This window comes from Aliarcobacter cibarius (genome assembly GCF_013372265.1).
In the GTDB taxonomy this organism is placed as follows: domain Bacteria; phylum Campylobacterota; class Campylobacteria; order Campylobacterales; family Arcobacteraceae; genus Aliarcobacter; species Aliarcobacter cibarius.
The window spans coordinates 519,043-634,385 of sequence record NZ_CP054051.1 but is presented as its reverse complement, the minus strand read 5'-3'; the positions used below and the strand labels follow the sequence as shown (position 1 = coordinate 634,385).

Below are 115,343 nucleotides of genomic sequence, written 5' to 3'. Positions count from 1 at the left end.
TAGAGTTTTGGTCTATATAAAAATTTGTTATTACTTTAGCTTTAGCTTTTTTCAATAGAATTGCAAACTAAAATCTAAAATAAGGTAAATTATGACAAAACAATTATTGCCTTTGGCTATTGGTGGATTAGCTATTGGAACAACTGAATTTATTATTATGGGACTTTTACCTGATGTAGCAAAAGATTTGGGAGTATCTATTCCAGTAGCTGGTCATTTAATATCTGCCTATGCATTTGGAGTTGTTGTAGGGGCTCCTATTTTAGTAGCTCTAAGTTCAAAATTTCCACCTAAAAATATTTTAATAGTTTATATGATTTTATTCACACTATTTAATGCTTTATCAATAGTAGCGCCTGATTATAACACTCTTTTGATGTCAAGATTTCTTGCTGGCCTTCCTCATGGTGCTTTCTTTGGTGTTGGAACAATTGTTGCAATTAAATTAGCAACAAAAGGCAAAGAGGCTCAAGCAGTTTCGTCCATGTTTACAGGTCTTACTCTTGCCATACTTTTTGTTGTTCCTATTTTAACTTATATAGGACATATAACAAGCTACAAATGGGCATTTTTTGCTGTCTCATTTTTAGGTGCAATTACTGTTTTATCATTATTTAAATTTATGCCAAAATTAAAATCTCTTAAAACTGTAACATTTAAAGAAGAAATTGAATTTTTTCTTACATTTAAAGCTTGGAATATTATATTAATTGTAGCAATTGGTTTTGGTGGACTTTTTGCATGGTTTAGTTATATTGCCCCATTACTTATAAATGTTTCAAAGTTTGATCCAAGTTCTATTTCATACCTAATGCTAATTGCTGGAATAGGAATGGTTTTAGGAAATATTCTTGGAGGTTATTTAGCAGATAAAAAAGACCCTATAAAAGTTGCTATTTATCTTCTATCGTTTATGGTTTTCTTTTTATTACTAGTATTTTTTCTAAGTGAAAATAAAACTATATCTTTAGTTTTAACTTTTATTTGTGGTGTTTTTGCTATGAGCATAGGAACTCCAATAAACATGGTAATGGTAAAAAATGCAAAAAATTCAGAAATGCTAGGAGCTGCTTTTATACAAGCTGCTTTTAATGTAGCAAACTCTTTGGGAGCTCTATTTGGAGGAATACCTTTACTGTTTGGATTTAACTATAATTATCCAGCTTTAGTTGGTGCTTTTATGGCATTTTTAGGAGCTATTTTATGCATGATATTTTATAAGAAGTATCATTCATAAATTATTTTATTGTTGATTTAACTTTAACCTCATCTTGGTTTAAGAATCATATTAAATTCTTAAACTAAAGTTTTATATAACGAAATAGCATTATTAATTTCATCATCAGTTGGCTTTATTCTAATAGAGACATATCTAAGTTCACCTTTACTATTTTTAGAAGGATAAGCAGTTGCATTTACCCAGTAGTATCTTCCATCTTTTGTTTTATTTTTAACTATTCCCTTCCAAACTTTACCACTTTTTATAGTTTCCCACAAGTCTTTAAATGCTACTTTTGGCATATCAGGATGTCTTACTAAATTGTGAGGTTTTCCAATCAACTCCTCTTTTTCATATCCAGCAATAGAACAAAAGTCACTATTTGCGTATATAATAATTCCTTTTGGATCTGTTTCTGAAACTATCATAGTATCCTTTGATAATTTAACCTCTTGACTCATTTACATTTCTCCCACATAAAGTTAATTAAATAACTAAATATTTAAATTATTTTTTATTAATTTATATTTATTCTAAATACAAAAATTACTATTTTATCAAAATATTTAGCATTTTTATTAAGATTCCAAATAATTATTTTTATCAGTTATAGACTTTTTGAGATAAATTTAATATTTTGATACAATAAAATTATTATTTTTCATCAGGAGATTTTTTATGTATTTGTTTGGATTTGGTTCATTAGTAAATATAAAAAGTGCTCAAAACTCATTTAAGAATAGAGAGCTAAAAAAAGAAGATTTAATTCCTATAAAAATTAAAGGCTATAAAAGAGTTTGGAACTCAATTGAATCTATTTGTTTTGAACAGGAGCTAGTAAATGGTATTTTTTTAAATATTAAAAAAGACGAAAAGTCTTCAATTTTTGGTGTTATGATTAAAATAACTGAAGAAGAATTTGAAATTTTAAAACTAAGAGAAAAGAATTATAGTTGCATAACTATCAAAAAAGAGTCCGTTATAAATCAAAAATTAGATGATGACCTAATTGCTTTTATGACAACAAAAGAAGATAAAATAGCAAAAATAGGAAAAGAAAATTGTTTTATTCCATCAAGATATATTGAAATTGTAAAAGAAGGTGTTGAAAATTTTCCTAAAGAATTCCAAGATAATTTTAATGAAATATTTAGTAATTTTCCTTTCCCAATAAAAGATGGAATTTACACTTTTAGTGATCCAGTTCAAAACAAAGCTGCAAAAAAAGGATAAAAAATCTTAATGAATAAAAATATTAACTGTTTTATTTGTACGTCAAAACTATCAAATAAAAAAAGAGAAAAGAAAGAAGAGAGTTCAATCTTTAAAGAAAAAAATGCATTAAATATAACATATTGTGAAAATGATTCTATAGAAAAATTTGAGGAAGATGTAAGTTCATTAATTGGTAAAAATAAAACTCTTTTATATTTTTTAAATAAAAAATTTATTCCTTTAACCATCTCTATTACTTCAGTTATTTTTATTATGATTGCATTTTTAACAATATCTATTTATGAAGATTTTTTAAAAAAAATGATACTTGAAACACCAAGTAGTTTTGAACTAAAAGATTATATATCTTTAGGATTTGTTATTTTTTTATTTTTATCACTTTTATTTATGCCTAAAATTTTAGATGCGGAAGGGAATGAATTAAAAAATCTTATCAACTCTTGGTTTAACAAAGAGATTAGAAAAGCAAAACGACTTAAACTAGCTTATTCAAATTTTGATAAAAAAATGGAAATTCATCTTTATAATTTTGATTTAGAAGATGAAAAACACTGGCTTTGGTCTATTTTCACTACTATGATTTTAAGTAGATTTACAAATATATATTTTTATATTAGAGGAGACAAGGTTGAAAGTGTTAAAAAAACTCTTGAAAATCTTGGTGCATTAAATATAAAAGTAATAAAAAATAATAAATTACAAAAAAGTTCAAATATTGATATTTTATTATCAAAAAAAGAACAAATTTTTTACTCTTTATTACAACTTTGTTCTACAATAGTTACCCAAAGTAAAGATAAAAAAATCTTTATATCTTTAGAACTTTTTGAATATTGTGGAAAAAATTTTATAAAATCTGATGATGATGAAAATCATCTAAGCTTTGGCTTTCAAAGCTTTATAAATAGAAGTTTTGAGGACTTTAACTTTTTATCTCAAGAAAAATCTCTACAAATATTTTTTACGAATAATGTAAATTTCAAAACGTTAAAGTCACAAAAAAAAGAATTAGCTCAATATCTAAGAAATCATCTTGAAGATTGCATTTCAAAATTTGAAAATCCAATTTCTCTTTTAATTTTATACTACTATGTAAAAGAGTTAGTTTTAGATGAAAAAAGAGTTATCAAAATACTAGAAAAACTTATAAGTTCAATAAAAGAAAAACAGCAATATGAATTAATCAACGATTATTGGTTTGAAATAGCCGGTTTTATGTTTGATTCAAATGATATAAATAGTTTTGAAAGTTCTGTAAAATCTTATTATAGAAAAATTTCGATTAGTACTCTAAATAATTTAGCATTTTTATTTGAAAGAAGCGGATATTTTGAGCAATCAATACTTTTAAACAAATACTTATATGAAATAAATCCAAACAAATATATTTTAAGTATCTGTTCACTATATGAAAGAATGGGTCAATTTGATTTAGCATATAATTCTCTTCCAAAAGAGTTGAATCTTGGAAAAAATGACAAACCTTTAGATATAGAAATAAGATATTACCAAAGAAAAGCTGCTTGGATAATAATTTCTCAAAGAAATGATAATTTAAAACGTGAAGCCATAGAGTCTTTAGAAAAATTAGAAAAACTACTTTTTTCTCACAATGAAGATAATAATCCTTTATGGCTATGGCATTTTTATAATATAAAAGCAAATCTTTGCGAATGGGAAGAAAATTATGATGAAGCTATAAACTTTTATAAAAAATGTTTAGCAATACCAGCTTTGGGTTCTTTTGAATATGGAGCAACTTTTGTGAATATGGCAATATCTTATAGATTTAAATATATTTTAGAAACAATTAAAAATGATGAAACTATAAATAAAGCTATAAATTTAGGGAAAATGGGTGTCTTTTTAAAAGAATCTGTTGGTGATAGAGATGAAATGCCAATTGTTTTACATAACTATGCTTTAAATATCTTATATAAAATTTCAAATAATTTTGATAAAAAACTTTGTAATAAAGTTTTACAAGTAACAAATGAAGCACTTGAAATTTTAGAACATACTAAATCTATAAAAAGACTAGGAATGGTTTTAATTGAAAACTTTATTGCAAAAAGTTTATTAAATATTGATACTAAAGATATTGTTCTAAAGCTTGAAAGAAATATTTCTATTTTTGGTAAAAATGAATTAGAACAAATGAAACATATTTACAATGAATTTTACAAAAATAAAAAAATAGAAGAACTAAATTTTTTATAAATATAGTTCTTCTATAAATATCTAAACGTCAGTATTTACAATCTCTACTGAAATATAGACTAATTCTTCATGAATTGAAAGCTCTTTTTTAATATAACCAATATCGATAAATTCTTCAGAACTTAAAGATACAATACAACCATATTTACCTTTTCCTACTCTAAAAATATGTAAATCTTCAATTCTTACTTTTTGATTTAATGAATTAATTACATCTATTACTTCTTGTACAACAGGATCTTTCATATTTGCATCTAAAAGTATTGTTCCTGATTGTTTAATAATTGATACTGCCCAAATAGATATCAAAATAGAAGCTACAATTCCCATAAATGGATCAAGCCAATTAATTCCCCAAAACATTCCAGCAACTAATGCAATAATTGCTAAAATTGAAGTTAAAGCATCTGTTAAAACATGAATATATGCTACCTTTAAATTAATATCTTCTAAGTGATGATGTTCGTGAGAATCTACATGATTATGATTATCTTTTAAAAGCCAAGCACAAATAATATTAACAACTAATCCAATAATAGCTATCCAAATGGCCTCTTTGTAAGCAATATTAACAGGAGACAAAATTCTCTCAACCGAATGAAAAGCCATAAATAAAGCTACTAATACAAGTAAAATTGCACTTGTATATCCAGCCAAAACTTCAATTTTATAAGTTCCAAAATTAAATCTAAAATCATTTGCATACTTACTTGATAAAACATAAGCTATAAAAGCCAATCCTAAAGCCAATGCATGTGTGCTCATATGCCAACCATCTGCTAAAAGAGCCATAGAATTATAATAATATCCACAAACTATCTCTACAATCATAGTTAAAAATGTCAAAATTGTTGCATATAAAGTATTTCTTTTCGAAATATTATTTGCCTCATCAAAATTATTAAAACTTCGGTTTTGTTTGATTGTATCTACTGTATTCATTTATTCTTCTTTAAATTTTTTTTGATACCATACCCCATTTACTTAAAACTTATCTTAAATAAAAAATTAATTTATAAAAAGGAAATAGATGATAGAAATATTATTATTGGCATTTGCTCTATCTATGGATGCTTTTGCCGTTTCAATTGGCCTTGGTGTTAAATCTCAAAACTTTAATAAATTTTTAGCTATTAAAGTAGCTTTATTATTTGGATTTTTTCAAGCTCTAATGCCACTTTTTGGTTATTTAGCGAGTATTGGTCTTGATACATTTATAACTTCAATTGATCACTGGATTGCATTTATTCTTCTAGTTATCATTGGTGGAAAAATGCTTTATGAGAGTTTCCAAGAAGGAACAGAAGATGAAATAACAATTATTACAAATAAAGTTCTTCTAATTTTAGCTGTAGCGACAAGTATAGATGCAATGGCTGCTGGATTTACTCTAAATCTTCTTGATTTAAATCCATTTATTTCAATGTTAATTATTGGAATAGTAACTTTAGTTTTTAGTTTCATTGGAGTATTTATAGGTACAAAAGGTGGTACTTTTCTTGAAGATAAGGCTGAAAAAATTGGTGGTGTGATATTAATAGGTATAGGATTAAAAATATTAATTGAACATCTATTTTTTCATTAATATTTAGCTTAAAGAAAAAGACAAGATATTATATATCTTGTCTTTTAAAATTATAAAAGAGAGTTTAATTTCTCTTCAATTTTAGCTTTTGTTGTAGCACCAATCATTTGATCTACAATTTCACCATTTTTAAAGAAAAGTATAGTAGGAATTGATCTTACTTGATATTTACTTGTTAAATCTGGCTCATCTTCTGTATTTACTTTACAAATTTTTGCTTTTCCTTCAAACTCTTCTGCTAATTGATCAATAGCTGGAGCAAGCATTCTACAAGGTCCACACCAAGGTGCCCAAAAGTCAACTAAAGCTACACCTTCTTTAACATTTTCATCCATATTTGTTTGGTTTAATTCTATATATTTCCCCATTTTATAACCTTTATTATAATTTACCTTCATTTTTAGCTAAGTAATTAGCTACACCATCTTTATCTGCTTTCATTCCTTCATCACCTTTTTGCCATCCTGCTGGGCACACTTCACCATATTCATTTGTAAACAACATCGCATCTACCATTCTAATCATCTCATCTACATTTCTTCCTAATGGTAAGTCATTAACTACTGCATGTCTTACTGTTCCATCTTTATCTATTAAGAAAGATCCTCTTAATGCAACAGACTCTCCAAATAAAACATCATAATCTTTTGCAATTTGTTTATTTAAGTCTGCTACCATTGGAAATTTAACTCTTCCAATTCCACCATTTTCAACTGCTGTCTCTCTCCATGCAAAGTGAGAGAATTGAGAATCTACTGAACAACCAATTACATTAATTCCTCTTGCTTTAAATTCATCTGTTCTTTTTGAGAATGCAATAATTTCTGATGGACATACGAATGTAAAGTCTAGTGGCCAGAAAAATAAGATTGCCCCTTTTTCTCCAATATTTTTATATAAGTTAAAATCTTCTACTATTGTTCCATCAGCTAACACTGCCGTTGCTGTAAAATCTGGTGCTTTTTTTGTTACTAACATATTCTATTCCTTTTTATTTAATTTTTTTATGGCGAAATTATATATATTTAATCTTAAATAATTATTAATAATCAATATTAAAGGATAAAAATTATCCAAAATATAAATTAATAAATATAAGACTTAGATAGTAAAAAATACTATCTAAATTAGAAATTCTCCCACTCATCATCAGATACTTTTGATACTATCTTTGTATCTTTCTTTACTATTGTTTCTTTTTTTACTGCTATATTGTTTTTTGTTTTTAAATTTTTTGCTTCTACTTCATTCTTCCCTATAAACTCTTTTGCATTTGCATTACTTACAACTAATTTTGCTATCTCATCTGTTACAATAGCTACTTCTTGTGTTTGAGATGCTATTTGTGCATTTTGTTGTGTTTGTTGGTCTAATCTTGTTATTGCATCATTTATTTGTTCAATTCCAAGAAGTTGTTCTTTACTTGACATCTCAACATCTTTAATTAAATTAATTGTATTTGTTATATTTTCATTTAATTTAACATATCCATTAATCATATTATTTGCTATCTCTTTACCATCATCTGCTTTTCTTGTTGCATTTTCAACTATTGTTTTTATCTCTTTTGCTGCTTCTGCACTTCTTGCTGCTAAATTTCTTACTTCTTGAGCAACAACTGCAAATCCTTTTCCAGCTTCTCCTGCTGTTGCTGCTTCTACTGCAGCGTTTAAAGATAATATATTTGTTTGGAAAGCTATTTGATCAATTACACTTATTGCATCATTAATTGCATTTACTTGATTATTTATTTCATCCATTGCAATTGTTGTTTGGTTAGCTAAATTTTCTCCTTCTTTTGAAGAACTTGTTACTTCATTTGAGTATCTTGCCATTTTTACTATATTTTCTGTGCTATTTCTAATACTTGAAGTAATTTGCTCAAGAACTGCTGCTGTCTCTTCAAGACTTGCTGCTGCTTCATTTGAGCTAATATTTAGTTTATCAACATTTGCAAGTAGGACATTTGAGTTTTTTTCTAAAGTTAAACCATTTGATTTGTTTTCTACTAACATATCATTAATAATTTGTGCTAAGTTATTTAAACCTTTTGCTACAACTCCATTATCATTTTGGATTCTAGCTCTAAAATCTAATTTAGAAAAACTATCTAACACAGTTGTTATTTTATTTATATCTTCACATACATTTTTAGCTGTATTTTCTAACATTTCATTAAAATTATTTTTTAATTCTTCTAAACTTTGATTTTGAGTTGTTTTATCAATTTTTTGATTCAATTTCCCTTTTTTTACTTCATTTACAACTCTTTTTACATCTTCAATTAATTCATTATCTTGAATTATTAAATTCTGAGTATGTTGAATATTTTTATTAATAACATTCGCCATTTTTCCAAATTCATCTTTTGAGTCAAGAGCTATTAAATTCGTAGAATTTTTTTCTTTATTTAAAAAAGAGAAAAACTCTTGTAATCCATTTTGAATAATATTTGCAGAGTTTGACAATTGTCTTGATATAAAATAAGCAACTAAAGATCCTAAAATTAATGAAATGATTAAAATAGAAATCATTAAAACTGAGAAATTACTAGCAACTTCTCTTGCTTGAGGTGTAGCTTTTTGATTTTTTGCTTCTTGATAATCAATGAACTCATTTATAACTTTTAACCAATTTGAGAATAATGGACTAGCTTCCTTTACAAGCAAATCTAGAGCTTTTTCATTATCTCCTGAAAGTTTAAGTTCAATAATTTTTTTAACTAAAGGCATAGTTTGTACTTCAACACCTTTAATTTTATTTAAAATTTCTACTTCTTTAGGCTCAATTCCTTCTTTTTTAGAGAAAATTTCATCCATTGGTTTTGCAGAATTTGTATAAAATTCTTCTAATTTTTTTATATCTTCTATAGATTTTTTAAATAAGACACTATTTTTATCTTCAGATAAAACAACATCTCTTATAGAGATAGCTCTATCATGAACACTTCCTCTAAAATTTATTGCGTATCTTTGTTTTACAGAATTTACTTCTACAACACTATAAAGAGTGTTATCAATAAATGAAACCCTATTTATTCCAATAACCGTCAGCATAATGATTAAAAAAATCATTAATCCAAAACCTGAATACAACTTCTGAGAAATACTCAATTTCGTCCTCCTACTAAATTTACTTATTTAAGATATTAATACAATTGTTCTTATTTATAAATTAACATTACAAGGTAGTCAAAAAGAAAGATAATTATTTATTTTATAAAGCCCAATTTAATGGGCTTATTTAAGTTATTTTTTTAGTTTTTTGGAAGTAATTTTACAGGAACTATCTGCAATTTGATTTATATCATAAATCCCTATAAAAAAGGATTTTTTATTTAAATTTAAAATTTTGTACTGTCATTTGTACTGTATTTTATTTTTACCTTACCTACTCCACTCATCACTTAAAACTTCAGCTTGTTTCATTACCATATCAAGTGCTTTTTCGGCTTTATTTGGTGGATATTTATATCTTTTTAAAATTATTCTTATGATATTTCTCATTTTTGCTCTTACAGATTCTCTTTTTTGCCAATCCACACTTATGCTACTTCTTAGTTTTAAAGTAAGTTCTATTGCAATTTTTTTAAGTGTTTCGTCTCCCATTTCAATCAAAGCAGATTCGTTTTCAGCTAAAGCATCATAAAACGCCAACTCATCAAAATTTAATCCCAAATCTTGACCATGTTTTGTAGCTTCTGCAAAATCTTTTGCCATTTGGATTAACTCTTCAATTACTTTTGAAGTCTCTATTGCCCGATTATGATATTTTCCTAAAGTAGCTTGTAATCTATCACTAAATTTCTTCTCTTGAACAACATTATTTTTTGTTTTAGCTCTTATATCATCTTTTAACAATCTCTCAAGTAGTTCAACAGCTAAATTCTTATAAGGCATATTTGCAACATCTTCCAAAAACTCTTCTGATAATATCCCAATATTTGGTTTATCAAGTCCAACAAGACTAAAAATATCCTCAACCCCATCTGAAATTACAGCATTGTCTATTAGTTGTTTTATAGCTTTGTTTGGGTCTTTTACATTTGATGGTTTTGAACTTGCTTTTTGAATTACAGATTTAACTGCTTGAAAAAATGCTATCTCTTCTTTATGCTCTTTTGCACCGTCTAAAGTTCCACATAAGCTAAAAGCTTTTGTCAAAGCTAATACCTCATCCAAATATCTTTTTTTACCATCATCTAAACCCAAAATAAAGTTTGCACAAGGAACTAGTAACATATGAGCTTTTGTCATAAAAGAGCTATAATCAAATCCATGATACAAATTTCTTACAATATCAAGTCGCTTTAACATCTCTGCAAGTGCTTCTGCTGTATCAATAGTTCCTTTTCCTTTTCCACCAGCTGTTGTATATGTTTTTAAGGCATGTTTTAATTCATTTGCAATACCTATATAATCAACAACCAATCCACCTTTTTTATCTTTAAAAACTCTATTTACTCTAGCTATTGCTTGCATTAAGTTATGAGATTTCATTGGTTTATCAATATACATTGTGTGCATACTTGGTGCATCAAATCCTGTAAGCCACATATCTCTTACAATTACAAGTTTAAGCTCATCATCTACATCTTTAATTCTTTTTTCTAAATCTTTTTTAATCTGTTTTGAGTAGATATGTTTTTGAAGTTTTGCTTCATCGCTTGCACTTCCTGTCATAATTATTTTTATAGCACCTTTTGTTGGGTCAGCACTATGCCAAGATGGTCTAATTGCTACAATTGCATCATATAAATCAACTGCAATTTGTCTACTCATAGCAACTATCATACCTTTTCCATCAATAGTAGCTGTTCTATCTTCAAAATGAGTTACTATATCTTGTGCAATTTGTTTAATTCTAGGTTCACTTCCTACAAGTTTTTCTAAAGCACTCCATTTGCTTTTGAATCTTTCTCTATCAGACAGTTCATCTCCAATATCCAAATCCCCTACTTCTTTATCAATCTCTTTTAAAATATCTGCATTTAAATCAAGTTTTGCAAGTCTGCTTTCATAATATATAGGAACAGTTGCACCATCTCTTACAGCATCTTCAATATCATAAACAGATATATAATCCCCAAATACAGCTCGTGTATCTTTATCTTCACTCTCTATTGGTGTTCCTGTAAATCCTATAAATGTAGCATTTGGCAAAGCATCTCGCAAGTGTTGAGCATAACCATATTTAAACTTTCCATCCTTATCAAGCATTGCATCAAAACCATATTGGCTTCTATGTGCTTCATCTGCAATTACAACAATATTACTTCTATCACTTAAAACAGGAAATCTACTCTCCTCTTTTTTAAGACTAAATTTTTGAATAGTTGTAAATATAATTCCACCTGCTGGTTTATTTGTTAATGTTTCTCTTAGTTCACCAACATCATCCATTTGTATAGGTTCTTGACCCAAAAGCATTTTTGCACTACTAAATGTTGCATAAAGTTGTCCATCTAAATCATTTCTATCTGTTACAATAACTAATGTTGGATTTTTCATAGCAGCTTGTTTTGTAAGTTTTCCAGCAAAGCAAGCCATGGATATTGATTTTCCACTTCCTTGAGTGTGCCAAACAACTCCACCTCTTCTGCTTCCTTCAGTTGAAGCTAAAACAACAGAATCAACAGCTTCTCTTACAGCGTGAAACTGGTGATAAGCAGCTATTTTTTTTATGATTTTTTTACTATCATCTTCAAAGATTATAAAGTTTTGAATATAATCCAAAAAATACTCTTTATTAAAAAAGCCTTTGATTAAAGTCTCTAATTCATACTCTAAAAGTGGTTTATCATTTTCATCTTTTACTGTTCTCCAAAACATAAACCTCTCATCTGTAGCTGTCAAAGAACCAACTCTTGCATTTATTCCATCACTTATTACTAATGCTTCATTAAAAACAAAAAGTTCCTCTAGCTCATCTTTGTAAGTTTGAAGTTGATTATATGCTTTGTATATATCAGCATTTTCATCTGCTGGATTTTTTAGCTCTATTATTGCAAGTGGTAAACCATTTATAAAAACTATTAAATCAGGTCTTCTATTTCCCTTACTTCCTTTGATTGTAAATTGATTTACTACTAAAAAATCATTATTTGAAAAGTTCTCAAAATCTATAAGTTTTACAACATCACCTTTTATTTCATCATCTTTTTTTATATCTACACTTATACCTTGTAGAATCATTTGATGAAAAGCTCTGTTGTTTTGAACTAGGGATGCTTGTTGTGGTTTTCTTAAAATATCTATTGAATCTTCAATAGCAACCAAAGGAATATTTGAATTTAGTTTTATAAGTGAATTTTTTAATCTATCAAATAAAAGTACATCTTCATAACTTTTTCTTTGTGGATTTTGGCTATCTGGTGATATTTCATACCCTAAAAGATAATCATATCCCAACTCTTTAAACCAATCTATTGCTAAAAGTTCTACTTGTTCTTCATTTATCATTTTTTATTTCCCCTAAAATATAATGCGTACTTCTTCCTTGACCACTTTTAATAATAATTTTTTTCTCTACCATTTGGCTAAGTATCTCATGAGCTTTTGTTTTTTTTACATTTATTATTTCCAAAAGCTCTTTTCTAGTTATCTTTCCATAATCAAGTAAATATTTTATAATTTTTTCTTCTTCTAAATCTAATCGTCCGTAATTGTCCGCTAATCGTCCGTAATCGGTCGTAATCGGTCGTAATCGGTCACGAGATAAATTACTTTCCTCTAGCTTTGCTTTTAAAATAGTCACAAAATAAGTTCTAGCTTCATCTGTTTCAAAAATAGGTTCATCTGAACCATTGTTTTTCATAGCTCTTTTTATTTTTGGTATTCCTGTGCCTTTTCCTTCTGTTAAATGAAGCTCTTTTAGAAAATCACCAATTCTTCTGTTAAGATATTTCATAGTGATAATTCTATCTTTTTTGAAATCATCTTTTGTAATAGGTGGCATCGCTCCACCATGAGAGATTATCTCCATTTTATCAGCTAAAACATTAACTTTGATAGGCTCTCGCTCTTCATAGTTTTTATGATATACAGCATTTGCAAGTGCTTCTTCAACTGCTTCAAATGGGTAGTTGTAGTACCTTATCGCTTCTGCTTGACCATCTACTTTTTGCACATGTTCTTCTATTACAAGTGTTTTTATATGAGCAAGTGCATCTCTTAGTTGCTTGTGAATTGGACCTTTAAAAACTTTTTCACTAAAACTATCTCCAATATCATCATGATATATAGTTACTTCTATTTGTGTATAAGGGAAAAACTTCTCAGGAGTTTCACTAAAAAAGAGTAATCCAACATTTACAGGTCGTAAATATTCACTACTTCCTCTTGCTATTTGCATCATTCTTACTAAATCTTCAAATGGTATTTTTGTAGCACTTTCAAATAAATCACTTTTTACATCTTGTAAAAATATTCGTATATGAGCTAGTGATAAATCGGAAATAGTTGCATGATGATTTACCCTATCATCAAAAGGTATTTTTGCAGTTAATTGTAAAAGTTGTTGTTCTTCTTGCTCATTTGCTTTTGCAGTTGAAGACATTCTTCGCACATAGTAGGCTTTATCTGAATTATTTGATAATGTTTTATTTACTTTATATGGTCTAGCTTCACCACCTGCACACCATACCACCAAAAAGTGCTTTCCTTCTATTTTGTATGGTTCAACTACTGGAAAATAAGTAGGTGTGATTTTATGGCAAAGTTGATGAAGTTCTTGTTGGATTTTGTCAAGCTCGTTTATATCCAAACCTTTTGGAGGCAAAACGGCTCTACCGTTTGACTCAGCGATGCCTATTATAAGATAGCCACCACCCCAGTTGTTTATATCATTTGCAAATGCACAAATAGTATGTAAAATAATTTCAGGATTCCATCCCTCTTTAAACTCTATTCTCTCCCACTCTACAGTTGAGCCATGAATTAATTCGTTTATATTTATTGGAAGTGGCATTAATTACCTTTCAATTTCAAAACTTGTTCAACAGTCATTTTTATAGTTTCTTGCATAGGAGTAGTATCTCCATGTTTTTTATCTAAACTTTCACTTGCATTATGAGAAACCGTATTTATGGAACTATCTAATAATTTTTCGAGAAGCTTTTTATCTTCTTGATTTAGTTCATCAATTTGCATTTTATAGCTTACATAAGATTTCGCCAATGCTTCTTTGTGAGCATACTCTTGTTGTAATCTTTGATTTTCGCTTCTTCTTTTACTAGCAAATATTGCCAACCAAATAAGTGGAGCATAAAGAGGCAACTTAAATAATAAATTATTAAGTGTACTTGTAAAATCTCCGATTTGTTTAAAACTAAACAAAGTTATAACATTATCTTTAACAATCCCTATATCAACAAATGATACAAAAGTAGAAATAAACATAATTACAATAGAGGCTATAAAAACTCTATTCCAGTTTTCAATTGGTTTATCAAATGATTCTTTCATGTCTTGGTATGCTTTAGCAAGACCAGCACTTGTTGCCCCTGGTAGTAATTTTTCTATTTGTTCATACAAATTTTTATTATTAGCTTGTTGCTCTTGTTCATATTGTTTTAAAGATTCTAGTCTTGAAGTCATTTCTTCATTATAAATTCTTTCTTGCTCTTTTTTGAAATCATCTAAAGCTTTTATTCTTTGTTCTATCTCAAGTTTTAATCCACCAACTACTTTTCCTTCATCATTCTCTGTGCCAAATACTTTAGTATAAAATTTATCTAGCTCTTCAATTTTTCCAGAAACACCAACAAGCTTTTCATTTGCTTCTTTCACATCTCTTAAAATATCTTTTTTAGCTTCAATGATTTGTGATTTAGTGGATATATGTCCTTCATCAACTAAAGTTTCATCATGAAATTTATTGATTGCACTATATTTTTCTTCTGTACCTTTTAGTAAAGTATCTATTTGCTCTCTAACAGATTTTTCTTCATCGTTGCTAAATAAAATATTATAATACTCTTCAATATCTTCTCTAAATTTTTGAACTTTTTTGTATTCAGACTCAGTATCTGTTATCTTGCCAAGATGTTTATCAATCTCATTTGTATATGCACGAATAGCACCAAGTAAAGATTTTTTTAAAGCTTCAGAGCTTAAAAAATAAGGTCTTACATAACTTAATAGATTATCTGCATTGTTATTTGCATTTGTAATATGTCCGATATTGTTATTTGAGTTATAGCTATTTATCTGATTTCTACATTCAGCAGCTTGATTATTGAAATTATCCAAAAATGAAAGAGGAACTAACTCTGGCTCTAAACTATACAAAGCATTATCTATAAATGCTATTACTTTTTTTAGTCTCGCGAGTTCTTCTACACTTGCAGTAATAGTTTCATCTACTTCACTTTTTTGTAATTGAGTTTTTAAATCTTCCCATGTTACATTAAATGCATGATTACTAAAACTATATATCCATCTTGACATTTACGGCTCCTAACTAATTATAATATTTACTAAAAATTTCATGTCTTATTCTTTGCATTTCTTGCTCAGTCAAATCATCTAAAAGTATTAATTCATACATTTGAAGTTTATTCCAAATATCATTTTGTATATTATAAGACCAAGCAAGACTATTCCCAGTTCCATGAGACATTTTTAAAATGCCTTTGCTTTTTAATCGATTAGCTACAGAATGTGTTATAGGCAGGGAAATAGTTTTTTGATTATTATATAAACAATACAACAACAAAACTTTTTCCTCTTTAGAAAGTGAGTAAAGCTCATTTAATAATTGCTTTTTGTATTGATGTAGTCTGTACTTTTTACTTATGGCTGGTATTAATTGAATAATAAAAAAAACAAAAGAAAAAAGTGTCAAAAGTCCTATAAAAGCTCGATGGTCATTAACTATTGTTTCAATTCCAAATATACTCAAAACATTTGAGGAACTAAAGAGTAAAAATAAACCCAAAACACATATACCAAATAAGTGTCTTGGAGCTAAATGAATTGCTTGAAAAAACTTTTCAATATTTTCTATCAAATTTTCAACTCCGATACATCGATTTCACCACTTAAAAGTTTAGGAAGTAATGTATCCCTAGTTTTTTCAAGAGTTTGAATCTCTCCTTGATGTTCTAGAATTTTTGAAAAAAATGGATTAAGCAACGATGAAAATACTTTCATAATTTCATTGTTAGGTTTAATAATTTTTACTGTTTCAATCTCTCTAGCACTAATATTGGGTTGAGCGCTTCCTTGTGCTTGTCCTTGAATACTCTCAAAAAATTTGCTTGAACTTGCAAATATTTTTACATATTCATCATAATATTTAATAGGTTGAAATCTTCCAACTCGTTGATTGAGCAAATACTCTTCATCCGATGTATAAATTACACCAACTTTTCCAACCGTAGCACCAGTCATTGCGATAAGGAAATCTCCACTTGAAAGTTTAAAATTAGAATTTTTAGTAGCTATTTCTTCAGAAACACACTCGCAATCTAAAGTATTAACTCTATTTCCATCAATATTTTTTATTTTAATTACTTTTACTCCAGTATCTTGCCACCAAGCACTTTTAAAAGCATACCCAGATTGAATTTTACAGATTTGAGATAACTCTGTAGCTTCCCACCCTTTAGGTATCATACCCATTTCGCTCTCAATAAATTCGCTAGGGAAAAGGTCTAGGATTTCTTTACTAATACCTAACTCTTTGGCGATATTTTCAAGTTCTGCTTCACTCTCGCAATTTGCTTTTGCATGTACGGGGTCGAAGTCTACAAACCATGACTTGAAAATAGTTTGAGCCATCTCTTCTAATGTTTGGTTCATTTTACGGTTAAGTTCTATTTTCTCATCAAGAGTTGAGAGAATATGAGCTATCTTTTTTTGAGTTTCTAATTCTGGATATTCTATTTCCATTATTCCTAATAGTTTGGTTGTTAAACTACCTCTAATGCTATGAGAATCAGACAAACTTCTCATTTCTTCATATCTACTCGATAAATTATAAAATAGCCATTTAGAATCAAGAATTTTTTCATTTGTTCTAATTGCTACTACTGATTGATTTATATATGTATCAATATTACAAAAAGAAGTTTGACCTCTAGTTTTTCCCTGACCAGCAGAGGCAATAACTATATCATTTTTGAGAGCAAGTTTTGTAGATGAATTATCAATCCCAAGCTTTGTAATACTTTTTTCAGTTGAATTTATAAATTTATTTCCTGTCTCCCCTGATGAAAGCCAAGAGTATTGTCCATTCCAATATTTTTCATTACTTGTACTTGGTGTTCCGCCACTAAAAATTTTATCAACAAGATTTGATAACTTATCAGATTTCATACCCTAACCCCGCCAAGTTCTCTTTTATCATTCCTTCTAGTCTTGCACTCTCTTTGAACTGCTCTTCAAGAGTTTTTGTGAGTTTATCCATCTTTTCTTTAAAAGGGATTCCATCATCTTCTACCTCTTCAGTGCCTACATATCGCCCAGGGGTTAGGATATACTCTTGTTTTGCTATCTCCTCAGTTGTGGCACTATAGTATTTCCCTGCGATGTTTTCAAACTCTGCAGCGTCTCTAAAGTGGTGAAACATTTTAGCTATGGTTTTGATGTCGTTTGTGTCAAAATCTCTTTGTTTTCTATCTATCATATATCCAAAATCTCTAGCATCTATAAAGAGAGTTTTCCCTTTTTGTTTTTTGTTACGGTTGAGTATCCATATACAAGCAGGAATTTGTGTATTTGCAAAAAGTTGAGATGGAAGAGCAACTATTGCTTCTACCAAATCATTTTGTACTATTGCTTTTCTTATCTCTCCCTCACCACTTGTAGTTGAGCTTAAACTTCCATTTGCAAGCACTAGTCCTACAACTCCAGTTGTTGGGTCTGTGTGATATAGCATATGAAGCATCCAAGCAAAGTTTGCATTTCCTTGTGGAGGGGTTGGATAGTCTTTCCATCTAGCATCATTTTCCAAGCTTGCACTCCACCATTCGCTTTGATTAAAAGGTGGATTTGCTAATACAAAATCTGCTCTTAAATCAGGGTGTAAGTCATTTACCAAAGTATCAGCAGGCTCTTTTCCAAAATTAAAATCCAAACCACGAATTGCCATATTCATAGCAGCCAATCTCCAAGTTGTAGGATTTGACTCTTGACCATAAATAGATATATCTCCAATTCTTCCATTATGTGCTTCTATAAACTTCTCAGAACTTATAAAAAATCCACCACTTCCCATTGCAGGGTCGTAAATTCTTCCTTTGTATGGTTCTATCATCTCTACTATTAGGTTTACTATTGATTTTGGAGTATAAAATTGACCACCTTTTTTTCCTTCAGCTGAAGCAAATTGACCTAAAAAATACTCATAAACATGACCTAAAATATCTTTTGCTTTTAGGTTGTGATGAGTAAATGGTATAGTTGATATTAAATCAAAAAGGTCTGCTAGTTTGTTTTGTTCTATTTGAAGTTGAGCGTAGTTTTTATTTAAAATTCTTTTTAATTTAGGATTCTCTTTTTCTATGGCTTCCATAGTATCATCAAGAAGTTTTCCAGCTCCTTTAAACTCACCACCAAGAGGAAGTGTTGAACCCAAAGATAGACGAATAGAGTTTTGAATATAGTTCCATCTTGCAGTTGCAGGAACCCAAAATATATTTTTTTCTGTATAAAAATCTCTATTTTCTAGCTCTTCAAGCACAAGTTCATCTTCTTTATTGTTGCTTAGGTAGTAGTCACTTTTTGGGTTTGTAAACTCACCAATTAGTTCTTGTCTTCTTGTTTCAAAACTATCTGAAACATATTTTAAAAACACCATACCCAAAACTACATGCTTGTAAACAGCTGCATCTAGTGAAGGTAAAAGTTTATTTGCTGAAGTCCATAGCTTTTTTTCTAAATCTTGTAAAAATTTTTGGTCTGTCATATTTTATTTTCTCCCCTATGAGTTAGAATTTATGTTAGCTAAAACTAAATAAATAACTCTTTATTGCAAATAACTGTTTAGTAATTTTCTCACACCCTAAGGGTGTTTTCAAATTTAAATTTTTGTGAATACCTTTATAAGTAAGTTAAAAATTTAAAAGGGCGAGGATACTCATTGTCAGCCGAAACTGAAAATGAGACCTCGTTAGGGATGATTCTCTCCCTAAAACCCAATGACTTACTTTTTAATAAAAAGGAAGCAAAAATGCAAAACAAAGACCAAAAATATGACTCAAGATTTATCAGAAAAACTCTTCGATTTTCTACTGATGAATATGCACAAATTGAATCTCAATTAACCACCTTAGGTGTTAATTTCACCAATTTTGCAAAGAATGCAATTATCAATCATAAGATTACTATTCCAATACAAATGGATTTGATTTTTGAGCTTAATCGTATTGGTAATAACCTAAACCAAATTGCAAAATCTATGCATACTATGGATAATAAGCATAAGATACCAGTGCTTACACAGCTTGTTGAAATTGAAAAACAGTTGCAAAAATTGCAATATAAACAAGAGATGTAAAATGGTAGTTAAGTTTTTTTCAAATAAAAAAGGTGGAAGTGTAAAAGCTCTTGATTATCTTTTAAATCACAGAGAAAAAGATGGAACAGCAAGAGTTTTAATTGGTGATGAACAACTAACAAGAAATATCATAAATTCTATTTCTTTCAAGCATAAAGTGTGTGTTGGGTGTCTTAGCTTTGAAGAGCAAAATATAGATGAAGATTTAAAATACAAGCTTATGGGAGATTTTGAAAAATATCTATTACCATCTCTTGAATCAGACCAATACAATATCCTTTGGGTGGAGCATACTGATAAGGGAAGACTAGAGTTAAACTTTGTAATTCCAAAAATCGAACTAACAAGAAAAATAGCTTTAAATCCTTTTTATCATAAACAGGATTTAAGTCGTGTGGATGTTTGGCAAAATCTAACCAACCTAACTCATGGTTTTACTGACCCAAAAGACCCTGCAAAAGAAAGAACACTTCAAGGTGCAAGTAAAAAAATATCACTTCAAAAAGACTATGAAAAGCTGGATGAGATGCTTCATGAGCTTGTAAAAAATGGGCAAATACAAAATAGAGACCAAATGATTGAGCTATTAAATGAAAATGGAATTTTTGTGAATAGAGTTGGAAGTGATTACATTAGTTTGAAACTACCAGATTCAAAAAAAGCTAGAAGATATAAAGGAGGAATTTATAGTGAACAATTTACAAGCCTTGCAGAATTTGAAAGAATCTGCGAAAACACAAAATCAAGAATTGATGAATACAATAGAAGAGACACACAAAGAGAAATTAGATTCTATACAAACAAGCTTAATGAATATACTGAGAGAAAAGCTGAATATATTCAATCAAAATATCCAAGAAGAGTTGAATCGAAAAAACAAATACCAGTTGATAATAATGGGAGTAACGAATCTAATAATTTTGATTATAACAATGATATTTTATTTCCTAATTCAAAATCAAATGCAAAATTTACAAACTTGGCAAGTACCTTTAGATTTACAGTATGTGGAGCAGAATCAAAAGTACATCAAAGTACCAATGAAGGAAGTAATACAAAGCCAAGACAAATCAACAATATTTATAAAGATAAAGGAGTAAAAAATGACAGTACTAGAGCAACAACTAAATCAGGAATTACAAAAGAGCGAGAAGCTAAATATAGAGCTTATAGAAAAGCTGGAAAAACAAGAGATGGAGTTTATAAACAAGTTACAGCAGACGCAGAAAATCTACGAGTTAAACTTGGAGAATACTGTGGAGAACAACAAAGAGTTAAACAATCAATTATTTCAAAAATTGCAAACATTGGAAGAATCATTGCAAAACTTGTAAACAAACTAAAAATTAAAATGGATAGTTTGAATATTGGTGAAGTTATCAAAGAAAATTTTGATTTAGTTGAAACAATAACAAAAAATACTAAAAGGATTAAAAAATGAAAAAAATAGATGCAATATTAGAGTGTTATGGAAAAGGAAAATTTGAAGAAAAATTTGAAATTGGAATAAATGGTGAATTATTTACTGGGTGGTATATATATGGATTAGATACAAAAGAACAATTATTACAATGGTTTAGTAAAAAACAAATATTAGAAATATATGAAAGTGGTATTTAATCTATAAAAAATTTGTATCAAAAGAATCATTTTGATACAAATTGTAACACATTGAAAATTTTATTTGCTTTTTTTAAATAGTACTTTTTTATAAATATTAACCTTAAAATTAACTTAATTTAGTATTAATTAATACTGAATTTATTTTTAATTAAGTTGTTCCACATTTGTAAGATGTTCGATTTTATGGGGTTTTTAAAGATTTTTACAATATTTGACTTAGAAAAATGATTACTCTAATATTCTTTTAGTGACAAAAAATCACTAAAAAAAGATTCTTTTTCAAACTCTGATAGTTGGTCGCTTTCAAAAGAAAAAGAATCTATCTTAAAACAGGAGATAACATGCAAAAAAGAATGTCAATTCCTATCGATAGGAATTATAACGAGATTTGGCGAGATTTCAAAATCTCATTTTTTAGTTCTTATTCACTAGAAACATGGAAAGAAGAACTAATCAATATAGATTCAGTTACATATGAATTTATAAAAGATGACGTAGAAGAGTTATTTTATAAAACTGGTGGATATATAAAATACCTAGATTTTGAATCTATATATAGGCTATCAATAGAAGTAACTGCTTCACAAGTTTTGAAAAATATTTCAAAAAATAAAAAGTGTTTTTTTGAAAGAGACAATATAAATACTTTAGATAAGTATTATTTAATCAAGCAACGTATTTGCAACAACTGTAAAAATGTATTTGATAAAAACAGAAAGATAAATGTTGTATTTTTACAAACAATGATTTTGGACGAAATATATGAAAATTATGAAGTTGATTTTTCAGTTATTGATATTCAAAAAATTTCAAAATATGAACCTAATAAATTAATTTTTGCAATAAATTTATTACTAAAAAATTATGACTTGAGCCATGAGGAAGCTGTAGAATTAACTGAAAAATACAATATTGATAAATCAAATTTTAATAATTACTATTTTAGTGAGCAATTTAAAATTTTAAAGAAACAATCTAATAATCAAATTTTTATAGATTTTTATGATGAAGAAAGAGAGGTTGCATAATGAGTATAAAAGCTATAAATGAGGCATTTAAAAGTAATTTAAATGGCAATATAAAGCTAGTGTTATTAGCTTTAGCTGACTGTGCAGACGATAGTATGAGCTGCTTCCCAAGTTATAGTCATATTGCGAAAAAAGCTTCTATCAGCATTTCAACTGCAAAGAGAATAGTTAAAAAACTAGAAAAAATGCAAGTATTAAAAAAACAACATAGATTTAAAAAAGGAAAAAAGCAACAAACAAGCAATATTTATACACTTACTTTTGGTGGTAGCACTTTGACACCACTAAAAGTACAAAATGACACTACTATTGTATCATCAGTGACACCACAAGATAGTGTCACAGCTATGACCTACGAATCATCATCTTCTTTAATCATCACTCAATCCTCAGTAGAAAGTGAGAGAGATTTTTTAGATTTTAAAAATGGGATAGTGAGAGATTTTCAAAATAAAACTTTTGCTGCAATATCTGAAAAACATATTTATTCAATATGTGATGGTTTATTGTGTATAAATTATCAAAAACTTGATAAACAAAAAGCCTTTCAAGAATGGAAATATTTATTCATCAATCAACATTTGATTAATGGTAAATTGGCAGAAAATATTAATTTTATAAATATTGGAAAATTTATTAAAGTTGCAGATGCGTATTACAAAATAATCGATATTCAAAATAATTTTTATGTAATAAATGTAAATGGGTCTAAAAAATGTATTAAAATATGTGATGCCGAGGTAGTAAATGGTTAATATTCATCCACTTTACACAAAAGAATGTGTTAAAACAATAAATTTTATTAATATGTTAACATGTGTTGCAATTAAGGATTTTAGAGAGAAAACCTTTGAATCTTTAGAGGATATACGGTGCAACAACAACAGATTAAACCCTGAAATATTAGAATTTTTTAGAAGATTTGGTGGAATTAAAAATGTTTATGATTATTTTTCAGATTCTTATACTGTAAAAATTAAACATATAAAATGCATTTGGAATTACTGTAATAAATATAGGGTGCAACCACACCGTCTGAGAATGTCTACGGATTTTACGATAATTAAAATACCAATTTTTTATGAATATATTACATCTGAGGTGGCTTAATATGGAAAAAGACAAATTTTTACGTATAGATGCTGTGTTAGTTCAAATACCAGTTAGTAGAGCAACGTTATATAGGCTCAGTAAACAAATTAAGCTTTTGAGACCTATTAAAGTAGGAGGTTCAAGCTTTTGGAGTCAAAATAATATTAATGATTATTTTGAAAGTTTAAAAAAGAATAATATAGCAGCATAAAAGAGACTTTTAGTCTCTTTTATTTTTGCACTACTTGTGATAAATGAGATTCTTAAAAAATATTCAAAAAAGCAGATTATTTTAATTTATCAAAGTGGATATTAAAATTAGATTTTTTTAAGTTTGAGTTAGATTTTATGTATTATTTGATACAAAAAGGAGTCTAACTCAACACGATAAATTGAGTACTTTGAAAAGGAAAAATTATTTCTTTTTCTCTTCAACTATTATTAAAAATTCTCTTCTAAATCTAAGTGGATTGCTAATTGTAGGGATTGGTGTTTTACTTCCACCAGTTCCTTGAATAATAATGGTTCCAGCATTTAAAATTCTATCAATAATAGTTTGTGAAAAATTTGATTTTCTAATTTATTCTTGTACAATTTTTTGTTTTTTACTAATAAAAATATATAAAATACTCCCGATTGGGCCTAAAATAAATATTACAATTAACCAAACTATTTTATTCGTACCATCTTTAAATTCACTTTTTAGTGCATCTATTAATGTATACAACCAAAGAATACCTAATCCTACTAAGAAAATTAAACTTAAAATAAAAACTATTTCCATGTAAATCCTATATATAAATTATTGTTTAGATTAATAACTCAACTTTCGCACATAAAAAATCTAACTTGGGGTCATTCCAGATATAAATTTTAGTTCTATTCTAAAACAAAGCAATTTCATAAAAAAAAATATTGGCAAATCTTCATATATGATAATTTTATATTTTTTATATATGTTTATTATCAATAAAAAAATATCTACATTTATGAAATTGAACTGTCGACACTTTATAGTACATAAAAATTATAATTTAATTAACCATTTCCAAATGTAACATTTATCAGAAAGTATTTTTTTATACACTTCTATCAAGTTTATATAAATTATAATTTCTAATTTGTAAAAGTTTTGTTACATAATTATATTTTTATTTAAATTTATTATTTTGTAAATAAAAAATATCCATAGTATATTCTCTTCTTAATTTATTTATATATTTTATTTCATCACTATGAATAGGTATTCTATGAATTACTGGAAAATAAGTAATAACTTTGTTGAAATCTATTTTTTCACAAATATCCAAATTATTATCTTTAAATATCTCACATCCGTCATTTAAAATCTTCAATGCAATATACTGAGGCATTCCATTACTTTTTGGTACATAATTTTTATTAGATAATATTCCATAACTTAAAACTAATGATAAAATTATGAAACTTCCAAGCGTAAAAAGTTTTAATGGTTCTTTATATCTTAATTTTTGTCTATATTCAGTGGGTATTTTCATTCTTTTTAACAATGTTAATAAAAGATCTAAAGGATAAATTATAAGTATTAAAATAAAACTCATAATTACAAATTTAATTATAGAATCAAATATGATTTTTGTTCCTTGTTCTTCAATAGAATATTCAAAAAAAACTATTGTTACAATAAATGAAAATAATAAACCTATTACCCAAATTAATGGAGAATAGGTTGGCGAAATTTTATCCATGAATTTGTTTATATGATTTGAAAGTGCAGATGCTATATTACTTGAAATAAATCCCTGAGTAGCTTTAATTAATAAGTATGTAGTATTTTCCTTGTTCTTTTCTCTAACACTAGCTATTTCTTTTATTGCTTTATCAAGTATAGGTAATTTACTATATGAATCAAAAAAGCTAAGAGCTTTTTTCTTACTAATATATTTCTTTTGACCTTCTTTGCTATTAAGAAATTCTATTTCATTTATAAATAAATCATCAAATATAGTTGGTTTAATGAATGGAATAGGAGGATTTGAAAAAGCATAACAAGTGTATTCTTTTGAATGAACACTGAAGTTTTGTTTTATAATAACACTATTCCCAATATATGTGAATATTTCTTTATCATCATTTCTATTCATGTTTTTATTAATATATTTAAAATCTATAGTATCATTTAAGAAAAGTAAATTTTTTTTCTTTAAAAATTGTTCTAAATCATTATTTGCAAATTTAGAATCAGTTTTAATAATAAATTCTGGCTTTGCTTTTGCCACAATATCGTGGGTAATAATAAAATATCCATGACCATTACAATTATCACAACGAACTTTTCCAGATCCAGAACATGAATAACAAGCTTTATTACCACGACCACTACAATTATAACAACTAGTTGTTGTATATATTAGCTTTCCCATATGATTTCTATAAGTAGTTTGAGTTGAACCTGTTCCACTACAATAGTTACATCTATGTTTTCCATTACCTCTACAAGAATTACATGTTATTTTACATTTACCATTACAAGTATGACAAGTTTCTTTCGTTGAAAACTTACCAAAATCTTTTATAATATAATTTTTATTTGCTTTGGATATTCCATCTCTTTTAAGTTCTGTAAAAGTGGTAATAAATTGTATCCTTAAATTTTTATCAAATTTAGCTTTTTCTATTAACTTATTAGTTATATTTTTAAGTTCATAAATTGAATTACATGATTCTCCTATATGTGAACCACCTGCTTTAGAAGATTTATTGTATTCACCAAAAAATACCCAAATTATATTAAGTTCAGCCTTTATATTTTCTACTTCATAATCTATTGATTTAACATCATTTATAGTTGCATTATTACCATCTATAATGTTTGATAAATATTGTATGAGATTTTTTGAAAGCTCTTTATCATATTCTTTTTCTGAAGTATTGTCCATATTTTTCCTTTAAAGTTTGGTATTTTTTATTTTGTAAATCTATAAACACAATTTAATATAATTTACACTCAACTTTCTCTATTAACCAAAGTTAATTATTTTTCCTTTTATTTAATCTTTTAATTCGCCTTTAAGACCTTGATTAATATACTCTTTACCTCTTTTTACAAATTCAACGTTTTTTTGACCACCAACTGCTTCAATAGCAGTTTCTTTTACTTTTTGCTTTGTAGCTTCATATTTATCTTCAGCTTTTGATAAAGTACTTTTTGTATTTGTTTTAGATTCATAATCTCTTCTTTTTTTCTTTTTATGACTATAAACATCTTTGGTTGTATTAACTACTACATCTTTGATTTTATCCTTAGCTTTACTTTTTATTTTCTTCATTATAAAACCAGCTTCAAGATTTGTTATACTTAAAATCAAAATTATTAATAATTTTGATATGTTATTAAATTTCACAATAATACTCCAATATTAAGTTATTTATATTTTAATTTATATAATTTGTTGTAACTAAAGTTTTCAACTACTAAAATCCAGTTCATTGCTTCAACATAAAAATTAATAAATTTAGAATCGTGCTGTTTTTGGAATATTTTATACTGTTCTAAAACTTTATTATCTTTACCAATTTTATATGGATAATAAATAATAACAACATATAAAAGAACTTTTACAATATTAGTAGTAATAAATATTTTTGTATCTTGTTTAATAAATTTTAAAATAACTATTAAACTCAACACTATTACCGATACAAAGTTCAATAAACTAGCTAATAATGACATAAATATTGCAAAAGGTATTATAAACATTGATTTGATAGCATAATCACCTTTTTCTTCATGTTCATTATTATCCAATTGTTCTTTTGTTAAAATAAATTTATCTAAATAATTTTCTTTATAATAAGGTTCATAGAACTCTGAATAAAATTTCTCAGTATTTTTATTTTCAATCATTTTGAAAAGTATTTCACCATATTTTTCACCATATTCTTTGATAATATCTGGTTTCCAATATTTTGCAAAAGAATTATAATTTAATTCTAATTCAATATCTTTTTTAATTGCTTTTCTTAATTCACTTCTTAATTGGATTTTCACTTCTTCTTGCTTTTTATTTAATTTATTCAAAATAGCATTTACAAAAGTATCTTTAGAATAGTTAAAATCCATAGGTAAATTAATTTTAAATTTACTATTTAATTCTTTTGCAATTTTACTTCTAGTATAGCTGTTAGCGAAAAATTCTTTTCGTGTTAAATTAGGTTCTATATTTTTATCCCATTTTCTTTCTGCTTCTTGTTTTAAAACTCTTCGAATACTATTTTTTGAGGGACAAATATTATTTTCACACCAACTAATAGGTTCTATATATCTTCCAAAATTTTCTTGCATAGATTCATTGTATTTATCTTGTGCACGTTTAAAATTATGATATTTAAAATAATCTGATAAATCTTTGTAATAAGTTTCAATCTCTGAATTACTTGGATTTATTCCTTTCATATAATGATCTGAATTAATTCTATAACTTGTGTATGATTTTGCAAATATATTTATTTTTACATCTTCATAAATTTTATTTACTTCTGCTTTTTCTTTTTCAATATTTGCTAAAAATTTATTAGCTTCATTTGTTTTTGATGTATAAGTTTCAAAAGCATTATTTATCTCTTTTAATGTACTATTAAATTTATTTTCTGATTCCTTATACTTATTTTCATATTCCTTGTTTTTTTGATTTAATAAATAAGTTTCTGTTAATTTATTCTTATTCTCTGCAACTTTATCTACTAACTTATCATCGTAAGCCATTAATAAAAATATATTTGCAATTAATACCTTATCTTCTATTGTTAAATTTTCTAATCTCTCTTTAGGAATAAATGAACCGTAACCCATTTGACTATTTAACATTCCATATTTGAAGGTAGTTGCATAGTAAGAATAGTATCTTTTGTCTTTATTCTCTTCAACTATTTTATCAATTAACATAGTTAAAGATTTATAAATGCCTAAATAGACTATCATACTAGTAATAACTAATAATATGTAGACTAAAATTTTATTCTTTACAATAAAGTTATATACCAAATAAAGAAAAGGGATAACCAATAAAGTTAAACCAATTGAGCTTAGTTTATGTCCATATAATTCTAAAGATTCTAATTCTTCTTTATCTACTTTAGGTTTACTAACTATATCTAGCAGAGAACCATTGTAATCTATTTCAAAAAGTAAATATATTATTTTTGCAAGAATTATTATTAATAAAAATAAAATACTATATTTTTTCATTTTTATATTCCATTATCAAAATCAATAAAATCATCATTCTTTACTTGTTCTTTATCTAAATTTTTATTACTTAAACTTAATTTTCTATCATCATTTTTAATTTCCATTTTTTTACTATTATTTGTATATTTAAAATCTAGATTTGGGTAAATACTTTTTGCATTAAATGATTTTTTTTTATTTTTAATATCTACATATTCGCCAGTTGTAATAACTTTTGAGAAATTATCCATAGCATAACTTATTTTTATATCTTGTGGTAGCTTAAGAAAAGAAGTATCAATTAAACTAAATTCATTTTTTCTATTTTGTAACTCTCTAAATAATCCCTCATTTGTCAAAGCAACAAATCTAATTAAATCTTCATTATCGTTTAGATTTTTATTATTTTTTAAATTGTAAACAATAACATGATATTCCATTTTATGATTTCTTACTAAATAACTAATTTCATCTTGAGCATAGATTTCTTTTCTATGTAAATCTCTACTATTTATTCCATGTAATTTAGTCACTCTTAATATAACTCCATTTACACTACTATCTGGATATGGATTATCTATAATAAATGCTTTTTCCTCTTTATTGAAATAAGATTCATTTAATTCGTATTCTATCCATTTGTCTTCATCTGAAATTTCAATTGTATGAGCATTACCAAAATTCATACCTAAAGTATCTTTAAGAAAATCAAATGGTATTCCTATAACTTTATCTACTACATTTATAGAAGTTGAATTTATTTTTTCATTTATTTCCATTTTCTTTATTTTTATTTTTTCGACTATCATATGTTCATTAAAAATAGTTTCAAAAATTGGATAATCTTTTGTGCTTATTTGAAATACATTGTCTCTACCCCATCCATTTAAATGATTATTCTTTAAATTGAAATTTCTTTCTGGTTTTGTCCAAAAATACAATTCGTTTCTTAATTGTTCTGGAAAATCTAAAATATGCCCATGATAATCATATTTATTCTCTACAAAATTTATTTTTGAAAAATCTTTAGTCGAAGATGATAATTTCTCTTGACTACTGTTGCAAGCACTAAATAAAAAGCAAATAATTATTGTTAATAATATTTTAGAATACATTTAACACCCCCCCATATGTAATAAAAATTTATTTTATATTCTATTTGTATAAAAATCAACACTTTTTAAAATTATTTCTTCAGATAATAATAACCATTTATTATAATATTTAACATTCAAGCACCTACAAATATAAAAAATCCTACATTAATAAAACTATTTTTTTAGTTATATTCCTAATACAAAGCATCATTATCCTATTTGATATTTCAAAATTGAATATTTTTTATAATTATCTTATTGCAATTTTATTGCAACACCTCTCATATGATGAATTGTTCTATTTCTTGATTGAATATTATTTTTATTTCCTGCAATATCAGTCATTGTTTGAGCTGTATGACTAAAATTTATTATAGCATCGGCTTTGATATTAAATGCCATTTTTATTAATTCTTCTCTTGCTTTGTCATAGTCTTCATGACCACCAAGATGAATTGAATCTAATATTATATAAGATAAATTATGGGGTGGATTTTCTATTATATGTATATTCTTTTTGTACACTTTAAAGCACTCATCTTTAATTGCTTTTTTAGGGTTTGCCAATATTATTAAAAATAAAATTAATAATATTACTGATAATACACCAAAAAACACAGCAAATCCACCAGCTAAACCATTTTCATCTTTAAAATAAAACGAAACTATCATTACTAGTATAGCTGATATAGATAGCTTTAACATTAAGTATCTTATCTTTGATTGTTCATCTTTATTATTAACTTTATTTTCTATTGAATCAAAATCAAATTTGTTGATACCAAATTTAGTTTTAGTATAAATTGGTTCACTCTTTTTACTCATAAATTTTCCCCTAAAAAATTTATTATAAACATAAGCATAATTTATATTTATTTAAATCTTACAAAAAAGGGAATCCATTTTCGTAAGAAATCTTTTAATCTTTAATCACAATTTATATCAAAAATCAATTTAATAAGTATTTAAAATTAAATAATTTTAATTTAATATTTTGCTTTTTTAAAGATTTTATTTCCTCTAAAAATTTTTCATAATTTTATTTAAATCTTTGAGCTTTAGTTACCATTTAAAACCTCTTTTATAAACTTAATATTTTCATCACAGGGAGAGCCTAAAAAAACAGATTTTACATCTTCTAAATCAATAAAATATTTATCTTTTAAAACTTCTAAATCTTCTTTAGTTGCATTTTCAAAAATATCATTTACAAATAATCTCTCATTATAAGTTAAATCATCATATCTTTTTTTAGTAAGAGCATTAACGATAAAATCAGTTAAAATAATGTTGCCATCATCAACAATTTTACTTTTAATAAATTCTCTTTTTTTGATTATCTCTAAAGCTTCTTTTTCGGTTTGTTTAATTAGTTCGTTAGCTTTATTAATTAGTTTCAAACTCATTTACAATCTCCAACAATATCTTAAAAAGCTCATAATCTTCATATTTACCACTTAAAGGAATTTTCCAACCTTTAACATCAAAAAACCCTATTTCAAATAATTCTCTATATTTATTGTTTAGTTCTTGTAAAACTCTATCTTTCCCAAACTTTTTACAAAGCGTATGAATATCTTGTTTGTTCATAGTTCCTAAATAGTTTCTAATAATTGATGTAACTTTTTGGTTTGCTGGAAACGGTGTTTGCCAAAAACAATTAAAGGTGTAATCTTTAGGATCGTGCAAATATAACTCTATTTTTACTACATAAAAATCTCTAGTTTCAGGATTTCTTATTGTATTGGGATTTATTCCATTGAATATCTCTATTAATTCTTCCAAAGTAAATATTTTTTGTAAATTATCAATAGAAATATATTTTAATACTTTTTTTCTAAGGACATCAAAGCTAATAGGAAAATTCTCATCATTTTTTGTTTTTAAAATTCTATATACATTACTTGCATTGATATCATAATCCCAACATACAGCTTCTAAACACTCTATGTTTTCAATAAGTTGTCTTAATCTAGGAGATTTAATCTCACTTGATTTTAATGGAACATAAGGTTTTTTAGGCTCTTTATTAATTTCAATATTAAAAAGATTGTCCCAAAAAGAAAAGCCACAATCACAATAAGTAGAACTTTTATAAATATCTTCAATATCTTTTAAATTGAGATTATAAGCATTTAAAATAGCTTCTAAATCTTCATTATCTTCTATTTCTTTAAATAATTTTGAAACAAGTAACCTTCCTCTTGGAGTTAGATTTTTATAGTCATTTTTTGATAAGCACTCTTTTATCTCTTGAGTAGAAAACTTTTTCTCTTTTAAAAAGATGTTTCTATTTAAAATATGCGGTAAACGATTATATGTTTTCATTTTTTTCCTTTTTAAAATGCTTTGAATAATTAATAATTACTTAAAGCTAAATTTATACCTCGTTAGGATTAAACTCTATTTTTTCTGTTAAAACACTTCTCGCAAGCATTTATATAATGATTATTTTTTTCTGTTGTTTCTATTTCATCATTCGCACCACAATACTCACAAATCATCATAGACTTATCTTCTGTTACATAGATTAAAGAGTCAATTAAAGTTTCAATAATTTGTGGTACAGGTGAAACAAAATGATAATCAACTCTCAAACTATTATATTTGTTATACATAGCTTCTATTTTGGGAAGTTCACAATTTGCTAATTTACAAACTTCTTCTATATTTTTTCCTAATTCATAAACTAAATCTACCCAGCCATTTGAAAATTTAAAATGTTTTTTATCTTTGTATATTTCTAAACTTTTTAATTTAGCTTTGTTATCTTCACTTAATCCTATTTCGGGTTTTTGGACTAATATTTTTGTTGTTTGCATTTTAATCTCTTTTTTGGAATCTATGTTTTCCAGTTTCGATGAATAGCCTTGAAAAGCTTTCAAAATCACTCAAATATATATATTCTTCATCATCAATAATTGCATAAGTGCTACCTTTGGAACTATCTAGCCAAAAATCATAAAAAGGTAGTTTTTTAATATCATTTTCTTTAACTAAATTACCTTGATAAATTTCCAAACCAAAATAAGTTTTATTTTTTGTCGGTTTTATAGTGTATTCTTTTAATGGCTTTTGTAAATAAACTTTGGCAAAACTACATACATTGTTTTTAATATCATCTGTAATTTCTAAATATTTTGTAATCTCATTTGATTCATCATAAAGAAGCTTTACAGGAACACCCATTAAATAACAAGCAACTAAAAAACTTCCATTTGATACATAACAATCTTCTTCATCATACTCTTTGCCTTTTAGAAAATTAAATATATCTTCTATAAAAGCAAAAGAGATAATTCCATCTTCACTTCTTGTACATCTTTTAATATATTTTTTTGCATAATGAACTTCTTGATTAAGTTTTAAAGGTACTATATTTTCAATATTTTTTTCTGTAAAACTTTTAATTCCTTTATCATCTATAAAGAAATTATCATCTATTTTAAAAATCATTTTTCTATCAATCATAGTTAGAACTTTGTCATTTTTTTGAGCAAATTTACTTAATTGCATTTTTTCTCCTTTTCTAAAGCTCTTTTTTCGTGGTGGTTTTTAACCATTTCTTCATACTCATCTTTTGAAATTGAATTACCTTTATGCTCTTCACAAACAGTTGTGTAAATTCTATTCTCAACTCTTGTTTCACCATATTTGCCACAAATTTCACAAGTATTAGATGATTTTATTTCAGCTTGAAAAACTAAAGCTCTAATACTTTTTTCTACTATTTCAGGATATTGTGAATTTAAAGTATTGTAATAAAATCTTAATGTTCCAAACTTCTCTTTTATTTGTTGAATTTTTGGAAGTCCACAATTAGTTAATTTACATAAATCTTCAATGTCTTTTCCTAAGTCATAAACTAATTTAGTCCACCCGTCTTTGAATTCAAAAGCTACTTTTTTGTATATCTCTAGGCTTTTTAATTTTTCTCTATTTTCTATATTCATTTTAATTTCTCCCCATATTTCTCAAACCAAAAATCATTATTGCTCATATCTTCCATAGATAAGTTTTTAATTTCTTCATCGTTTGGATATTTTTCTCTAAGTTCAGTCCATAATTTAGCTCTTTTTTGAATACTCTCAACTTTATCTTTTGAAATTGGATTAGTCCATTTCTCTTTTGTAAAATCTATATCCATTTTATTTATCCTTCAAATTATTATTTGCTTTATTTGTACAAACTTTCCATTTCCACTCTCATTATAGTAACCCAAAGGATTACAAATACAAGTAACATTATGTTCTTCATATTCAATAACATCGTGGTTATGTCCAAATATCCAGTATTTCATACTTCCATTTTTTAAATACTCTTCACCATCAAAGCAAAAAAATGTACTTGAGGGATTTTGATATTTAATATTTAGATACTCTTTTTTAGCACTTGGATTAACATGAGTAATCATTACATCACACTCTTTATAAACTCTTTCAATTTTAGGTTTTTCTATTTCAAATATATCATCAAAATTTTCAATTTCTAAAATATTTTTATAATCAGGAGTACAGTTTTGCCACATAATGTTAGTTGAATATTTTGGGAAAAATTCATCAGGATAATTTACTTGTAAATAGCCCTCATTGTACCAACCATTACAACCACCAAATTTAACGCCATTAATTTCAATAATATCTCCGTCTAAGCAATAGATATTTTCTTGCTTATTAATTAGTTCTCTCATATTAAAAACTCTTTCAAAAGAGCCTTTAAATAAAGACTTATTCTCTTTGCCTACTAAATAATAATCATGATTTCCCAAAACACAAACTATATTTTTATAAAAATCTTTTAGAATTTTTAATATCTTTATGTTTTGATGATTGTTATGTCCTAAGTCACCTGCAATTACTAATACATCACCACAATTATTAAAATCAATAATTTGACTATAAAAGCTAATTACATCATCTTTTGTGTATTTATTATAAAAGTAGTTATCAAAATGTAGGTCACTTAATATATCTATTTTCATTTTTTCTCTTTTTATGTATTAAAATATTAATATATTTAATTTTTATACTCTATTTATTTTATTTTTTGTATTATATATTAATTTCGTTGAGATAGTCAATAGTAAATTAAATATTTTAAGTTTAATTCTAATAGAATCTTTAAATTACTTAATTATATTAATATAACTCAAAAGGCTTAATATGACAAAAGAACAAATAATGGTTGAATTATTCGAATTTTCGGCTCCTACATATTATAAATGGACAAAAAAAGAGAAAAGAAAGATATTTGATTTACTAAATTATGCTTTTACATTAGAAGAATTAGAAGAATTTATATCTAGTGGTAAAATTGAAAAGATGGAAATTATAAATAATAATCAAGTTTTAATTAATAAAATTAAAGAGTTTAAAGAAAATTTGATTGAAAAATCTAATACATTTATTGCAAATAATGTACTTGTTAAAATAAAAGAGCATTACATTAGAAATAATTATAAAATTGATATGGAAGAGTTAAAATTTGAGTTATTTAATTTAAATGACTACTATTTTATAGAGTGTGCCGATGAAGAGTTTATGTTAAAACTTAATGATTTTGATACAAGATATAATTTTGATACTAATTCTTTAGATTCAGAAGAAAGAACTTTAGATACTATTAGTTCTATGACTAGATATAAAATAATTAGTTATATAGAAAATACACCTAAAGAGATTTTAGAGTTTGCTTTGAATTTTATCTAACCAATCAGCCCACCACTGCATTAACTCTTTTTTTTCTTCAAAATATTTATATTTTGATTCCCTATTATAAGCCGCCTTTACTCTATTTTTTTCTTTATGTGCCAAGCAAGATTCTATAATATCGCTATGAAATCCATGTTCTTTATAATATTCATAAGCAATTGTTGAAAACATGCTTCTAAAACCATGAAAAGTATGTCTATCTTGATAACCTAGTTTGTTTAAATTTGCTGATAAAGTTGCTCCAGAAACTCCTATATCTTTTCTCTGTCGAGAAGGAAATACAAACTCACTTCTATGTCTTGAGTAAGGTTCTATTTGTTTTATAAGTTCTATTGCTTGTTTTGGTAAGGGACATACAAAATCTACATTTGTTTTCATTCTTTCTTGTGGTATTTCCCATACCCCTTTTTCTAAATCTAATTCTTTCCATCTCATTAACCTTATATTCTCACTTCTAACGAAAACATATGGGATAATTTTAAATATAAATATAACGCTAATATCGCATTTATATTTTTCTTCCATTGAGTTAATGTCTTTTAATAATTCTTTTATTTCATTTGGAGATGTTATTGCAGGATGATGTATATTTTTATTACTAGGCACTAATACAGATTTTTTATCAATATCAGCAATAATATTATGTTCAATATATCCTTTTGTTACAGCAAACATGTATATCTTATTCATTAAAGAGAGAAGTCTATGAGCAGTTTCTATAACACCTTTATTTTGTATTTTTTCTAAAATATTTATAATATCAATTCTTTTTACATCTTTTATAGCAACATTGCCTAACCAATTTGTAAAATTATTTAACATTCTTCTATTTTGAGTAATTGTTGCTTCACTTGAACTTTTTGCTCTTAACTCTAACCACTCATTAATAACTATGCCTAATGTAAGATATTCAGAAGATTTTTTAATTCTTTTTTCAGATATAGGGTTTATATTTTCATTTAATAGTTTTTTAGATTCATCTTTTTTTTCTCTAGCCTCTTTTAAGCTTACCTTAGGATAAGTACCTAAGCTCATAGATAATCTTTTCCCACCGTATCTAAAATCAAGCCTGAAAAATTTAGAGCCATTTCTTCTAACTACAAAATATAAACCATCACCATCACTTAAATTGTAATCTTTATCTTTTATTTCTGCTTTTTTTATTTCCAATTCTGTAAGCTTTTTAACGGTTCTCTTCATATGACAGTACATCCTTATGATTATTTTTCTTGTACTGTTTATTGTACTGTATAAAAACTGAGCTTTAATTAAATTTATTGATTTTTATTGAGACAAATTGAAACTGTTAAAAGTCCAATTTGCCGTAATTTGTGAGAATATTTGATATATTTTGAGATATATTGTTATTGCTTAGGAAGTAATTTTACAGGAACTATCTGTATTTCTTCATAATTCCAAACTTTTTCTTTAACATAAGGTTCATTTTCAAGCCATGCGTCCAATTCTTCTTCATTTTCAAAATCAACAAATAAAGTAGAACCTACCATTTTATCATCTTCAATTAAAGCTCCAGCATTTATAATATTACCCTTAGAGATAAGTTCTTTTGTACTTTTTAAATGCTCATCTCTTACTTTTAATCTTCTTTCTAAAGCATCATCATAATCATAAGCTATTACTAAATATTGCATTGTCCATCCTTTTAAATTTTTTTGATTTTAACACAATATTTATAAAGCTGTAGCAAATAAAAAGCTTATAGGATATATTAAAACATTTAAATATCTTAAAATAGGTGATATATTTGCATTAAAAGGAATTATTTGTTCTAGGCTAAAACCATTTAACATTTTTTTCATAATAGAGAGTTTTAGACTAATATCTAAAAATTTCAAAACAATTATTGAACTCATCCAAAAACCAAAATTATTTAATGTTATACTTAAAAAGATTGAATAGAAAAATGATAGGTGTAATATAAAATATAAAAATATACTTTTTTTAAAAGCTAAAAAATTGTTTTCTAATAAACCATACAGATTGTCAGATTTTTGCCAATTTGTCTCAAAAAGTTCAATAGCAATAAATATAAAAAAGAGATAGATTATTTCCATTTTTTTAAGAGCTAATAGGGCAAGAACCCTATTATTTTGCTTCTGAGAATTTTACTTTGTAATCTTTATATAGACCTGTTCCAACAGGAATTGTTCTTCCTATTACAACATTTTCTTTTAAATCTTCAAGCATATCCATTTTTGCACTAATTGCTGCTTCTGTTAATACTTTTGTAGTTTCTTGGAAAGATGCTGCAGAGATAATACTATCACTTGTAACAGCTGCTCTTGTAATACCTAAAAGTACAGGTTCTGCAATTGCAGGTTGTCCACCCATTCTTACAATTTTTTCATTTTCAATTTTAAATTTCTTTTTAGAAATCATATCACCAACTATAAACTTAGTATCTCCTCCATCAAGAATGGACACTTGTCTTAACATTTGAGATGTAATTACCTCAATATGTTTATCAGCAATATTTACCCCTTGAGATCTATAAACTTGTTGAACTTCTGAAACAATAAAGTAATGAAGTGCTTTTTCACCTAAAATTCTTAATACATCATGAGGAGAAACTTGTCCATCTGTTAATGCTTCACCAGCATGTACAAACTCACCTTCATGAACTAGTATATGTTTACCTTTTTCTACTAAATACTCTGTAGTATTTCCATTTTCATCAGTAATCACTAATTTTTGTTTATTTCTTAATGGTTTACCAAATGTCACAATTCCATCAAATGAAGCTAAAATTGCAATATTTTTTGGTCTTCTTGCTTCAAATAATTCAGAAACTCTAGGAAGACCTCCAGTAATATCTTTAGATTTTTGAGTAGCTTTTGGAGTTTTAGCAATAATATCCGCTATTTCTACTCTTTTTCCTTCAGCTATATTCAATGATGCCTTAGGATCTAATACATATTTCATTATTTCATTATCATCTGTTGCAACAATAACTGTTGGTTTATATCCACTAGGAATATATTCATTTACAACTAGTTTAGAAGTTCCTGTTAACTCATCAAATTGCTCAGATACAGTAACTCCTGGAATAATATCTTCAAAGCTAATAACACCTGGTTTTTCAGCTATTGTTGGATTTGCATATGGATCCCACTCTGCAATTACAGTTTGTTCTGAAACAGTAGGAGATGATATAATAGTATCTTTTTCAACTTCACTATTATCATTTAAAGCAATTGAAGACCCTCTTGAAATATAGTGTCTAATAGCTTCTCTATCATCAGTATCAGCAACAACAGCAAAAAGTCCTTTTTCTACAACTTTATCACCAGCTTTAATGTCATGTCTTCTTTCTAAATAATCTCCAGTTAATTTATAGTATTTAACTATTCCTTTTGCACCAGCAATTACTTTAGAAGTTATAGGAGCTCCATCTGCAACTTTTAATTCAGAAGCATAAGGAATTCTATTTGGAACATTCCATCCATCTTTAATAATTTCAACTATAGAATCATTGTGTTCAACTTCATGACCATCTTTATATGGTAGATAAAGTTTACCTTCAATTTTTCCAGAAATTCCAGCAAGTTCGTTTACTTTAGCAACATCACTTTTTCTTAAGTAATATTTTTTAGTATCTTTACCATTTGTAATTGTTAATTCTATTTCTTCATGAATTGTTTCAACTGAAACTTTTCCTTTAAATGGCGCATTAATTTTTGGCTCAACCAATAAAACACCCGCATTTCTTCTATTTGCAACAATAGATCTTCCATCTGCTGTGTCATATTTTTTGATATTGTAATATCTAATGAACCCTTCTTTATCAGCTTTTAACTCTTTTTCTGTTTGAGTTGCACTTGCAGTTCCCCCAACGTGGAATGTTCTAAGTGTAAGCTGTGTTCCTGGTTCTCCAATAGATTGAGCAGCAACAACTCCAACTGCCTCACCTGGTTTTGCTTTTCTTTGCTCACCTAAGTTTAATCCATAACATTGAGAACATAATCCATTTTCAACTTTACAAGTTAGTGGAGTTCTAATAATTACTGATTTAACTTCAGCTTCAATAACTGTTCTTGCATATTCCTCAGTTATTAATGTACCCTCAGCAAATAATATTTCATTTGAAACCGGATCAATAATATCTTCAGCAATAACTCTTCCAGTGATTCTCTCTTCTAAAGACTCAATTAACTCATTTCCTGATGTAATATCAGTAATTTCAATACCTTCATGAGTACCACAATCTTCAGCTGTAATTCTAACATTTTGAGAAACATCAATTAGTTTTCTTGTTAAATATCCAGCATTTGCTGTTTTTAAAGCTGTATCAGCAAGTCCCTTTCTAGCTCCGTGAGTAGAAATAAAGTACTCAAGAACATTTAATCCTTCTTTAAAGTTAGAGATAATTGGTGTTTCAATAATAGTTCCATCAGGTTTAGCCATAAGACCCCTCATACCTGATAACTGTCTAATTTGAGTTGCACTACCTCTTGCTCCAGAATCTGCCATCATATAAATAGAGTTAAATCCATTTTTATCAGCTTTAACTAGTTCCATCATTTGAGAACCTAATTTGTTATTAGTTTCTGTCCAAATATCGATAGTTTTGTTATATCTTTCTTGTTCTGTTAAAAGACCTTGGAAAAATTGTTTTTGAACTTCAATAACATCTTTTTTAGATTTAGTAATGTGTTCAACTTTACTTTCAGGAACTCTAATATCATCAATTGATATTGAAATACCTGCTTTTGTTGCATACTTAAATCCTAGATTTTTTAAATTATCTAAGAATCTTGGAGTTACTTCATATCCAGCTTCTTTGTAGATATAATCTACTAAAGCTCCAATATCTTTTTTCTTTAAAATTTTATTCCATAAACTCATAGGAACAAATGGTGGTAAAATTTCATGAATAATTAGTCTTCCAACAGTAGTTTGAACAATTTTATCATCAATTTTAGTTCTAATTTTTGCATGTAAATCAATTTGATCCATTTCTAGAGCAATTTTAACTTCGTTAACATCAGTGAATAATTTGTGTTCACCTTTTACACCTTCTTTAACTAATGATAGGTAGTAAATACCTAAAATCATATCTTGAGAAGGAACTGCAATAGCTCTACCAGATGCTGGTAAAAGAATATTCATTGAACTCATCATTAAAACTTTAGCTTCAGCAACCGCTTCTTGAGAAAGTGGAACGTGAACAGCCATTTGATCCCCATCAAAGTCGGCATTAAAGGCAGCACAAACTAGTGGATGTAATCTAATAGCTTTTCCGTCAATTAAAACTGGGTGGAAAGCTTGAATTGATAACTTGTGAAGAGTTGGAGCTCTGTTTAATAAAATTGGATATTCATCAACAATCTCATTTAAACATTCCCAAACTTCATTAGTTTCAGATTCAATCAATCTTTTTGCAGCTTTTAATGTAGTTGCATAACCTTTTTCTTCAAGTTTAGCCATTAAATGTGGTTTAAATAATTCTAAAGCCATTTTCTTCGGAATACCACATTGGTCCATATTTAAATTTGGACCAACAACAATTACAGATCTTCCAGAAAAGTCAACCCTTTTTCCAAGTAAGTTTTGTCTAAATCTTCCTTGTTTACCTTTAATGATTTCACTTAAAGATTTTAATGGTCTTTTATTTGCACCTTTTACAGCATTTGCTGTTTTACCATTATCAAATAAAGCATCAACCGCTTCTTGAAGCATTCTTTTTTCATTTCTAATAATAATTTCTGGAGCATCAAGTTCTGTTAATCTTTTTAATCTGTTATTTCTATTAATAACTCTTCTATAAAGATCATTTACGTCAGAAACGGCGAATTTTCCACCATCAAGTGAAACTAGAGGTCTTAAATCTGGTGGTAAAACTGGAAGTTGAGTTAACATCATCCATTCAGGTCTATTTCCACTATTTATAAAGTTTTCAACAATTTTTAATCTTTTAATAATTGTTTTTCTTTTTGCCTCAGATTTTGTTGATTGCATTTCATCTTTTAATAGAGTTAACAGTTGAAATAAATCTAATTTTTCTAATAAATCTTTTACAACTTCTCCACCCATTTTTGCTTCAAAACCAGTGTGTTCAAATAAATCTGCAACCGTTCTGTATTGTTCTTCATTTAAGATGTCATATTTTTCAATTTTTTTAGTTCTTTCACCATCATAATAAGCTTCACCTGCCTCATTTACAATGTATGCTTCATAATATAAAACTCTTTCAAGATCTTTTAATTTAACACCTAAAAGTGTTCCTATTCTTGAAGGAAGAGAAGAAACCATCCAAATATGTGCAACAGGAGATACTAATTCAATATGCCCCATTCTATGTCTTCTAACTTTTGATGAAGTTACTTCAACTCCACATTTTTCACAAACAACACCCTTATATCTCATCTTTTTATACTTACCACAAAGACACTCATAATCTTTTACTGGTCCAAAGATTTTTGCACAAAATAAACCATCTCTTTCTGGTTTTAATGTTCTATAATTAATTGTTTCAGGTTTTTTTACTTCACCACAAGACCAAGCAAGAATCTTCTCAGGACTTGCTAGTCTTAATTGAAACGCTGAAAAATCTTGTGGTCTTTCTAACTCTTTAATTTCTATTGGTGCTAGTACTTTTTCATTATTACTCATCGTTTTCTACCTCTTGAAAAATCTCTACATCTAAAGCTAAAGCTTTTAATTCTTTTGTTAAAACAAAGAATGTTTCTGGCACACCAGAATTTGGAACATTTTCTCCATTTGCAATAGCCCTATAAGCTCTTGTTCTTCCCTCAACATCATCAGATTTTGTTGTAAGCATCTCTTTTAGTACATTTGTTGCACCATAAGCTTCTAATGCCCAAACCTCCATCTCTCCGAATCTTTGTCCACCGAATAGAGCTTTACCTCCAACAGGTTGTTGAGTTACAAGTGAATATGGTCCTGTACTTCTTGCATGAACTTTTTCATCAACTAAGTGGTGAAGTTTTAGCATATACATATAACCAACATTTACTCTTTCTTTCATTCTTTCACCTGTTTTTCCATCATATAAAACAGATTTACCATCGCTATCCATTTTTGCTAACTCAAATAATTTTATAAATTCATCGGCTTTAACACCATCAAAGATTTGTGTAGCAAATTTAACACCTTTTGCCCAATCTTTAGCATATTTGATTAGCTCTTCATCATCAAGTTTTGTTATAAATTCTTTAGCGTTCATTAATTTTGCAACACTAGCTATTTCAATCATTTTAGCTCTTAGCTCAGATATAAACTCTGCTCTTTTTGCTTTAAATATATGTTGAATTTGTTTTCCAAGTCTTCTTCCAGCAAGTCCTAAGTGAACTTCTAAAATTTGACCAATATTCATCCTAGAAGGTACCCCTAGTGGATTTAAAATTACATCTACACTTGTTCCATCTTCTAAGTATGGCATATCAACTTTTGGAACGATATTAGAAACAATACCTTTATTTCCATGTCTTCCTGCCATTTTATCCCCAACTTTAATTTTTCTCTTAGTTGCAATATAAACTTTCACTTGACTAATAACACCACTTGGTAAAATATCATCATGCTCTAAGATTTGAAGTTTTTCTTCATGCTCTTCTCTTAAAGTTGCTTTTTGTTTAATAAAGTACTCTTTAGTATCATTGTATATCTTTTCAATCTCTTTAGAATAAGAAGATACAACTTTTTTCATAGCAAATCTATTAACACTGTTTAAAACATCTGCACTTAAAGTTTCACCTTTTTTATAAACTACATCTTCTAACTCTAAATCTTTAGATAATGGCGTTTTTAACAATAAGTCATTAATTCTTAAAGCTTCTTCTCTATCTAACATCAATAATTTATCATGATGTTTTTGATTTAATTCAGCTTTTTCAGCATCAATCTCTGCTATAGCTCTTTCACATTTTTCATAACCTTTTTTAGTGAACACTTTAACATCAACAACAGTTCCTTCCATTGATGTTGGACAAACTAAAGATTTATTAATAACATGTCCTGCTTTTTCACCAAAAATTGCTCTTAAAAGTCTTTCTTCTGGAGTTGGTTTAATTTCACCTTTTGGTGTTACTTTTCCTACAAGAATCATTCCTGGAGTTACATAAGTTCCAATTTTTACAATTCCTGAACTATCAAGATGAGTTATATTCTCTTCTTTAACACCTGGTAAATCTCTAGTAATTTCTTCATTACCATGTTTTAATTCTCTACAATCAATTTCTTTTTCATAAATATGAACTGATGTAAATGCATCTTTTTCAATAAGTCTTTCACTTAAAATAATAGCATCCTCATAGTTGTATCCATTCCATGGCATAAATGCAACCATAGCATTAATTCCAACTGCAAGTTCACCTTTATCCATAGAAGGACCATCTGCAATAACTTGACCTTTTTCTACAACATCACCAGCTCTAACAACCGTTCTTTGCTCAAAATCTGTATTATTATTTGTTCTTACATTTTTGTGAACTTCATAATGGTCGATAAATGCACCATTTTCATCTTCACCACTTATGTAAATATTTTTAGAATCTGCTTTTTCTACAACCCCTGCTCTTTTAGCTTTAATTGCTTCCCAAGAATCTCTAGCAACAATTTTTTCTAAACCTGTACCAACTATTGGAGCAGTTGGCTTAATTAATGGAACAGCTTGTCTCATCATATTTGAACCCATAAGTGCTCTATTAGCATCGTTGTGTTCTAGGAATGGAATAAGTGAAGCTGCAACCCCCATAACCATTTGAGAAGAAATATCTATTAAATTAACGCTACTTCTTTCCATTAAAAGAATTTCACCATCTTTTCTAACTTCAATAAGAGGCTCAACTATTTTTCCATTTTCATCAACTTTTGTACTTCCAGGGGCAATTACAAGACCTTCCTCTTGAGTAGCTGTGTAATATGTAATTTCATTTGTAACAATTCCATCAACAACTTTTTTATATGGGGCTTCAATGAATCCTAAATCATTAACTTTAGAAAAAGTTGATAATGTATTAATAAGACCAATATTTTGACCCTCTGGAGTTTCAACTGGACAAATTCTTCCATAATGAGTAGGATGAACGTCCCTTACTTCAAATCCTGCTCTCTCTTTTACAAGACCACCTTCTCCAAGTGCAGAAAGTCTTCTTTTATGAGTAACTTCAGATAGAGGATTTGTTTGATCCATAAATTGTGACAACTGTCCTGAGGTAAAAAATTCAGTAATTGTTGAAGTAATCATTTTAGAATTAACTAAATCATGTGGCATAATATCTTCTAATGTACCAGATAATGTAGTCATTTTATCTCTAATAGCTTTTTGCATTTTGATTAAACCAGCATGTAATTCATTTGCTAATAATTCACCAATTGCTCTAATTCTTCTGTTACCTAAGTGATCTCTATCATCAATATGACCATTTCCAGCTTTAACTTTTACTAAGTATTGAACAGTCTTAATAATATCTTCATAAGTTAAAGTTGTAACATATTCAGGAACATTTACACCTAGCTTATGATTCATTTTCATTCTTCCAACTTTTGTTAAGTCATATCTTTCTGGATCAAAAAATAATTTTTTTATGAAATCTTTAGCAGCTTCTTTAGTTACGGGCTCACCTGGTCTCATAACTTTATAAATTCTAATAGCAGCTAAATCATTTTCATCATCTATTTGCTCAGTTTGTTTTAAAAGTTTTAAAGATTCTGCGTCTGCTTTAAATGCATTAATAATAGAATCATCTACATTTGGTGATAAATCATTTGCGATATCAAAAGATTCAAATCCTAAATCTAAAAGTTTTTTTAACTTTAATTCATCAAGATTAGTTAATGCGTCAAATAAAACTTCTCCTGATTCTGGATCATAAATTGTATTTGCAGTGCTTCTATCCATTAATAATTCAAGCGGATATTCAATTAATTTTAATCCACCTTCAATTAATGCTTTAGCTTTTCTTGCTGTTAATCTTTTTCCAGCACCAATTACAAGATTACCTTTATCATCTTTAATATCATATTCTATTCTACCCATAAAATCATCTGGGTTGAATTCTGTTAAAAATTTATTATTTTTAATTTTAACATTTACTATAGGGTAGAACATTTTTATGATATCTTCTTTTGAATAACCTAGAGCTCTAAATAAAATAGTAATAGGAACTTTTCTTCTTTTGTTAATTCTTACATATAACACGTCTTTAGCATCATATTCAAAATATAACCAAGAACCTCTATCAGGAATTATTTGTCCTGTATATAATAATTTACTTTCAGTAGTGTTTGATTCATCTTCTTTAAAAATAACACCTGGACTTCTATGTAATTGATTTACAACTACTCTTTCAACACCATTTACAATAAATGATGTTCTTTCAGTCATTAATGGAATTTCTCTAATGAATAAAGATTGTTCTTTTATATCTTTAACACCAACTTTTTCTCCAGTTTTTTCATCCAGATCCCATAGAGTTAATCTAATATTGATTTTTAGAGGAATTGAATAAGTTAATCCTCTAACCATAGATTCCCTTACATCATATTTAGGTTTTCCAACTTCACTACCTAAGTAATCTAAAGTTAGCCTATTTTGAACATCATGAATAGGAAATATTGTTTTAAATACTTTTTCTATACCAGCAGTTGATCTATCTTTTTGATCAATCATTAAAAAAGTATCATACGAAGTTTGTTGTAATTGTAATAAGTTAGGAATTTCGATTTTTTGCGGGTTCTTTGCAAAATCTACTCTGAGTCTATTACCAGATTTTAAAGAGTTTAACATTTGACACCTTGTTATAAAATTTGGTTGAGTTTACTTTATATATTATAAAGCACAAAAGCATCCATAAAGGATAAGGTTAAAATTCTTGATAAAACTTTAACCTTAGCCTTCAAAGATGCCAAATATATAGGAGTAAAACTCCTACATACCAGTTAAATAAAATAAAATTATTTAACTTCTACTTTTGCTCCAGCTGCTTCTAATTGAGCTTTAATTGCTTCAGCATCAGCTTTAGAGATTCCTTCTTTAATTGTAGAAGGTGTTTGTTCAGCAGCATCTTTAGCCTCTTTTAATCCAAGACCTGTAATTGCTCTGATTTCTTTAATTACATTGATTTTTTTATCTCCAGAATCAACAATAATTACATCGAATTCTGTTTTTTCTTCAGCAGCTTCAACTGCTACAGCAGCACCAGCAACAGCTACAGGTTGTGCAGATACTCCAAATTTTTCTTCAAATTCTTTTACTAATTCTGATAATTCTAATACAGATAAACCAGAGATAAATTCTAAAACGTCTTCTTTAGAAATTGCCATAATTTTTCCTTTATAAATTTTTATTTAATATTTGTTAGCTTATATAATTAAGCAGCCGTTTCTTCTTTTTTTCTTCTAAGAGCATCAAGACCAATAGTAAAGTTTCTAACTGGTCCCATCCATACAGATGCAAGCATTCCAAGAAGTTCTTCTCTTGATGGTAATTTAGCAAACGCATTAACTCTAGCAACATCTGCAATTTGACCTTCAATAATTCCTGACTTAATAGAGAATTTATCTTTTGTAGTAGTTGCAAATTTATCAGCTACTTTACATGCTGAAATTTGATCTTCTGACCATAAATAGATATTCGTACCACTTAAATCAATATCTCCTAAATCTGCAGCTTTAACAGCTTTAGTAACTAAAGTATTTTTTACAACTTGAACTTTAGTATTATTTGCTTTTGCATCTATTCTTAATGTCTCTAACTCTTTATGAGTAAGACCTTTGTAGTCACAAACAACAACCGCTAAAGAGTTTTTAAACTCAGCAGCTAGAAAGTTAATAATTTCTGATTTTTCTTGTCTAGTCATTATATTTTCCTCCTTTCAAAACATCATCCTAGGCGGGACTTACAAAAGAACGAGGAGTTCTTTTACCAGCTGTCTTCAGTTTTATTTCAGTGCTTTGAAACACTCAAAAATATTGAAATAATCAACACTTTTGAATGTTAGAAGATAAGGAGAATCCTTATCTAATTTCTAATAATTCCATATTGTCTAAAATAACTGATGGACTCATTGTTAAGCTAAGAGCTGCATTAGTAATATATCTTCCTTTTGCAGTTGAAGGTTTAGCTTTATTGATAGCTCCAATAAATGCTTCAGCATTTTCTTTAATTGCTTGTGCAGAGAAAGAAACTTTACCTATTGCTGCTTGCATATTACCTTTTTTATCAACTCTATAAGTTACTTGACCACCTTTAGCGTCATTAACAGCTTTAGTAACATCCATTGTAACTGTTCCTGTTTTAGGATTAGGCATTAAACCTTTTGGTCCTAAAATTCTTCCAACTTTTCCTACAATTCCCATACAATCAGGAGTTGCAATTAAAACATCAAAATTAATTTTTCCAGCTTGAATATCTTCAGCTAAGTCATCATTTCCAACAATATCAGCACCTGCTGCTTTAGCTTCATCCATTTTTACACCTTTTGCAAAAACAGCAACTCTAACAGTTTTTCCTGTACCATTTGGAAGAACAACAGCTCCTCTAATCATTTGATCAGCATGTCTTGGATCTACATTTAAGTTTAATGCAATTTCTACACTTTCATCAAATTTAGCAGATTTTAATTCTTTAACTTTATCACATGCTTCTATTAAAGAGTATTTTCTCTCTTCAACTTTTGCTTGTAACGCTTTATATCTTTTTGAAACTTTTGCCATACTTTATCTCCGCAATTTTATTTTATTTTGCTACCACTTAAATTTAAAGGTAAGTGGTCATACCTTTCAAACAAAATTATAATTCTGTTTCTATACCTATTGATCTAGCACTTCCTGCAACAATTTTTGCAGCAACTTCTCTATCCGTAGTATTTAAATCTTTGATTTTCATATCAACGATTTCCATAATCTGATCTTTTGATAATTTTCCAACTTTTTGTTTAAGTGGATTATTACTTCCTTTTTTAACTCCAGAAATTTTTTTAATTAATTCTGTCATTGGCGGTTGTTTTACTTCAAAAGTAAAGCTTTTATCTGTATAAATTGTAAGTACAACTGGTAATCTATACCCAGCTTTATCTTTTGTTTTTTCATTAAACGCTTTACAGAATTCCATAATATTAACACCTCTTTGCCCTAATGCTGGACCTACTGGTGGTGATGGATTTGCTGCTCCTGCTGGTATTTGCAGTTTTAAATATCCTTGAACTTTCTTAGCCATGCTATTCCTTTAAAAATTAAATGATTTTAATGATTAGACATTAGGCAAAAAAACTAAATTGAAGCAAGTTTCTTTGCCTAATGCCTAAATTAAAATTTAAACTATTCTCTCAACTTGAGTATATGATATTTCAACTGGTGTGTTTCTTCCAAAAATAGAAACATTCAATTTCAATACACCAGAAACTAAATCAAAGTCTTCAACTATCCCATTAAAGTTTGCAAATGGTCCCTCATTGATTCTTACCATTTCTCCTTCATCAAAAGATATTTTTGGCTTTGCAGCTGCTTTGTTTCTTGCTTTTTCTAAAATTAAATTAATATCTTTTTCACTTAATGCTGTTGGTTTTTTAGATTCACCAATAAATCTTCCAACTTTTGGCATTGATTGAATCCTATGCCATAAAGCGGTATCCAAATCTATTTTAGCAAAAGCATAAGCTGGATATAAAGGTCTTTCAATTATTACTTTCTTACCTTTTTTTATTTCAATCAAATCTTCAGTTGGTACTAAAACTTCAGCAATTCTTTCGTCAGCCATTTCTTCAGCAAGCTTCAACAATGCTCTTTTCACAGTAAGTTCACTTCCTGAATAAGTTTGAATTGCATACCATTTATGTGCCATTTATTTTCCTTAATTAATAATTGATGATAAGCTAATTGACATAATTCCATCAATTAAAGCTAAAAATAGAGCAATAACTGTAACAACAATAAATACTGAAATGTAAGCAGTTCTAATTTGCTCTTTTATTGGAAAAATCACTTTTGATAATTCTGATTTCACACTATTAAAATAATTTTGTACTTTGCTCACAGTTTACTCCATTTATCTACATTCAGTAGTTTATAAATTCTTTTAAAAAAAGAGAAAACTTCTTTTAAAAAAATTTAGTGGCAGGCCAGGAGGGACTCGAACCCCCATCACTCGGATTTGGAATCCGATGCTCTACCATTGGAGCTACTGACCTATCGACTTGAGAATAAATCTCAAGTCAAATTGTTAAGATTTTAGTTTTACTTCTTTGTGAGTAGTATGTTTTTTCAATCTCGGACAATATTTTCTAACTTCAAACTTTTCAGTATGAGTTTTTGGATTTTTCCAAGTAGTGTAGTTAATATCTCCACTCTCTTGACATTTTAATCCTATTTTGATTCTTACTGCATTAGCCATAACAATCCTTATTTAATAATTTCTGAAACAACTCCAGCACCAACAGTTCTTCCACCTTCTCTAATTGCGAACTTAGTTCCTTTTTCAAGAGCGATTGGAGCAACTAATTGAACAGTCATTTCAACGTTATCACCTGGCATAACCATCTCAGTACCTTCAGTTAATGTACAAGATCCAGTAACGTCAGTTGTTCTAACATAGAATTGTGGTCTATATCCACTAAAGAATGGAGTATGTCTTCCACCTTCTTCTTTTGAAAGAATATAAACTTCACATTTAAATTCAGTGTGAGGTTTAATTGTTCCTGGCTTACAAAGAACTTGTCCTCTTTCTACATCTTCTTTTTTGATACCTCTTAAAAGAATACCACAGTTGTCTCCAGCTTGTCCTTGATCCATTTCTTTTCTGAACATTTCAACACCAGTAACTGTTGTTTTTCTTGTGTCACCAAATCCAACGATTTCGATTTCTTCACCAACTTTAATTGTTCCTAATTCAATTCTTCCAGTAACAACTGTTCCTCTTCCTGAGATTGAGAATACATCTTCAACAGGCATTAAGAATGGTTTATCAGTATCTCTTTCTGGAGTTGGGATGTAAGAATCAACCGCATCCATTAATGCAACGATTTTTTCTGCCCATGGTCCAACTTGACCAGCTTTAGCTTCTTCTAACGCTCTAAATGCTGAACCAGCAACGATTGGAGTATCATCACCTGGGAAATCATATGTAGACAATAATTCTCTAATTTCCATTTCAACTAATTCTAACATTTCATCTTTATCAGATGGATCTAATTGATCTTCTTTATTTAAGAATACAACGATATATGGAACACCAACTTGTTTAGAAAGTAGAATATGCTCTCTAGTTTGAGCCATAGGTCCATCAGTAGAAGCAATAACTAATATAGCTCCATCCATTTGAGCAGCACCAGTAATCATGTTTTTAACATAATCAGCGTGTCCTGGACAGTCTACGTGTGCATAGTGTCTTTTATCAGTTTCATACTCAATGTGAGAAGTAGCAATAGTAATACCTCTTTCTCTTTCTTCTGGAGCATTATCGATTTGATCGTAATCTCTCATTTCTCCACCATATTTTAAAGCTAATACAGCTGAAATTGCAGCAGTTGTAGTAGTTTTACCGTGGTCAACGTGACCAATTGTACCGATATTTACGTGTGGCTTATTTCTTGAAAACTTTTCTTTTGCCATAGGAATTCCCCTTCTAAATTTATTTTGCTTATTTTGCCCTCTGAGTAGATAAGCCTACTTTGGCTTCTCTATTCAGAGGGGATTTGTTATTCACAAATGTGATGCGTATTATATTACTTAAATACTAAAAATTAAATTAATTGGGAGATATAAATAAAAAAGAGTTATAAAAATATTTGCGTTATAACTCAGCTCCCAGTAATCAATAAATATGGAGCGGGAGACGAGACTCGAACTCGCGACAGTCTGCTTGGAAGGCAGAAGCTCTAGCCAACTGAGCTACTCCCGCAACATTGCGTGGTGGTGAGAGAAGGATTTGAACCTTCGAAGCCGTAGGCGGCGGATTTACAGTCCGCAGGATTTGACCACTCTCCAACCTCACCGTTGAAAATTATTGTTCTGGTCAAGCGCTGTTTTTTAAACTTACGCAAGACAAAATGGAGCTGGTGAAGGGAGTCGAACCCCCGACCTGCTGATTACAAATCAGCTGCTCTAGCCAACTGAGCTACACCAGCACCAATATTACAAAATGGTGGTTCGAGACAGAATCGAACTGTCGACACAAGGATTTTCAATCCTTTGCTCTACCGACTGAGCTATCGAACCACTACAAATTGGAGTGCAATTATACAGATGTTAATATTAATATTAACTTAAAATTTGTACAAATTTTTTAAATTCATCCCCTCTATGAGCATACGACTTAAACTGATCCAAAGAAGCGGCTGCAGGAGACAAAATTCCTATACTATTTTCTTTTAAATTTTTATCCATTTCTTTTACTGCATTTTCTAAGTATTTGCATTCTATAACTTTAATATTATATGAATTACAATAATCTACAATTCTCTTAACATTTGAACCTATTGCATATACTACTACATCAAGATTTTTTATATTTTCAAAAAGTGGTTCTAAGCTTGCACCTTTATCATCTCCACCTAATATAATATGAATATTTTTATCTAAATATGGAACAAGTGCATTTATTGTTGCATCATAATTTGTTGCTTTACTATCATCAATCCAAAGTCTATTTTTTTTATCTCTAAATTCTTCTACTTTGTGTTTGTCTATTTTGTATGAATTAATTAAATCATAATCAATATTATCAAAAATTATTTTTCTAGTTACAACTGCCATAATAGCATCTAATAAAAAGGGCTCATTAAATTTAATTTTATTTTTGTCTATATTAAAATATTTACATAAATCATCACTATTATTATAATATACTACATGAGCTCTAGTTTTAAAATCTTTAAATTCAAATGGAATTATCGCAATATCATTTTCATTCATTAAAGTAAGCGGCTTTAGCTTTGCTTTTTTATATTCTAAAAAATCACCATGCCAAGTTATATGATCTTCAGTAATTGGTAATAAAATATAAATATTTGGTTTAGCTTGATTTGTATAATGTAAAGTAAATGATGAAGTTTCAAGAATCCATATTTTTTTATTTTTATCAAGTCCACTTAATGGAACACCAATATTTCCACCATAGCATGAATCATACTTTTCTAATAAATGCTGACACATTTGAGTAGTTGTAGTTTTTCCATTTGTACCAGATATCCAAATAGAAAAAGGCATTTCATCATAAAATAAATCATAATCACTAGCAATATTTTTAGAATTTGTTACTAACTTATTATGAGGAGGTATTCCCGGACTTACAATAGTTAAATCATTGGAATCTTTATCAAAGATATCAAAATCACTATCATCAAAAAGTCTAGCATCTTCAAATCTTTTTTTTAAAGCTTGTGCTGTTTTTCCTTTACCTAAAATTCTTAAATTTTCTATATTTTTCATAATTTATCTCAACTTTAAACTTGATAAGGCAATAAGATTTGCCATAAATGATATTATCCAAAAACGAACAATAATTTTATTTTCTTTCCATCCTTTTTGTTCAAAATGATGATGAATTGGTGCCATAAGAAAAACTCTTTTCTGTCTTAATTTATATGATCCAACTTGAAGCATAACTGAAACAGTTTCCAAAACAAATATAAATCCAACTGCTAGAAGAAGTAATTCAGATTTTGAAACGATTGCTAAATATCCCATGAATGCACCTAAAGGTAAAGAACCACTATCTCCCATAAATACCTCAGCAGGATAAGCATTAAACCACAAAAATCCTATCAATGCTCCACATATAGCTGCTCCCATAACAGCTAATTCACCAGCCATACTAATGCTTGGCATTAATAAATAGTTTGAAAAACCTATGTGTCCTACAACATAAACTAAAATAGATAAAGTTGTAAATGCTAGAATTGATGGAACTGTAGCAAGACCATCTAAACCATCTGTAAGATTAACTGCATTTGATGAACCAACAACTACAAACATCCAAAAAACTATTGCAAAAACTCCCATTTCAAAAATAGGATACTTATAAAAAGGTGTATATAAATCACTTGTATGCCCTAAATAATAAAGAATAGATACAACGATTCCTGCACTTAAAAACTGTAGAAATAATTTCATTCTAGCACTAAGACCTGCACTATTCTTTTCTTTTGATATTTTTTTATAATCATCCTGAATACCAATTAATGAAAATAAAGCAAGAGTCAATAATCCTCCAACAATATAAAAATTATTCAATTTAGCTGTTAAAACAGTAGCAATTATTGTTGAAAATATAAAAACTATTCCTCCCATTGTAGGAGTTCCTGCCTTAACCTTATGTGCTTCTGGAGCTAACTCATAAATTGGTTGAGAAGCTTTCTTAGCTTTTGCCCATTTTATAAATTTTGGCATTAAATACATAGTAAATATAAAAGCTAAAAAGAAGCTAATTCCTGCACGAACTGAAATATATTGAAAGATGTTGATTTCTAAATGTCTATAGAGCCAATAAAACAAAATTAAACCTTGATTTTGATATAATAATCGCGATTATAATATAATAAAGATTTTAAAAGGTTTAAATATAATGAGTAATAAAACGGTATTAATTATCACTGATGGTATTGGACATAATAGTTCAAATAATTTTAATGCTTTTTGTAATGCAAAAAAGCCTACTTATGATTATCTTTTTTCTAATGTTCCGTACAGTTTAATTCACACATATGGAGAACATGTTGGCTTACCAGAAAATCAAATGGGAAATAGTGAAGTTGGACATATGACTATTGGGAGTGGAAGAGTTTTATATCAAGATTTAGTAAAAATACATTTATCTATTAAAAATGATACATTAAAAGATAATGAAATTGTAAAAAACACTATCAAAAAATCAAATGATATTCATTTAATTGGTCTTGTAAGTGATGGAGGTGTTCATTCTCATATAGATCATATAATCGCTATGGCAAAAATTTCAGAAAATTTTGGTAAAAATGTTTGGCTTCATTTAATAACTGATGGTAGAGATGTAGCTCCTGATTGTGCGAAAATTTACATTAAACGAATTGTTGATAGTTGTAATGATAAAATTAGAATCGCAACAATTGGCGGAAGATATTATGGAATGGATAGAGACAATAGATGGGATAGAGTTGAAAAAGCTTATAACTCAATGGCTTATGCTACTCCAAGAATAGAAAATGATATTTTTGATTTTATCGACTCTTCATATAAAAATGGAATTTTTGATGAATTTATAGTTCCTAGTGCTTTTAAAGATTTCAATGGAATAAATGATAACGATGGAATTATATTTTGTAATTTTAGAAGTGATAGAGCAAGAGAACTTTCAAATGTCTTTGCAAAAAAAGATTTTAAAGAATTCAATAAAAAAGAATTAAATTTAAATCTAGCTAGTATGACACAATATGATAAAAATATAGAAATTCCTGTAATTTTTCCAAAGGATAATCCAACAAATACTTTAGCCGAAGTTATTTCAAAAGCTGGATTAACACAACTTCATACAGCTGAAACTGAAAAATATGCTCACGTTACTTTTTTCTTTAATGGTGGAGTAGAAGAACCTTTTTTAAATGAAACTAGAGTTTTAATACCATCTCCTAGTGTTGCTACATATGATTTACAACCTGAAATGTCAGCTCCAAAAGTTGGAGAAGCAGTAAGAACTGCAATGAAGAATAATACAGATTTTATAGTTGTAAATTTTGCAAATGGTGATATGGTTGGACACACAGGAGTTTATGAAGCTGCAATAAAAGCTGTTGAAGCAGTTGATCATGAGCTAGGTCTAATTTTAGAAGAAGCAAATAAATTAAACTACAACATAATTTTAACTTCAGATCATGGAAATTGTGAAATGATGAAAGATGAAGATGGAAATACTCTGACTAATCATACTGTTGGAGATGTTTACTGTTTTATTATTGCACAAAATGTTAAGAAGGTAAAAGAAGGAAGCTTAAATAATATTGCTCCTACTGTTTTAAAATTAATGGGATTAGAAATTCCTATTGAAATGGATGAACCACTAATTTGATAGAAATAAAAAAGTTGAAAATTAGTTCTAATAGTAAAAACTTGGTAGATATTACTTTTACTATAAATAATTCATTAGCACTAATTGGTGAAAGTGGAAGTGGGAAGTCCCTTACTTTAAAAGCGATTCTAAACCTTTTACCAAACTCTTTATTTTTTGAAAAAGATATAAAAAGTGATTTTGAATTAAATTTTGATACTATTGGATTCATTCCTCAAAATCCCTTTACTTCTTTATCAAGCATGACTAAAATAAAAAATCAAATATTTTGTAGTCATGAAAAAAAAGAAGAAACATTTTCTCTGCTAAATCTTCCTTTAGACATCTTAGAAAAATATCCCTCTCAAATTAGTGGTGGTCAAATTCAAAGAGTAGTTATTGCAATAGCTATAAGTAGAAATATAAAACTTCTTTTATTAGATGAACCTACAACCGCACTTGACTTTGAAAATAAAATTAATATTATAAATATAATAAGAGATTTACAAAAAAATCTTAATATTAAAATTCTTTTTGTAACGCATGATATTGAATCAATTAGAGATATATGTGAAGATACAGCTATTATAAAAAATGGTAAAATTATTGAATTTGGGAAAACAATAGATGTTTTAACTAATCCAGAAGATACTTATACAAAAAAACTATTAGATTCTAGCTTTAGAAACAAAAAATTTAGGACTTAAAATATGATGAAATTCTTTATAAAACTTTTTTTTGCACTATCAATTATAATTGGTCTTGCTGCAACTGTTTATTTATACGATTTATATCAAGAAATTAAAAATGATATAGATAGTGTTGTAAACTATCAGCCAAAGCAAAGTACACAATTTTTTGATAGAAATGGAAAACTTCTTGCCAACACATTTAAAGATGAAAATAGAGAATATGTTAAATATGATGATATTCCAGCTAGAATTATAGAAGCTTTAGTTGCAATTGAAGATACTCAATTTTTTGAACATTTTGGAATAAATCCTGATGCAATAAGTAGAGCATTAATTAAAAATATAAAATCAGGTGGATATAGTGAAGGGGCAAGTACTCTAACCCAACAATTAATCAAAGTATTAGTTTTAAGTAGAGAAAAAAAGTTAATGAGAAAAGTAAAAGAAGCTCTTTTAGCTATAAGACTTGAAACTATTCTTACAAAAGAAGAAATTTTAGAGAGATATTTAAATCATGTATATTTCGGACATGGTTATTATGGAATCAAAACAGCTGCAAAAGGTTATTTTAAAAAAGATTTATATGAACTTAGCTTAAAAGAGATAGCTATTTTAGTTGGTCTTCCAAGGGCTCCTAGCTTCTATGATCCAACAAAAAATTTAGAAGTTTCTCTAGCTAGAGCAAACCAAGTTATAACTAGGCTTGATACTTTAGGATGGATTAGTAAAGAGCAATACGAGAAATATATAAATGAAAAACCTATTATTTTCAATCAAACATTAACACAAAATGTTGCACCTTATGCAGTTGATTATGCAATAAATCAATTATCAAATGATTTTCCTGAAATATTATCAGGAGGATATAAAGTATATTTGACAATTGATTTAGAAGCTCAAGAAATTGCTAATGAAGCAATAAGAAAATCTTATGAGGATTCTAAAAAAAGAGATTTCGACATAAGACAGAACTCTAAAAACCCAACAAATGATGCATATACAAAAGAATTAAATGCCGCAATGATCTCAATTGAAAATAACACAGGTAAAATTTTAGCTCTTGTTGGTGGGGTTGATTACCAAATTTCTGTATTTAATAGAGCTTTTCAATCTGTTAGACAAGCGGGAAGTGCAATAAAACCTTTCTTATATCAAATTGCATTGGATGAAGGATATAATCCTGCAAGTCAGTTATTCGATATAGGAAGAACTTACACTTATACTGAAAATGGTGTACAAAAAAAATGGCAACCAAAAAATTCTGGTGGAAATTTTCAAGGAATAGTTAGCTTTAGAGACTCTTTAACTCACTCTAGAAATCTTTCAACTCTAAATTTAGTTACTGATTTAGGAATAGGTAAAGTTGCTAGTGAATTAAAAAGATATGGATTTAAAAATGTAAATCAAGATTTATCACTAGCCTTAGGGTCTATGAATTTATCTTTAATTGAATTTTCTCAAGCTTACACAGTTTTATCAAATAATGGTACTATGGTTAAACCTTATATTGTCGAGCAAATCGTAGATAAAGATGGAAATACAACAACATTTGAAACAGAAAAAGTTGAAATTACAACTCCTGAACAAACTTATTTGACTACATCTATTTTACAAGATGTAATTACAAAAGGAACTGGTAAAAGAGCAGCTGTTACAGGAATAGAATTAGCAGGTAAAACTGGAACAACAAATGATAATATCGATGCATGGTTTTGTGGATATTCTCCATCAATTCAAACTATTGTTTGGTTTGGGAATGATGATAACACACCTATGAGAAGAGCTGAAATGGGTGGAACAATAGCTGCTCCTGCTTTTTCATATTTTTATAAAAAATACCTTGAAATACATCCTGAAATTCCAAGAAAATTTACCAAACCAGAGAATGTATACATTGGAGAAATAAGTGGAAAATCTGAATTTTATACAGATAAATCTCCTTTACCTGACATTGATTCACAAATAATAATTGAGCAATCAAACACTGATCCAAATATTATGGAATTTTAAAATACTAATAAACTTGAGTGGGATTTTGTTCCTGCTTTAGAAGCTAAAAATATATAAAAAGAATAACTTTACTTTTTTGAGTTTTGGGTATTAGGCTTTTAATAAAAGCCTAATACCCAAATATTAGCAAGAATACATAGTTTTAAATTCAAATGGTGTAGGTCTTGCTTCGTAAGGCCAAACTTGTGTTGAAAATTTATAATGTTGATATGTATCTATCATTTTTTTAGTAAACACTGGTTTTAAAAATTCATTATCTCTAATTAATGCTTCTAAAGATCCTCTTAAAGTATGAGGCATTTGAGGAATATCTCTTTCTCTAATCTCATCTAAAGTAAGTTCATATAAATCATCATCCATAGGACCTATTGGTTCATATTGATTTTTAATTCCATCAAGCCCTGCCATAAGCATAGCTGAAAATGCTAAATATGGACAAGCTGTAGAATCAGGGAATCTCATCTCAACTCTTGTTGATTTCTCACCTGCTCCATAAGGAATTCTACAAGATGCACTTCTATTTTGAGAAGAGTAAGTTAGAATTGAAGGTGCTTCAAATCCAGGAATCAATCTTTTATAAGAATTTGTCGATGGATTTGTAAATGCAGCAAGTGCTCTAGCATGTTTAAAAATTCCACCAATATACCATCTTGCAACATCACTTAAATTACCATATTCACCTTGTTTATAGAAAAGATTTTTACCATTTTTCCAAATAGATTGATGAACATGCATTCCACTTCCATTATCACCATAAAGTGGTTTAGGCATAAATGTTGCACTCTTACCATTTAAATGTGCTACCATTTTTATAACATATTTTAACTTTTGAACATTATCACTAGCTTCAATTAAATCACCAAAAACAATACCAATTTCATGCTGTCCTTGTGCAACTTCATGATGACCAAGTACTACTTCAAGTCCAACTTGTTCTAGTACATGCATCATTTCAGCTCTTATATCAACACCATTGTCAATTGGAGCTACTGGGAAATATCCACCTTTAAGTCTAGCTCTATGCCCAATATTTCCACCTTCATAGTTTTTTGCATCATTCCATTCACCATCTTCGCAATCAACTCTAAAATAAGATTCATTTACACTGTCTATTATTTTTACATCATCAAAAATAAAAAATTCATTTTCTGGTCCAAAATAAGCAACATCACCAATATTTGCTTCTGCTAAATGTTCTACTGCTTTTTTTGCAATAGATCTTGGACATTTTTCATACATTTTATTTTCATAAATATCGTAAACGTCACAAATAACAATAATTGTACTATCAGCTGTAAATGGGTCTAAAAAAGCAGTAGGAACATCTGGTTTTAATATCATATCTGATTTATGAATTGGTTGCCAAGCATCAATTGATGATCCATCAAAAGGCATACCATTAGCTAGTAAATCACTATTTATTGCTTTAAAATTATATGTTACATGGTGCCATGTACCCTTTAAATCTGTAAATCTAAAATCTACAAATTTTACTTCATTCTCTTTACAAAAACTAAAGAATTCTTCTATACTATTTACAAATTTTCCCATTTTATAACTCCAAAAATTTTAAGCTTAAATTGTATCTAATTTTTCAAAAAAACTACCTAAAGCAAATATATTTAAAAATCAACCAATTTCCTATCTCTATTTTCAAAAGTAACACAACTTTTATACCCTATCTCTCTTACTAAAGATACAGACTCTTCATAACCAAAACCTATATGTTCAATACTATGTGCATCTGAGCCAAAAGTTATATTAATCCCTAAGTCATAAGCTTCTTCTAAAATTTGTCTTGATGGATAAGTTTCCCCTATTGGTTTCCTAAGTCCAGCAGGATTTATCTCTATAACCATATTTGATTTTTTTATCTCTTTTAAAGCCTCTTTTGCAATTAATCTTATATCTTTTTTAGGTAAAAATCTAAATACTTTTATTAAATCCAAATGACCGGCTATATCAAAATATCCTGTCTTTGCCATAGATTTTATTGCAAAAAAATAATCTTCCCAAACCTTATCAATATCTACACTAGCGTATACTCCAATAAATTCGGGATTATCAAATCCCCACATCTCATTCTTATTTTGCAGAAAATGTACAGAACCTATTAAATAATCAACTTTAGCATTTAATATTTCATCAAGCATATAACCATTTAAATAATCAACCTCATATGCTAAAAGAACTTTTATAACATCTTTATATTTACCTTTTGCATCATTTATCCATTTTTCATAAATAGCCTTTTCTTCTATTTTCATTCTATATTTTGGATCATAAGTCATAGGTGCATGACAAGAAAATCCATATTCATCAATTCCAAGTTCTATAGCTCTTTGTATATACTCATCTACACTTCCTGTTGCATGATTACAAAGAATTGTATGATTATGTAAATCTACTCTCTTTTTCACCATGCTAAAATTCCTGCTCCGTCAATTTCTTGACTTCTATCTTTTGCATAAACTCTTTTTTTATCTTTTAAATCATATTTCCAAATTGGAGCATTTTTTTTAAAATCTTCTACAAACAAATCTATTAACTCTAAAGCAACTCTTCTTTTTGGACTACAAATTCCAGCAATGTATGAACTTGTGTGATTCAGTACATCTCCTCTACTATGTGCCAAAAAAACTATTGCATTTTGTTTTTTTGCTCTTTCTTGCCATGAATTAAACCAAGATTTCAGAATTGGTTCATAAACATCAAATGATAAACCATCAATTTCATTTTCATCTCTAATTATTCCAACAAAAGTTATAAAAGCCCCATAATTCAAATTTTTATACTTGTTATACCAAGCATTATGAATTTTTTCAACTTCCAAAGCTCCATTATGAACTTGCAAATCTTCACTATACAAATCAACCTCCACAAACTGGAGGAAGTAAGCTTACTTTATCTCCATCTTTCAATTCAAAACTTTTAGAAGAAACTAAAGTATCATTTACTGCAACTGCACATGAAGCTAACCATGAAGAAACATCTGAATCATTTTGCAGTATTAAAGAAAGCTCTTGCAAGTCTTTTATATCTAAATTCATATCATCTTTATCTATTGGACCTAAAAACTCTATTTTTACCATTTTTAACCCTCTCTTATTAATTTTATATTATTATAGCAACTTTATTTAAAACAAATAAAGGCTTATATTTTATGATTTTCTCAAAAATAGATTTTATAAATTTGTTACCTTTCCATATTTATATCAAAAAAAATATAAAATCAAACCAACTTAAATCAAGTATTGAATACAAAAAATCATATCCATCAGTTATTACAAACAATTTCAAAAAAAGAAAAGTTCATAGCGCTTTTATCTCTTCAATTGGTTCAAGAAATGAAAAACATTTAGATTTTGGAATAATTGCTAGAAATGAAGTAGATTCAGTTTTAATTCTACCAAATAAAAAATCAAAAGATGATTTTCAATCAAAAACTTCAAATGCTTTAGCAAAAGTTTTAAATCTAAATGGAGAAGTAATTATTGGAGATAAAGCTTTAAAATTTTTTATTGAAAATAAAAATAATAAAAATGAATATATAATTGATTTAGCTAAATATTGGCAAGATAAATATAAATTACCTTTTGTATTTGCTGTTTTATGTTTCAATAAATATGAAAAAAGGTTAAAAGATTTAACAAAAAACTTTGATAAAAAGAAAATAAAAATTCCACAATATATTTTAGAAAAATACTCTAAAAGAAGTGGTATATCAAAAGGTGATATTTTAGAATATCTAAAAAAAATTGATTATGATATAGGATACAAAGAAAAAAGAGCTTTAAAACTTTTTTTAACTCTAACAAAAAATAAAGGTATAAAATGACAGTGATTGATGCAATTTATTTAGGAATCATTGAAGGATTAACAGAATTCATTCCTGTTTCTTCAACAGGACACTTAATAGCTCTTAGCAAATTTTTAGGTGTAGAACAAAATAGTGTAAACAAAGCTTTTGAAATTATTATTCAATTTGCTGCTATTATGGCTTTAGTTTTTGTATATCCATCTAAATTTACATTTAAACATATAAATCTTTGGATGAAAATTGCTTTAGCATTTATTCCTCTTGGTATAGTTGGATTCTTATTAGCAAAACAAATAAAAGCTATGTTTAGCATAGAAATTGTTGCTTGGATGTTTATAATTGGTGGAATAGTTTTTTTAATTATTGAAAAATTCTATGATGAAAGTAAAAAGCATGTTAGCGATGTTGAAGATGTTACATATAAGCAAGCTTTTTACATTGGTTTAGCTCAAGTTTTTGCACTAATTCCTGGAACTAGCCGTGCAGGTGCAAGTATTATTGGTGCAATGCTTGTTGGTTTTACAAGAAAGGCTAGTGCAGAATTTTCATTTCTTTTGGCAGTTCCTGTTATGTGTGCTACTACATTTTATGATGTTTACAAAAATTACGAAGAGATTTTACAAGATGGAAATTTTTTAAATCTTGCTATTGGATTCATAGTATCATTTCTAGTGGCATTGATAGTTATTAAACTATTTTTAAAATTCTTAGAAAAATTTACATTTGTAGCATTTGGAATATATAGGATATTCTTTGGAATTTTACTTCTTTTAATGTTTTAATATATCATCAACTATTTTTTCTATAGCATTAGGTTTAATAAATTCTCTTAAACCAATGCTAATCTTTTCTAATTCTACTTTGTCTAAAATTTCAAAAAATTTATCAATATTTAAATCATCTTCATTTTCTAAAAAGCAAAGATTTTTTTCTAATAAAGCTTTTGCATTATAATATTGATGATTTGAAGCTGCATATTTAAAAGGTACAAAAAAAGTAGGAAGATTATTTGCACAAAGTTCAAAAAGAGTAGAAGCTCCTGCTCGACTTACGCAAAAATCAGCTTCATACATCTTTTCAGTAATATCTTTTGTAAAATCAAAAACATCGGCATCAATTTTCAATTTCTCATACTCATTTTTTACTCTAGAAAAATCTTTTGCTCCAGTTTGATGAATTATTTTTATACCCATTTGATTTAATCTAGAAGCTAAATTTAATGCAAAGTTATTTATAGCAACTGCACCTTGAGAACCTCCAAAAAAAGCTATAGTTTTCAATTCTTTTCTTACTCTTCTTTTTTCAAAAAAAATTTCTTTTACTGGATAATCTTTTATTGCTGAGTTACTATAAAAAGAAGAATAAAATCCTTTTGCAAACTTCATTGTTTTTTTATTTAAAGTTCCTATAACAGAATTTTGTTCATGAATAAAAAGATTACAATCTTTTTTAAAAATTGTAGCAAAAGAAGTTGGAGCTGCTGAAAATCCACCAACAGAAATAACAGTATTAACATTATATTTTTTTAATATCAATAAACTTTCATAAGTTCTTTTAAAAATATTGAATAAGGATAGTAACTTTTGAATACCTTTCTTATTCACAACTCCACTTGTAGTCAAGAAAATAGCTTTTTTTAATCTTTTATCATTTTCAAACCAAGCAATATCTTGTCCAGAAGTTGAACCAATATAAATAACTTCAAATCCTCTTTTAACAAATTCATCTATAAAGACATCAGCAATTTTTAAATGTCCTCCGGTACCTCCACCAGTAATTACAATTGTATTACCCATTTTTAACCTTAAAATCAAATCTTATTGTTCTACTTATAGATAAAACCAATCCGATAGCTATTGACATTGCGAGCATAGATGAACCTCCATATGATAGAAACGGAACAGCAATACCCTTTATTGGTATCATTCCAGAAATTCCATAAGAATTTATAATAAATGCTACAATTATCATCAGTGCAACACTAACTGTAAAAAGATGATAGATTTTATTTTCCACTCTTCTACTTATTTTAAATATTCTCCAAATAATCATTAAAATAATAAATGCTATAAAAGCTAAACCTAAAAGCCCTAATTCTTCAGTGATTCCAGCTAAAACGAAGTCTGTATGAACTTCAGATAAGAAACCTAATTTTACATCTCCTAAGCCTATTCCTTGTCCAAAAAAACCACCATTATTTATTGCCTTTAATGAATATGAAACTTGATATGGCTCAGGTAAATCATCAATTCTTAAATATGTTTCAAAAGAAGATGGTAGAACAGATAATATTCCATCTTGAACCATTGACCACCATGAATGAATTCTTTTTATTCTGTGAGGTGCTGCAATAATTAATCCAACAACTCCAATTACAGCTAAACCACCTAAAGCTAAAAATATTTTAAATGACCTATTCGCAAAAATTATCAACACAACTAAAATTGCTCCTAAAAGAACAACTTGTCCCAAATCTTTTTGTAAAAATGCAATAATAAAAACAACTATCATAAAAAATAAAAAATATGGAGCAAGAATTATAGTGTCACCAATTAAACCCTTTTTAGGCTGATTTAAAACTTTTCTATTAAATGACCAAGAGATAAAATATACAAATCCTATTTTAAAAAACTCTACAGGAGATAGAGAAAAACCTGGAAGCCTAATCCATCTATTAGCACCTCCTGACTCAGTTACTAAAAATCCTGGAAGAATAGGCATTACAACCATTAATGCAAAAAAGAAAACAAAACAAAACATTCCAATTTTACCTAAAATTTTAGCTGGATCAGATTTAGACAAAAACCACATTATTGCTATTGATGCTACACCAACAACAAATTGTCTTAAGAAAAAATGGTATCTTTCATAACCAAAAAATTCTACTGTATAAACAGTTAATGAGTATGAAAAAATCATGCTCATTATTACTAAAATTGACACTAAAATAAACAGATAATAATCTGCCTGTCCTAATATAGGATTATAATTGTTTTGTTTAATATTGTTTTCGCTAAAATTCATATCTTATTATATAATATTATGGATAAATATGTCATCAAATAAAATCTTTGAAATTGATAATACTAAAAAAATAATAATACTTTTTGCTTTTATATTTTTCTTTGTAATTCTTCTTTTAACATCAATTTTTAGAACCGTAAACGATAAAAAACATTCAATTTCTCTAAAAGCTGAAAAAAAAGAACTTCCTGTTAGAGGAGATATTATAAGTGAAGATAATTTTAAAATTTCTACATCAAAAAAATTATATCGTGCTGAAATTGATACTAGACATATAAGCCCTGAAAAAAAAGAACTATTTTTAAATCTTTTTTCTATTTACAGTGGTATTGATTATAAAACTTTAAAAGATAAATTAACAGAAGGTGAAAAAACACCAGGTAACCTAGTTTTATCATATAGCATAAATTCAAGATCTGCAAAAAATTTAAAAGAATTAGATTTTAAATTAAGTCAGTTGGGCGTTTTCACAGCAAGAATGGTAAATGGATCAAAACTAGTTAAGAGATTAACAATTAGTGAAAGTGGTGAAAAAAGAGGTTTTGCTTACGGAAATACATTAACTCCAGTTATTGGATATATTTCAAAGTTTGAGACAGATAATGGTAAAACTAAAGTAAATGGAGTTAAAGGTTTAGAGAAATATTACAACACTTATTTAAATAATGTAAAAGATGGTATTTTAAAAGGACAAAGAGACGTTATAAACTATGTTAGTTTTGACAAAAATTCTGAAATGACTCAAAGAGTCGATGGAGCTACTTTAAATTTAAATATTCCATTAAAATTACAAAAAAATAATGAAACTACACTTGACAATCACAAAAAAAAGCTAAATGCTGATGAGATAATTGTTGCAATTATGGAAAGTAAAACTGGAAAAATCTTAACTATGGCATCATCAAATAGATTCAATCCTGAATCAATTAGACAAGAGGATATTCCAAATTTAAATGTAAATGCCGTAGAATATCAATTTGAACCTGGTTCTGTTGTTAAACCTTTATCCATCTCCTTAGCCATGGATAAAGGTTTAATCAAAAAGAATGAAAGTTTTCCAGCATATAATAGTGGTGGAGGAAAAGGTGCATATCCTATTGGAAGGTTTACAATTAAAGACGACCATAAATTCACAAAAAGCTACTTATCTCTTGATGACATTGTAATTTTTTCATCTAATATTGGTACTTTACAAATTGCGCAAAGATTAACTGGTCCAGAATTTTTTGAAGGTATGAAGAAATTTGGATTTGGAAGAAAAACTGGAATAGATTTACCTTATGAGAAAAAAGGTTTAATGCCTAAAATATGGCAATTTTCAGCAAATGATAAAGACAAAAGAGATAATATCTTTAAAGCAACTGTTTCATATGGTCAAGGTATGACATCTACATTTATTCAATTAATCAAATCTTATTCTGTTTTTAATAATGATGGAGTTATGGTTACACCTAGAATAGTTGATCACATAACTTATGATGGTCAAAAATACAAACCATTTGATGATAAACCTGAAAAAATTATTTCAAAAGAAACTGCTCTAGAAATGAAAAGAATGTTGGTTAAAACAGTTGATGAAGGAACAGGAAGAAGTGCTAGGATACCAGGACTTGAAATTGGTGGAAAAACTGGAACTGCACAAATTGCAAGAGGTGGAAAATATCTAAAAAAATATATTTCCTCTTTTGTAGGATTTGTAAATGATGATAAAGGTAACTCATATACTATTGGAGTTACTGTATTTAACCCAAATTCAACAGGTGTAAATTGGTACTATTACTATGCATCACAATCTGCTGTACCTGTGTTTAAAGAGATTGTTCAAAACTTAGTTAAATTAAACTATTTAATACCTAAAGAGGGTATAATTCAATAAAAATTTTAAAGGAAAATAATGTTTAGATTTAAAAAAGATTTAAAAGAATACAACTATACAAAAGAGGAATTATCAAAATTTAAATTTGCTAAAATTACTACAAGTAAAGGTATTATTTGGATTGAATTATTTAATGAAGAAACTCCTAATACAGTTTCTAATTTTGCAACATTAGCAAATGATGGTTTTTATAATGGATTAAACTTCCATAGAGTTATTGCTGGATTTATGGCTCAAGGTGGATGTCCAGATGGAACTGGTGCAGGTGGACCAGATTGGGCAATAAAATGTGAAGTAAATGCTCCTAAACAAGTTCATAATAGAGGGAGTCTTTCAATGGCTCATGCAGGAAGAGATACTGGTGGAAGTCAATTTTTTATCTGTTTTGTACCTTGTCCTCATTTAGATAGAAATCATACAGTATTTGGAGAAATAAATCCAAATGATACAGAGAGCTTTGAGGTACTTGATAAAATAAAACAAAGAGATGAGATTATATCTATAGAGATATTAGAGAGAAAGTAGAAAACTACATTAGGGCTTTTTTGCCCTAATTCCTAATTCAAATAATATAAATATTTGATAGCATAACTAAAATCAAATAGTAAAGCATTTTTAAAATGTATTTCTAAAACAAATCATAACTTCATAGATTAAAAAATATATAGTAATAATATGAATATAGATATATGTAGTATATAGTTGACCTGATTGAAACTAATATTTATGTATAACATTGATACATAACAAACAGAAACAAGTGATATAAAGACAATCTTGTATATAGAGTAATAAAAAAGTGAAATAAAGGAAAGTAATAAGATAAAAAAAAGAGATATTTAGGTGCGAAGTAAGATGCATAGGGATAAATAAATATTAGATAAAAAAAAAGCTTACCACTTTACACCGATAAGATGTAAAAAGGTAAGCTTTTGGGAAAAAACTCAAAGAGCTGGCAGCGACCTACGTTTCCACAAGGGGACCCTGCAGTATTATCGGCGATGAAGTGCTTGACTACCAGGTTCGGAATGGGGCTGGGTATTTCCACTTCTCTTTAACCACCAGCAAATTCGAGTGTTAAAAGCTTGAATAAACTCTTAACACTCAAATTGTGATTTTGAGAATCTAATGTTAAAGTCTTTATTTGTATTTCATATTTGTATCTATATTAATAAACACTAATTAAACATAATAAATATGCTTAATAAGATAGTAAACCAAAGAAAATTGTTTAAAATAAGCCAAACGTTCTATTAGTACTGGTCAGCTAAAGGGCTTACACCCATTACACATCCAGCCTATCAACCAGCTAGTCTTGCTGGGAACTTCAGGGAAAGTTCATCTTAGAGTTGGCTTCGAGCTTAGATGCTTTCAGCTCTTATCACATCCCAACGTGGCTACCCAACGATGCTCTTGGCAGAACAATTGGTACACCAGTGGTTGGTTCATCCCGGTCCTCTCGTACTAGGGACAAATCTCTTCAACTTTCCTACGCCCACGGAAGATAGGGACCGAACTGTCTCACGACGTTCTGAACCCAGCTCGCGTACCGCTTTAAATGGCGAACAGCCATACCCTTGGGACCGACTACAGCCCCAGGATGCGATGAGCCGACATCGAGGTGCCAAACCTCCCCGTCGATGTGAGCTCTTGGGGGAGATCAGCCTGTTATCCCCGGCGTACCTTTTATCCTTTGAGCGATGGCCCTTCCACGCAGAACCACCGGATCACTATGACCGACTTTCGTCTCTGTTCGACTTGTTGGTCTCACAGTCAAGCTAGTTTATGCCATTATACTCAACGATGGATTTCCAACCCATCTGAACTAACCTTTGTAAGCCTCCGTTACTATTTAGGAGGCGACCGCCCCAGTCAAACTACCCACCAGACATTGTCCTGAATGAGGTTAACTCATCGCAGTTAGTAACTCAAATATTCAAGGGTGGTATCTCAAGGATGGCTCCGACTCTACTGGCGTCTAGTCATCATAGCCTCCCACCTATCCTGCACATGAATATCCAAGCTACAGTGTCAAGCTGTAGTAAAGGTGCACGGGGTCTTTCCGTCTTTCCGCGGGTAGGAGGAATTTTCACCTCCACTACAATTTCACTGGATCCCTCTTTGAGACAGCTCCCATCTCGTTACGCCATTCATGCAGGTCAGTATTTAACTGACAAGGAATTTCGCTACCTTAGGACCGTTATAGTTACGGCCGCCGTTTACTCGGGCTTCGATCAAATGCTTCGCTTGCGCTGACATCATCAATTAACCTTCGAGCACCGGGCAGGCGTCACACCTTATACATCCACTTACGTGTTAGCAAAGTGCTGTGTTTTTGGTAAACAGTCGGGAGGGACTCTTTGTTGCAACCTCTTTAGCTTTTTGGAGCAAGTCCATATACCAAAGTAGGCACACCTTATACCGAAGATACGGTGCTAGTTTGCAGAGTTCCTTAAAGAGGGTTCTTCCACGCGCCTTAGAATACTCATCCCACCCACCTGTGTCGGTTTACGGTACGGGCAACATATAATATACTTAGTGGCTTTTCTTGGCACGACAGTATCATCGATTCTCCATCTCCTCCGAAGAGTGTCAAGAGCCTGTAAGATCTCGGTCTAACGTTAAGCGGATTTGCCTACTTAACAACCTACATCCTTCGAGCCACACTTCCATCCGTGACCTCGATTAACTCTATGCGTCCCCACATCGCGCTTATATGTTGGTATTGGAATATTAACCAATTTGCCATCGTCTACCCCTTTCGGACTCGACTTAGGACCCGACTAACCCTACGATGACGAGCATCGCGTAGGAAACCTTGGGTTTTCGGCGAACAGGATTCTCACCTGTTTTAACGCTACTCATGCCTGCATGCTCACTTCTATCCGCTCCAGCACTCCTTACCGGTATACCTTCAACGCTGAATAGAACGCTCTCCTACCACTCAATTAAAAATTGAATCTAAAGCTTCGGTGTACATCTTAGCCCCGTTATATTTTCCGCGCAGAATCACTAGACCAGTGAGCTGTTACGCTTTCTTTAAAGGATGGCTGCTTCTAAGCCAACCTCCTGGTTGTCACAGTAACTCCACATCGTTTTCCACTTAGATGTAACTTAGGGACCTTAGCTGTTAGTCTGGGTTGTTCCCCTCTTGACGACGGATTTTATCACCCACCGCCTGACTCCTGTGATTCCACATATAGTATTCATAGTTTGATAGGGTTTGGTACCGCGGTAAGCAGCCCTAGCCCATTCAGTGCTCTACCCCTATATGCTACAACACAAGGCTATACCTAAATATATTTCGGAGAGAACCAGCTATCACGAAGTTTGATTGGCCTTTCACCCCTATCCACAAGTCATCCCAAGACTTTTCAACGTCAGCGGGTTCGGTCCTCCACTGGCTCTTACACCAGCTTCAACCTGCTCATGGATAGATCACTTCGTTTCGGGTCTGCAGCATCTGACTATGTCGCCCTATTAAGACTCGCTTTCGCTACGGCTTCGCACTTGGCTTAACCTTGCCAGACACCACAACTCGCAGGCTCATTATGCAAAAGGCAGTCCATCACCCTGATAAATCATAGGGCTCTGAATGATTGTAAGCTAATGGTTTCAGGTTCTATTTCACTCTGCTCGCTGCAGTACTTTTCACCTTTCCCTCACGGTACTTGTTCACTATCGATCTGTAAGTAGTATTTAGGATTGGAGGGTGGTCCCCCCAGCTTCAGTCAAAATATCACGTGTTCCGACCTACTCAGGATACTATTAGCGTTATTGAGAATTTTAATTACAGGAGTATCACCTTCTATGCTCTAGCTTTCCAACTAATTCATCTATTCTCTTTAACTACACATTATAGTCCTACAACCCCCAATGCAAGCATTGGGTTTGTCCTAATCCGCGTTCGCTCGCCGCTACTGACGGAATCTCAATTGATTTCTCTTCCTCTGGCTACTGAGATGTTTCACTTCACCAGGTTCGCTCCCCGTAGGGTAATATAATTCTCATTATATTGGGTTGCCCCATTCAGAAATCCCCGGATCAAAGCTCTTTGGCAGCTCCCCGAGGCTTATCGCAGCCTAATACGTCTTTCATCGCCTCTTACAGTCAAGGCATCCACCATTAGCCCTTAATAGCTTATAAACGGAGCCTAAAAAAATCTTACGATTTTATTCAGGTTCCTTTTTTCTTGCCTAAAAATTCTAGTTTAACTAAAACTTCTAAATTTGATAATATTCTTTGGCTACTATCTTATTAAACATATTGTTCAATAATATAGTTGTGTTATCTATAGTTATATTTAATATCTCTATTAAATTTTTTAGATATGAAATTTTTTTATTTAAATTTAAATATCGCTATTCAAATTTACGAAAAAATTTTAAAGACTTTAACATTATATTTTTAAATATCATTTAGAAACCTATTTTATTAAGTTCTAATATAAATCTTATAATCATATTATAAAACTTATATTAAAACTTTAAAAGCTCTTACACTCTTAAGTTTAATAGATGGTGGAGAATAGCGGGATCGAACCGCTGACCTCCTGCGTGCAAAGCAGGCGCTCTCCCAGCTGAGCTAATTCCCCAGATTATTTATGGTGGGCCTATCAGGACTTGAACCTGAGACCTCACGATTATCAGTCGAGCGCTCTAGCCAGCTGAGCTATAGGCCCCTTCACCTATTTTTTCAAATAATCTTTATAAACCGAACATATTATCTTAAATCTTCTTTGTTCTTCTGAATAGTTAAGAAACAAATCTTAACTTATTTCTCTGAAAGGAGGTGATCCAACCGCAGGTTCTCCTACGGTTACCTTGTTACGACTTCACCCCAGTCGCTGAATCCACTGTGGAAGGTAGCTACTTTAGCATCCCCGCTTCGAATGAGTTCAACTCCCATGGTGTGACGGGCGGTGAGTACAAGAACCGGGAACGTATTCACCGTAGCATAGCTGATCTACGATTACTAGCGATTCCAACTTCATGTAGTCGAGTTGCAGACTACAATCCGAACTGGGAGATATTTTATAAGATTTGCTCCACGTCACCGTATTGCGGCTCATTGTATATCCCATTGTAGCACGTGTGTAGCCCTGGACGTAAGGGCCATGATGACTTGACGTCGTCCTCACCTTCCTCCTACTTGCGTAGGCAGTCTCCTTAGAGTTCTCAGCCGAACTGTTAGCAACTAAGGACGAGGGTTGCGCTCGTTGCGGGACTTAACCCAACATCTCACGACACGAGCTGACGACAGCCGTGCAGCACCTGTATATAAGTTTCTGCAAGCAGACACCAATCTATCTCTAGAAAGTTCTTACTATGTCAAGTCCAGGTAAGGTTCTTCGTGTATCGTCGAATTAAACCACATGCTCCACCGCTTGTGCGGGTCCCCGTCTATTCCTTTGAGTTTTAATCTTGCGACCGTACTCCCCAGGCGGTACACTTAATGTGTTAACTGCATTACTGCAAGATCAAGTCTCACAACAACTAGTGTACATCGTTTAGGGCGTGGACTACCAGGGTATCTAATCCTGTTTGCTCCCCACGCTTTCGCATCTCAGCGTCAATAATGTTCCAGTAGATCGCCTTCGCAATCGGTATTCCTTCTGATCTCTACGGATTTTACCCCTACACCAGAAATTCCATCTACCTCTCCCACATTCTAGACTAACAGTTTTCAAAGCAGTTCTATAGTTAAGCTATAGGATTTCACTTCAAACTTATTAATCCGCCTACATGCTCTTTACGCCCAGTGATTCCGAGTAACGCTTGCACCCCCCGTATTACCGCGGCTGCTGGCACGGAGTTAGCCGGTGCTTATTCATATAATACCGTCATTATCTTCTTATATAAAAGGAGTTTACGCACCGAAATGTGTCATCCTCCACGCGGCGTTGCTGCATCAGACTTTCGTCCATTGTGCAATATTCCCCACTGCTGCCTCCCGTAGGAGTCTGGACCGTGTCTCAGTTCCAGTGTGACTGATCATCCTCTCAAACCAGTTATGCGTCATTGTCTTGGTAGGCCATTACCCCACCAACTAACTGATACAATACAGGCTAATCTCTTACCAATAAATCTTTCCCTTACTAACTTTAGTTAGTAAGGAGTATAAGGTATTAGCAAACGTTTCCATTTGTTATCCCTTAGTAAGAGGCATATTACCTATACATTACTCACCCGTGCGCCACTTAGCTGACAATTATAGCAAGCTATAACCCGTTCTCGTTCGACTTGCATGTGTTAAGCACGCCGCCAGCGTTCACTCTGAGCCAGGATCAAACTCTCCATAAATTATTGATTAATCTAATTAATCATTATGTAGTGTATGAAACTGACATTTTTGTTTTTTATTACTAAATTACAAAATTATCACTCAAATTTATAGACAAGAATTTGACTTCTTGTTCATTATTTTTTTGTATTGAATATTTAAGATTAACATATTCGGTTTACAAAGATTATTATCTTTACAAACTTACTTCATTTTTTAAAGATCTTAACTTAACCTCTCTCGGTCAAATTGGACGGGAATTATAATAGGATTTTTCTCAGTTGTCAAGAGCTATAAGCTTAAATGTCGCTTAAATTTTGGAAATTGTCTAATTTCATTGTATCTGTCCAGTATTTGGTGAAATTTTTATCTCAAAAATCTCATTATCGTTTGATATGAATCTTATATTACATGAGTCACTTATTTCATATGAATATTTTTCATTTGAAAAATTTGATAACTTGGAATAAACTCTTCCATCATTTCCAAAAGAAAGTTGTCCTAATGAATCTGTATTATTACAACTCATATCAATATTTTTAATATTATAATTTTTTGTAAGTAATGCATATTTACTATTTGACATGTTTTCTTCACAAGAATTAGTTGAATATATATACTTATTTGTAAGAGGATCTTTTAAACTTTCTATTTGATTCGGATGACCTGTCATATTATTATCACTATATATGACAAAATATATTCCTCCAATATTTTGATTACATCTAAAAAATTTCATTGTCCATCTTTTTTTATTCCATAATGAAATATCTTCATCATACTTATGATCTAGCAAAGCTTGATATCTAAGAAGTTTCAAATATAAAGTAACTCTATTTTTAAGTTCATGAAATTTATTTATATTATTCTTTGGAATAAATATAGAATATATTATTGATACAAGCAATATTATTAGTATAAATTCAAATAATATCGATGCTTTCTTGATTATAATTTTTTAATATAGACAAAAAATATATCTTTACCTAGATAATTTATAGCTATTTTTTCATCATAATTATAAAATTCTTTTGTAGATAAAAAATATCTATCTCCAACTTCTATTTGATAAAACTTTAATCTCAAAGCTAATTCATTATCATCTACTATAATATTATTTATATTTTTTGCCTTTAATTCTTTTGATAAATCTTTTGCAAAGTGGTATTGGTAAACAAAATGTTTTTTTGGTTCAGGTAGAACATAATATAAAGGTTTATTTATAAAAGTTAAAAATACGTTTATAAAAAGCATAAAGATAATTAAAATAGCCAAAATATTGTAAGCTTTTCTAAACTCTTTAAGTCTAACTCTATATGCATTTAAAAACATTTTTAACATCATTGGTAAAAAAATCACAACAAATGGTGCAAAGTCTTCTATATAAACTCTTTGCCTAAAAGATATTATTATGGACAAAATTAATGCTGTAAAACTTATATACCAAACTAAATTTGTATCTTTCGAAAAAGCTACCTTATATATAGCATATAAAAAATATAAAAATAATACTGGTGAAAATATTGCTGAATAAATACCAACAGTATCTATTAAAAAACCTTTTGGTTTTCCATCAGTTGAGAATCCATATATATAAAGTGATAAAAAGAATAATGTTACACTTAAATACAATAATAGTCTATCTTTTGTTTTAAAAGAAAAGAAAAACAGTGATAAAAATAATATGGCAAAAGAGTTATCAACTAAAAGTAAAAATGGAAGAATTACATACAAATGTTTTTGGTATGTTTGATAATAATAAATATAAATTAAAGTAAAAAAGATAACTATTATTGCTGTATTAACTAATAAAGAAGCACTTAAAACACCAGGTAATGTCATAAATATTACTATATTTATAAATCTATCTTTCTCATATTTAAAATAATTTTTTGTAATTTTATACATTAAGAATGAGCTTAAAACATAAAAAATTACAAAAGGTCCTCTTAATGCCAAATCATTTTGTCCAAAAATATAGGTAGAAATATTTGTAATAATAGATAAAACAGATTCATTTACAAATAAATTTAAAGCTTCTTTATATGAAATACTCAAAGAGTATTCCACTTTTAAAAATAATAATCCTGTAATAAAAATAAGAAGTAAAAAAAAGTAAATTTTAAATCTATTTTGGTTCATAATTATATTTTTAAGAAATTATCTATGATTTTATGACCATATTCACTTAAAATTGACTCTGGATGAAATTGCACACCATAAATATTTTTACCTTTAATTTCTAAAGACATTATTTCTCCATCATCTAGACTTTTTGATGTAACAATTATATCATCTGGTAAATCTATATTTTCCACTATTAAAGAGTGATATCTTGTTTGAATAAACTCTTCTGGTAAAGTATCAAATATTTTTGTACTTTTTAGAACTTTTATTCGAGAAGTTTTACCATGCATCATATTTTTTGCGCGCACTACTTTTGCTCCAAAAACCTGAGCAATTGCCTGATGTCCTAAACATATACCAAAAATTGGAACAACTCCTGCAAACTCTTTTATAACTTCAAGACAAACTCCAGCTTCATTTGGAGTAGCTGGACCTGGAGATATTATTATCTTTTCAGGATTTAAAGCCTTTATCTCTTCTAAACTTAACTCATCATTTCTAATAACTTTCAAATCTGCACCTAGTTCTAGGCAATACTGTACAATATTGTATGTGAAGCTATCATAATTATCAATCATTAAAACCATTATAAATCCTCTATAAAAATTCCATTATTATACCAATAAAGTTTTAAATCATATCTTTTATACTTTTGATAATCATTCTTAATATTAAGATATATCAAAGTTTAAAAATTATAAGATTCTTCATTAAGATTGAATTCGATTATTAAATAAATTTAAAGGACACAAAAAATGTTTAAAAAATTAGCAATTTGTTCTTTGCTTTTTACAAATATTTTATTTGCTACAAATGAAGTAAATGTATATTCTCAAAGACATTATGATTCAGATAAAGCACTATTTAAAAAATTTGAAGAAAAAACTGGAATTAAAGTAAATCTTGTAACAGCAAAAGCCGAAGAACTAGTTTCAAGACTTTCAATAGAAGGTGCAAATAGTCCAGCTGATATACTTATAACTGCAGACATTGGAAATTTATATGAAGCAAAAGAGAGAGATTTACTTCAATCAGCAACTTCGAAAACTTTAGAAGAAAATATTCCAAGTCACTTAAGAGATGAAGATGGAAAATGGTTTGCAATCACAAAAAGAGCCAGACTTTTTGTTTATAACCCTAAAAAAATTGATCCAAAAGATTTAAGTGATTATTTTTCTCTTACAAAACCTGAATTTAAAGGTAAAGTGATAACAAGAAGTTCTACAAATGCATATAATAAATCACTTCTTGCTTCTATTATTGCACATAATGGAGAAGAAAAATCGTTAGAGTTTGTAAAAGGTTTAGTAGAAAATTTTGCTAGAAATCCAAAAGGTGCTGACAAAGATCAAATAAGAGCAGTTGCTTCTGGAGAAGCTGATATAGCTATTGTAAACTCTTACTATTTAGGTGTTATGGCAAATAGTGGAGATAAAGTTGATGAAAGCATTGCAAAAGAGGTAAAAGTATTTTTTCCTGCACAAAATACAACAGGAACACATATAAATATCTCTGGAGCAGGTGTTACTAAATTTTCACCAAATAAAGAAAATGCTATAAAATTAATAGAATTCTTAACAAGTGTTGAAGCTCAAGGAGAATTAGCTCAAGGAAATTATGAATATCCAATAAATCCGAAAGTTAAACCAGCTGGAATTGTAGCTTCATGGGGTGAATTCAAAGAAGATACAATAGCTTTAAATAAAGTTGGGAAAGAGACAAAAAAAGCTGTTGAAATAGCAACAAAAGGAAATTGGAAATAAAAAATCTAAAATCTTTTATAGCCCCTATTTTGGGGTTATTAATCTCTTTACCTATTTTAATTCTAATAGTATATTTTCTTTTTAGTGGCTCATTAAACAAAGAATATTTAGAAAGTAGCTTTTTATTAGACTATACATTAAATACATCGTATTTAATAGTAGGTACTGCAATATTTGTAGTAATCATTGGAGTAATTACTTCTTATTTAAGTGCAAGATTTGAATATTTCGGAAGTAAATTCTTCTCAATTTGTTTTGTTCTTCCTTTAGCTTACCCTGCATACATATTTGGTTACACATACGTTGGTTTTTTTGAATTTCGTGGACTTCTATCACAATTTTTTGATGATACATCTATAAAACTTGACATTTTAAATATGCCTGGTGCAATATTTATATTTACTATTGCTATGTTTCCTTATGTTTTTATTTTAGCTAGAGTCTCTTTTTCTATGATTTCAAAAACTATAGTTGAACTAATTTCTTTACAAAAATTAAATCCTGTAAATGCTTTTTTTAAAGTTTATCTTCCTTTGTCATACCCTGCTATTTTTGCGGGAGCAATTTTAGCTATTATGGAAACACTAAGCGACTATGGTACAGTTTTATATTTTGGAGTTGAAACATTTAGCGTTGGAATTTTTAAAAATTGGTTTGGTTATGGTGATTTAAGTGGAGCTATTAATATAGCTATTGTTTTACTAATTTTTGTATTTTCTATTCTTTTAGTTGAACATAACATTAGAAAAAAATTTAGATTTTCAAGCTCTACAAATAGTGATGAAAAAGCTTCTAAAATAAATTTAAAGGGTAAATGGAATTTTTTAGCATTTTTAATCTCATTTTTAATAGCTTCTATAACACTTTTTATTCCAACTTCTGTGTTAATTTATTGGACATTTTTAGATATTAATACTTTAGATTTTACAGCATTTTCATATTTATTTAATACACTAAAACTAAATATAATATCTAGTTCTTTTATAATATTCTTAGCATTCTTTATAGTATATTTTTTAAGAAAATTTCCAACAAAATTTTCAAGTATAACGCATAAGCTTTCTATGCTAGGATATTCTATCCCAGGAGCTGTAGTAGCTGTTGGATTACTTTTAATAGCAAATTATATTGACAAAGCTTTAGGATATATGTTCTTTAGTGGCTCTTTTATTATTTTAATTTATGCTTATGCCACTAGATATTTTGCTTCAAGCATTGGAAGTGTTGAAAATGGTTTTAGTAAAATCAATAGTTCTCTTGATGATGCTAGTAAAATTTTTTGTAAAAATGAAAAAGAGTCAATATTTAAAATTTATCTTCCAATTTTAAAACCATATTTATTAAGTGGATTTTTAATTTTATATATTGACATAGCAAAAGAGCTACCAGCTACTTTAATTTTAAGACCATTTAACTATGATACTTTAGCAATTAGAGTTTATGAATTAGCAAGTAATGAAATGCTTTATAAAACAGGATTTCCTTCTTTAATACTTGTTTGCTCAACTGCAATTGCTGTATTACTTTTAAATTATAAACCAAAAAGAAAGATGAAATGAAAAAAATAGTTGAAATAAAAAATCTAAGAAAAACATTTTGTAAAGGTGATATTTGCGTTGCAAATAGTCTTAATCTAGATTTAATTGAAGGTGAAATTTTCACAATTCTAGGAACTAGTGGAAGTGGAAAAACCACTTTTCTAAGAATGCTTGCAGGATTAGAAAAACCTGATAGTGGAGAAATTTCGATAGATCAAGAAAAAGTATTTTCAAACAATATAAATCTTGAACCTAATAAAAGAAAAGTTGCTATTGTATTTCAAAACTATGCACTTCTTCCGCATATAAATGTTGCTTCAAATATTCTATTTGGAAGTAACGCTTCAAAAGAAAAGTTAGAAGTAATCCTAGAAAAAACTAAATTAAAAGGTCACGAAAAAAAATATCCTCATGAACTTAGTGGAGGTCAACAACAAAGAGTTGCACTTGCACGAGCTATCATAAATAAACCAAAGATACTACTTCTTGATGAGCCATTGAGTAATATCGACACAGAGCTAAGAAATATTTTAAGAACTGAATTAAAAGAGATGATAAGAGAGTTTAATATAACTGCTTTATTTATCACTCATGACAAAGAAGATGCTTTTTTCCTTTCAGATAGAATCGCAATAATGCATGGTGGAGATATTTTACAAGTAGGTACAGCAAAAGAGTTATATAACAATCCAAAAACTCTTTATTGTGCAAGTTTTTTAGGAAAAATAACAAAAATAGACGAAAATAGTTATATAAGACCTGAAAATATCAAAATATCTGAAAATGGTCAAATAGAGGGAATTGTAAAAGAAAATATATTTTATGGTAACTTCAATGAAATTACAATTTTTGCAAATGGACAGAATTTAATAGTTAACAGCAGTGATGAAAATTTAAAAGTTGGAGATATTGTAAAACTAAGTTTTGAAGATAGAATCATGAAATTTTAAATTCAAATAATATTTTGATTAATATTGTATTTATATAATTTTTTATATCATTAAAAATGTTTATTAGAAAATTATTATTAATATTAATTATTTATTCAAATTTATTTGCCAAAGAAAAAATCACTTTATATCCGGACTGGCTTGACCAATTTCAATTCGCAGGTTACTATATAGCTAAGGAAAAAGGATTTTATGATGATTTTGGATTAGATGTAGAAATTAAACCATTTAACCAAAATGTAAATATAGTTGATGAAGTAATCAATAATGATGCAACATATGGTATTGGAAAATCTTCTCTTATTTTAGAAAAGTACAATGATAAAAATGTTGTCTTCATATCTAGTATTTTTCAAGAATCTCCTCTTATACTAATTAGCTTAAAAAATAAAAATATAAACAGCGTCTCTGATTTAGAAAACAAAAGAGTTATGATAACAAATGACGCTATTGAAAGTGCGACAATAAAATCAATTTTAAATAGTGATAAAAATATTGATATGTCAACTCTAAAAATTTTACCTCACAGTGGAAAAATAGATGATTTAATCAATAATAAAACTGATCTTATGGCATGTTATCTATCAAATGAACCTTATACTTTAAGTAAAAATGGTATAGATTTTAATTACTTCTCTACAAATTATTTAAATTTAAATTTCTACGAAGGTATAATTTTTACATCTCAGAATGAAGTTTTGACAAATCCTTACAGAGTTCAGAGTTTTGATAAAGCTTCATTAATGGGTTGGGAATATGCTTTTTCAAATATAAAAGAGACTGCAAAATTAATTTTTGAAAAATATAATAGTCAAAATAAAAGTTTGGATGAATTAATTTATGAGGGCAATGTTTTAAAAGATTTATCAAAATTTGATTTGGGTATCCTAGGAAATATTAATATAGATAGAATTGAAGATATCAAGAAATTTTATACATATAGTGGAATAAATAAAAGTATTAATACTTTTAACTCAAACTCAATAATTTTTAATAAAGAGTACTTAATCTTGAATGGTAGTCAAAAAGATTATCTAGATAAAAATCAATTTACACTTTTATTAAAAGATTCCAATCCGCCTTTTTCATTTAAATCAACAACTGAATTTAAAGGTTTTGAAATAGATTTTTGGCATTTATTATCAGATAAATTATCAAAACCTTTTAATACTGAAGAAGTTTTAAATGGCAATATTTCTTACGTTTTCTCAAATAGTGTAAAAGTAAATTTTGTTTACTCATATGACTATCCTAATAAAAAAGATAAAATTTATACAAAACCTATTGCAAAAATTCCACTAGTAATTGCAACAAAAGTTGATAAAAATTTCATTAATGATTTATCAACTTTTGAAAAAACAAAAATAGGAATTTTAAGTTCATTAAATATGAAAGGAAAACTATTATCATTATATCCAAAAATTGAATTTATAGAATTTGAGACCGATGATTTAGCATTTAAAGCTCTTCAGAAAAATGAAATTTATGGTTATGTAAATAATATTTATTCATTGAATTCAAGTATTAATAAGAACAATTATAAAGATTTGAAAATCAACTCTTCTTTAGATATAAACCTAAACTCATATATAGAACTTAGTATGAAAGATAGACAATTTAAAGATATTTTAGATTTAGTAATCTCAAAACTAAAAAAAGATGAAATAGATAACATACTAAACTCTTATTCCCAAATATATTTTAATGAGAACCTTAATTATCAACAATTTTTAAAAATTGTTATACCTCTTCTAATAATAATAGCTTTAATTTTATATTTAAATTATAAATTATACAAAGAGATTAAATTAAGAAAAGGTATACAAAAAGAACTTTTAACTCTTGCAACAAATGATACATTAACAAATATATTCAATAGAAGAAAAATAGAAGAAATCTGTGAACATGAAATAAAATTGGCTTCTAGATATAAAACTCCATTTTCAATTATATTCTTTGATTTAAATGACTTTAAACCAATAAATGATAATTTTGGTCATCATGCAGGAGATGAAGTTTTAATAAAAGTTGCAAATACTATTTCTAAACATATAAGAAGCTCTGATAGCTTTGGTAGATGGGGTGGTGATGAATTTTTAATTGCATTACCTCAAACAAATATAAATCAAACTCTCTCTTTAATAAATATTTTACAAACTCATATTTCAAATATCAGTTTTGATTTTAATAAAAATCTAAAAATATCTTGTAGTTTTGGTTGCTATGAATATAAAAATGGTGATACACTAGATTATGTGCTTAAAAAAGCAGATGAAAGTATGTATGATGTTAAAATCAAATATAAAAAAAAGGTTTAATCTCTTAGATTAAACCTTTTTTTTATTCTTCCTCGTTTACTGAACCTTCAGGTTCTATAGAAGCTAAATAATCTTTAAATCTTGAAGTACCTTTATTGTCTTTTTTATAATCATTAATAAGTTTTTCTATATATTCAATAACTCCAGTTGCAGGAACTTTTAATCCAATTTTTCTAGCTATTCTACTATTAGATGTACCTTCTAAATTTCCACCAAGTAAAACTTCATAACCTTCAACCCTTTCTCCTTCATGTCTCATTAAACAACCAACAAATCCAATATCTGCTATTTGTGGATGAGAACATGTATTTCCACAACCTGAAATTGCAATAGTTACATCTTCAAGAAAATTTGGGAATCTTTTTTCTAACTCAACTACAACTTTTTTTGCGTACTCTTTTGTTTCGGTAATTCCAAATTTACAAAACTCTTTTCCTGTACAAGATTGTAATCTTGCTCTAAAAGGATTTGGTTTATATGGATATCCTAAGGCTTTAAACTCATCTGCTAAACTCTGAACTACCTCATCTTCTACATCGTAAACTATAAAATTCTGAGTTCCAGTTAGTGCAATTCCACCAGCATTATATTTTTTACAAATTTCATAAAACTTTACAAAATCTTCCCCAGCAACTCTTCCAGAATTTGTTGCAAACCCAACGTAAGAAAACCCAGTTTGTTTTTGTTTATTTATTCCAAAATGGTTTCTATTCTCATAAGAAGCTACAATACGAGCTTCAAAACCATCTTGAAGTTTGTAACCAATTGCTTTTTCAATCTCTTCTACGAATTTTTCAATTCCCCAATCATTTAATAAATGTCTTACTCTTGCTTTATTTCTATTGTCTCTATTTCCATTGTCTCTAAATATTTCTGCACAAGCTACAGCAACATCTAAAACTTGATCTGGTTTTACATATTTATTTGCTCTTGTAGCAATTTGTTTAGATTTTGACAATCCCCCACCAATAGTTAAATCAAATAAAACTTCGCCATTTTCTGTTTTAAATGCTGTAAAAGCAGCATCTTGTATTTCATGAGCAGCACAGTGACATTTACATCCACTAATTCCTATTTTGTATTTTCTAGGAAAATTACAAAATCTATCATCGTTTTGATCAAAATAGCTATCTACAGTTTTTAAAAGTTCTTGAACATCATAAATTTCTCCCTCATCAATCCCACTCACAGGACATGTCATAATAGGTCTAGGTCCATCACCTGATGCCATTCTAGAAGTTAAATTTACACTTCCTAACATATCAAAAATAGCTGGTAAATCTTTTATTTCAATATAATGAAATTGAACATTTTGTCTTGTTGTAAAATCCACTAGACCTTTTGCATATTTTTGTCCAATTTCACTCATAACTCTTAATTGTTCTAAATTCATTCTTGCATCTACAAGCTTTATTCTTTTCATGAAGTATTTTTTATCTTCTAAACCATCTTTGTTTATATGTGGATACATTCCATACCACTTTAAAAGTCCTATATATTCATCTTTTAGAGGAATTTCTTCCAAAGCCTCTTTATATAAATCATCAATTACTCTAAGTGGATTTCTTGATGCTTTTAAAAGTTCAAGTTCTGATAACTGTGCCATACTATTCCTTATTTAAATTTTTTATCTAAAAATATTTTAAATTATATCTTTAATTTTTTTAAATATTAATTAAAATAATCTTGATTAAATTACTAGTTATTTATATTTTCTTAAAGTTAAGCTAACTTTTAGAAAATTTCCAATTATATAGTTTATAATTTCACCACAGAATAAACCTTTATTCTATTAAATTTCAGGAGAATAGTTTGAGTGCTTCATTGTTAGATGAGCAGAAAGATTTTACACTATTTTTAGACCTACTAAAACAACTTATTCGTGTTCCATCCGTAACAGGAGCGGAACACTCATTTTTACTATATTTAAAAAGAGAACTAGAAGAAATTGGTATCAAAACTGAACACTATGATGGACTTTTAGTTGCCAGTGGGAAAAATCCAACAAATGGTATACTAAGTGCCCATATCGATAGACATGGAATTATTTGCACAGGCCCAAATGAATTTCAATTTGCAGCATTTTTAGCAAAAAATAGATCTGATTTAAGAGGGAATTCTTTATCTGAACAAACTTTCCAACAAATTTCTAAACGTTATATAAATCAAAGTGTTCATGCCTATGAACCATATAGTGGTGGTTATTTAGGACTTGGTAAAATAAAAAATTCTTTTTTAAAAGAAGAAATAAATAATCTTATTTTTGAAATAGATGGCTTAAATCATCTACTTCCTAGTACTCCAATAGCTTTTAGTGATAGGCTCAAAACAAATGGTGATTTAATCTCTGCTCAACTTGATAATGTTTTAAGTGCTGCAATTATTTTATACTTATATCAACATGGTTTTCAAGGAACTGCTTTTTTTACAGCACAAGAAGAAGCTGGAAAAAGTTGGAGATTTGTTCATGAATGGTTTAAAAAAAATAAAACTTCAACAGACAAACTTATAGTTCTTGATACAAGCCCATATGAAACAAGAGAGGAAGCAGATAGACAACTTGTAGTTTTACGAAATAAAGATGTAAATGCAAAATTCAAATCTCCACTTTTAAAGGAGCTCAAAGATTTTTGTAAAAAAAATAAAATCTCGTTTTCATGTAAAGATGATTTTATTAAAGAAAAAAATAAATTAAGAGTCGAGCAAGGTTTAAAACCACTTAGCATTGGAAGTACTGAGCTTGGTAGGATTGTTATGGAGTCAAATGGACAAATTCAAGGTGCTACTTTACAAGTTCCAACAACTGGATATCATACAGTTGATGAAACTGCAAATATTTTGTCCATTAAGGCAATTATTTTTATTTTAGATAGTTTTTATATTAAAACTACACATATTTAAACAAGAAGGGAAAAATGGATTTAGCTATTATTTATGAATTAAGAGCAAATGATGTAAAAGAAGAGGACATTGAGCTTATAATGAGTAGAGTGAAAAATAGATTAAGTGAAGAAAATATAGATAAAGAGTTAGTAAAATTGGGTTATCCAAAAATTTTTACAGTTGATTATAGTGAATATGACAATTATGATTACAGTGATAGTTATTCACAACAAAACAGAGGAAATTTTAACGATTTAGACTAATCTTCTTTAAACTTTCATAAACTTTTGTTTATGAAAGCTTCCTAAACTAAATACAAAACAAAGATACAAAATGAATTTAACACAACTATTAGAACAAAAAACTAATTTACCTATTAAAGTTATTGAAAATATAATAAAGCTTTTAGACGAAGGTTGCACTATACCATTTATTGCAAGATATAGAAAAGAGTTTACAAATGGAGCAACAGATGAACAACTTAGAGACTTTGAAGAAGTTTATGAGTATTCAAAAAAACTATTAGCAAGAAAAGAAGAGATAAAAGAGATTCTAAAAGAGAGAAATTTTTTAGATGATAAAATAGAAAAGAATTTAAATGAAGCACAAACTCTTCAAGCCTTAGAAGATATATACTCTCCTTTTAAAGAAAAAAAATCTTCAAGAACATCAAAAGCAATTGAAAATGGACTTGAACCTTTAGCAAATATAATTCAAAGTATGAGATATAACAAAAAAGAGTGTGAGCAAAAAGCAAAACAATTTTTAAATGAAAATATTACAACCATTGACGAAGCTATAAATGGAGCAAAAGATATAATTGCTCAAAGATATGCAGATGATTTTAAATCAAAAGAAGTTTTGAGAAACCTAATACAAAATTGGGGTATCTTAGAAATAAGTGCTACCAAAGATTTTGATAAAAATGGTGTCTATTCAAACTTTGCAAATACAACTGAAAAAATTAAATATATTAAATCTCATAGAGTTTTAGCAATTTTAAGAGCAGTAAATGAAAAACAACTAAATATAAAAATTGAAATAGATGAAAACTACATTTTAGAAAATATAAAAAAATATAAAATTCCATCAAATGCTTCTAGTTCAAAAGATTTTGTTTTTGATGCATACAAAGATGGTTTAAAAAGATTACTTCTTCCTGCTTTAAAAAAAGAATCAATAACAAATCTTAAAGAAAAGGCGTCTAAAGAAGCAATTGAACTTTTTGGGAAAAATTTAAAAGAGTTATTACTAACTGCTCCTTTGTTAAATCAAATAATTCTAGGAATTGATCCAGGGTATAAAACAGGTTGTAAATTAGCAGTTATTGATGAAAATGGATTATTTTTAGATAGTGGTGTGATATATCCAACAAAACCTAAAGAAGATTTTGTGAATTCAACTAAAATAGTTTTAGAATTAATTAAAAAATATAAAATTACTTCTATTGCTATTGGGAATGGTACTGCAAGTAGAGAAACAGCATCTTTTATAGATGAATTAATAAAAAAAGAGAATTTAAGTATAAACTATGCAATCGTTAGTGAAATTGGAGCTAGCGTATACTCTGCTTCAAAGATTGCAAGCTTAGAATATCCAAATCTCGATGTTACTATTAGAGGAGCTATTTCTATTGCTCAAAGGCTTCGTGACCCTATGGCAGCACTTGTAAAAATAGATCCTAAATCACTTGGTATTGGGCAATATCAACACGATGTAAATCAAAAAGAGTTAGGACAAAAATTAGAAAATATTACAATTGACCTTGTAAATAAAGTTGGTGTTGATTTAAACTCTGCTTCATATAAGTTGTTATCATTTATCTCTGGAATTAGTGAAAAATTGGCACAGAACATAGTAGAACATAGAGAAAAGATAAAAAAATTTAGCTCTAAAAAAGAACTTCTTGATGTAAAAGGAATAGGTGCAAAAGCTTATGAACAATGTGTTGGATTTTTAAGAATTAAAAATGGTAAATCTATTTTAGATAATACAGCTATACATCCTGAAGATTATGAATTAACATCAAAATTGCAAAAAAATTACAAAATTGAAGAGATAAAAGATTTTGATAAAACTGCAAGTGAACTAAATACAAGTAGTTTAAAATTAAAAGATATTGTAAATGAACTCTTAAAACCTGGATATGATGTAAGATTCGAGTTTAATCAAGTTAAATTCTCAAATGATATCTTAGATATAAATGATTTAAAAGAAGGTTTTGTATTAAGTGGTATTGTAAGAAACATTACAGATTTTGGTGCTTTTGTTGATATAGGACTAAAAAATGATGCCCTACTTCATATCTCACAAATAAGTGAAAAAAGAATTTCACATCCAAGTGAAGTTTTAAGTATAAATCAAAATCTAGAAAATTTAAAAGTTATAAGTATAGATTTAGAAAAACAAAGAGTTGGTTTGAGTTTAAAATAAATTGACTTTTGTTAAGAAAACTTGCCTTTTTATTGATTATAATTTTTAATAAATAAAAAGGATAGGTATGGAATATACGTTGGTTCAAGTAGTACATTTGTTATGTGCAATAATTTTTGTAGGTTTTATATTTGCAGACATATTCATATTCCCTGCTGTTAAGAAGAAATTTGGACAAGATACTTACGATAATATGATGAGTGCGATTGTTGGTAGAGGAATTATAATATATCCATTAATTGTCATAACTCTTATAGCAAGTGGCGGATATATGTTTACAAAATATATAAATAGTGAAGCTGGTTATTTTAATACTTCTTTGCAAATGTTTTTATGGTTGAAAGTTTTTTTAGTTTTACTAATTATCTTGGGTGTAATCTATACTATTTTTTGTAAGATCATTAAAAAAGAGCCTGTAAAATTTATGAAATATTTTCATACCTATGCTTTTATACTTTCAATTGGTATTGTGTCTATAGCAAAGTTTATGTTTTTCGTTTGAAAGCGTGTCTCAATAGGTCAAAAACATGACCTATTGTTTTAAAACTATTTAGTTTTTAAATGCAATTACATCAACCTCAACTAAAACATTTTTAGGTAATGTTTTAACTGCAACTGTACTTCTAGCTGGTGCTGTTTCACCTTTAAAATATTGTCCATAGATTTCATTGAAAGCTACAAAATTATCCATATCAGATAAATAACAAGTTGTTTTTAAAACATTTTCAAAAGAAGTTCCAGCTTGTTCTAAAACAGCTTTTAAATTTTCCATAACTTGTTTTGTTTGCTCTTGTACTCCGCCACTTACTATCTCCATAGTTTTTGGATCAAGTGCAATTTGTCCTGAAGTAAATACTAGTTTATCAAAAGCTGTTGCTTGATTATATGGTCCAATAGCACTTGGAGCATTAGGTGTACTTATAATTTCTTTCATCTATTATCCTTTACTTTTTAAAAATTTATTATATTTAGTTTTTGCTTTCTTTTAGAAAAAATAGTTCAAATTGATTTTTTAAATGAGATAAAATATTTTCTTCATTTTTATATAATCCTCCACTACTTATTGCTGATTTTACAATAGTTTTTGTATAGTCATGAATATCACTTCTTCTAAACATCTCATCTACATCCAACCATATAGCTTCACTAATCTCTTGTTTATCTTTTATATTAATTTTTAAACTTTTTGGAATTGCTTTACATAGTACATACAAATTTGATTTTCCAAATTGATGAGGATAAAAATGACCTATTGATATAATCTTCTCAAAATCTACAACAATTCCTGTTTCTTCAAAAACTTCACGACTTAAAGCTATTGATATCATTTCAGCATCATCAATATGTCCACCAGGAAGTTTATAATACTCATTTCTAATTATCTCTTTTATTAAAAGTATTTCATTCTTATTATTTATTACTATTGCCCCTACTCCTAAAGTATGATTTGCTAAAGTAGGAACAATTGCATTTTCTTTCAAAACTTTTACTAAAAGTATGTAATCACTATTACAAGAATGAAAAGTAAAACCAAATTTAGTAATAATTGGAATATAATCTGATTTTTCTATATTTATATATATCCATATCAAATTTCTTCTACTTTTTGTTTCATCTATTAAATTATTTAAATTCTTTTCAAAATCTAATATATTTTCTGGTAAATCTTCACTTAAAATAGTCAAACCATTATATGGATCTATTGTTGTTTTAAAGTTAGCTATATATTCGATACTTGTATTCATAAATTTTCCTTTTATTTTAAACATACTTTATTGGTAAATAAAAATCCAATAAAAACTCTCCATCTGAACTTAAAAAATGATTTTTTTCATATATAGTATAAGAAGGATTAGTTGTAGTTTCATAACCACTTTTTATAAGCCAACAGTGATAAACCCATTGAATAAGCTTTATAACATCACCATATATTCCTCTTAATCTGAATTTTGCATAAATACCTTTTGGTATAACTAAAGTTGGAAGAGATAAATCTTTTAAATTTTCTTCATCTTCCAAAACAGCAATAGCAATATATTGACACTCATCTAATGGAGTAATAATTGGATTATCGTGGTGTAGTGCCATTTGTTTATAAGATTTTATATCATTTGTATATATCCAAGTTTGTAACTTTGCCCAAGTTTGCTTGATTGATTTATCATATCCTTGATGTCTAATATAATAACCTTTCATCTCTGGCATTTTTACAATGGTTGGTTCAATATTTGAAAAATCTAAAAAATCACTACTTAAAGATATTTTTTCAACTATTTTATTTGAATAATCTTTGTATCCTCCATTTTTCCACTCTTTTGGTGTCATATTAAATCTTTGTTTAAATGCTCTTAAAAAAGATGTTTGAGAACTATATCCCGTCATTTTTGAAATATCAGTAATCGTAGAAAATTTATTTGTAATAAGTAAATTTGCTGCTTTTTCAAGTCTTATTGATTTAATGCTTTCATAAATATTCTTTCCAAATTCATCTTTAAAAATTCTATGTAAATGAAATTTACTGATATTTAATTCTAAACTTAACTCATCAATATTTATATTTGTATCTATATATTTATAAATATAGTTCATAACATCATTTGCTATTCTTACTCTTTTTTCATAGGTTACTTTTTTCATAAAGTATTATATCTATAATTGTTTATAAATTTAGCAAAAATAGATAATAATAAAAGCATTTTATGTAAAGTATTAATAAATTTATTTATGTAAAATTTTATTAATTAATAATATAAGGAAAACAAAGTATGAGTATGAAAAGATCATTTATTAGAGAAATTCTTGAAGCAATAGATGAAGAGACTATCTCGTTTGCAGGTGGACTTCCTAGTGAAAAATTATTTCCACACGAAGATTTAAAAATAGCAACTCTAAAAGCTTTAGAAAACCCAAAAGTTTACCAGTACACAATAAGCAATGGAATAAGTGAATTAAGAGAACAAATTGCACAAAGATATACAAATGAAGGTTTTCCTACAACAAAAGATAATATCTTAATAACAACTGGAAGCCAACAAGCAATGTACATTTTGGCAAAATTCTTTGAAAACAAAGATATTACTATTGAAGAACCTTCTTATTTAGGTGCTATGAATATATTTAGATTAAATTATTTAAAAATGCAAGGTGTAAAATTAGAGAATGATGGTGTAAATATTGAACAATTTGAAAATAGTTTTAAAAACACAAAATTAACTTATTTAATTCCAGATTTTCAAAATCCAAGTGCGACAACATATAGTGAAGAAAAAAGAGATGCCATTTCAGAAATTGTAAAAAAATATAATGGTATTCTAATAGAAGATAGCCCATATAGTGAATTATATTTCGAGAAAAAAAGTAAATACATAAGTGCTAGCTTACCAAATAACTCTTTTCATTTAGGAAGTTTTTCTAAAACTTTAGTTCCAAGTCTTAGAATTGGTTGGATTAGAGCAGATGAAGAAAAAATAAAATCATTAATGATTATAAAAGAGAGTATAGATTTACACTCATGTGGTGTTTCACAATACATTTTAGCTGAATACTTAAAAGATGAAGCAAAATATGAAAAACATCTTCAAGAAATAAGAGATGATTATAAAGCTAAAGCTATTTATTTTTCAGAACAACTAAAAAATATTTTACCTGAATTCAAACATCAAACACCAAAAGGTGGAATGTTCTTATATGGAACTTTTGGGGACAATATAGATACTTTTGCATTAGTTCAAGAGTGTTTAAAGAAAAAAGTTGTTTATGTTCCTGGGAATCAATTTTATATAGATAAAATTCCAAATGGTGAAATAAGATTTAACTATACTCACTCAAGTTTTGAGCAAATAGAAAAAGGTTTAAAACTAATAAAAAGTTGTTTATAACAACTTTTTATTTTTTAAAGTTTACTTTTTTTAACTTTTCTATAATACCAAAAACCTAAAATAGCAAGAGATATTAATAAACCAATTATCAAATATCTTAAATACTCTTTTACTAAAGCTTCATTATCACCTAAATAGTAACCTAACAATGTAAGTATAACTACCCAAATTGTAGCACCAAGTGATGTATATAAACAAAATACAAAAAGATTCATTTTTGCTAATCCAGCAGGTAATGATATGTAGTGTCTAAGTCCTGGAATCAATCTTCCTGAGAAAGTTGAAATATGCCCGTGATTTTTAAAAAAAACTTCTGTTTTTTCAATAGTTTCTGGACTTACAAAAAAATACTTACCATACTTCAATAAAAATCTTTTTCCAAATTTTAATGCAAAGAAATAGTTAAATAAAGCTCCTCCCAAAGAACCTAAAACACCAAGTAATATTACAATGTAAATGTTCATTTCACCTTTATGAGCTAAATATCCAGCAGGAATCATTACTACCTCAGATGGAACAGGGACAACTGTACTTTCTAAAAACATTAATATAAAAATACCAATATAACCTAAACTAGATATAGTTTCAACTATAAAATTAACAATATCTGCAAACATAATTCCCCTTTATTAACTATAAGTCTGAAATAATAGAATGTGAAGTGATTGGATTTATGAGATATATTTTATCAAACAAATTTGAATCTCTATTTACACCAGATATTATAAATAGAGAAATTTAATAAAATATATTCACTTGAAAAGAACTTTTTAGTTTTAAAACTAAAATTAACAATTTAAAAAATTGTTTAAGCAATACGAAATAAACTTTAGATTTACAACAAACTGAGGTACAACCTCAATTTATTATCTTTTTAATTCTTTAATTCTTGCAGCTTTACCTTTTAATTCTCTTAAATAGTTAAGTTTAGCTCTTCTTACTCTTCCTCTTCTAATTACATCAAAAGATTTTAATGACTCACAGTATAGTGGGAAAATTCTCTCAACACCAACTGAGTTTGCTCCTAATTTTCTTACTGTGAAAGTAGCATCAACACCATTTCCACTTCTTCCGATAACTATACCTTCGAAAGTTTGAATTCTTTTTTTCTCACCTTCTGCAATTTCAACACCTAATCTTACTGTGTCTCCTGCTCTAAAAGCTGGAATTTCTTTAGAAGCAATTTGTGCTGCTTCGAAGCTTGCTATATATCTGTTTTTCATTTTTTTTCCTTATTCGGTCTATAATATTTTGTCTTACAAATTGACATCTGGAATTTTAAGTCGCAAATTCTACTATGGTTTCCCTTTAAATATTCTTTAATGACACTTAAATTTTGGAATTTTTCAGGTTTTGCAAAAGAAGGAGCTTCTAGCAAATTATTTTCATAGCTTTCAACGTCTAAAGAAGCCTCATTTCCAAGCACTCCTTGAACATTTCTTGAAATTGCATCTGCCATAACTAAAGAAGGTAATTCTCCTCCTGTTAAAACATACTCTCCAATAGAAAAAACCTCATTTGCATACTTTTCAATAACTCTTTCATCGATACCTTCATATCTTCCGCTTACAAAAACAATATTTTTTTTGTTTGCTAATCTTTTTGCATCATTTTGACGAAAAGGTTTAGCAGCAGCTAGAGGAAAAATTATATAAGCATCTTCATCTTTTCTTTTTATCTCATCTAAACAATCAAAAAGTGGTTGACAAAAAAGTAACATTCCTGCTCCACCACCAATCATAGAATCATCAACTTTTTTATGCTTATTTTTTGTAAAATCTCTTGGATTATAAAATTCATAACTAATAAAATTTGATTCAACTGCTCTACTGAGTATAGAATCTTTTAAGTATGGCTCAATTAAATTTGGGAAAAGTGTGACAAAAGTAAATTTCAAAATAAAATTCCATTCAATTTTTTTGTTCGGAATGTTATCATAATTTTTTTTATTTATAATTAAGTATAAATAGTATAAATTTCACATCCTATACTACAAGGAGTAAATTTTTGAAAATTAAAGGCTTTGGAAAAAAATATTTTACATTAGCTTCAATTCAAGCACATTCAACTGCACCAAAATTGCATGCAATATTTACTGCAATAAATAATAGTATAAATGAAAAACTAAAAATATCTTCGAATAAAGATGAAGAAGATGAGCTATCCCGCAATACTGTAGAAAATTTATTATCTAATTCTTTAGTAAACAGTAAACCTTGTCACTGCGACTGCTTTTTTAAAAGAAAAACAGCACTTGCTGTAAGACTATTTAGATTTATTCCTAGATGTCCATATTATACTACATACTTCGCTTTTAGAAGAACTGGCGTACATCCACCACAATCTATTTAATATCAATTAGAAAATTTATTTAATTAAAATATCAAACTCTTTTTAATTAGAGTTAAATAATGTATTTATAAATTTTTTTCGTATTTATCAAGTTTTGTTATCTACATTTTTGTAGAGAATTAAATACTTATATATTAAAGGGATTAAAAATGTCAAAAAATTATGTAATAGGATACCCAAGAATTGGAGAAAAAAGAGAATTAAAAAAAGTTTTAGAAGATTATTGGGCAAAAAAAGTTGATTTTAGTGAAGTTGAATATGTTGCAGAAAATTTAAGAAAAAGACACTGGACTTATCAAAAAGAAGCAAAAATAGAATATATAGCTTCAAATGATTTTTCACTATATGATAATATGCTTGATACAACTATTTTACTAGGAGCAATTCCACAAAGATTTAAAGATTTAAAAGATCAAGAATTATACTTTGCAATGGCTAGAGGAAATCAAGATTGTGTTGCAATGGAGATGACTAAATGGTTTAATACAAACTATCATTATATAGTTCCAGAAATTTCAAAAGATACAACATTTAAATTAAATTCTAAAAAAGTAATCAAAGAGTACAAAGAAGCACAAGAACTTGGAATTAATACAAAAATAAATTTAATTGGAGCAATTACATATTTAGGTTTATCTAAAAGTATTGATAATAGTGATGTTTTTGTACATATTTCTAGTGTTGTAAAAGTTTATAAAGAACTATTAGAAGAGATCTCAAAATTAAATGAGAATATCGTTGTTCAATTTGATGAACCTTTATTTGTAAAAGATTTAGAACCAAAAGTTTTATCACTTTTAAAATCTGTTTATGATGAACTCTCAAATGTTTCACCAAATATAAGAATAGTTGTAACTACATACTTTGAACATTCTAACGAAGCTACAAAAATATTAGTAAATACTCCTATTTGGGCAGTAGGATTAGATTTTATTCATGGAAGTAAAAATTGTGATAGTTTAGATTTAATAAAAAATTCAAATAAAGTTTTAATAGCTGGAGTTATTGATGGAAGAAACATTTGGAAAAGTAATTTTGAAGATAAATTAAATCTTTTAAATGAAATATCAAAGGTTATTTCTAAAGAAAATATTATAGTTGGAACTTCTTGTTCATTATTACATGTTCCTTTTACTTTAAGTTATGAAGAAAAACTTGATGGTGAAATTAAATCTTGGTTAGCATTTGCAAGTGAAAAATTAAAAGAGTTAAACTTAGTTTCAAAACAATTCTTTGAAGTAAAATTATCTTTAGAAAATATTGCTGATATAGAGAAAAATAAAAAAGATAATAACCAAAGAAAAGTATCTACAAAAATTCATAATCAAAAGATTCAAGAAGAGATAAGAAGTTTAAAACAATTCGAAAGAGCAGATAAATTCCAAGATAGAATAAAAGTTCAAAGAGAGTTTTTTAAATATGATTATTTAACAACTACAACAATTGGATCATTTCCTCAAACACCTGAAATTAGAGAAAATAGAAAAAATTATAAAGCAAATACTATTTCAAAAGAGCAATATGAAGCTGAAATTAAAAAATATATTGATTATTGTGTTGCATTTCAAGAAGAGATTGGTCTTGATATATTAGTTCATGGAGAACCAGAAAGAAATGATATGGTTGAATACTTTGGAGAGTTAATGGATGGATTTGTATTTACACAAAATGCTTGGGTTCAATCATATGGAAGTAGATGTGTAAAACCACCTTTAATTTATGGAGATGTAAATAGAGAAAATCCAATGACGGTTGAGTGGATAAAATATGCTCAAAGTAAAACTTCTAAAGTTATGAAAGGAATGTTAACAGGACCTGTAACAATTATTAACTGGTCATTTGTAAGAGATGATTTACCAAGAAGTGAAGTTGCAAAGCAAATTGCACATGGTATTTGTAAAGAAGTAGATGATTTACAAAATGCTGGAATAAAAATGATTCAAGTAGATGAAGCTGCATTTAAAGAAGGGTATCCACTAAGAGTTGAAAATATTAAAGCTTATGAAAATTGGGCAGTAGATAATTTTAGACTAAGCGTTAGCTCTGCAAAAGCAGATACTCAAATTCACACTCACATGTGTTATAGTGAATTTAATGATATTATTAAAACAATTGAAGCAATGGATGCGGATGTAATTTCAATAGAAACTGCACGAAGTGGAAATAGGCTTTTAAAAATCTTTAAAGAAGTTGCATATAAACAAGAAATTGGACCAGGTATTTATGATATTCATAGTCCTAGAGTTCCAAGTGTTGAAGAAATGGTAAATCAAATTAAAGCATTAATTGAAGTTTTACCGAAAGAACAATTATGGATAAATCCAGATTGTGGACTAAAAACTAGAAAATGGCCTGAAGTAAAAGAGAGCTTGAAAAATATGGTTGAAGCTGTAAAAATAGTAAAAAATATTTAAAAAGTAAAATAGAGTTAAAAAACTCTATTTTGCCAATATATTCAAACTTAAATTTTAAATAAAACCTACTCTTTAATCAAATTTTGTTAAAATTTTGCCAAAATTAAATGAAAAGATAAAAGATGATTACACTAAATGATATAAAAGATGCCAAAAAAAGGCTAGAAAATACAATATCAAAAACACCTCTCATGAAAGCACCTATTTTAAGTAAAGAAAAAAATGCTGAAATATATTTAAAAGAGGATAATCTTCAAATAACGGGAAGTTTTAAATTAAGAGGAGCTTTTAATAAAGTTGCAATGCTTGATGATGCTAAAAGAAATGCTGGCGTTGTAGCGGCAAGTGCAGGAAATCATGCACAAGGTTTAGCTTTTGCTGCTCAATATTTTGGATGTGTTGCAACTATTTTTATGCCTGAAGCAACACCTCTTACAAAAGTAACTGGTGTTAGATCTTATGGAGCAAATGTAGTTTTAACTGGAGAAAATTTTGATGAAGCATATGCAAGTGCAGTAAAATTTGCAAAAGAGAATAATAAAGAGTTTGTTCACCCGTTTGCAGATGATGAAGTAATTGCCGGTCAAGGAACAATTGCTTTAGAAGTTTTAGATTCCATAAATGATATTGAACAATTAATAGTTCCAATTGGTGGTGGCGGATTAATTTCAGGTATTGCAATAGCTGCGAAAAGTATAAACCCTAATATTAAAATAACTGGTGTTGTTGCTAGTGGGGCAAAAGGGATGAAAGAATCTTTTGAAGCTAGGATGCCAATAGATTCAAGCAGTGTAAGAACTATTGCTGATGGTATTGCTGTTCGTGATGTTACTCCAAAATTATTAGATATTATATTAGAATACGTTGATGAAGTGGTTGAAGTAAGTGACAATGAAACTGCAAATGCAATTTTATTTCTATTAGAAAAGCATAAACTTATGGTTGAAGGGGCAGGAGCAGTTAGTGTTGCTGCAATTATGCATGATAAAGTTGATATAAAAAATAAAAAAGTATGTGCGATAGTTAGTGGCGGAAATATTGATGTAACAATGCTATCTTTAATTATTGAAAAAGGTTTAATTAAATCTCATAGAAAAATGAATTTAATAGTTACTCTTATGGATAAACCTGGAGCATTAATGAAATTAACAGAAATATTTACATCATGTGCTGCAAATATTGTTCAAATAGATTTTGATAGAAACTCTTTAAAATTAGAGTTTGGTGAAGCTCATGTAACAATTGCATTAGAAACAAAAGGTGAGGAACATCAAGAATTAATAAGAGAAAATTTGAAACAACAAGGTTTCAGATTTAAACAAATTTAAATTAAATTTTTATATTTATAAAGATTTTAGAAAACAAATATTATAATCTGCGCATAATTTAGTATTTGTAGAAAAGAAAAAGGAAGAAAATGGAAGGAAGATTGTTTACATTCTTAGGAACTATTGGTGGTCACGGACAAGAGTGGATAATATTATCTCACTTTGTTTTAGTAATTGGAATTATTTTTCTAATTTCAAGAATGGCTACTAGAAGGTTACAACTAGTTCCAACAGGAAGTCAAAATGTTATGGAAACATTTGTAGGTGGTATTATTGCAATGGGTGCTGATACTATGGGTGAAAAAAATGCTAGAACTTACATGCCTTTAATCGGTTCATTAGCTTTAGTAATTTTTGTAAGTAACATGATTGGGGTAATTCCAGGATTTGAAGCACCAACTTCAAACATTAACTTTACTCTATCTTTAGCTTTAATAGTTTTTATTTACTATAACTATTTAGGTATTAAGAAAAATGGTTTTGTAACTTATTTCAAACACTTTATGGGACCAATGCCAATACTTGCTCCTTTAATGTTCCCTATTGAGATTATTTCTCATATTTCAAGAATTATATCTTTATCTTTCAGGTTGTTTGGATCAATCAGAGGTGATGATATGTTCTTAATGGTTCTTTTAATGTTAGTTCCATGGATTTTACCATTACCAGGGTTTTTCCTACTAACTGCATTTGGTTTCTTACAAGCATTTATTTTTAGTATCCTAACATATGTATATATTGCTGGATCTATTATGATGGAAGAAGAACATCATTAAGAAGAAATCTTAAAGATAATATTAAGGGGGGGGGAAGCACAAAATTATGTTGCTTCCCCTTTTTTTATGGAAAATATATGAAAAAACTAAAATCTTATCTAATAACTGACCCAACTTTTTTTACAAATAATCCTATTGATTTTGAAAGAAAATTAAAAGAAGTTTTAACTAATTATAAAATTGATATTGCATGTTTAAGAGACAAAACTTCAAATAATATTGAAGAACTAGCAGAGATATTTTTAAAAGTTTGTAAAAAATTTAGTATAGAAAAAATTTTAATAAATTCGAATTTATCTTTAGCAACTAAAATGAAATTTGATGGTATTCATTTAAACTCTAGCCAATTTAATGAAATTGAAAAAGTTAAGAAGCTCAACCTTTTTACAATAATATCTTGCCACAATTTTGATGAACTTGAAAAGGCTTCTAAATTAGGTCTAAACTTTGTTACATATTCTCCAATTTTTGACACTCCTAATAAAGGCGAACCAAAAGGTATAAATAATTTAGATGAAACTATAAAAAAATTCCCAAACTTAAATATTATAGCTCTTGGAGGAATAATATCAGACAACCAAGTAAAACAGATTGAAAAAACTAGTGCATATGGATTTGCATCGATTAGGTATTTTGTTTAAACTTCCAGAAACTTTATATTACAATCTTTAAGATATAGCAAATAAGCTTCAACATTTTTTGTATTATAAATTTGAGATATTGCCTCTTTATAGTGCTTTACCTGTATTATGTGATTTGATAACTCTTCTGTAGTTGTTTTGTAGTCAATGATTATAAATTTATTTTCCTTATATAAAAGCAAATCTAAAACTTTTACTTCTTTATTATACATTAAAGCTTGTTCTTGAACAATTTGCGAATCTTTTATTAACTCTTGAAATTTAAAATCTTCTATAAGATTTATAATTAATTTTTCTATATTTATAAAATCATTCTCTTCTAAATAATTTAAATATTTAGTTTTAGATAAATTAATACCTTGTTTAAGAGCTTGAATATTAAATTTACTCATCATTTCTAATGTATAATGTGTTGCTAATCCGAAATATTTTGCTTTTAGGATTTCAGCATTAGTAGTTTTTGAAGTTGAAATTTTCTGATCTTGTTTTCCTAAATCTAAAGCTTTGTAATTAACTTTTTCAATAGTAACCTTTCTATTTACAACTTCACTTAATACAAGCTTTCCTATTTTTAACTCTGGTAAATTCAAAATATCAAAAACACTACCTTTTTCTTTTTTAAATATTATCAAGTTATTTTTAGCTCTTGTAAGAGCAACATATAATACATTTTTCTCATCATCTAAAGCTAATCTTTTCTCTTTTTCTAAAGCTTCTTTATAATCTTCATCAAACTTTTCATAACCCGAAATTTTATAATATATATTTTGTAAATTTACGTTCTCATAATCAAATAAAAGAGAACTTCTATCATGATTTTTTTTCTTTATTCTATCAAGTAAAATAGTTGTATGGAATTCCAATCCTTTAGATTTAAATATTGTTAATATTTGTAATCCTAAATTTTCACTATTTTCTATACTAACATCCAGTTTATCTATCTCATAAACAAAATCAACTATATTCATATAGATACTTGATTGTTCGATTAATTTAATAATATTTTCATCAATAATATCAAAATATTTCGCCATAATATATAAAATTTTCTCAACACTTAATTCATTTAAATCAATATCAAATAAAAATTCACTGTTTAAATCTTTTCCAATCAAAGCATTAAAATTTTCTTTATAAATATTTTCTTTAAAATAGATATATTTTATAGCATTTATTAGGGCTTTAACATTTTGCTGATTTATTAGTTTTGAACTCATATCAGTTCTAATTTTCAGTTCTGGTAACTTATCTTTTAAATAGTAAAATAGTTCTAAAACATCACTATTTGTATAGCATAAAATTGCAATATCATTTTCATTTATACCACTATTTAATAACTCTTTGATTTTATTTAGTATTCCTAAATATTTCTCTTCACTTTGTAAATTTTCATCTTGAATAACCTCAACATATCCCTCATTTCTAACACTTTCTTGAGCAATATAATCGTAATTTAAAAGATTTAAAAAAGTATCATTTACAAAATCTATAATATTTTTACTAGATCTATAATTTACATTTAGATTCTCTAATTTTATAACCTCATTTTCATTTAAAACAAAATCGAAAAGTTCTCTTTTTCCACCCCTAAATCTATAAATACTCTGTTTTGGATCGCCTACATAAAAAAATGTTTTAAACTTTTCACTATCACCTGCAATAACCTCATCAATTAAAGGTTTAAGAATTTTATATTGTAAAATTGATGTATCTTGAAACTCATCTACTAATATATGATTATAGTTACTATCTAATCTAAAATACAAAAAGTCTTTATCTATTTTAGAATTTAAAAGTTCATAAACTAAATTTGAAATATCATTAAACTCAAAATAGTTCTTTTCAATATTAAAACTTTTTTTAAATTCTTTAAAACTTGTATAAAGTTTAAAAATTTTATTTAAACTATATGTTGCTCTTAATTTATAATAATTTAAAAATCCTTCTTTTAACTGCATAAAAATATTATTTATATCTTCATTAGCACATTTTTTAAAATATGAGTAATCATAAATAGTCTCTTTTTCAATCCATGTAGTGTTAAATAATTCATCAAAATTATTAAAAGATACTGCTTTTATTGCACTAGCACTTGCGACTGGACAATTTAAAATATGCTCTTTAATTTTTAAAGCTTTTTGTAATATATCATCTTTTAAAACATCTAATAATTTAGCATCAATATTTATAGAATTTATATTTTCGTTTTTTTCTATTAGACTCTTAAATAGTTCAAAAATAGAATTAAATTTTTTCTTTTCATATAGCGAAAATTCTACTAAATCTTTAAAAGTATTTTCATCTAAACTTTGTAAATATTTGTAACTAAGAACTTCCATATCATCATTTTGGATTTTAAAATCATCACTTATTCCAATATAACCACAAAATTCTCTTAGTATCTTATTTACAAATTTATCAATTGTAAAAATACTCAAAGTATCATTTATAAAATGTTTTAAAAGTAAAGATTTTTTACCTAGTATCTCTTCTTTAGAAAATCCTGATACTTTTATTATCTCACTTAAATATGCTTCATCATCACCTAAAGTTTGTAAAGTTTTAAACACTCTTTCACTCATTTCAGCAGCAGCTTTATTTGTAAAAGTAAGTGTTAAAATTTCACTAGGCTTTGCATCCATCAATAATAAACTAATATATCGTACTGTTAATGCAAAAGTCTTACCACTTCCTGCACTTGCTTTTAATGCTAAATATTTTTTCATACCTTCATTTTACTATATTTCATTTTAAAAGAGATTTTTAGCTATAATCGAAACTTTAAAATTTACAAGGATATTTTTTATGGCACAAATAAACCCAAAAGTTCAAACTCTAATTGATGCTATTCCATATTTCAAAAAATTTTATGGAAAGATTATCGTTATTAAATATGGTGGTTCAGCTCAAACAAGTGATGATTTAAAAGAAAAATTTGCTCAAGATATAGTTTTACTAACTCTTCTTGGAATAAAACCAGTGGTTGTTCACGGCGGTGGAGCTAGAATTACAGAACTTTTAAACAAACTTGAAATCCCATCATCTTTTGTTGATGGATATAGAGTTACTTGTAAAGAGAGTATGAGAGTTGTTGAAATGGTTTTAAGTGGAGAAATAAATAAAAATATAGCTTCATTACTAAACTTTCATGGAGCAAAGGCAATAGGAATATCTGGTAAAGATAGTAGTATCATAAAAGCTGTTCCAAAAGATGGTGGAAAGTTTGGATACACTGGAGATATTACAGAAGTAAATGGTGAACTAATAAATAATCTAATTAAAGAAGGTTTTATTCCTGTAATTGCACCTATAGCAAACGGAGATGAGCCTAACCACCCTGGGTATAATATAAACGCTGATGTTGCAGCTTGTGAAATTGCAATGGCGTTAAAAGCACAAAAAGTTATATTCCTAACTGACACAATTGGTGTACTAAACAAAAATGGAGAATTAATTCAAACTTTAGATAAATCAAATGTTGAGATGTTCAAAAAAGATGGAACAATTGCTGGAGGAATGATTCCAAAAGTTGATTCATGTATCGAAGCTATTCATAATGGCGTAAATAAAGCTCATATTATAGATGGAAGAGTTGAACATTCTATTTTATTAGAATTATTCACAAGTGATGGTATTGGTACTCAGTTTATAAGAGCTGATAATCCAAACAATGGTATTGATATTCAAAAATTATTAAACAACTAAAGGAATTATGTAATGAATTTTATAGAAACTAGAGGAAATGATGGAATAAAACCATTAGAAGTTAGCTTTAGTGAAGCTATTTTAAATCCAAGTAGCTCATTTGGAGGATTATATGTGCCAAAAAATCTTCCAAATTTAGGAGATAACTTTATTGAAAACCATATTAACAAAAGTTATAAAGAACTTGCTTTTGACATTTTAAAAGCTTTTGAAATAGATATTGAAGATAATGAAATTAAAAAAGCATTAGATTTATATGACAATTTTGATAATCCATCAAATCCAAGTCCAGTTGTAAAAGTTAAAGATGATTTATATGTAAATGAACAGTACCATGGTCCAACAAGAGCTTTTAAAGATATGGCTCTTCAACCATTTGGTTCAATTTTTAGCTCAATTGCTCAAAAAAGAAGAGAAAACTACCTTATATTAGCTGCAACTAGTGGAGATACAGGACCTGCTGCTTTAAATACCTTTAGAAATAAAAAAAATATTCAAGTTGTTTGTATGTATCCAGATGGTGGAACTTCTGACGTTCAAAGACTACAAATGGTTTGTGAAAATGGTGAAAATCTTAAAGTTTTAGGAATTAAAGGAAATTTTGATGATGCACAAAATGCTTTAAAAACTCTTTTAGCTTCAAATAATTTTAAAAATGAATTAAATAAAGATAACATCAAATTAAGTGCTGCAAACTCTGTAAATTTTGGAAGAATTATTTTCCAAATAATTTATCACTTCTGGTCGTATTTAGAATTAATTAGACAAAATGCTATCAAAAATGGAGAAAAAATTTATTTGGTTGTTCCAAGTGGAAATTTCGGAAATGTTCTTGGTGCTTATTATGCTCAAAAAATGGGTCTAAATATTGAAAAACTTTTAGTTGCTTCAAATGAAAATAATATTTTAACAGAATGGATAAACACTGGGGTTTATGATATTAGAGAAAAAAGTCTTAAACTTACAAAATCACCTGCTATGGATATTTTAAAATCATCAAACATCGAAAGAGTTATTTATGATTTATTTGGAGCTGAGAGAACAAAAGAACTAATGGAAGATTTAAATAAAAATAATATATTTAAAATGTCTTCAGAAGAAACAAAAGAGTTACAAAAATATTTTAGTGCTACATTTAGTAATGACTCTTTTGGTAACAGTACAATTAAAGAGTTCTTAGATAATGGTTACCTAATGGATCCACATACAGCAACTTGTATTAAAGCATATAATGAATTAAAAGAAAAACCTCTAAAAACTGTAATTTATTCTACAGCTGAATGGACAAAATTCTCACCTACAGTTCTAAATGCTTTAAAACAAGATACTATCAAATATAGTGATAAAGAAGCTTTAGATGAAATTAGCTCAAAATTCAATGCTACTTTACCTCAATCAATTAAAGATTTATTTAATGCAAAAATAAATCATGATTCTGTTATAGATAAAGAAAATATTGAATCTGAAATTATCAAATTTATTAGAAAATCATAAGATTTTCTAATAATAATTATTATTTACTTCCCCATAAAATAAACTTTTTTTACACATTCTGTTAATCTTTCATTTAAAATTTGATATGAATCAATAATTCTTAAGTATCTTTATATTAAAATCGAGCCTGATTCTAATTTTAAAAAAAGGAAGCCAAATATGTCTAACAATACAAATAGACGAGATTTTATTGGCTACTCATTTGCTGCAGTTGCTGCAGTTGGAGGAGCCGCATCTTTGTATGGTATGAAGCAAGTATGGGATCCACTTCCTAGCGTATTAGCTGGTGGATTTACGGAAATTGATTTAAACAGCTTAAAAGCAGGTGAACCATCTACATTCACATGGAGAGGTAAACCTATTTTTGTTTTAAAGAAAACTGCCGATATGGAAAACTCTAAAAGAGATTTAGTAATAGGAAGTGATAGATATACTGTTGCTATTGGTCTTTGTACTCACCTTGGTTGTATTCCTGCATGGAAGAAAGATCAATGGAAATGTGCCTGTCACGGTGGAGAATTTAATGCTAGTGGTGAACAAGTTTTCGGACCACCACCAAGACCTTTAGATTTACCTCCATTTGAAGTAAAAGGAAACACTATTGTTCTTGGAAACGAAGGACCAGAGTGTAAACAAATTGCTGAAGCAATGAAAGCATAAGGAGATAAGAGATGGCAAAATTCGAAAAAGCTAACTCTGTTGGAGAGTGGTTAGACCAAAGATTAAATCTAACAACTTTCAATAAAGTTATGATGACTGAGTATTGGATTCCAAAAGATATTAACTTCCTATGGGCAATGGGAGTTTTACTAGCTACTACATTTGGTATTTTAATAATTTCTGGATTATTTCTAATGATGTACTACAAACCAGATGTTGCATTAGCATTTGATTCAGTAAACTATACAATTATGCAAGAAGTTGCATTTGGTTGGCTATTTAGACATATGCATGGTGTTGCTGCTTCTGTTGTATTCTTAATCATTTATATTCACATGTTAACTGGAATCTATTATGGTTCTTATAAACAAGGTAGAGAAATGATTTGGATTTCAGGTATGCTACTATTTGTTACATTTAGTGCTGCTGGGTTCTCTGGTTATATGTTACCATGGGGACAAATGTCTTACTGGGCTGCAATGGTTATTACAAACTTATTTGGTGGAGTTCCTGTTATTGGTGATGCTCTAGTTGTTTGGATTAGAGGAGATTTCAACGTTGCTGATGCAACATTAACAAGATTCTTTATGTTACACGTATTCTTATTACCAATAGCTATTATGGGATTAATTGGTTTACACTTCTACACATTAAGAATTCCTCACGTAAATAATCAAAATGCTGAAGAGCTTGATTTTGATGCAGAAGCTGAAAAATATTTAAGTGGTAAGAAAAAAGAGTCAAAAGTTATTCCTTTTTGGCCAGTATTTATCTCTAAAGATTTAGCTGTTCTTGGAGTATTCTTAATATTCTATTTCTATTTAGTGTTCTTCCACTATAACTTTGCAATGGATCCAGTTAACTTTGATCCGGCTGACTCAATGGTAACTCCAGCTCACATTTATCCAGAGTGGTATTTCTTATGGTCGTATGAAGTTTTAAGAGGATTCTTCTTTGATATTGCTGGTATTAAAGCATTTGATATAGGTCTAATTGCGTTTGCATTTGCAAATGGTATTTTCTTTGTTTTACCTTGGTTAGATAGAGATACAAAAATTTTACCTGCACACAAAAGACCTCTATTCTTTATTTGGTTCTGGATTTTAATGGTAGACTTAATTGTATTAACTGTTTATGGAAAACTTCCTCCAACAGGTACAAACGCATGGGTAGGATTCTATGCAGCAGTTGTATTTATTTTACTATTTGTTCTACTTCCAGTTATTTCTAAACTTGATCAAAAAAGAAGAGGATAAAATATGAGAGAATTAAAAATATTAGCAGTAGTAGTAATCCTTACACTTATTACATACTGGGGAGTTGAGCCTTTTGCTCACTCACAAATGCATCCACATGTAAGCCCTGCAAATTTCAAATTTGAAGAAGCAGATAAAGTTAGTGCAAAAGAAAAAGTAGAAAAAGCTCAAAAAGCTTTAGAAGAAGCTAAAAAATTAAATAATGAAAAAACTATAAAAGGTGCAACATTAACATTAGATGAAGCTGCTAAATACGATACAACAGTAAATGAGTTTTGGGCTAGTAATCAAGATGCTCTAAAAGCAACTGGAAATGTAGCAAATGGAGAAACTCTAGTTACATCAAACTGTACAGCATGTCACAGTATTGAATCAAAAGGTTTCCCACAACTTATGGATAATGCAAGTGCAGGAGCTGCTTATGGTGTTACTCCTCCTGATTTAGGAAGTGCTGGTAAACTATACTCAAAAGAGTATTTAATTGCATTTATTAAAAATCCTGCTTTAGCATCTAAAGTTTCTCATAAATTTGTTGATGGTAGAGCTCATCCAATGCCTAGTTATGACTGGATGCAACCGCAAGAAATTGCTGATATGGTTGCTTATTTAGAATCAATTGCTCCAAAAGAAATGACAAATAAACAAGTATTCAATGATGCTTGTCAAAGATGTCACGGAATAAAATATGCTGATATGAAAAAAGGTTCTATGGCTGCATTTACATCTAATGGGGATATAAAAGCTTATATGGGTAAACTACCTCCTGATTTATCTCAATACATCAGAAGTAGAGGAGCAAATTATTTAGAAACATTTATTAATGATCCTCAAAAACAACTTGAAGGTACAGCAATGCCAAGAGTTGGGTTAACTCAAGAGTCTCAAGCACAAGTTATTAAATATCTTGAAGAAGTAGGAGATTCTAAAAAAGCTCAAAGAGAAGAGTTAGGACCTAAATTCCTAATCTATTTAGCGATTTTTGCAATCTTTGCATTCTTATGGAAAGCAAGTAGATGGAGAGATGTTCATTAAGAACATCTTTTCCAAAATATAGGAGAGAAAAATGAAATTATCAAAATTATTACTTATAGCATCTTTAGCAACTGGTTCACTTTTTGCAAATGATGTAATGCAAAAGTCTATGGCTACTATGGAACAAGGTATGGCTTTAATTCAAAAAGGTTTTTTAAATAACAATATTGAATTAATTAAAGAGGGAAATAAACTTGTAAAAGAAGGAAATAATCTTTTTTCTGAGAAAAGTACTATAGTTCAATATCTTCCTGAAAATAAAAAACATATGTCTAATATAGCGGAAAACGCTTCAAAAAGAATAACTTTAGATGTTGTTGAATTAGAAGAAAACTTAAAAAACAAAGCATTTATTAACGCTGGAAACTCTTATTCAGATATGTTAAATGCATGTTCTAACTGTCATTCAATCGTTAGAAATTGGTAATATTATAAAAGAGTAGTTAAGCTACTCTTTTATACAATAATTTTTGAACTAGCCGTTATAATTGCTGTTTCAGATCTTAATATTATATTAGACTTTATTCCTACAACAAAATTTTTATCAAAACTTTCTCTTTCTTTTTCAGAAAAACCACCTTCAGGTCCAATAACTAAAGTTTTAATATCACCCTTTTTATCATCAATTAAAGAATTAGAAAAATCTAAAATATAACTATTTGGAAATTCTTTAAAAAAGGTATTTAAATTCTTAAAAATATCAAATTTAATAATACTACTTCTTCCACATTGTGTTGAAGAATTTATTAATATTTTTTCAAGTTTTTCGAAATTTATTTTAAAATTCTTTTGTGAAAAATCACTATAAACAAAACTAATTCTATCTACACCTAATTCATTTAATGATGAAATATTTTCATATATTGTTTTAGGATCAACAACACACCAAGCAATATGTAACTTAGTACTATTCTCAACAATTTTTTCTTCTTTATTTAAAAGCTCTAAAATAGTATTTTTCTTATTTATTTCAATGATTTTATAAACATATAAAAAATCATCTTGAAGATTTCTAAAAGATATATAATCATCTAACTTATGTCTTCTAGCTTTTATTATGTAATTATAATTTTCATCTTTTATTTCTAATGTTAAACTACCTGCTAACTTATCATATATGTATTGCATCAAAATACCTTAGAGATAATATAAACCATAGCTAAAACGGCAATTTCAATTATATATATTTTTTTAGCATATACATAAAATTCTTCTTGTAGCTTTACATCCCCTACTTTGATAACTCTTTGTTTTTTATATCTTTTTATCTCAATTACAAGCAAAAAAATTGACGCTGGTATCATCAATGCAATTGTTAAACTAAAATGTTGAGCATAAAAAGCAACAATAGTTCCTGTATATATCACTATTGCATTACTTAAATGATAAACAGGTGTCATAAATTTCAATTTCTTTGCTAAACTAATAAAGTTTTTACTTGAAACAACCGAATATAAATTAAAAAGCATAATTGCTAAAAAAATATATATTGTATAAATATGTGTAGTTATTGCATCTTGCATGATTTCCATAAAATTTATCTCACTTTTAAAAATTTTTGCTATTATAACCAACTTATGATAAGTTTATATTTTCAATACTTTTTACATTTTTTAGTATTATAAGGATTTTTTAATATATGATAAATAATTTTAATAAAAAAGCTGTGGTAATTTTAAGTGGTGGAATGGATTCTACACTAAGTTCATACATAGCAAAAAATAGTGGTTATGAATTAATAGCTGTACATTTTAATTATGGCCAAAGAACTCAAGAAAGAGAGCTAAAAGCTTTTAGAGATATTTGCGAAAAATTGAATGTCTTAAATAAATATGAAATAGATATACCATTTTTTACTCAAATTGGAGCTAGTGCCCTAACAGACAAAACAATAGATGTACCAACGTCAGGTATTGAAAAAGGTATTGTTCCTATCACTTATGTTCCATTTAGAAATGGAATCTTTTTAAGTATTGCTAGTGCAATAGCTGAAAAAGAGGAAGCGTCTGCCATATATATTGGAGTTGTTGAGGAAGATAGCTCAGGTTATCCGGACTGTTCTGATAATTTCATACAAGATATGAATAAAGCAATAAATGAAGGAACAAAAGAAGATACTAAAATAAGAATTATAACTCCTTTAGTTCACTTAAGTAAGACACAAATTGTTGAAGAATCAATAAAATTAAATGTTCCACTAAATCTAACTTGGTCTTGCTACAAAGAAGAGATTGAAGCATGTGGAGTTTGTGATTCTTGTAGATTAAGATTAAATGGATTTAAAAATGCAAATGCAATTGATCCTATAAAATATAAGGAAATTAACTAATGTGGGAAATATCAAAAGAATTTGATTTTTGCTATGGACATAGAGTTTGGTCACAATCTTTAAATATTGAATTTTCATTAGATGGATGTTTAATGTGCAGACATCTTCATGGTCATCAAGGGAAAGTTATTGTATATCTTAAATCAGACAAAGTAAAAGATGGAATGGTAACTGACTTTAAGCACCTAAACTGGTTTAAGAAATTTTTAGATGATATTTTAGATCACAAATTCATAATAGATATAAATGACCCTCTTTTTAGTACACTTCTTCCAATGATTGATAAAAAAGATTTAATAGATTTTGAAGAAGGTTACAAAACTGTAAATTTAAAAGGTTTTCAAAATGAACTTTTAGAACTTTATGAAAGCTATATTATTGTAAATTTTGTACCAACAAGTGAAAATATATCAGAATGGCTTCTAAAAATTGTTCAAGAAAAAATGAATAAAATTGATGTAAAAGTATCAAAAATTGAATTTCTAGAAACACCAAAAAGTAAAAGTACTTTTTATGCTAGAAGTTAATGAAATTTTTGGACCAACAATACAAGGAGAAGGTAAACTAATAGGTACACCTTCTATCTTTATTAGATTTGGGAAATGTAATTTCAAATGTGTGGGTTTTAATGTTGAGTATGAAACTCCTAGTGGAATCAAAAAATGTGCTTGTGATTCTTATTATGCAGTTGATATGGAATTTAAGGATAGTTGGAAAAAATATAAATCTCATGCAGATATTGTAGATGAAGTAGAAAATTTACTTAGTTCATTTGAATATGACTTCAAAATCGATATTGTAATAACAGGAGGAGAACCTCTTTTATATTGGAACAATGATGAATTTCAGAAACTACTTGAATATTATATAAATAGGAATCATAAAGTTACTATAGAAACAAATGGCTCATTAAATATAGATTTTACAAAAGAATATCAAAATAAAATTTTATTTTCTATGAGCGTAAAATTAAGTAACTCTTTGGAACCTTTGAAAAAAAGAGTAAACAAACTAACTTTAACAAAAATTTTAACTAATACAAAAGAATCTTATCTAAAATTTGTAATTGGTGATGATTTTTTAACAAATGCAATTGTTGAGATTAAAGAAATTATAAAAGATATTCCATCTTGTGAAATTTTTTTAATGCCTCTAGGTGATACTGCTGAAAATATTGATAGGAACTCTTTAAATGTAGTAAACCTTGCCATAAAATATGGATTTAAGTATTCAGATAGACTTCATATTAGATTATGGGATAATAAAAGAGGAGTTTAATCTAATAAAATTATTGTTATAATAAAAAAGTATAAGTAAAAATAAAAAGGATATATATATGAAATTTAGTGGTAAGAATGTATTAATAACTGGTGCTAGCAAAGGTATTGGTGCACAAATTGCTCAAACTTTAGCTAGTTATGGTTTAAAAGTATGGATAAATTATAGAAGTAAAATTGAAGAAGCTGAAGCAGTAAAAGAACTTATTGAAAAATCTGGTGGAACAGCTGCAATTATTAAAGCTGATGTTACTATTGAAGAAGAATTTGTAAATGCAATTAAAACTATAATTGACAGTGATGGAGAACTTTCTTATTTAGTAAATAATGCAGGAATTACAAAAGATAAATTAGCTCTAAGAATGAGTGTGGAAGATTTTACATCAGTTTTAGATGCAAATCTTACTTCAGCATTTATTGGATGCAGAGAAGCTCTAAAAGTTATGGGTAAAAAAAGATTTGGGTCTATTGTAAACATATCTTCAATAGTTGGAGAAATGGGAAATCCTGGACAAACAAATTATTCAGCATCAAAAGGTGGGCTAAATGCAATGACTAAATCATTTGCTAAAGAAGCATCTAGTAGAAATATTAGATATAATGCAGTAACACCTGGTTTTATTCAAACAGATATGACAAATTTATTAAAAGATGAAGTAAAAGCTGAATATGAAAAAAATATTCCCCTTTCGAGATTTGGAAATCCTTCAGAAATAGCTGATGCGGTAGCATTTTTATTAAGTGATCACTCATCTTATATTACAGGTGAAATATTAAAAGTAAATGGTGGATTATACGTTTAAAGCATAGCTTTAAACTATAATTTTAAAAATTTTAAAGGGTTTTAAAAACTTTTTTGCTATAATTTGCAATTAATTTTATAAAAGGATAAAGATATGGCATTATTAGATGATGTAAAAGCGGTTGTTGTAGAGCAATTAGATTGCGATCCAGCTGAAGTTAAAGAAGATTCAAAGTTCATTGAAGATTTAGGTGCAGATTCACTAGATGTTGTTGAACTTGTAATGGCTTTAGAAGAAAAATTTGACATCGAAATTCCAGACGAAGATGCAGAAAAAATCTTAACTGTTGCTGATGCAATAGCGTACATCGAAAATAACGCGTAATTAAGCGCTTTACTTAAATGAAAGATTTATTCTTTCATTTAAAATTTCTACTATTGAGTTTTTTTTTAAAAAAATTGAATAATTTAAATTAATAATTAAACAAATTAAACATTGGAGCATAATTAGATGAAAAGAGTTGTTATTACAGGTCTAGGTACAATAAATTCTATAGGTCACAGCGTAAATGAATCTTTCGAAGCGGCTGTAAATGGTGTTTGTGGAATTGATACAATAACACTATTTGATATTAGCGATTTTTCTGTACAAATTGCAGGAGAAGTGAAAAATTTTGATCCTGAAACTGTAATGGATAAAAAAGAAGTAAAAAAAGCTGATAGATTCATTCAATTAGGTATAAAAGCAGCTAAAGAAGCTATGATTGATAGTGGATTTATTACATCAGAAAATAAAAAAGTTGATGAAAAAGATGCTCCTAGATTTGGCATTATCTCTGGTTCTGGAATTGGTGGATTAAGTACAATTCAAAAAAATTCTACAATTTGTGATACAAAAGGTTCAAGAAAAATTTCTCCATTTTTTATACCTTCATCTTTAGCAAATATGCTAAGTGGATTTATATCAATTGAACATAATCTAAAGGGACCTTCACTAGGACATGTTACTGCATGTGCTGCTTCTACTCATGCATTAAATGATGCAGTTAAAACTATTGCATTAGGTGGTGCTGATAGAATTTTAGTTGTAGGTGCAGAGAGCGCAATTTGTGGAGCTGGTGTTGGTGGTTTTGCTGCTATGAAAGCTCTTTCTACAAGAAATGATGACCCTAAAAAAGCATCTAGACCATTTGATATGGATAGAGATGGATTCGTTATGGGGGAAGGTGCAGGTGCACTAGTTGTAGAAACTCTTGAAAGCGCTCTTGAAAGAAGTGCAAAAATTTATTGTGAGATTATTGGTTTTGGAGAAAGTGGTGATGCAAACCACATAACTTCACCCGTAACAGATGGTCCATTAAGAGCTATGAGAAGTGCTCTTGAAATGGCAAAAAATATAACTGGTGAATATCCAAAAATTGATTATATAAATACTCATGGTACATCAACTCCAGTTGGTGATAAAAACGAAACTGCAGCTATAAAAGAAGCATTTGGAGGAAAAGAAAATTGTCCTCCTGTATCTTCAACAAAAGGACAAATTGGTCACTGCCTTGGAGCTGCTGGAGCAATTGAAGCTATAATGGCGATAAAAGCTTTAAATGAAGGAGTTATTCCTCCAACAATTAATGTTGAAAACCAAGATCCTGAATGCGATTTAGATGTTGTTCCAAACGTTGCAAGAAAAGTTGAATTAACAACTGTTATGAGTAATAATTTTGGTTTCGGTGGAACAAACGGTTCTGTAATTTTTAAAAAATTTACAAAATAAATCTAAACCTTAAAGAGCTAAAATGCTCTTTTCTATAAGGAAAAATATTGGCAACTTACTTAGAATTTGAAGATAAAATAAGAAAAATTGAAGAAGAAATTTTAACAGCAAAAGCTAGGGCAGATGAGCCTGCTGTTGAAATATTAAACAAAAAACTTGATAAAGAAGTTGAAAAGACATTTAAAAATTTAAATGATTATCAAAAACTTCAACTTGCAAGACATCCTGATAGACCTTATGCTCTTGATTATATTAATGGTATGTTGACTGATGCTTATGAAATTCATGGAGATAGACACTTTGTTGATGATAATGCAATTGTATGCTATTTAGGTTTTATTGGAAAACAAAGGGCTTTAATAATTGGTGAGCAAAAAGGTAGAGGAACAAAAGAGAAATTAAAAAGAAATTTTGGAATGCCTAGTCCTGAAGGATATAGAAAAGCTTTAAGAGCTGCCCAAATGGCTGAAAAATTTCAGATTCCAATTCTAATGTTAGTTGACACTCCGGGTGCATATCCAGGTCTTGGGGCAGAAGAAAGAAACCAAAGTGAAGCGATAGCAAAAAATCTTTACGAATTTGCAAATTTAACTACTCCTACAGTATCAGTTGTAATTGGAGAAGGTGGTAGTGGTGGAGCTTTAGCTATTTCTATTGCTGATAAACTTGCAATGATGAGATATTCTGTTTATGCGGTTATTTCTCCAGAGGGATGTAGTGCAATTTTATGGAATGATCCATCAAAAGTTGAAACTGCAGCACAAGCTTTAAAAATTACATCAGATAATTTAAAACAACAAAATTTAATTGATGATGTTGTGAATGAGCCTTTAATTGGTGCTCATAGAAAGAAAGATGAAGCTATAATGGCTTTAAAAGAATACTTTTTGAATTCAGTTGAAGAACTTAAAAAATTAACTCCTGAACAAAGAAGAGAAAAAAAATACCAAAAAATTATGAATTTAGGTTCTTTTCAAGAGTAAGATAAACCAAATGGTTTATCTTACAAATCGTTCTTTTCCCTAACTAATCTTCCTACACTTTCTCCACCAATTATATGAAAATGTAAATGAGGAACTTCTTGCCCTCCATGTATTCCAATATTTGTAATCATTCTATAACCTGACTCGGTTATATTTAATTCTTTTGTAACTTTTTTTATAAAATCACTCATAGAACCCATAATACTACTTGGAGCATCTTCAAAAGAGCTATAATGAGCTTTTGGAATAACTAAAGCATGAACTTTTCTAGTAGGGTTTATATCATGGAAAGATAAGAAATTTTCATCTTCTAATATAATATTACTTGGTATCTCTTTATTAACTATTTTGCAAAATATACACATCATTTTTCCTTTAAAATAATACTGTTTCATTATAACCAAACTCTAATAAAAAATCAGGTACAATCGTGACTTTAAGAATAAAAAAATAATTTAATAAATAGGAAAAAAAGTGACTCTTTGGATTGAAAAAATACAAAATGCTAAATCTCTTGAAGAGCTTGAAAATTTAAGAGTTGATACTCTAGGTAAAAAGGGTGTTCTAACAATAGAATTTACAAAAATGAAAGATATTCCTGCAGAAGAAAAGAAATCATTTGCAGAAAAATTAAATTTACAAAAAGAACAAATAACAAAAGCACTTGATATCAAAAAAGTTGAACTTGAATTTGAAGCTTTAAACAAGAAATTAGAATCAGAAAAAATAGATGTTACAAAATTTAATAACGAGCTTTCTTGTGGTGCTTATCATCCAGTTGCTGAGACAATGAATAGAATAGTAAACTATTTTTTAAATTTAAATTTTGCAGTTGAAGAAGGACCTTTAGTAGAAGATGATTTTCACAATTTCCAAGCGTTAAATTTACCAGAATATCATCCAGCAAGAGATATGGCAGATACATTTTACAATAAAGATTACACTTTACTAAGAACTCATACATCTCCAGTGCAAATAAGAACTATGCTAAGCCAAAAAGCTCCTATTAGAATGATCGCGCCAGGAACTGTTTTTAGAAGAGATTTTGATATAACTCATACTCCAATGTTTCATCAAATAGAAGCACTAGTTGTAGATGATGCAGATAAGATATCTTTTGCTAATTTAAAACATGTTTTAGTTGAATTCTTACAACATATGTTTGGTGAAGTTGATGTAAGATTTAGACCTTCATATTTCCCATTTACAGAACCATCTGCTGAAGTTGATATTTCATGTGTATTTTGTAAAGGTGATGGTTGTAGAGTATGTTCACAAACAGGATGGTTAGAAGTTTTAGGTTGTGGAGTTGTAGACCAAAATGTTTTTGATGCAGTTGGATATAAAGATAAATCAGGTTATGCATTTGGTTTAGGAATAGAAAGATTTGCTATGTTAATTCATAGTATTGGAGATTTAAGATCACTATTTGAAAGTGATACAAGATTATTAGGACAATTCAAATGA

Annotated in this window: 109 protein-coding genes, 7 tRNA genes and 3 rRNA genes (2 of these 119 only partly in view); 49 read left to right on the top strand and 70 right to left on the bottom strand. The window is 28.2% G+C overall.

Annotation, left to right across the window (positions count from 1 at the left end):
• Both ACBT_RS03040 and ACBT_RS03035 read left to right on the top strand, forming a co-directional pair.
• Positions 1-20, top strand: the end of a protein-coding gene (locus ACBT_RS03040; RefSeq protein WP_024775544.1) for an alpha/beta fold hydrolase. 742 nt of this gene lie to the left of the window's left edge; 20 of the gene's 762 nt are visible here — the last part of the coding sequence; the start codon falls outside the window, past its left edge; its stop codon occupies positions 18-20.
• 71 nt (positions 21-91) lie between these two features.
• The gene (locus ACBT_RS03035; RefSeq protein ID WP_024775545.1) at positions 92-1,237 is read left to right on the top strand and encodes an MFS transporter; all 1,146 of its coding nucleotides are present in this window, start codon (positions 92-94) and stop codon (positions 1,235-1,237) included.
• A 59-nt stretch (positions 1,238-1,296) separates the two neighbouring features.
• Here the strand turns inward: ACBT_RS03035 and ACBT_RS03030 are convergent, their stop codons facing one another.
• Positions 1,297-1,680, bottom strand: a complete 384-nt coding sequence (locus ACBT_RS03030; protein ID WP_034218690.1) for a PAS domain-containing protein — start codon at positions 1,678-1,680, stop codon at positions 1,297-1,299.
• A 217-nt stretch (positions 1,681-1,897) separates the two neighbouring features.
• On the opposite strand from ACBT_RS03030, the gene ACBT_RS03025 reads away from it, so the two are divergent.
• Both ACBT_RS03025 and ACBT_RS03020 read left to right on the top strand, forming a co-directional pair.
• Complete coding sequence (locus ACBT_RS03025; protein WP_024775547.1) at positions 1,898-2,452, top strand: gamma-glutamylcyclotransferase; 555 nt, start codon at positions 1,898-1,900, stop codon at positions 2,450-2,452.
• Positions 2,453-2,461: 9 nt separating this feature from the next.
• Positions 2,462-4,675: a phosphatidylinositol phosphate kinase family protein gene (locus ACBT_RS03020; RefSeq protein WP_024775548.1), complete on the top strand. Its 2,214-nt coding sequence runs from the start codon at positions 2,462-2,464 to the stop codon at positions 4,673-4,675.
• 21 nt (positions 4,676-4,696) lie between these two features.
• Here the strand turns inward: ACBT_RS03020 and dmeF are convergent, their stop codons facing one another.
• Positions 4,697-5,617: a CDF family Co(II)/Ni(II) efflux transporter DmeF gene (gene dmeF, locus ACBT_RS03015; protein WP_024775549.1), complete on the bottom strand. Its 921-nt coding sequence runs from the start codon at positions 5,615-5,617 to the stop codon at positions 4,697-4,699.
• An 88-nt stretch (positions 5,618-5,705) separates the two neighbouring features.
• On the opposite strand from dmeF, the gene ACBT_RS03010 reads away from it, so the two are divergent.
• Positions 5,706-6,260: a manganese efflux pump MntP gene (locus ACBT_RS03010; protein WP_024775550.1), complete on the top strand. Its 555-nt coding sequence runs from the start codon at positions 5,706-5,708 to the stop codon at positions 6,258-6,260.
• 50 nt (positions 6,261-6,310) lie between these two features.
• Here ACBT_RS03010 and trxA read toward each other — a convergent pair whose 3' ends face one another.
• The 9 genes from trxA to ACBT_RS02965 form a co-directional block, all read right to left on the bottom strand.
• The gene (gene trxA / locus ACBT_RS03005; protein ID WP_024775551.1) at positions 6,311-6,628 is read right to left on the bottom strand and encodes a thioredoxin; all 318 of its coding nucleotides are present in this window, start codon (positions 6,626-6,628) and stop codon (positions 6,311-6,313) included.
• 13 nt (positions 6,629-6,641) lie between these two features.
• A complete protein-coding gene (locus ACBT_RS03000; RefSeq protein ID WP_024774623.1) occupies positions 6,642-7,238 on the bottom strand; it encodes a peroxiredoxin in 597 nt (198 codons plus the stop codon).
• Positions 7,239-7,387: 149 nt separating this feature from the next.
• Positions 7,388-9,373 carry a methyl-accepting chemotaxis protein gene (locus ACBT_RS02995; protein WP_024775552.1) on the bottom strand — a complete coding sequence of 662 codons (1,986 nt, stop codon included), beginning with the start codon at positions 9,371-9,373 and terminating at the stop codon, positions 7,388-7,390.
• 273 nt (positions 9,374-9,646) lie between these two features.
• The gene (locus ACBT_RS02990; protein WP_084031358.1) at positions 9,647-12,721 is read right to left on the bottom strand and encodes a type I restriction endonuclease subunit R; all 3,075 of its coding nucleotides are present in this window, start codon (positions 12,719-12,721) and stop codon (positions 9,647-9,649) included.
• Positions 12,711-14,228: an RNA-binding domain-containing protein gene (locus ACBT_RS02985; RefSeq protein WP_024775554.1), complete on the bottom strand. Its 1,518-nt coding sequence runs from the start codon at positions 14,226-14,228 to the stop codon at positions 12,711-12,713. Before ACBT_RS02985 ends, ACBT_RS02990 begins: the two co-directional genes overlap by 11 nt.
• Positions 14,228-15,709, bottom strand: coding sequence for a hypothetical protein (locus ACBT_RS02980; protein ID WP_024775555.1), 1,482 nt, complete (start codon positions 15,707-15,709; stop codon positions 14,228-14,230). Before ACBT_RS02980 ends, ACBT_RS02985 begins: the two co-directional genes overlap by 1 nt.
• Positions 15,710-15,722: 13 nt before the next feature.
• Complete coding sequence (locus tag ACBT_RS02975; RefSeq protein ID WP_024775556.1) at positions 15,723-16,271, bottom strand: super-infection exclusion protein B; 549 nt, start codon at positions 16,269-16,271, stop codon at positions 15,723-15,725.
• Positions 16,268-17,581 (bottom strand): restriction endonuclease subunit S, encoded by a 1,314-nt coding sequence (locus tag ACBT_RS02970; RefSeq protein WP_024775557.1) that lies wholly within the window; start codon positions 17,579-17,581, stop codon positions 16,268-16,270. Before ACBT_RS02970 ends, ACBT_RS02975 begins: the two co-directional genes overlap by 4 nt.
• Positions 17,571-19,172, bottom strand: coding sequence for a type I restriction-modification system subunit M (locus ACBT_RS02965; RefSeq protein WP_024775558.1), 1,602 nt, complete (start codon positions 19,170-19,172; stop codon positions 17,571-17,573). The genes ACBT_RS02970 and ACBT_RS02965 overlap by 11 nt, the downstream gene beginning before the upstream one ends.
• Positions 19,173-19,346: 174 nt before the next feature.
• Between ACBT_RS02965 and ACBT_RS02960 the strand changes: the two genes are divergently transcribed.
• The 7 genes from ACBT_RS02960 (at position 19,347) to ACBT_RS02930 (ending at position 23,717) form a co-directional block, all read left to right on the top strand.
• The gene (locus tag ACBT_RS02960; protein WP_024775559.1) at positions 19,347-19,763 is read left to right on the top strand and encodes a MobC family plasmid mobilization relaxosome protein; all 417 of its coding nucleotides are present in this window, start codon (positions 19,347-19,349) and stop codon (positions 19,761-19,763) included.
• A gap of 1 nt (position 19,764) precedes the next feature.
• Complete coding sequence (locus ACBT_RS02955; protein WP_024775560.1) at positions 19,765-21,204, top strand: relaxase family protein; 1,440 nt, start codon at positions 19,765-19,767, stop codon at positions 21,202-21,204.
• Complete coding sequence (locus ACBT_RS02950) at positions 21,201-21,383, top strand: hypothetical protein (protein WP_024775561.1); 183 nt, start codon at positions 21,201-21,203, stop codon at positions 21,381-21,383. The genes ACBT_RS02955 and ACBT_RS02950 overlap by 4 nt, the downstream gene beginning before the upstream one ends.
• A 344-nt stretch (positions 21,384-21,727) precedes the next feature.
• On the top strand, positions 21,728-22,414 hold the full coding sequence (locus ACBT_RS02945; protein ID WP_024775562.1) for a hypothetical protein: 687 nt from the start codon (positions 21,728-21,730) through the stop codon (positions 22,412-22,414).
• The gene (locus tag ACBT_RS02940) at positions 22,414-23,169 is read left to right on the top strand and encodes a helix-turn-helix domain-containing protein (protein ID WP_024775563.1); all 756 of its coding nucleotides are present in this window, start codon (positions 22,414-22,416) and stop codon (positions 23,167-23,169) included. Before ACBT_RS02945 ends, ACBT_RS02940 begins: the two co-directional genes overlap by 1 nt.
• On the top strand, positions 23,162-23,524 hold the full coding sequence (locus ACBT_RS02935) for a hypothetical protein (protein ID WP_024775564.1): 363 nt from the start codon (positions 23,162-23,164) through the stop codon (positions 23,522-23,524). Before ACBT_RS02940 ends, ACBT_RS02935 begins: the two co-directional genes overlap by 8 nt.
• Position 23,525: 1 nt before the next feature.
• The gene (locus tag ACBT_RS02930; protein WP_024775565.1) at positions 23,526-23,717 is read left to right on the top strand and encodes a helix-turn-helix transcriptional regulator; all 192 of its coding nucleotides are present in this window, start codon (positions 23,526-23,528) and stop codon (positions 23,715-23,717) included.
• Between the two features lie 204 nt (positions 23,718-23,921).
• Here ACBT_RS02930 and ACBT_RS11870 read toward each other — a convergent pair whose 3' ends face one another.
• The 14 genes from ACBT_RS11870 to ACBT_RS02860 form a co-directional block, all read right to left on the bottom strand.
• The gene (locus ACBT_RS11870; protein WP_119183998.1) at positions 23,922-24,086 is read right to left on the bottom strand and encodes a PH domain-containing protein; all 165 of its coding nucleotides are present in this window, start codon (positions 24,084-24,086) and stop codon (positions 23,922-23,924) included.
• Entirely contained in the window at positions 24,087-24,290 is a 204-nt protein-coding gene (locus ACBT_RS02920; protein WP_024775566.1) for a PLDc N-terminal domain-containing protein, read from the bottom strand.
• A gap of 367 nt (positions 24,291-24,657) precedes the next feature.
• Positions 24,658-26,424 carry a hypothetical protein gene (locus ACBT_RS02915; RefSeq protein WP_024775567.1) on the bottom strand — a complete coding sequence of 589 codons (1,767 nt, stop codon included), beginning with the start codon at positions 26,422-26,424 and terminating at the stop codon, positions 24,658-24,660.
• A gap of 111 nt (positions 26,425-26,535) precedes the next feature.
• On the bottom strand, positions 26,536-26,889 hold the full coding sequence (locus ACBT_RS02910; protein ID WP_024775568.1) for a hypothetical protein: 354 nt from the start codon (positions 26,887-26,889) through the stop codon (positions 26,536-26,538).
• A 20-nt stretch (positions 26,890-26,909) separates the two neighbouring features.
• The gene (locus ACBT_RS02905; RefSeq protein ID WP_024775569.1) at positions 26,910-28,733 is read right to left on the bottom strand and encodes a hypothetical protein; all 1,824 of its coding nucleotides are present in this window, start codon (positions 28,731-28,733) and stop codon (positions 26,910-26,912) included.
• A gap of 2 nt (positions 28,734-28,735) precedes the next feature.
• Positions 28,736-29,830, bottom strand: a complete 1,095-nt coding sequence (locus tag ACBT_RS02900; RefSeq protein WP_024775570.1) for a hypothetical protein — start codon at positions 29,828-29,830, stop codon at positions 28,736-28,738.
• Positions 29,831-30,067: 237 nt separating this feature from the next.
• Entirely contained in the window at positions 30,068-30,637 is a 570-nt protein-coding gene (locus ACBT_RS02895; protein WP_024775571.1) for a hypothetical protein, read from the bottom strand.
• 233 nt (positions 30,638-30,870) lie between these two features.
• On the bottom strand, positions 30,871-31,218 hold the full coding sequence (locus ACBT_RS02890; protein WP_024775572.1) for a hypothetical protein: 348 nt from the start codon (positions 31,216-31,218) through the stop codon (positions 30,871-30,873).
• Positions 31,199-32,140 carry a hypothetical protein gene (locus ACBT_RS02885; RefSeq protein ID WP_024775573.1) on the bottom strand — a complete coding sequence of 314 codons (942 nt, stop codon included), beginning with the start codon at positions 32,138-32,140 and terminating at the stop codon, positions 31,199-31,201. Before ACBT_RS02885 ends, ACBT_RS02890 begins: the two co-directional genes overlap by 20 nt.
• A gap of 68 nt (positions 32,141-32,208) precedes the next feature.
• Complete coding sequence (locus tag ACBT_RS02880; RefSeq protein WP_024775574.1) at positions 32,209-32,634, bottom strand: hypothetical protein; 426 nt, start codon at positions 32,632-32,634, stop codon at positions 32,209-32,211.
• Between the two features lies 1 nt (position 32,635).
• Positions 32,636-33,328, bottom strand: a complete 693-nt coding sequence (locus ACBT_RS02875; protein WP_024775575.1) for a hypothetical protein — start codon at positions 33,326-33,328, stop codon at positions 32,636-32,638.
• The gene (locus tag ACBT_RS02870) at positions 33,319-33,765 is read right to left on the bottom strand and encodes a hypothetical protein (RefSeq protein WP_024775576.1); all 447 of its coding nucleotides are present in this window, start codon (positions 33,763-33,765) and stop codon (positions 33,319-33,321) included. Before ACBT_RS02870 ends, ACBT_RS02875 begins: the two co-directional genes overlap by 10 nt.
• Positions 33,762-33,959 carry a hypothetical protein gene (locus ACBT_RS02865; RefSeq protein ID WP_024775577.1) on the bottom strand — a complete coding sequence of 66 codons (198 nt, stop codon included), beginning with the start codon at positions 33,957-33,959 and terminating at the stop codon, positions 33,762-33,764. Before ACBT_RS02865 ends, ACBT_RS02870 begins: the two co-directional genes overlap by 4 nt.
• Positions 33,960-33,971: 12 nt before the next feature.
• Positions 33,972-34,793 (bottom strand): metallophosphoesterase family protein, encoded by an 822-nt coding sequence (locus ACBT_RS02860; RefSeq protein WP_024775578.1) that lies wholly within the window; start codon positions 34,791-34,793, stop codon positions 33,972-33,974.
• 181 nt (positions 34,794-34,974) lie between these two features.
• Here ACBT_RS02860 and ACBT_RS02855 point away from each other — a divergent pair, with 181 nt between their 5' ends.
• Positions 34,975-35,520, top strand: coding sequence for a hypothetical protein (locus tag ACBT_RS02855; protein ID WP_024775579.1), 546 nt, complete (start codon positions 34,975-34,977; stop codon positions 35,518-35,520).
• Here ACBT_RS02855 and ACBT_RS02850 read toward each other — a convergent pair.
• From ACBT_RS02850 to mraY, 20 genes are all read right to left on the bottom strand, one after another.
• Positions 35,494-36,723 carry a tyrosine-type recombinase/integrase gene (locus ACBT_RS02850; RefSeq protein WP_024775580.1) on the bottom strand — a complete coding sequence of 410 codons (1,230 nt, stop codon included), beginning with the start codon at positions 36,721-36,723 and terminating at the stop codon, positions 35,494-35,496. The genes ACBT_RS02855 and ACBT_RS02850 overlap by 27 nt on opposite strands.
• A 164-nt stretch (positions 36,724-36,887) precedes the next feature.
• The gene (locus ACBT_RS02845) at positions 36,888-37,175 is read right to left on the bottom strand and encodes a YciI family protein (RefSeq protein ID WP_024775581.1); all 288 of its coding nucleotides are present in this window, start codon (positions 37,173-37,175) and stop codon (positions 36,888-36,890) included.
• Between the two features lie 39 nt (positions 37,176-37,214).
• Complete coding sequence (locus tag ACBT_RS02840; protein ID WP_024775582.1) at positions 37,215-37,598, bottom strand: hypothetical protein; 384 nt, start codon at positions 37,596-37,598, stop codon at positions 37,215-37,217.
• Between the two features lie 31 nt (positions 37,599-37,629).
• A complete protein-coding gene (gene rpoC / locus ACBT_RS02835; RefSeq protein ID WP_024775583.1) occupies positions 37,630-42,156 on the bottom strand; it encodes a DNA-directed RNA polymerase subunit beta' in 4,527 nt (1,508 codons plus the stop codon).
• Entirely contained in the window at positions 42,149-46,294 is a 4,146-nt protein-coding gene (rpoB, locus tag ACBT_RS02830; protein ID WP_024775584.1) for a DNA-directed RNA polymerase subunit beta, read from the bottom strand. Before rpoB ends, rpoC begins: the two co-directional genes overlap by 8 nt.
• A 167-nt stretch (positions 46,295-46,461) precedes the next feature.
• A complete protein-coding gene (gene rplL / locus ACBT_RS02825) occupies positions 46,462-46,830 on the bottom strand; it encodes a 50S ribosomal protein L7/L12 (protein ID WP_024775585.1) in 369 nt (122 codons plus the stop codon).
• 47 nt (positions 46,831-46,877) lie between these two features.
• Entirely contained in the window at positions 46,878-47,366 is a 489-nt protein-coding gene (gene rplJ, locus ACBT_RS02820) for a 50S ribosomal protein L10 (protein WP_024775586.1), read from the bottom strand.
• A 157-nt stretch (positions 47,367-47,523) separates the two neighbouring features.
• Positions 47,524-48,222: a 50S ribosomal protein L1 gene (rplA, locus tag ACBT_RS02815; RefSeq protein WP_024775587.1), complete on the bottom strand. Its 699-nt coding sequence runs from the start codon at positions 48,220-48,222 to the stop codon at positions 47,524-47,526.
• Positions 48,223-48,298: 76 nt separating this feature from the next.
• On the bottom strand, positions 48,299-48,724 hold the full coding sequence (rplK, locus tag ACBT_RS02810; RefSeq protein WP_024775588.1) for a 50S ribosomal protein L11: 426 nt from the start codon (positions 48,722-48,724) through the stop codon (positions 48,299-48,301).
• A 96-nt stretch (positions 48,725-48,820) separates the two neighbouring features.
• On the bottom strand, positions 48,821-49,348 hold the full coding sequence (gene nusG / locus ACBT_RS02805; protein ID WP_024775589.1) for a transcription termination/antitermination protein NusG: 528 nt from the start codon (positions 49,346-49,348) through the stop codon (positions 48,821-48,823).
• Between the two features lie 9 nt (positions 49,349-49,357).
• Complete coding sequence (secE, locus tag ACBT_RS02800; RefSeq protein ID WP_024775590.1) at positions 49,358-49,540, bottom strand: preprotein translocase subunit SecE; 183 nt, start codon at positions 49,538-49,540, stop codon at positions 49,358-49,360.
• Between the two features lie 78 nt (positions 49,541-49,618).
• Positions 49,619-49,694, bottom strand: a tRNA-Trp gene (locus ACBT_RS02795).
• Positions 49,695-49,726: 32 nt separating this feature from the next.
• Positions 49,727-49,897, bottom strand: coding sequence for a 50S ribosomal protein L33 (rpmG, locus tag ACBT_RS02790; protein WP_024775591.1), 171 nt, complete (start codon positions 49,895-49,897; stop codon positions 49,727-49,729).
• A gap of 8 nt (positions 49,898-49,905) precedes the next feature.
• Positions 49,906-51,114, bottom strand: a complete 1,209-nt coding sequence (gene tuf, locus ACBT_RS02785) for an elongation factor Tu (RefSeq protein WP_024775592.1) — start codon at positions 51,112-51,114, stop codon at positions 49,906-49,908.
• Between the two features lie 212 nt (positions 51,115-51,326).
• Positions 51,327-51,403, bottom strand: a tRNA-Gly gene (locus ACBT_RS02780).
• 9 nt (positions 51,404-51,412) lie between these two features.
• Positions 51,413-51,497: transfer RNA gene (locus ACBT_RS02775), tRNA-Tyr, on the bottom strand.
• A gap of 55 nt (positions 51,498-51,552) precedes the next feature.
• Positions 51,553-51,629, bottom strand: a tRNA-Thr gene (locus tag ACBT_RS02770).
• 15 nt (positions 51,630-51,644) lie between these two features.
• Positions 51,645-51,720: transfer RNA gene (locus ACBT_RS02765), tRNA-Phe, on the bottom strand.
• Positions 51,721-51,762: 42 nt separating this feature from the next.
• Positions 51,763-52,932, bottom strand: a complete 1,170-nt coding sequence (murD, locus tag ACBT_RS02760) for a UDP-N-acetylmuramoyl-L-alanine--D-glutamate ligase (RefSeq protein WP_034218699.1) — start codon at positions 52,930-52,932, stop codon at positions 51,763-51,765.
• A gap of 3 nt (positions 52,933-52,935) precedes the next feature.
• Positions 52,936-53,997 (bottom strand): phospho-N-acetylmuramoyl-pentapeptide-transferase, encoded by a 1,062-nt coding sequence (gene mraY, locus ACBT_RS02755; protein ID WP_024775594.1) that lies wholly within the window; start codon positions 53,995-53,997, stop codon positions 52,936-52,938.
• Between the two features lie 70 nt (positions 53,998-54,067).
• Between mraY and gpmI the strand changes: the two genes are divergently transcribed.
• Genes gpmI through ACBT_RS02740 form a run of 3 tightly spaced genes read left to right on the top strand, consistent with a single transcriptional unit; the run spans position 54,068 to position 58,224 of the window.
• Positions 54,068-55,543 carry a 2,3-bisphosphoglycerate-independent phosphoglycerate mutase gene (gene gpmI, locus ACBT_RS02750; protein WP_024775595.1) on the top strand — a complete coding sequence of 492 codons (1,476 nt, stop codon included), beginning with the start codon at positions 54,068-54,070 and terminating at the stop codon, positions 55,541-55,543.
• Positions 55,540-56,229 carry an ATP-binding cassette domain-containing protein gene (locus ACBT_RS02745; RefSeq protein ID WP_024775596.1) on the top strand — a complete coding sequence of 230 codons (690 nt, stop codon included), beginning with the start codon at positions 55,540-55,542 and terminating at the stop codon, positions 56,227-56,229. Before gpmI ends, ACBT_RS02745 begins: the two co-directional genes overlap by 4 nt.
• A gap of 6 nt (positions 56,230-56,235) precedes the next feature.
• Positions 56,236-58,224 (top strand): transglycosylase domain-containing protein, encoded by a 1,989-nt coding sequence (locus ACBT_RS02740; protein WP_024775597.1) that lies wholly within the window; start codon positions 56,236-56,238, stop codon positions 58,222-58,224.
• Positions 58,225-58,347: 123 nt separating this feature from the next.
• Here ACBT_RS02740 and glnA read toward each other — a convergent pair whose 3' ends face one another.
• The 4 genes from glnA to ACBT_RS02720 form a co-directional block, all read right to left on the bottom strand.
• Positions 58,348-59,775, bottom strand: a complete 1,428-nt coding sequence (gene glnA, locus ACBT_RS02735) for a type I glutamate--ammonia ligase (protein WP_024775598.1) — start codon at positions 59,773-59,775, stop codon at positions 58,348-58,350.
• A gap of 71 nt (positions 59,776-59,846) precedes the next feature.
• Positions 59,847-60,644: a histidinol-phosphatase HisJ gene (hisJ, locus tag ACBT_RS02730; protein ID WP_323053511.1), complete on the bottom strand. Its 798-nt coding sequence runs from the start codon at positions 60,642-60,644 to the stop codon at positions 59,847-59,849.
• The gene (locus ACBT_RS02725) at positions 60,641-61,078 is read right to left on the bottom strand and encodes a molybdopterin synthase catalytic subunit (protein WP_024775600.1); all 438 of its coding nucleotides are present in this window, start codon (positions 61,076-61,078) and stop codon (positions 60,641-60,643) included. Before ACBT_RS02725 ends, hisJ begins: the two co-directional genes overlap by 4 nt.
• A 16-nt stretch (positions 61,079-61,094) precedes the next feature.
• On the bottom strand, positions 61,095-61,316 hold the full coding sequence (locus ACBT_RS02720) for a MoaD/ThiS family protein (protein WP_024775601.1): 222 nt from the start codon (positions 61,314-61,316) through the stop codon (positions 61,095-61,097).
• Positions 61,317-61,387: 71 nt separating this feature from the next.
• Here ACBT_RS02720 and ACBT_RS02715 point away from each other — a divergent pair, with 71 nt between their 5' ends.
• Both ACBT_RS02715 and ACBT_RS02710 read left to right on the top strand, forming a co-directional pair.
• Positions 61,388-62,062 (top strand): MqnA/MqnD/SBP family protein, encoded by a 675-nt coding sequence (locus ACBT_RS02715; protein ID WP_024775602.1) that lies wholly within the window; start codon positions 61,388-61,390, stop codon positions 62,060-62,062.
• Positions 62,059-62,826 carry an undecaprenyl-diphosphate phosphatase gene (locus ACBT_RS02710; RefSeq protein ID WP_024775603.1) on the top strand — a complete coding sequence of 256 codons (768 nt, stop codon included), beginning with the start codon at positions 62,059-62,061 and terminating at the stop codon, positions 62,824-62,826. Before ACBT_RS02715 ends, ACBT_RS02710 begins: the two co-directional genes overlap by 4 nt.
• Here the strand turns inward: ACBT_RS02710 and ACBT_RS02705 are convergent.
• Together ACBT_RS02705 and ACBT_RS02700 are read right to left on the bottom strand one after the other, a co-directional pair.
• Positions 62,815-63,840 (bottom strand): UDP-N-acetylglucosamine--N-acetylmuramyl-(pentapeptide) pyrophosphoryl-undecaprenol N-acetylglucosamine transferase, encoded by a 1,026-nt coding sequence (locus ACBT_RS02705; protein WP_034218703.1) that lies wholly within the window; start codon positions 63,838-63,840, stop codon positions 62,815-62,817. The two genes, ACBT_RS02710 and ACBT_RS02705, sit on opposite strands and share 12 nt — an antisense overlap.
• Positions 63,833-65,068, bottom strand: a complete 1,236-nt coding sequence (locus tag ACBT_RS02700) for an FtsW/RodA/SpoVE family cell cycle protein (protein ID WP_024775605.1) — start codon at positions 65,066-65,068, stop codon at positions 63,833-63,835. The genes ACBT_RS02705 and ACBT_RS02700 overlap by 8 nt, the downstream gene beginning before the upstream one ends.
• A 28-nt stretch (positions 65,069-65,096) precedes the next feature.
• Between ACBT_RS02700 and ACBT_RS02695 the strand changes: the two genes are divergently transcribed.
• Positions 65,097-66,944 carry a peptidoglycan D,D-transpeptidase FtsI family protein gene (locus tag ACBT_RS02695; protein WP_024775606.1) on the top strand — a complete coding sequence of 616 codons (1,848 nt, stop codon included), beginning with the start codon at positions 65,097-65,099 and terminating at the stop codon, positions 66,942-66,944.
• Positions 66,945-66,962: 18 nt separating this feature from the next.
• Positions 66,963-67,469, top strand: coding sequence for a peptidylprolyl isomerase (locus ACBT_RS02690; RefSeq protein WP_024775607.1), 507 nt, complete (start codon positions 66,963-66,965; stop codon positions 67,467-67,469).
• A gap of 425 nt (positions 67,470-67,894) precedes the next feature.
• On the opposite strand, the gene rrf is transcribed toward ACBT_RS02690, so the two are convergent.
• The 8 genes from rrf to ACBT_RS02650 form a co-directional block, all read right to left on the bottom strand.
• Positions 67,895-68,010: ribosomal RNA gene (gene rrf, locus ACBT_RS02685) — 5S ribosomal RNA — on the bottom strand.
• Positions 68,011-68,176: 166 nt separating this feature from the next.
• Positions 68,177-71,090 (bottom strand): 23S ribosomal RNA (locus tag ACBT_RS02680).
• A gap of 372 nt (positions 71,091-71,462) precedes the next feature.
• Positions 71,463-71,538 (bottom strand) — tRNA-Ala (locus tag ACBT_RS02675).
• A 10-nt stretch (positions 71,539-71,548) separates the two neighbouring features.
• Positions 71,549-71,625, bottom strand: a tRNA-Ile gene (locus tag ACBT_RS02670).
• 103 nt (positions 71,626-71,728) lie between these two features.
• Positions 71,729-73,246, bottom strand: a 16S ribosomal RNA gene (locus ACBT_RS02665).
• The 16S, 23S and 5S rRNA genes sit together here with 2 tRNA genes alongside, the layout of an rRNA operon.
• 314 nt (positions 73,247-73,560) lie before the next feature.
• Positions 73,561-74,133 (bottom strand): type II secretion system protein, encoded by a 573-nt coding sequence (locus tag ACBT_RS02660; protein ID WP_228130316.1) that lies wholly within the window; start codon positions 74,131-74,133, stop codon positions 73,561-73,563.
• Between the two features lie 41 nt (positions 74,134-74,174).
• Entirely contained in the window at positions 74,175-75,284 is a 1,110-nt protein-coding gene (locus ACBT_RS02655) for a glycosyltransferase family 39 protein (RefSeq protein ID WP_228130315.1), read from the bottom strand.
• Positions 75,285-75,370: 86 nt separating this feature from the next.
• Positions 75,371-75,940 carry an anthranilate synthase component II gene (locus ACBT_RS02650; RefSeq protein ID WP_024775717.1) on the bottom strand — a complete coding sequence of 190 codons (570 nt, stop codon included), beginning with the start codon at positions 75,938-75,940 and terminating at the stop codon, positions 75,371-75,373.
• 168 nt (positions 75,941-76,108) lie between these two features.
• Here ACBT_RS02650 and ACBT_RS02645 point away from each other — a divergent pair, with 168 nt between their 5' ends.
• Genes ACBT_RS02645 through ACBT_RS02630 form a run of 4 tightly spaced genes read left to right on the top strand, consistent with a single transcriptional unit; the run spans position 76,109 to position 81,922 of the window.
• Positions 76,109-77,116 carry a Fe(3+) ABC transporter substrate-binding protein gene (locus tag ACBT_RS02645; protein ID WP_024775716.1) on the top strand — a complete coding sequence of 336 codons (1,008 nt, stop codon included), beginning with the start codon at positions 76,109-76,111 and terminating at the stop codon, positions 77,114-77,116.
• Positions 77,107-78,675 (top strand): ABC transporter permease, encoded by a 1,569-nt coding sequence (locus tag ACBT_RS02640; protein ID WP_024775715.1) that lies wholly within the window; start codon positions 77,107-77,109, stop codon positions 78,673-78,675. Before ACBT_RS02645 ends, ACBT_RS02640 begins: the two co-directional genes overlap by 10 nt.
• Positions 78,672-79,604, top strand: a complete 933-nt coding sequence (locus ACBT_RS02635; protein ID WP_024775714.1) for an ABC transporter ATP-binding protein — start codon at positions 78,672-78,674, stop codon at positions 79,602-79,604. The genes ACBT_RS02640 and ACBT_RS02635 overlap by 4 nt, the downstream gene beginning before the upstream one ends.
• A 56-nt stretch (positions 79,605-79,660) precedes the next feature.
• The gene (locus ACBT_RS02630) at positions 79,661-81,922 is read left to right on the top strand and encodes a diguanylate cyclase (protein ID WP_024775713.1); all 2,262 of its coding nucleotides are present in this window, start codon (positions 79,661-79,663) and stop codon (positions 81,920-81,922) included.
• A gap of 22 nt (positions 81,923-81,944) precedes the next feature.
• Here ACBT_RS02630 and ACBT_RS02625 read toward each other — a convergent pair whose 3' ends face one another.
• On the bottom strand, positions 81,945-83,528 hold the full coding sequence (locus ACBT_RS02625; protein ID WP_024775712.1) for a nitrite/sulfite reductase: 1,584 nt from the start codon (positions 83,526-83,528) through the stop codon (positions 81,945-81,947).
• Positions 83,529-83,734: 206 nt separating this feature from the next.
• Here ACBT_RS02625 and ACBT_RS02620 point away from each other — a divergent pair, with 206 nt between their 5' ends.
• From ACBT_RS02620 to ACBT_RS02605, 4 genes are all read left to right on the top strand, one after another.
• Positions 83,735-84,823, top strand: coding sequence for a peptidase M42 (locus ACBT_RS02620; RefSeq protein WP_024775711.1), 1,089 nt, complete (start codon positions 83,735-83,737; stop codon positions 84,821-84,823).
• A gap of 14 nt (positions 84,824-84,837) precedes the next feature.
• Entirely contained in the window at positions 84,838-85,068 is a 231-nt protein-coding gene (locus ACBT_RS02615; protein WP_024775710.1) for a hypothetical protein, read from the top strand.
• Positions 85,069-85,138: 70 nt separating this feature from the next.
• A complete protein-coding gene (locus ACBT_RS02610; protein WP_024775709.1) occupies positions 85,139-87,238 on the top strand; it encodes a helix-hairpin-helix domain-containing protein in 2,100 nt (699 codons plus the stop codon).
• A 67-nt stretch (positions 87,239-87,305) separates the two neighbouring features.
• Positions 87,306-87,740 (top strand): hypothetical protein, encoded by a 435-nt coding sequence (locus tag ACBT_RS02605; RefSeq protein WP_024775708.1) that lies wholly within the window; start codon positions 87,306-87,308, stop codon positions 87,738-87,740.
• Between the two features lie 48 nt (positions 87,741-87,788).
• Here ACBT_RS02605 and ACBT_RS02600 read toward each other — a convergent pair whose 3' ends face one another.
• The 3 genes from ACBT_RS02600 to ACBT_RS02590 are packed head-to-tail and all read right to left on the bottom strand — an operon-like array spanning position 87,789 to position 89,875.
• Positions 87,789-88,172 (bottom strand): RidA family protein, encoded by a 384-nt coding sequence (locus tag ACBT_RS02600; protein WP_024775707.1) that lies wholly within the window; start codon positions 88,170-88,172, stop codon positions 87,789-87,791.
• 34 nt (positions 88,173-88,206) lie between these two features.
• A complete protein-coding gene (locus tag ACBT_RS02595) occupies positions 88,207-88,983 on the bottom strand; it encodes an NUDIX hydrolase (RefSeq protein ID WP_024775706.1) in 777 nt (258 codons plus the stop codon).
• A 16-nt stretch (positions 88,984-88,999) separates the two neighbouring features.
• Positions 89,000-89,875, bottom strand: a complete 876-nt coding sequence (locus ACBT_RS02590) for an AraC family transcriptional regulator (RefSeq protein WP_024775705.1) — start codon at positions 89,873-89,875, stop codon at positions 89,000-89,002.
• 128 nt (positions 89,876-90,003) lie between these two features.
• Here ACBT_RS02590 and ACBT_RS02585 point away from each other — a divergent pair, with 128 nt between their 5' ends.
• Positions 90,004-91,116: an aminotransferase-like domain-containing protein gene (locus ACBT_RS02585; protein WP_024775704.1), complete on the top strand. Its 1,113-nt coding sequence runs from the start codon at positions 90,004-90,006 to the stop codon at positions 91,114-91,116.
• Between the two features lie 14 nt (positions 91,117-91,130).
• Here ACBT_RS02585 and ACBT_RS02580 read toward each other — a convergent pair whose 3' ends face one another.
• From ACBT_RS02580 to trmD, 3 genes are all read right to left on the bottom strand, one after another.
• The gene (locus ACBT_RS02580; protein ID WP_024775703.1) at positions 91,131-91,733 is read right to left on the bottom strand and encodes a DedA family protein; all 603 of its coding nucleotides are present in this window, start codon (positions 91,731-91,733) and stop codon (positions 91,131-91,133) included.
• Positions 91,734-91,982: 249 nt separating this feature from the next.
• Positions 91,983-92,339 carry a 50S ribosomal protein L19 gene (gene rplS, locus ACBT_RS02575; protein WP_024775702.1) on the bottom strand — a complete coding sequence of 119 codons (357 nt, stop codon included), beginning with the start codon at positions 92,337-92,339 and terminating at the stop codon, positions 91,983-91,985.
• Complete coding sequence (gene trmD, locus ACBT_RS02570; RefSeq protein WP_024775701.1) at positions 92,336-93,013, bottom strand: tRNA (guanosine(37)-N1)-methyltransferase TrmD; 678 nt, start codon at positions 93,011-93,013, stop codon at positions 92,336-92,338. The genes rplS and trmD overlap by 4 nt, the downstream gene beginning before the upstream one ends.
• A 110-nt stretch (positions 93,014-93,123) precedes the next feature.
• Between trmD and ACBT_RS02565 the strand changes: the two genes are divergently transcribed.
• The 5 genes from ACBT_RS02565 (at position 93,124) to ACBT_RS02545 (ending at position 98,627) form a co-directional block, all read left to right on the top strand.
• On the top strand, positions 93,124-93,468 hold the full coding sequence (locus ACBT_RS02565; protein ID WP_024775700.1) for a hypothetical protein: 345 nt from the start codon (positions 93,124-93,126) through the stop codon (positions 93,466-93,468).
• Between the two features lie 149 nt (positions 93,469-93,617).
• Positions 93,618-95,882 (top strand): 5-methyltetrahydropteroyltriglutamate--homocysteine S-methyltransferase, encoded by a 2,265-nt coding sequence (gene metE, locus ACBT_RS02560; RefSeq protein ID WP_024775699.1) that lies wholly within the window; start codon positions 93,618-93,620, stop codon positions 95,880-95,882.
• A 122-nt stretch (positions 95,883-96,004) separates the two neighbouring features.
• Positions 96,005-97,210, top strand: coding sequence for a threonine ammonia-lyase (gene ilvA, locus ACBT_RS02555; protein ID WP_024775698.1), 1,206 nt, complete (start codon positions 96,005-96,007; stop codon positions 97,208-97,210).
• A gap of 89 nt (positions 97,211-97,299) precedes the next feature.
• Positions 97,300-97,986, top strand: coding sequence for a F0F1 ATP synthase subunit A (locus ACBT_RS02550; protein ID WP_024775697.1), 687 nt, complete (start codon positions 97,300-97,302; stop codon positions 97,984-97,986).
• Between the two features lie 77 nt (positions 97,987-98,063).
• Positions 98,064-98,627 carry a thiamine phosphate synthase gene (locus ACBT_RS02545; protein WP_024775696.1) on the top strand — a complete coding sequence of 188 codons (564 nt, stop codon included), beginning with the start codon at positions 98,064-98,066 and terminating at the stop codon, positions 98,625-98,627.
• On the opposite strand, the gene ACBT_RS02540 is transcribed toward ACBT_RS02545, so the two are convergent.
• Positions 98,624-101,353, bottom strand: a complete 2,730-nt coding sequence (locus tag ACBT_RS02540; RefSeq protein WP_024775695.1) for a RecB-like helicase — start codon at positions 101,351-101,353, stop codon at positions 98,624-98,626. The two genes, ACBT_RS02545 and ACBT_RS02540, sit on opposite strands and share 4 nt — an antisense overlap.
• 79 nt (positions 101,354-101,432) lie before the next feature.
• Here ACBT_RS02540 and argB point away from each other — a divergent pair, with 79 nt between their 5' ends.
• The 6 genes from argB to ACBT_RS02510 all read left to right on the top strand — a co-directional run bounded on the left by argB (position 101,433) and on the right by ACBT_RS02510 (position 107,201).
• The gene (gene argB, locus ACBT_RS02535) at positions 101,433-102,332 is read left to right on the top strand and encodes an acetylglutamate kinase (protein WP_024775694.1); all 900 of its coding nucleotides are present in this window, start codon (positions 101,433-101,435) and stop codon (positions 102,330-102,332) included.
• Positions 102,333-102,344: 12 nt separating this feature from the next.
• The gene (thrC, locus tag ACBT_RS02530) at positions 102,345-103,826 is read left to right on the top strand and encodes a threonine synthase (protein WP_024775693.1); all 1,482 of its coding nucleotides are present in this window, start codon (positions 102,345-102,347) and stop codon (positions 103,824-103,826) included.
• A gap of 159 nt (positions 103,827-103,985) precedes the next feature.
• A complete protein-coding gene (locus tag ACBT_RS02525) occupies positions 103,986-104,486 on the top strand; it encodes a Rieske 2Fe-2S domain-containing protein (RefSeq protein ID WP_024775692.1) in 501 nt (166 codons plus the stop codon).
• Between the two features lie 11 nt (positions 104,487-104,497).
• On the top strand, positions 104,498-105,742 hold the full coding sequence (locus ACBT_RS02520; protein ID WP_024775691.1) for a cytochrome b: 1,245 nt from the start codon (positions 104,498-104,500) through the stop codon (positions 105,740-105,742).
• A 3-nt stretch (positions 105,743-105,745) separates the two neighbouring features.
• Positions 105,746-106,774, top strand: a complete 1,029-nt coding sequence (locus tag ACBT_RS02515; protein ID WP_024775690.1) for a c-type cytochrome — start codon at positions 105,746-105,748, stop codon at positions 106,772-106,774.
• A 31-nt stretch (positions 106,775-106,805) separates the two neighbouring features.
• Complete coding sequence (locus tag ACBT_RS02510; protein ID WP_024775689.1) at positions 106,806-107,201, top strand: hypothetical protein; 396 nt, start codon at positions 106,806-106,808, stop codon at positions 107,199-107,201.
• Between the two features lie 29 nt (positions 107,202-107,230).
• On the opposite strand, the gene ACBT_RS02505 is transcribed toward ACBT_RS02510, so the two are convergent.
• Together ACBT_RS02505 and ACBT_RS02500 are read right to left on the bottom strand one after the other, a co-directional pair.
• On the bottom strand, positions 107,231-107,902 hold the full coding sequence (locus tag ACBT_RS02505) for a 16S rRNA (uracil(1498)-N(3))-methyltransferase (RefSeq protein WP_024775688.1): 672 nt from the start codon (positions 107,900-107,902) through the stop codon (positions 107,231-107,233).
• On the bottom strand, positions 107,902-108,306 hold the full coding sequence (locus tag ACBT_RS02500) for a hypothetical protein (RefSeq protein WP_024775687.1): 405 nt from the start codon (positions 108,304-108,306) through the stop codon (positions 107,902-107,904). Before ACBT_RS02500 ends, ACBT_RS02505 begins: the two co-directional genes overlap by 1 nt.
• 107 nt (positions 108,307-108,413) lie before the next feature.
• Here ACBT_RS02500 and queC point away from each other — a divergent pair, with 107 nt between their 5' ends.
• From queC to accA, 7 genes are all read left to right on the top strand, one after another.
• Positions 108,414-109,103 (top strand): 7-cyano-7-deazaguanine synthase QueC, encoded by a 690-nt coding sequence (queC, locus tag ACBT_RS02495; RefSeq protein WP_024775686.1) that lies wholly within the window; start codon positions 108,414-108,416, stop codon positions 109,101-109,103.
• On the top strand, positions 109,103-109,630 hold the full coding sequence (locus ACBT_RS02490; protein ID WP_024775685.1) for a 6-carboxytetrahydropterin synthase: 528 nt from the start codon (positions 109,103-109,105) through the stop codon (positions 109,628-109,630). The genes queC and ACBT_RS02490 overlap by 1 nt, the downstream gene beginning before the upstream one ends.
• On the top strand, positions 109,617-110,381 hold the full coding sequence (locus ACBT_RS02485; protein WP_024775684.1) for a 7-carboxy-7-deazaguanine synthase QueE: 765 nt from the start codon (positions 109,617-109,619) through the stop codon (positions 110,379-110,381). Before ACBT_RS02490 ends, ACBT_RS02485 begins: the two co-directional genes overlap by 14 nt.
• Before the next feature lie 58 nt (positions 110,382-110,439).
• Entirely contained in the window at positions 110,440-111,183 is a 744-nt protein-coding gene (gene fabG, locus ACBT_RS02480; protein WP_024775683.1) for a 3-oxoacyl-ACP reductase FabG, read from the top strand.
• A gap of 93 nt (positions 111,184-111,276) precedes the next feature.
• Positions 111,277-111,507: an acyl carrier protein gene (gene acpP, locus ACBT_RS02475; protein WP_024775682.1), complete on the top strand. Its 231-nt coding sequence runs from the start codon at positions 111,277-111,279 to the stop codon at positions 111,505-111,507.
• Between the two features lie 126 nt (positions 111,508-111,633).
• A complete protein-coding gene (locus tag ACBT_RS02470; RefSeq protein ID WP_024775681.1) occupies positions 111,634-112,893 on the top strand; it encodes a beta-ketoacyl-ACP synthase II in 1,260 nt (419 codons plus the stop codon).
• Positions 112,894-112,940: 47 nt separating this feature from the next.
• Positions 112,941-113,876: an acetyl-CoA carboxylase carboxyl transferase subunit alpha gene (accA, locus tag ACBT_RS02465; RefSeq protein ID WP_024775680.1), complete on the top strand. Its 936-nt coding sequence runs from the start codon at positions 112,941-112,943 to the stop codon at positions 113,874-113,876.
• A 20-nt stretch (positions 113,877-113,896) separates the two neighbouring features.
• Here the strand turns inward: accA and ACBT_RS02460 are convergent, their stop codons facing one another.
• Positions 113,897-114,241, bottom strand: coding sequence for a histidine triad nucleotide-binding protein (locus ACBT_RS02460; protein WP_024775679.1), 345 nt, complete (start codon positions 114,239-114,241; stop codon positions 113,897-113,899).
• Between the two features lie 109 nt (positions 114,242-114,350).
• Here ACBT_RS02460 and pheS point away from each other — a divergent pair, with 109 nt between their 5' ends.
• Positions 114,351-115,343 carry a phenylalanine--tRNA ligase subunit alpha gene (gene pheS, locus ACBT_RS02455; RefSeq protein ID WP_024775678.1) on the top strand — a complete coding sequence of 331 codons (993 nt, stop codon included), beginning with the start codon at positions 114,351-114,353 and terminating at the stop codon, positions 115,341-115,343.
• A protein-coding gene (pheT, locus tag ACBT_RS02450; protein ID WP_024775677.1) for a phenylalanine--tRNA ligase subunit beta crosses the window boundary here: on the top strand, positions 115,340-115,343 show its 5' portion. The gene runs 2,303 nt beyond the window's last position; 4 of the gene's 2,307 nt are visible here — the first part of the coding sequence; it begins with the start codon at positions 115,340-115,342; its stop codon lies off the right edge, out of view. The genes pheS and pheT overlap by 4 nt, the downstream gene beginning before the upstream one ends.

Excerpts from the sequence above, each read along its gene's own strand:
- rplS (WP_024775702.1), bottom strand. The coding sequence starts at position 92,339 with ATGAAAAACAGATATATAGCAAGCTTCGAAGCAGCACAAATTGCTTCT.
- ACBT_RS02970 (WP_024775557.1), bottom strand. The coding sequence starts at position 17,581 with ATGAAATCTGATAAGTTATCAAATCTTGTTGATAAAATTTTTAGTGGC.
- ACBT_RS02645 (WP_024775716.1), top strand. The coding sequence starts at position 76,109 with ATGTTTAAAAAATTAGCAATTTGTTCTTTGCTTTTTACAAATATTTTA.
- ACBT_RS03030 (WP_034218690.1), bottom strand. The coding sequence starts at position 1,680 with ATGAGTCAAGAGGTTAAATTATCAAAGGATACTATGATAGTTTCAGAA.
- ACBT_RS02525 (WP_024775692.1), top strand. The coding sequence starts at position 103,986 with ATGTCTAACAATACAAATAGACGAGATTTTATTGGCTACTCATTTGCT.
- ACBT_RS02700 (WP_024775605.1), bottom strand. The coding sequence starts at position 65,068 with ATGAATTTTAGCGAAAACAATATTAAACAAAACAATTATAATCCTATA.
- ACBT_RS03025 (WP_024775547.1), top strand. The coding sequence starts at position 1,898 with ATGTATTTGTTTGGATTTGGTTCATTAGTAAATATAAAAAGTGCTCAA.
- ACBT_RS02990 (WP_084031358.1), bottom strand. The coding sequence starts at position 12,721 with ATGATAAATGAAGAACAAGTAGAACTTTTAGCAATAGATTGGTTTAAA.
- metE (WP_024775699.1), top strand. The coding sequence starts at position 93,618 with ATGTCAAAAAATTATGTAATAGGATACCCAAGAATTGGAGAAAAAAGA.
- ACBT_RS02740 (WP_024775597.1), top strand. The coding sequence starts at position 56,236 with ATGAAATTCTTTATAAAACTTTTTTTTGCACTATCAATTATAATTGGT.
- ACBT_RS02710 (WP_024775603.1), top strand. The coding sequence starts at position 62,059 with ATGACAGTGATTGATGCAATTTATTTAGGAATCATTGAAGGATTAACA.
- ACBT_RS02855 (WP_024775579.1), top strand. The coding sequence starts at position 34,975 with ATGACAAAAGAACAAATAATGGTTGAATTATTCGAATTTTCGGCTCCT.
- ACBT_RS03010 (WP_024775550.1), top strand. The coding sequence starts at position 5,706 with ATGATAGAAATATTATTATTGGCATTTGCTCTATCTATGGATGCTTTT.
- ACBT_RS02505 (WP_024775688.1), bottom strand. The coding sequence starts at position 107,902 with ATGCAATACATATATGATAAGTTAGCAGGTAGTTTAACATTAGAAATA.
- thrC (WP_024775693.1), top strand. The coding sequence starts at position 102,345 with ATGAATTTTATAGAAACTAGAGGAAATGATGGAATAAAACCATTAGAA.
- gpmI (WP_024775595.1), top strand. The coding sequence starts at position 54,068 with ATGAGTAATAAAACGGTATTAATTATCACTGATGGTATTGGACATAAT.
- ACBT_RS02490 (WP_024775685.1), top strand. The coding sequence starts at position 109,103 with ATGTGGGAAATATCAAAAGAATTTGATTTTTGCTATGGACATAGAGTT.
- ACBT_RS03000 (WP_024774623.1), bottom strand. The coding sequence starts at position 7,238 with ATGTTAGTAACAAAAAAAGCACCAGATTTTACAGCAACGGCAGTGTTA.
- ACBT_RS02500 (WP_024775687.1), bottom strand. The coding sequence starts at position 108,306 with ATGGAAATCATGCAAGATGCAATAACTACACATATTTATACAATATAT.
- ACBT_RS02470 (WP_024775681.1), top strand. The coding sequence starts at position 111,634 with ATGAAAAGAGTTGTTATTACAGGTCTAGGTACAATAAATTCTATAGGT.
- ACBT_RS02580 (WP_024775703.1), bottom strand. The coding sequence starts at position 91,733 with ATGTTTGCAGATATTGTTAATTTTATAGTTGAAACTATATCTAGTTTA.
- ACBT_RS02515 (WP_024775690.1), top strand. The coding sequence starts at position 105,746 with ATGAGAGAATTAAAAATATTAGCAGTAGTAGTAATCCTTACACTTATT.
- rplA (WP_024775587.1), bottom strand. The coding sequence starts at position 48,222 with ATGGCAAAAGTTTCAAAAAGATATAAAGCGTTACAAGCAAAAGTTGAA.
- ACBT_RS02890 (WP_024775572.1), bottom strand. The coding sequence starts at position 31,218 with ATGAGTTTGAAACTAATTAATAAAGCTAACGAACTAATTAAACAAACC.
- ACBT_RS02950 (WP_024775561.1), top strand. The coding sequence starts at position 21,201 with ATGAAAAAAATAGATGCAATATTAGAGTGTTATGGAAAAGGAAAATTT.
- ACBT_RS02605 (WP_024775708.1), top strand. The coding sequence starts at position 87,306 with ATGGAATATACGTTGGTTCAAGTAGTACATTTGTTATGTGCAATAATT.
- ACBT_RS02690 (WP_024775607.1), top strand. The coding sequence starts at position 66,963 with ATGTTTAGATTTAAAAAAGATTTAAAAGAATACAACTATACAAAAGAG.
- ACBT_RS02980 (WP_024775555.1), bottom strand. The coding sequence starts at position 15,709 with ATGTCAAGATGGATATATAGTTTTAGTAATCATGCATTTAATGTAACA.
- ACBT_RS02545 (WP_024775696.1), top strand. The coding sequence starts at position 98,064 with ATGAAAAAACTAAAATCTTATCTAATAACTGACCCAACTTTTTTTACA.
- ACBT_RS02845 (WP_024775581.1), bottom strand. The coding sequence starts at position 37,175 with ATGCAATATTTAGTAATAGCTTATGATTATGATGATGCTTTAGAAAGA.
- queC (WP_024775686.1), top strand. The coding sequence starts at position 108,414 with ATGATAAATAATTTTAATAAAAAAGCTGTGGTAATTTTAAGTGGTGGA.
- ACBT_RS02635 (WP_024775714.1), top strand. The coding sequence starts at position 78,672 with ATGAAAAAAATAGTTGAAATAAAAAATCTAAGAAAAACATTTTGTAAA.
- ACBT_RS02510 (WP_024775689.1), top strand. The coding sequence starts at position 106,806 with ATGAAATTATCAAAATTATTACTTATAGCATCTTTAGCAACTGGTTCA.
- ACBT_RS03020 (WP_024775548.1), top strand. The coding sequence starts at position 2,462 with ATGAATAAAAATATTAACTGTTTTATTTGTACGTCAAAACTATCAAAT.
- fabG (WP_024775683.1), top strand. The coding sequence starts at position 110,440 with ATGAAATTTAGTGGTAAGAATGTATTAATAACTGGTGCTAGCAAAGGT.
- ilvA (WP_024775698.1), top strand. The coding sequence starts at position 96,005 with ATGATTACACTAAATGATATAAAAGATGCCAAAAAAAGGCTAGAAAAT.
- rpoC (WP_024775583.1), bottom strand. The coding sequence starts at position 42,156 with ATGAGTAATAATGAAAAAGTACTAGCACCAATAGAAATTAAAGAGTTA.
- ACBT_RS02595 (WP_024775706.1), bottom strand. The coding sequence starts at position 88,983 with ATGAATACAAGTATCGAATATATAGCTAACTTTAAAACAACAATAGAT.
- nusG (WP_024775589.1), bottom strand. The coding sequence starts at position 49,348 with ATGGCACATAAATGGTATGCAATTCAAACTTATTCAGGAAGTGAACTT.
- ACBT_RS02650 (WP_024775717.1), bottom strand. The coding sequence starts at position 75,940 with ATGGTTTTAATGATTGATAATTATGATAGCTTCACATACAATATTGTA.
- ACBT_RS02590 (WP_024775705.1), bottom strand. The coding sequence starts at position 89,875 with ATGAAAAAAGTAACCTATGAAAAAAGAGTAAGAATAGCAAATGATGTT.
- ACBT_RS02705 (WP_034218703.1), bottom strand. The coding sequence starts at position 63,840 with ATGGGTAATACAATTGTAATTACTGGTGGAGGTACCGGAGGACATTTA.
- ACBT_RS02885 (WP_024775573.1), bottom strand. The coding sequence starts at position 32,140 with ATGAAAACATATAATCGTTTACCGCATATTTTAAATAGAAACATCTTT.
- glnA (WP_024775598.1), bottom strand. The coding sequence starts at position 59,775 with ATGGGAAAATTTGTAAATAGTATAGAAGAATTCTTTAGTTTTTGTAAA.
- ACBT_RS02720 (WP_024775601.1), bottom strand. The coding sequence starts at position 61,316 with ATGGTAAAAATAGAGTTTTTAGGTCCAATAGATAAAGATGATATGAAT.
- ACBT_RS02865 (WP_024775577.1), bottom strand. The coding sequence starts at position 33,959 with ATGGATATAGATTTTACAAAAGAGAAATGGACTAATCCAATTTCAAAA.
- dmeF (WP_024775549.1), bottom strand. The coding sequence starts at position 5,617 with ATGAATACAGTAGATACAATCAAACAAAACCGAAGTTTTAATAATTTT.
- ACBT_RS02550 (WP_024775697.1), top strand. The coding sequence starts at position 97,300 with ATGGAAGGAAGATTGTTTACATTCTTAGGAACTATTGGTGGTCACGGA.
- ACBT_RS02905 (WP_024775569.1), bottom strand. The coding sequence starts at position 28,733 with ATGAAAAAATATAGTATTTTATTTTTATTAATAATAATTCTTGCAAAA.
- ACBT_RS02930 (WP_024775565.1), top strand. The coding sequence starts at position 23,526 with ATGGAAAAAGACAAATTTTTACGTATAGATGCTGTGTTAGTTCAAATA.
- ACBT_RS02840 (WP_024775582.1), bottom strand. The coding sequence starts at position 37,598 with ATGGAAATAATCTATCTCTTTTTTATATTTATTGCTATTGAACTTTTT.
- ACBT_RS02615 (WP_024775710.1), top strand. The coding sequence starts at position 84,838 with ATGGATTTAGCTATTATTTATGAATTAAGAGCAAATGATGTAAAAGAA.
- ACBT_RS02920 (WP_024775566.1), bottom strand. The coding sequence starts at position 24,290 with ATGGAAATAGTTTTTATTTTAAGTTTAATTTTCTTAGTAGGATTAGGT.
- ACBT_RS02630 (WP_024775713.1), top strand. The coding sequence starts at position 79,661 with ATGTTTATTAGAAAATTATTATTAATATTAATTATTTATTCAAATTTA.
- ACBT_RS02940 (WP_024775563.1), top strand. The coding sequence starts at position 22,414 with ATGAGTATAAAAGCTATAAATGAGGCATTTAAAAGTAATTTAAATGGC.
- ACBT_RS02460 (WP_024775679.1), bottom strand. The coding sequence starts at position 114,241 with ATGTGTATATTTTGCAAAATAGTTAATAAAGAGATACCAAGTAATATT.
- argB (WP_024775694.1), top strand. The coding sequence starts at position 101,433 with ATGGCACAAATAAACCCAAAAGTTCAAACTCTAATTGATGCTATTCCA.
- ACBT_RS02610 (WP_024775709.1), top strand. The coding sequence starts at position 85,139 with ATGAATTTAACACAACTATTAGAACAAAAAACTAATTTACCTATTAAA.
- ACBT_RS02880 (WP_024775574.1), bottom strand. The coding sequence starts at position 32,634 with ATGCAAACAACAAAAATATTAGTCCAAAAACCCGAAATAGGATTAAGT.
- ACBT_RS02915 (WP_024775567.1), bottom strand. The coding sequence starts at position 26,424 with ATGGACAATACTTCAGAAAAAGAATATGATAAAGAGCTTTCAAAAAAT.
- ACBT_RS02935 (WP_024775564.1), top strand. The coding sequence starts at position 23,162 with ATGGTTAATATTCATCCACTTTACACAAAAGAATGTGTTAAAACAATA.
- rplL (WP_024775585.1), bottom strand. The coding sequence starts at position 46,830 with ATGGCAATTTCTAAAGAAGACGTTTTAGAATTTATCTCTGGTTTATCT.
- ACBT_RS02715 (WP_024775602.1), top strand. The coding sequence starts at position 61,388 with ATGATTTTCTCAAAAATAGATTTTATAAATTTGTTACCTTTCCATATT.
- ACBT_RS02965 (WP_024775558.1), bottom strand. The coding sequence starts at position 19,172 with ATGACAGACCAAAAATTTTTACAAGATTTAGAAAAAAAGCTATGGACT.
- ACBT_RS02985 (WP_024775554.1), bottom strand. The coding sequence starts at position 14,228 with ATGCCACTTCCAATAAATATAAACGAATTAATTCATGGCTCAACTGTA.
- rpmG (WP_024775591.1), bottom strand. The coding sequence starts at position 49,897 with ATGGCTAATGCAGTAAGAATCAAAATAGGATTAAAATGTCAAGAGAGT.
- ACBT_RS02540 (WP_024775695.1), bottom strand. The coding sequence starts at position 101,353 with ATGAAAAAATATTTAGCATTAAAAGCAAGTGCAGGAAGTGGTAAGACT.
- ACBT_RS02860 (WP_024775578.1), bottom strand. The coding sequence starts at position 34,793 with ATGAAAATAGATATATTAAGTGACCTACATTTTGATAACTACTTTTAT.
- ACBT_RS02625 (WP_024775712.1), bottom strand. The coding sequence starts at position 83,528 with ATGGCACAGTTATCAGAACTTGAACTTTTAAAAGCATCAAGAAATCCA.
- rplJ (WP_024775586.1), bottom strand. The coding sequence starts at position 47,366 with ATGACTAGACAAGAAAAATCAGAAATTATTAACTTTCTAGCTGCTGAG.
- ACBT_RS03035 (WP_024775545.1), top strand. The coding sequence starts at position 92 with ATGACAAAACAATTATTGCCTTTGGCTATTGGTGGATTAGCTATTGGA.
- trxA (WP_024775551.1), bottom strand. The coding sequence starts at position 6,628 with ATGGGGAAATATATAGAATTAAACCAAACAAATATGGATGAAAATGTT.
- acpP (WP_024775682.1), top strand. The coding sequence starts at position 111,277 with ATGGCATTATTAGATGATGTAAAAGCGGTTGTTGTAGAGCAATTAGAT.
- ACBT_RS02520 (WP_024775691.1), top strand. The coding sequence starts at position 104,498 with ATGGCAAAATTCGAAAAAGCTAACTCTGTTGGAGAGTGGTTAGACCAA.
- rplK (WP_024775588.1), bottom strand. The coding sequence starts at position 48,724 with ATGGCTAAGAAAGTTCAAGGATATTTAAAACTGCAAATACCAGCAGGA.
- ACBT_RS02945 (WP_024775562.1), top strand. The coding sequence starts at position 21,728 with ATGCAAAAAAGAATGTCAATTCCTATCGATAGGAATTATAACGAGATT.
- ACBT_RS02895 (WP_024775571.1), bottom strand. The coding sequence starts at position 30,637 with ATGAGTAAAAAGAGTGAACCAATTTATACTAAAACTAAATTTGGTATC.
- tuf (WP_024775592.1), bottom strand. The coding sequence starts at position 51,114 with ATGGCAAAAGAAAAGTTTTCAAGAAATAAGCCACACGTAAATATCGGT.
- rpoB (WP_024775584.1), bottom strand. The coding sequence starts at position 46,294 with ATGTTAAACTCTTTAAAATCTGGTAATAGACTCAGAGTAGATTTTGCA.
- ACBT_RS02900 (WP_024775570.1), bottom strand. The coding sequence starts at position 29,830 with ATGTATTCTAAAATATTATTAACAATAATTATTTGCTTTTTATTTAGT.
- ACBT_RS02695 (WP_024775606.1), top strand. The coding sequence starts at position 65,097 with ATGTCATCAAATAAAATCTTTGAAATTGATAATACTAAAAAAATAATA.
- ACBT_RS02850 (WP_024775580.1), bottom strand. The coding sequence starts at position 36,723 with ATGAAGAGAACCGTTAAAAAGCTTACAGAATTGGAAATAAAAAAAGCA.
- ACBT_RS02485 (WP_024775684.1), top strand. The coding sequence starts at position 109,617 with ATGCTAGAAGTTAATGAAATTTTTGGACCAACAATACAAGGAGAAGGT.
- ACBT_RS02955 (WP_024775560.1), top strand. The coding sequence starts at position 19,765 with ATGGTAGTTAAGTTTTTTTCAAATAAAAAAGGTGGAAGTGTAAAAGCT.
- ACBT_RS02585 (WP_024775704.1), top strand. The coding sequence starts at position 90,004 with ATGAGTATGAAAAGATCATTTATTAGAGAAATTCTTGAAGCAATAGAT.
- ACBT_RS02870 (WP_024775576.1), bottom strand. The coding sequence starts at position 33,765 with ATGAATATAGAAAATAGAGAAAAATTAAAAAGCCTAGAGATATACAAA.
- ACBT_RS02600 (WP_024775707.1), bottom strand. The coding sequence starts at position 88,172 with ATGAAAGAAATTATAAGTACACCTAATGCTCCAAGTGCTATTGGACCA.
- murD (WP_034218699.1), bottom strand. The coding sequence starts at position 52,932 with ATGAAAAATATAGAAAATTTAAGAATTTTAGGTAAAGGAAAAACAGCA.
- ACBT_RS02875 (WP_024775575.1), bottom strand. The coding sequence starts at position 33,328 with ATGCAATTAAGTAAATTTGCTCAAAAAAATGACAAAGTTCTAACTATG.